Here is a 114,581-nt window from a genome sequence, read left to right on the forward strand (position 1 = left end):
GGACAAGCGCGCTTCCGCGAAGCGAGCCGCCTGAGGCATGAGGCCGAGCGGCTTGCGGCCGAAATGGAGGCCAATTCCAGGCAGGACCACCTGACGGCCCTTCTCAACAGGCGTGGCCTCGAACACGCTATCGGTCGGTTCGAGACTGCAGACGGCCCCTTCGTTGCAATGTTGATTGATCTAGACGGGTTCAAATCCGTCAACGATACGTACGGTCACAGGACCGGTGATGATCTGCTTGTCAGGATCGCCCGCCGGATAGAGCAGGAAGCGCCGGAAGGCTCAACGCTCGCCCGAATCGGCGGCGATGAATTCGTGCTGTTTTTCCCCTCACTGGGGGATTCGCTTTCTGCCAGTGATCTCGCCTCCAATATCATAGCCAAAATTGCCCGCCCCTATCCTGAGGTCGCCTCCGTCCGGGTCGGGGCATCGATAGGAATATACTTGGCGGAGAGCCCGGGACTGACAGAAATGTTGTTGCGGGCGGATATCGCCCTTTACACAGCCAAGCGTCGTGGCAGGAACGAGTTTTGCCTGTTCGATGCCGACCTCGACAGGGAACTGCAACGCCGCCAGTCCATCGAACGCGACCTTCATTCAGCGATAAAGACGAGAAGCTTGGCACCCTGGTTCCAGCCCATCGTGAAACTCGACACCGAGGCCGTGGTCGGTTTTGAAGCCTTGCTAAGGTGGTCCCATCCGATTCATGGTTCTATCTCTCCACCCGAAATCGTCACAGCCGCACGCCAAACCGGAATGCTTCAGCTGCTGACCCAAACGGTCTTCGCTGACTGTTGTGCACTTATCGACGGCATGGTGAAAGCTGACTGTCGTGATCTTCGTGTGGCGATGAATGTATCACCGCGCGAACTGGAAGCCGGCGATATCGACGACATGGTTCTGGATGGTCTGGCGGCAAATGATCTCCCTGCAACGATGTTCGAAATCGAGATTACTGAAGAATCCCCGGTGGACCCGGACAGAGTGGATGAAAAGCTCGGACGGCTTTCACATGCCGGCATTTCCATCGCGCTCGATGACTTCGGCACCGGCTTTTCCACCTTGGCATCGCTCAAGGACAGCCGGATACGCAAGGTGAAAATAGACCAAGGCTTCATTCGCGGCTTGGCCAAGTCCCGAGAGGACCGGCTGCTTGTCAAAACGGTCATCGATCTTGGCAGGACGCTCGGGATCGACGTCATGGCCGAGGGCGTCGAAACAGAGGCAGATCGGCAAACTCTGCTCAAGCTTGGCTGCAGAACTGCTCAGGGCTTCCTGTTCTCCAAGGCGGTGCCTCTGAACCAGGCGATCGATTTGGCAGTAAAAGAGCACGCAAAGGAGTTGTGACCGGCACGCGTCGCGCAATACCAGGATCTGCCGGGTGAGGCTTTGATCTCAGCAATGCTCATTCGCGAGAGCTCGATCAGCGTGTCGCCAAGCCGAGTTGCACTGGGCAAGCAGCGCCCGGCCGGCGACGGAAAGGTGAACTGCATCTGGCGTTCGTCGCGGAGCCGAGCTGGCGGATGACCAGGCCAGCGTGTTCCATCCGACCAGAGGTATCACCGCGCTCGATTCCAGCGCCAGCATGCACGCGATGGTGCCGACCGACTGCCGTCCGCCGCCCGCGCGCCGTCCACCGCTTGGGCAGGAAAGCCGCCTATGGCGAACAGAATGAATTCAGTCATTGGTGTCCGCCATGAAAGTGCCGCCGTATGATGCCCGTGATCGGGCCTGCCCCTCCGCATTCTAGAGGACGCCGGCCCCCTGTGGGCAAAAAGGTTCGCCGAAAGAAAAAGGGCGGCACTGCTGCCGCCCTTTCCGTGAATGCGAGGCAATGGCTGGATTAGAAATCCATACCGCCCATGCCGCCCATGCCACCGCCGGGCATACCACCCGGCATGCCGCCGCCAGCCGACTCCTTCTTGGGAGCCTCCGCAATCATGGCTTCGGTGGTGACGAGCAGGCCGGCGACCGAGGCCGCGTCCTGGAGAGCGGTGCGCACAACCTTCATTGGGTCGACGATGCCCATGGCGATCATGTCGCCATATTCGCCGGTCTGGGCGTTGTAGCCGAAGGTTGCATCCTTGTTGTCGAGGATCTTGCCGGCCACGATCGAAGCTTCGGCACCGGCGTTGGCAGCGATCTGGCGGGCCGGAGCCTGCAGGGCGCGACGGACGATGGCGATGCCGGCCGTCTGATCGGCATTGGCGCCGGTGACGGTGATGGCCAGCGAAGCGCGCAGCAGGGCGACGCCGCCGCCAGCAACGATGCCTTCTTCCACGGCCGCGCGGGTCGCGTTGAGGGCGTCATCGACGCGGTCCTTCTTTTCCTTGACTTCGACTTCCGTCGCACCGCCGACGCGGATCACGGCAACGCCGCCCGCGAGCTTCGCGAGACGTTCCTGCAGCTTCTCCTTGTCGTAGTCCGAGGTGGTCTCCTCGATCTGCTGCTTGATCTGGGCAACGCGGCCCTGGATCTCGGCCTTCTTGCCGGCGCCGTCGACGATGGTGGTGTTCTCCTTGGAGATCGACACCTTCTTGGCGCGGCCGAGCATGTTGAGGCCGACGTTCTCGAGCTTGATGCCGAGGTCTTCCGAGATGACCTGGCCACCGGTGAGGATGGCGATGTCTTCCAGCATGGCCTTGCGGCGATCACCGAAGCCCGGCGCCTTGACGGCGGCGATCTTCAGGCCGCCACGCAGCTTGTTGACGACCAGCGTGGCCAGGGCCTCGCCTTCGACGTCTTCCGAGATGATCAGCAGCGGCTTCGAGGTCTGCACGACGGCTTCGAGAACCGGCAGCATGGCCTGCAGGTTGGAGAGCTTCTTCTCGTGGAGAAGGATGTAGACGTCCTCGAGCTCGGCAACCATCTTGTCGGCGTTGGTGACGAAGTAGGGCGACTGGTAGCCGCGGTCGAACTGCATGCCTTCGACGACTTCGAGTTCGGTCTCGGCGGTCTTGGCTTCTTCAACCGTGATGACGCCTTCATTGCCGACCTTCTGCATCGCTTCGGCGATCATCTTGCCGACCGAAGCGTCGCCATTGCCGGCGATGGTGCCGACCTGGGCAACCTCTTCCGAGGTCTTGATCTTCTTGGCGTTCTTGACGAGGTGAGCGACGACTTCGGTCACGGCCAGATCGATGCCGCGCTTCAGGTCCATCGGGTTCATGCCGGCGGCAACCGCCTTGTGGCCTTCCTGGACGATCGACTGCGCCAGAACGGTCGCGGTCGTGGTGCCGTCGCCGGCGATGTCGTTGGTCTTGGACGCGACTTCGCGGATCATCTGCGCGCCCATGTTCTCGAACTTGTCGGAAAGTTCGATTTCCTTGGCGACGGTGACGCCGTCCTTGGTGATGCGCGGGGCGCCGAACGACTTGTCGATAACGACGTTACGGCCCTTGGGACCGAGCGTGACCTTCACCGCGTCGGCCAGGATGTTGATGCCGTGAAGCATGCGCTCGCGGGCATCACGGGAGAATTTTACGTCTTTGGCCATTTTTTACTCCTGGGCATTTCGCCCGAATTCAGATTGGATGGTGCGGATGAAAGGCGGCGGCGTGTCAGCTGATTATGCCCATGATGTCGGATTCCTTCATGATCAGAAGGTCTTCGCCATCGAGCTTGACTTCGGTGCCCGACCACTTGCCGAACAGGATGCGGTCGCCCGCCTTGACGTCCAGCGGGACGAGCTTGCCGGCTTCGTCGCGGGCGCCGGAGCCGACGGCGATGATCTCGCCTTCCTGCGGCTTTTCCTTAGCCGTATCCGGGATGATGATCCCGCCGGCGGTCTTCGCTTCGGACTCGACGCGACGAACGACCACGCGGTCATGAAGCGGCCGGAGATTCGACTTTGCCATTTTTGGATGTCCCTGGTTCGGATGTTGAACAGTGCTCCGTTGCCGGAGAGTTGTTAGCACTCACCAGAGGCGAGTGCTAACATGGCGGTGAGATAGGCCGTCGGCTGGCACTAGTCAAGACGAAGAGGGGACGGGCGAAGAGCAAAAGATTTTGGAACCGGCGCGGAAGCGCCGGCTCCCCTTTACGTGAGGAGAACGCTCATTCTGCATTGCCAATCGCTCGTCCCCACCGGCTCAAACAATCTCCGCCCGCGGCGCCTGCCTGGTGTGGCCGGCGGGGAAGGGCCAGAACGGCAGTTCGCCCAGTGTGCTTTTTCGGCGAAGAGCGCCGCGCGGATACGGCACCGGCAAGTTCCTCGGATGGCTCGTCGACCAGAACATCGCGCCGCAAATTCCGGTGTGGGACAAGAGCCAGCGTGATGACGTAACCTTCAGCCGCGCGGACTTCATCTTCGATGCGGTCCAGAACAAGTTCATCTTTCCCGCCGGCAAGGCAGTATCGTCGCAACTTCGCGGTCCCGCGCACAGGCAGTGTCAGCGGTGGAAACCGGAAATCCCGGGCCAGCAAACGAGACTGCCAGAGTTGTGAACTCAAGCGCCGCTGCTATCCAAAGACGCCAGTGCGCGATGTGCTGCGCTGCGTCCACGAGGAGGCACGCGAGACGGCCGTCAAAGCGGATACGCCCGAGTTCGGACGGTCGCGCAACGAACGCAAGAAGGTCGAGATGCTCTTCGCACGCCTGAAGACCGCGCTCCGCTTCGAACGCAGGAGATTACGCGGCCTGAGCGGAGCCTGTGACGAGTTCCTCATGGGCGCCATCACGCCTGCGACGACTGGTGCGGCTGACCACGCCAACGGTGCCGGCACAACATGATGGAGGCCAATCCGTAGAATTCTCGTCAATGAGCGAAGATATAAGCGCCATTCATCCGACCGCCGTTACGCCTCCAGACAGGCAGACAGGGATCGCAATCGAGTTTTTTCACGGCATCGTCAATTTTTCTCGATTCGGGAACGTGACGTTGCGAGCCCGTCCTCCCGCGGCTTCCTCCTTCCAGGGTTGTGTGCGTCAAGTTCTGCAAAAAGGGGCGGTCATGAAGTCATGCGGCTTGGCGCAGAGCGAGCTTCTTGTGCTCGCGCAGGTCGTCCATGTTGGTGCAGCTTTCGGCGTTGGGAAAGATGCATACGACATAAGTGCGCCGGCGGATTTCCTCGTTGAGCCGCTCGCGCAGCGTTCAACGCTCTGATCAAGGTCACGCGCGAACGGTTGAAGCGCCCGTGGACCTTAAGTGCACTCGATGCGGCCACCGTGGGAATCGCTCGCCAAAGGTGTGGGCGCGCAATCACGAGCTCACGTGTGACACCCGCTTCGTGCGCGCTGCACTCGGCCTACATCCGCTAGGCTCGACGTGCGGGGACGCTCGGCTGCTATTTGTCCGTCGCTGCTGAGATACCCCGCTTGGATCGGAGGGGGCGCCCTGGTCACCGAATTCGGCGCAGGGAGGATCTGACGATTGACGGCCATTGTTGTAAGCAATTTAACATAATGGATTCGGCACTGTTTTCTTAACATATTGATTTTAACAGACATTTTCCAGTTCCATAATATGCGTTATGCAACTTTCATCGGTAAAGATCAATATTTCTTAATAGTTCACAGTATTAATGGCTCTTGTTGCAGTCTTATCGACGATAACCGGAAGGAAACGGTCAGTGTTTCGACAGTAACGCTTACTCGACGTCTCGGTTCGACAGATAGATGCTACTTGAGACCCCTCATCGTCTGACAAAAATGGACGGGAGACTCTGAACTCTAAAGGTGGCGACCGAAATCGTGCGCCAGCAGGATGCCTTTCTGGAATATGGCGTCGCCCACCTACGGCCCCTCAATCTCAAGGCGGTCGCTAAAGCGATCAACATGCACGAGTCGACGGTGAGACGGGTGACGTCGAACAAGTACATGCTTACCCCACGCGGGGTGTTCGAACTGAAGTATTTTTTCACTTGTCGCGATCGCCTCCTCCGAAGGGGTGACGCGCACTCCGCCGAAGCTGTCCGCCATCGAATCAAGGCGATAATCGCCGAAGAATTGCTTGATGACGTGCTTTCCGACGATGACATTGCTGGCCGGCTCAAGGAAACCGGCATCGATGTCGCTCGCCGCACCGTCACAAAATATCGCGAGGCGATGAATATCCCCTCCTCCATACAGCGGCGCCGCGAAAAGCGCTTATGGCTCAACGGCGATCAAGGCCTGAAGGCCTCGTAACCCTGACGAAGCGGCCCTTAATCCAATGCGATCCCGTTCTTGACTCCATGAGGCGGCTTTCGCCTTCCTCCGGGGTGTTGCCTTCCGCCAGCGTCGGAAAGTGCGTGGCAAGCAGGCGGCTGAGCTCGGCCCGATTGAAGAGGCCAAGGTCCTGCCAGAGATGGTCGTTGCGCATGGCACGCCGGGCGATGATCTTGGCGAAGCGGGCGCTCTCCGGTCGCCCGGCCGGGCATGCGCCAGGCCGCGCACAAGTTCTTCCTCCATATCCGGCTCTGGATCGCGGGCGTCATCCAAGAGGCTTTCATAGCGGTAGCAGGAAAACTGCGGGTCAGGACATCGCTCAACTCGGCCCGGGAAAGGCCGGTTGACTGCGTCGCCGTCGCCTCGCCGGCCTCGACCTCCTTGAGCGCACACTGCGCATTTCGCTGATCGTGGGCAGTGATTTCACGCGATCGTGGGCAGCAGAAGCCTGGCCGACGGTTGCTACGAGTTCACTGGTTTTTAGTCGGCGTCAAGCGCTTGCTTGCCAGCTATTTTCCGCAAGCTTTCGCCGGTCATGTTGATGCGGTGAGCATTGTGAACGAGGCGGTCGAGGATGGCGTCGGCAAGGTGGGATCGTCGCCGATGACTTCGTGCACTGATCGACGGGCACTTGGCTTGTTACGATGGTGGAGGCTCGCCCGTTGCGGTCTTCAAGCATCTCCAGCAGATCGATCCGCTGGCTTTGAGTGAGCACCGAGATGCCCCAGTCGTCCAGTAATGTTGAGCACAGATTACTGGACTTGGACTAACCCGCTCCGCGACCGCGGAGCGGCAAGGGTGTGTGCCGACCGCGTGATCTGATCGCGTCGTCTGTCGCGCTGGTCATGTGTCCACAAGAAGCTCCGACTGCGTCAGCATGGGGGTGGCTGCTTGCAGCCCATTCCATCGGGACTGTCATTGTCGGAAGCGAAGACCCTTCTCGCCCCGTTGCAGCAGGCGATGGTGGAAACACATGTGGAGTTCTGGCTCAGAGAAAACCGCGGGCTGGATGGCCGCCGGCTGCGTAGCAAGGGAAGCTATCCCGTCACCTTCCATACCCTGTTCAGCGACGTGCAACTGAAGAGTCCGCGCTATTGTCTGCCACGGCCGGCTGGCGGAAACGGCCCCGCGACGATATAGCCACTCCGTAAACTGATCCCCGACCACATCGCGCCAGAACGCCTCTATCTGGAAACCCGGTGGGCCTCGCTCGTGCCTTATGCCGCCGCAGCCGCGCTGCTGGCCGACGTGTTGCCGATCGCAAGCGGCGCCAACGCCACGACGGTCGGGCAGCATGCCTTGCGCGCCGCCCACCGCATCGAGCGGGATCTCACGGAAGAGCGTGTATCCTTCATGCAGGATGCCTGCTCCCGCGACTGGATGAACCTGCCTGTTCCCGATGGCCGCATCGTCATCGGCCTGGACGGCGGCTACATACGGGACCGCGACGACCGGAAGAAGAATTTTGAGCTGATCGTCGGCCGCTCGCTCCCCGAAGACGGCGATCCCCGCTCTATCGGTTTTGTCCACGGCTACGATCGAAAGCCGCAGCTGCGCATCCTCGATCACCTCAAGAAGCAGGGCGTCCAGGCTAATCAGCATATCACCTTCATCACGGATGGCGGTGAAGAGGTCCGCTCGCTCGCCGAGATGATCGCGCCAGCCAGCGAGCATGTCCTGGATTGGTTCCACATCACCATGCGCATCACGGTCCTGCGCCAATTTGCCCAGGGCGTTGAAAATCACGACGAGCAGGCCGGACAGGACCTGCTTGAAACGCTTCGCAGGATCAAATGGCATCTCTGGCATGGCAATGCCTGGCGTGCCCGTGAGGAAATCGAAGACATGCAATTCCATGCGGAAGACCTCGAAACGGACTATCCGAACATGCGCAAGTTCCTCACGGCCATTGGCGAGTTCCAGAGTTACATCGCCTCCAATACTGCAAGCCTGATCAATTATGGCGAGCGCTACCGGTCCCGAGAGCGCATCTCCTCAGCCTTCGTTGAGGCCACCGTCAACGCCGTCATCTCCAAGCGGTTCGCCAAGAAACAGCAGATGCAGTGGAGCAGGACCGGCGCGCATCTTCTGCTGCAAACCGGCAGCAGACCCTCGACGGCTCCCTGCGCTCAACCTTCCGGCAATGGTATCCCGGCATGGCGAACGACAATCACGGGCACGACGAACTAGAGCACATCCGGGGATCGATGAATCGATTGTGATGTGACGAGGGCGTTGGCGGTGTGATTCAACATCCACTTTCATGAGGTGGATGATGGGAAGAGCATTGAGCGAAGATCTTCGGTCTCGGGTTCTGCAGGCCTCGGACGCCGGCATGTCGGCCCGGCGGGCTGCGGCGCGGTTCGGGGTTGGTATATCGAGTGCGATCCGTTGGATCGCTCGGCAAAGATCGGCGAACTGGGGCCGAGGCGACAAGGCCGCCGACGCGGGTCCAGCCTCGATACGCATGAAGCCTTCCTCGTCGGGCTGATCGATGAACGCAAGGACATCACGCTTAATGAGATGGTGGAACGGCTGGCGGTCGAACGATCGGCTCGGATCAGTCGCAGTGCCTTAAGCGCCTGGCTTGGCCAGCACGGCTGGACGTTCAAAAAAGTCCGCACATGCACTGGAGCAGGATCGTCCCGACATCCTGAAGCGTCGTCGCGCGTGGTTCGACGGCCAACTCGATCTCGATCCGGCAAAGCTGGTGTTCATCGATGAAACTGGATTATCGACCAAGATGGCCCGGCTGCGGGGCCGTGCGCCATGCGGTGAGCGCTGCCGGGCAGGCGTGCCGCACGGCCATTGGAAAACCACCACTTTCACCGGCGCACTGCGGCTGACGGGCATGACCGCCCCATTCGTCTACGACGGCGCCATGAACGGCAACGTGTTCCTGGCCTATGTCGAGCAGGTGCTGGTCCCGACCCTGTCGGAGGGCGACATCGTCGTGATGGACAACCTGCCCGCCCACAAGGCGGCCGGCGTTCGGGACGCGATCGAGACCGCCGGCGCAAGGCTCATGTTCCTGCCGCCCTATAGCCCCGACTTTAATCCCATCGAGAATGCCTTCTCAAAACTCAAGGCGCTCCTACGCGCCAAGGCCGAGAGAACCATCACCGCTCTGTGGGATGCGGTCGGCTCACTCCTTGATCAGTTCACGCCAGCCGAATGCGCCAACTACTTCCAGGCCGCCGGATATGACCCAAATTAAACAGGACGTGCTCTAGCACGCGCCGCCTAACCGCCCACAAATCCTTATGCTCCCTTGGGCGATTGCCATGTCCGCGCCCGACGGCTCAGGGTGGTATGAGCGGGGACAGCGAGCGCCCGCCCCATCAGTTGCAGCACCGATTCCAGCAAGCCTTCTGCCTGGCGCAGCCGCAGGCCAAACACAAGGCCCAGCGTCAAGGTGGTCTCGATCGCCAGACAGAATACCGGTGCTGGCCGCCACGTGTCTTGCGTCTTGGCGCTTGCCACCCGGACAGGGCTTCCGGCGTCACCCACAGGGTCAAACTGCCGCGATGACGAAGTCCTGCCTCATATTCTGGCCAGTTCGTCGACCTGAACTTCATCTTCCCAATATGATGGCGGCGGCTGGTATTGTGTTTGAAAGGCATGGCTACGCTACAAAGGCTATTGCGGTTACCGCTTGCCTAAACCCACTAAAAGATCCGTGCACCAACGCCCCCGGCGCGGCTACCGTCATCCGGCGGCGGGAAACGGTCAATCCATCGCGATGAATTTTTATCATCTATGATAGATTTTATCGCAGAGACGCCTAGATATTCTCCGGCAGGTAGATGTCGAAGGGCAGGAAGGTCTGTCCCGGCGCGTTGGCGGCGCCGTCCTTGATGGTATGCGCCATGAGATCGACGAGATCGCTGCCCAGCCGCGCCAGCGGCGTTGCGAGCACCATGGTGAGGATGTTGTTGGCGAGTGCAGCGCGCGACTCAGGCGTTATCTCGTTGCAGATCATGACCGGAGGCTGGGCAGGCATGGCCATTCTCACCGCCGTGATAGCTCCCTCCATGCCGCCCCCGGCTATGTAGCACCCGACGAGATCGGGATGCCTCTCGAGCAGGTCGAGCATTGCATCGTGGGTCAAATCGGCCGTCTCGAGATTGACCAGCGTCTCAAGTACTATGAAGTCCGGTGCGTGTTCCCGGAAGTAGGCGCGCACGCCGATCTCGCGCAACTCTTGGCCGTGAAAGCGGTGGCTGCCGACAAACACCGCGACCTTGCCGGGCCGCCTAGCGCACTTCGCGATCATCCACGCGGCGGTGCGTCCTACCTTGCGGTTGTCGAGGCCCACATAGCCCTCCCGTACGCCGGAGGCGCAATCGGACAGGAGCGAAAACACCGGAATACCGCGGGCCTTCAAGCTCTCCACGGCGACCGTGACCGTTGGATGATCGGGGCTGACCAACGCGACGGCGTTCGTTTTCGCTGCCAGTTTCTCCAGATGGACGACGATGTCCTCGGGAGCCTGGCTCGACCAGAAATCAATGACCGCAACGCCGCGGAACCGCGACGCATGGGTCGTCGCGGCCTCCAACTCGCGCGCGAACTCCTGATAGAAATGCTGCTCGGGCTTCTGCAGAAGAAAGCCCAGCCGGTATTCCGGGAGATCCTGGCGGATCCGCTGCTTGATCAGGGGCGCGGCATGGTAGCCGATGACGGTCGCCGCCTCGTAGACCCGCTGCGCCGTCTCCTCGCGCACCGGAAGGCGGCTGTTCAAAACCCTGTCGACCGTCGCCACGCTGACCCCGGATGCCCGAGCCAAATCCGAAACCGTTGGTCGCTTGGCCAAGGCTAGCCTCCTTTTGAGGGTTTCGAAGGAATGATAGTAGATGATAGAAAAATTGCAAGCGCTGTTGAGGTAAATGATTGAATATGGTAGTTCTGTTGCATGACAGTTTGTCAGCCTTGGTCCTAGCCTGAAAAAGGAAGATCGTGATGAGCGCAACTGCCGCAGCCGACGACTATAGGCAGACGAACCGCGACTACAGTCTGATAGGGCGCTACGCGCAGCGCGCCGTCGAGCATATCAAGCACCACAGGTTCCCGATGGTGCCGTACCACGCGCTGCTGAAGCTGAACGGTTTTGGTCAAGCACGACCAGCCGTCGCCGTCGATCACCGGCAACCGGCGAAATGATCCCGACCTTCCCGCGCCAGTTGCGCAACGAGGACTACTTCGTCAAGCGCGAGCTGCCGCCAACGGCGCGGCCGTATCGCGAAGAGTTCCACGCCGAAACCAAGGTTGCCGCGGAACAACAGCCTCCCAAGGCTACGGAGGCGGCGGCCCGCCGTGGCCCGCGACATTCGCCTGGCCGACATTGCTGATCGCGAGGCGGGCGCGGCCGGGCCCACGGAACTGATGTCGCCCGACGTGAAACTCAAGACGTTGCTGGCGTCATGATCGCGCAAAATGGGAGGTGCAGCCGATGAGCAGGAAGAGACCCACGGTAGCGGATATCCGCGCCTTGAAAGACAAGTATCAGTTCACGATGATCCGCGTGGAGACGCTGGACGAGTTGGAGGCTGCCGAGAAGGCCGGCGTCGACATGGTTTCGGTGCCGCCTGAGATCATGGTTCTTCCGCATTTCCGCGAGGTTGCGCCAAGCCTGTTTGCGGTGCCGGGCGTCAATTTCTTCGAGGTCGGCACGGCGGACGATTTTGTGCGCTGGGCTTTCGCGCTCTACAAGGCGAGCGCCGACGCCGTCTATTGCAGCGCCAGTCTGGCGACCGTGGAGCGGCTCTCCGACGAGGCCATTCCGGTGATCGGCCATGTCGGGTTGATCCCATCGCGGGCCACCTGGACGGATGGATAGCCGCAGACATGCGTTTCAAAGGGCTTGATCTGAACCTTCTCGTCGTGCTCGACGCCCTGCTGGCCGAGCGCAATCTCTCGGCGGCGGCACGCCGCATCAACCTCAGTCAGCCGGCCATGAGTGCGGCCGTCGCCCGGCTGCGCGATTTTTTCGGCGATGAACTGTTCAGCATGAGCGGCCGAGAACGTATTCTGACATCACGTGCGGCAGCACTTGGCCCCGCAGTCCGCGAGACTCTCCTAAACATCCAGTCCTCGATTATTTCGTCGGATCCGTTTGACCCTGCTCGATCCGATCGCCGCTTCAGGATCAGTATTTCCGATTTCGCCGCGCTCGTGTTTCTTGAAACGGTCGTGGAGCGTGTTGCCCGGGAAGCCCCCGCCGTCACATTCGAATTGATGCCTCTCGAGGGCAGCCCTGATGAGGTCCTCCGGCGTGGTGAGGTCGATTTTTTGATCACTCCGGATGTGTTCATGTCGAACGCGCATCCAAGGATGGCGCTTTTCCACGAGAGGCTCGTATGCGTAGGCTGTCCCACGAACAAGCAGTTGCCACGGCACCTTACATTCGAGAGATACATGTCGATGAGGCACGTCTGCGTCAGGTTCGGACGTTTGCTGAAGCCCTCCATCGAGGAAGGGTTCTTGCTTGAGCATGGTCTTAAAAGACGTGTCGAAGTCGTCGTGCAGAGCTTCAGCATGATCCCGCCCATGGTGTCCGGCACAGCTCGTATAGCGACCGTGCCCCTCCGGCTGGTCAGGCATTTCGAAAACACGTTTCCCCTTCAGGTTGTCGAACTTCCGCTGCCGCTTCCCGGTTTCACCGAAGCCGCCCAGTGGCCGGCTCTCCACAATAGCGATCCGGCAAGCATCTGGTTGCGAGAGATAATGATGCAGGAGGCATCTCGGCCAGAGCTATGACGGAATTTGGTGCTGTCACATTGATTGAGGGGTAAGGAAATTGAGGTATCAGCGCGCCCATGACCGTGAGTGCACCGACCTACAAGAACCACCGCTATCCGATCGAAATCGTGGCCCGTGCTGTCTGGCTCTACTTCCGCTTCAATCTGAGCCTGCGCGATGTCGAGGAAATGCTGCTCGATCGCGGGATCGTCGTTTCCTACGAGACCATCCGCCGATGGTGCCGAAAGCACGGCCCTGATTATGCGCGCCGCATACGCCGCAAGGCACCAACGGACGATGATGTCTGGCACCTGGATGAAGTCGCGGTGCGCATCAACGGTCAGAAATGCTGGTTGTGGAGAGCGGTTGATCAGGACGGATATGTGCTCGAGGAGATTGTCCAGACGCGTCGCAACACCAAAGCCGCCAGGCGCCTGCTGACGCGACTTCTGAAGAAGCAGGGTCTGCCGCCAAAGCGTATGATCACCGACAAATTGCGCTCCTACGGGGCGGCCAAACGCCAGCTCATGCCGAACTTGGAACACCGCTCGCATAAGGCTTGAACAACCGGGCGGAGAATTCTCACCTGCCGTTCCGAAAACGGGAACGAACGCGACAGGGTTTCCGGTCGGTCGGCTCATTGCAGCATTTCGTGTCGATCTTCTCCGCCGTCCGAAATCTCTTCGTCCCATCCCAGACCAACCGCTCCGCCGCACAAATTCGAATCCATCGACGCCAAGCCATGGCCGCGTGGGAAGCCGTGAGTGCACGGCCTGCCTGAAAAGCGCGGCCTCACGCGGCCACATTTCAAACAACGTGACAACGCCAGCGCATGTTCTGCAAGCTCGAGAATTGGCGTCGCATCGCAACACGATACGATCGCCATGCACAGAACTACCTCTCAGCCCTTGCCCTCGCTAACAAAAAGACCCGGCACAATCTGGAGGGATTGGGTGCCGGGTCTTTAAGGTCACAATCGATTGGGCAGTTGTAGTGACGCTTCTTGGCTACGCCCCGCATGATTAACGAGCGATTAACTGCGGGCATATTCCTCAGCTTCTATTGGGCGACAAGGCGTCCAGATGGTCGTCCTGGTGACCGGGAATAACCGGTACGTCCCCGACAGCGTGCCGGTGTCGATTCTCGGGTGCCTTTTTGCGTTCATGGATGATTTGCTTCGCCGTTTTCGGTGTCAGTCAAGAGGACGCGCGATGCTGGCCTCGACCTGTTCAATTCGCTGGTGACCTTGGTCACCTCTAGAAATCGAAAAGCTCTCCAAGCATCGACTTTTTCTTTCTGTGGTTGGAATAGGAGTGATCGCGATCACCGCGTGATCCATCACGCTGTGTCTCCTCCCGGAAGCGCGGTTCTTCGGCATATCGTGACGGGGCTTCAATTGCGGCGGAGCGTTCGATGATTTTGTCGAGTTCGCCTCGGTCAAGCCAGACACCCCGGCATTTTGGGCAGTAGTCCACCTCAATCCCCTGGCGTTCGGACATCACGAGCGCGACATCATCGATCGGACATTTCATGTTCTGCTCCTCGGTTACTAAATACCACGTCCTAGGGTCCGGACTCATAACCAGTAGCTGACGATTGCCGCGAGGCAGACGGCGGCGAGGAAGCTCGTCGCCGATCGATCGTATCGTGTGGCAATGCGGCGGAAATCCTTGAGCCGTCCAAACATCCGCTCGATGGCGTTGCGATCGCGGTATAGGAATGGCGAGAAGCAGTTCTTCCAGCGTCGGTTAGCTTTCGGCGGAATGTTCGGCATCGTCCCTTTGCCCTCGACCTTGTGCCGGATGGCATTGGTGTCATAGCCCTTGTCGGCGTGCAGGATCGGGCTCTTCGGCATCTGCTCCAGAAGCAAATCCGCGGCACTGCAATCGGCGACCTGGCCACCGGTCAAAAGGAAAGCGATTGGGCGGCACAGGCCGTCGGTCAGGGCGTGGATTTTCGTGGTTCGACCACCGCGCGATCGGCCGATCGCCTGATTTTGTTCCCCTCCTTTGCCGCCTGAGGCACATCGATGCGCCTTCACCGCCGAGGAGTCGATAAGCACCTCCGCGGGTGGTCCGCTAGCCGAGACCAAGGCATGGAAGATGTCGACCCAGACGCCCTTGGCCGCCCATCGGACGAAGCGATTGTAGAGCGTCTTGCGCGGGCCGTAGGCATCCGGTGCGTCGACCCAACGACCACCTGACCTCAGGACATGCACGATACCGCTGATCACCCGGCGATCATCAACCCGCGGTTTCCCGCGTGTGTCGGTTGGCAAGAGCGCCACGAGCCGCCCAAACTGCTCCTCGGTCAGCCAGAAATAATCGCGATTCATCCGTGTGTCTCCCTTTGGAGACCGTGAATCACGAAGCACATTCCGACGAAATCCCTGTTGATTCCATGCCCCCTTTGGACCACGATCCTTAGATCGGGCAAAGGCCGCGACCGGATGGTGGACTCAGGGGGATCGCAATGCCCAACGCTTTCACTACTCTCGTCGGCATAGAGATCCCGATTGTCCAGGCGCCAATGGGTGGAGCTACGTCTCCGCAATTCGCGGCCGCGGTTAGCAATGCAGGCGGTCTCGGGATGCTCGCCCTCGGCTGGAGTCCGCCCGAAGCGGTACGCGCAGAAATTCGGGCCACCAAGGCCCTGACCGAGCGACCATTCGGCGTCAATCTCGTGTTGACTTATCCGCAGGAGGAGCGCCTCGCGATCTGCTTAGAAGAAGGCGTGGCGGTAGTCTCATTTTTCTGGGGCCAGGCAGGCTCGCTGACGGTTGCGGCGCATCGTGGCGGGGCAACGGTGCTGCATACGGCAGGAAGCGCGGAACAGGCTCGGATATCAGCCGAGGATGGCGCGGACGCAATCGTCGCGCAAGGCTGGGAGGCCGGTGGCCACGTTTACGGTAGAGTTGCCACGATGGCGTTGGTTCCGGCAGTTGTTGACCAGGTCGCGCCGGTCCCCGTTCTTGCCGCCGGTGGCATTGCGGATGGACGCGGTCTAGCCGCGGCGATGGCACTTGGTGCCGCGGGCGCCTGGATCGGTACCCGCTTTCTCGCGAGCATCGAAGCTCCAATCCATCCGCGCTATCGCGACCGCATCCTCACAGCCAAGGAGACGGACACAGAATACGGGACTGTTTTCAGCGTCGGCTGGCCCGACGCTCCGCACCGTAGCCTCCGCAACAAAACGATTGAAGCTTGGGAGGCGGCCGGACGCCCGCCGGTGGGTGGGCGTCCCAACGAAGGCGCGGTCGTTGCAAAGTCGCCACATGGTGATGTGGTTTCATACCAATCTCACACGCCGGGATCGGGTGACGAGGGCGATATTGATGCCCTTGCCCTATGGTCGGGCCAAGGCGTCAGCCTCGTCCGCCACGCCCAGCCCGCCGCTGAGATTGTCCGCGAAATGAGCGACGAGGCGCGGGCAATACTCGCACGGCTTGGGAACGATCCATCTTTCTAACGTGGGAAGTACCGCCGATTTCAATCCCGGACTTATGGGTCCGGACCCTAGGATGAGTCTGACGCCATCATCGCTGGGGTCGGTCTCAAGGGCAGCGTCGGCGGCGACGAGATCGCCGTGGGCCAGGCGGGCAGAAATGGCTATATGAACAAAATCCATGGAGTGATCCGTCTGTGCGCTAGCGATCCGGAACCTGTCCGTTCCGAACAAAATGGTCGAAGACGTCACTCTCCTCTTCCTCCTCCTGAAAGCGTGGGCCTTCCGCTTCAAATTGCAGCACCGTGATTTCCTGATCGTAGCGGTCGGAGCGGAGGCACATCTCGTGCACCGGCTCGGGAAACCAGACGCCAGCTTGCTGCGTGACGCCGGCAAGCGCCGCATCGGAATAATCGCGTCGTGCCGCAAAGGCCTGCAGGGGGAGTTCGAATACGGTGTCTCTCGTGCGGATGTAGCGTCCCGATTTAAGCGCCGCCTTGCTGGGTTTCGCCCAATGGGCAAACCCCTCATTCGACACCACCATGATTGCCCGCGTCTCGGTGTATTCGAGCCAGCGCAAGATCGCCGCAGTCAGCGAAACGCCGTAGCGCTTTGCCACTCGACTGAGCGCGTCGAAATCGGCGCTAGCCTTGGCTGGCAGCTGGCGACGGAAGTCATGAAACGGCATGAGCAACGCGGCGGCAAACTCGTCGGCTTCCTGCTCAATACCGGACCCGTCGCGACGAACTACCGCGTTCTCGTCGCAATAGATCCCGCCGTCGAAACGCCCGTCCTCCTCGATTAACTCGCGGTGCAGGACGTAGTGGGCAAACTCGTGCCCCACGGTGAACGAGCGGCGCCCCGCAGACTGGCCGAGATGGTACATAATCGCCCATTGGCGCGGCCGCGCCTCGCCATAGACCAAGGCCCCAACGCAGCCTGGGATGTTGCGCTCGACGACTTCGTGGATGGGACTCTGGGGCGCGACCTTTCGGGAATACTCCAGCGCAAGACCGATCACGTCGACGGGCGCGCGATCAAACCGATCCGCTCCGAGGACCAAGTCGAGCATCTGGGTAATTCGCGCTGCCTCGTTCAGCGGCTGGGGACGGCTCGGATCGCTCATTTGCGGGTCTTTGTATCGAGGATGCGGGCCATTTCTCGAAGCTGCCGACGCGTCTCCTCTGGCAGACCGCTATATTGTCGAAAGAAGGCGGTGTCCTCAGCCTCGCTGAGCGTTTGCGTGTCGGCCCCGAATAGATAGTCGACGGTAACCCCCAGCGCGGCTGCGATCGCGGATAGCTTCTCGGCCGACGGCCGGGGCGGATTCTTGTTTTCGAGCTCCCAAATATAGCTCTTCGACGAGCCGGTCTCCTGCGCAAGCTGATCGAGCGTTAAGCCCTTCTGCGTTCGTAAGTCTTTGATCCGCTCACCAAATTTCATAGCTGGCCCTTCCACTCGATCCGCCCGACCCGCGTTCGGAGTAGCTATATTGTAGGTCCCTTGACAGACGCATTCAAGCTCCCCATCTTGTTCGGAGTAGACGCGCTTATATTTGCATCATCCCGAACACTGCGCGGGCGGTGGCGAGATGCACAGATACAGCCCAGCCCGCCGTGGAGATAGATGTGAATATCCAGCTTGCGCCGACCGGCCTCAATCCTTTCGACGACCCTCTCGACCGCATCCTCGCCGAGATTGCGCTCAGCGTTCAGCTGCCGCCCTCGCTCCATGACAAGGCGAAGTCGCGTTATGAGGCGGTGCGGCGCCATCTAGAGGCCACCACCGCCTTCTTCGACCAGATCGAGCACTTCTACCCGCAGGGCTCCATGGCGATTGATGCGACGATTTCGACGCGCGGCACCGACGACGAGTATGATCTCGACATCGTCTCGCAGCTCGGCGGCCGCTTTCGCGGCATGGCGCCTCTTGAAATCCTGACCGAGCTGGAATCCGCGCTCAGTGACTATCCCGTGCAGCGTGTGTTGCGGCAGACGCGCTGCGTCACTCTGTTCTACGCCGACAAGATGCATCTCGACGTCACGCCGTCGCTGCGCGTCTACAGCAGGCTCGATCGCGAAAGCCGGATCACCCATGCCAAGGGTCCGAGGCGTTCGGACGACGACCGCCTGGTCGACATGAATGCCTATGGGTTCGCGCAGTGGTATGCGAACAGGACGCCGCTCGAACTGCGCATGGCGAAGGAGTTCCACCGGCGGTGGCTTGACCATGCGGGCCTTGCGGCTCGCGCCGACGCCGATGTGGACGATGTTCCAGATCAGTGCGACTTCATCGTCAAGAACACGGCGACGCTCGCCCTCCAGCTCCTCAAGCGCGTCCGCAACATTCGCTACGCCAGCTCTGCCGGGCGTATTCCGCCGTCGGTGATGCTCTCCTACTACGCCGGGCTCGCCGCGCAGCCGAACATGTCGCTCAGCGCCATGCTCGTTCGCCTCGCGAGTTGGATCATCCGCGAAGTTGAGCAGGCCTCGCTCTACGGGCGGCTCCTACATGTCGCCAATCCGGTCTGCGCGACCGATGTCTTCACCGACCGCTGGCCGGAATCCATTGCTCAGCAGGATGAGTTCGCCGAACACCTGCACGAGCTCGTCCGTTCGCTCGAGGCGATGCGCAAGGGCGAAATGTTCCCCAACGCGATGATGGACACGTTGCGCGACGACTTTGGCGAACGGGTCGTGACCCGTGCCGCAGACCAGATCGCCATCGAGGTTGGTGGCGGGATCCAGCAGTCCCGTCAGCTCTACACGCGACGCGGCAGCGTGCTGTTTCCTACTGCCGCCGCGGTCGCGGCGTCGACCGTCAACCCGGCGGTCTCGGCGGCGCGGCCCCACACTTTCTTCGGGCGCAAGATCTGATGCGGGCGGCGCCCCTCTCCATCGACCAGCAGATCGCCGCGATGAAGGCGACCTGGCCACAGTTCGCTGCGCGCCGCATCGACCGCCGCACGCAGTCCGCTCGGTGGGTGGGAAGCGTGAGGCCGCAATATTCAAGCTACTCACTGGAAATCCGTTATGAGCTCGGGACGTTCCCCGGGGTGCGGGTGCTCTCACCCGAGCTGGTTCGGTTGCCCGGCAATTCCGAGGGGCAACTGCCCCATGTCTATCCGCCTGCCGAGGATCCGACTCTTTGCCTGTTCGATCCTCGCGAGAGGGAATGGTCATCGACGATGACTATCGCCAACACGACCATCCCTTGGGCGCTCGACTGGCTCGCCTGCTACGAACTTTGGTTGATGACCGGGCGCTGGACCGGCGGCGGGCGGCACGCCGGATCAGAATTCGCCGAGGTAACGGAGGCTAGCCAATGAACTATATTCCGCCGCGCCGGTCTGACGGCACGATCCAACATGCTCGACTAAAGCAGTCATGGCCGCAGGGCCGCCCGTTGCGCATCCTGTCGATCGACGGTGGCGGAATTCGCGGCGTGTTTCCTGCGGCGGTCCTGGCCGAACTCGAAAGCCGCTTCCTGGGCGGCGCTTCCATCGCCAATCACTTCGACATGATTGCCGGCACCTCAACGGGCGGCATCATCGCGCTCGCCCTTGCCCACGGGATGACGGCCGGACAGGCCTTGAACATCTATCTCGAGCGCGGCGAGCGCATCTTTCCGCCGGCGGCGGGGCTCCGCAAGATGTCGAGGGCGTTGCGCTGGCTGTTCAAGCCAAAGCACGACCAGGCAGCCCTCAAGGAGGAGCTGCTGCGGATTTTTGGCGACAAGGTGCTGGACGATGCCGTCACCCGGCTGGTCATCCCGAGCTTCGAAGGGCGCCACGGAGAGCCGTTCCTCTACAAGACGCCGCACCACCCGGACTACCAGAAGGACCGCCATAAGAAGTTTGCGCATGTGGCGCTCCACACGACGGCGGCCCCGTCCTATTACCCCGGTGTCGAGGACGACGGCTACGTCATGATCGATGGCGGCATTTGGGCCAACAATCCGGTCATGAACGCGCTGATCGACGCCCTCGCCTGCTTCGACATCGCGCGCGAGGACGTGCGTATCCTGAGCCTGGGAACGGGTGAGTCCACTTTCACTGTCGATGAGCGGGCGCGCACCGGCGGCATCAAGGATTGGGCGTTCATGCGCTCTTTCAATGCGGCCGCCCGCGCGCAATCCCGCAATGCCCTGGGACAAGCCTATCTGCTGGTCGGCAAGAACAACGTCACAAGGATCGATGTGCCGGAAAGCGACGCGCCGATCGCGATGGATGACGTTCAGCGCTCGATCCGGGAGCTGCCGATGGTGGCACGCAGTCTTGTCGAAGGCGCCGGGCATCACATCGAGCGAGTGTTTCTCGACGGCACAGTCGAGAAATTCATCCGGTGTCCGATGACGCGTAAGCGTCTGATCGGGCACTCGTCTCTATCGGGCCGTGAGTAGACGACACGCGAGCTCGCGCTCGCCCCAGCGGGTCGAGAAGGTGTCGGAAACCTCGAACCAGCTTCCGTCATTGCCGACGCCATGGTTGGCGCCCATGCAAGAACACTGGCATTCGTGACCCTGTGCTTCCTGGCACGCCCGCGCGCAGATCTCCTGCTCGCGGTAGGGCTGGATGATGTAGACCTTGCTGAAGCGCAGTAGCGCCCGATCAACGAAGTCGTTGAACCAGGACTTCGGCAATTCCCAATATTTCTTGCCCGCGATCCAAGCCGGCGACGTTCGCCTTCCATTTTGAAGCCACTGGCGGTTTGTCTCCACATACGGAAGACGAACACGTAAAAGCTGACCTTTACCCGTTCGCCGCAGCACGACCGGTATGACCTCCTGCCCCCAGACGTAGTTCAAACTCAGCCCGTTCATGTTCGTTCACAGCCCTCTCGTGTTGAACATAAACCAAATTCTCAGTCTTCATATCGCTCCTCAGTACTTCGAAGAAGCCCGTCAGCCTCTCGAAGCTCCAAGGAGAGGATATTCATGTCAGGTTGGATCGAGAAAGCCTTCGACTGGTCGTACCAACGCCACTGAAACCGCAGAGTGTTTCCTCCCTCACTCCTCTCCCAGACATGTAATTGGGAAGGCTTTCCATCTCCCTGCTCAAGCAACCCATGAGGCTCTGCTTCCGCAGAGGCGGTTGAAGCCGAACAGTCCCCAGCGGCATGTTTCATCGCCTCTGCGATCGCTTCAAATGCGTTCTCTAATTCCGTGAACATCGCTCCTCCTTCAAACCCCTGTGCAATGTGGGCACTCGGGATCTGCCTCTATCGAGAAATCCCTGCCGTTGCTCTATGCTTCCTGATTCTGCGAGGGGTTCAATGTATCTCAGGAATATAGAGCTCAACAGCTTTCGCTCTTTCGACGAAGGAGAGATCGAACTCCAAAAAGACTTGACGGTCTTCGTGGGTGAAAACAACGGCGGCAAAAGCAACGCGATCGACGCAGTTCGCCTGCTTACGAGCCCTCTCGGTGGACGACGGGAAATATATTGCGAGTCGACGGACGTTCGCTTTCAAAGCGCGACCAGCTACTTCGAGCTGGAGGGGTGCTTCGCAGAGCTTTCGACGGGGCAGCAAGCCCGCTTCATTTCGGCTGCGACGGATGCGTCGCTGACCCAAGCGCGCTTCGGCTTGCGTTTCGATGGCACGCGAGCCGGCGTCAAACCGGTGCTCTGGGCCGGCAAAGAAGGAAACTCTCCAGAACCAGGCTGCCACGACATGGTCCGGCACGTCTATCCGATTCTACGCTAAAGCTTTCAGGCCGCGACGGTTATGATCGCATTGACATCGAGGACAGTGTTCTAGTCACGAGTCGAAAGCGCATGTTTGGTCCGAAGTACGGCGATCGTCACCGAGGCCACAACCAGGGGGATTGAGATGAGCATCAGCAGCGGGCTGATGTTCCATCCGACATGTTGAGTTGCCTCCAATGCCGTCTTGATGAGGCCAATGAGGTAATAGCTGATCGCGATGATCGAGAATCCTTCGACCGCGCGTTGGATCTTCACTTGGGTCGCTGCCCGTTCCGCCATCGCCTGTATTTGCATCGCATTCTGGAACTCGATCTCGACCTGAATGCGGGTCTGGAGCAGGTTCAGGAGGTGCATGGTGGCGTGGGACAGTTGCTCCAGCCGAAGGGATGCCGCCTCGCAGGTGCGGACCGCCGGTTTGAAGCGCCTGGTGACAAATACGCCAAATCTCTGGAAGCCTGGCACATGCGCTTCGCGCAACTCGCCAATGCGCTCCTCGACAATCTTTGCGTAGGCCGCGGTCGCGCCAAAGCGACTGCGGGTTTGAGCAGAAAAAGAGATAATGGCGGCGGAGAGTTCCGAAATTTCTTTGAGAAGTCTCTTGTGCTGGTCTGCCGGTGTCGATTGGTTGCGAGCCGCCAATTCGCCAAGGCTCGTCTCGAATTCACCCAGCCGTGGCGCGAGATGCCGCGCGAGCGGCAAGCCGAGCAGCGCCATCGAACGATAGGTTTCGATCTCATAAATTCTGCGGACCATGCGGCCAAGTCGGTACGCGTTCAGATTCTTGTTGAACAGCAGAGTGTGGCCCCACCCGCTTGGACCAACCCTGAAGTCAGAACAAACCTGGCCAGCGGTCACTGGACGCTCCCCTTCTTGATGTCGGCCAACCACCAGAAAAGCAGGTTTCCAAACTTTGGGAATGGGGGCTAACCGGTCTGGTCATTATACTCACCAGTATCGGTTTCGCAGGGCGTCAATAAGTCGGCGGTGTAATCGCGCTCACAATCTCGCTTTGTCCGCCATAGACGTTCCGGAACCGATGTGGCAGACGGCTATCGAAATAGTAGCCATCACCAGGCTTTAGAACTTTCTTCTCAATTCCGACCGTGATCTCAACCATGCCGGAAAGCACCATACCGGCCTCCTGTGCGGCATGCGTAAACTCCTCGCCGGTGTCCGCGCCCGGCGCATATCGTTCATGCAACATCAGCAGCTGCCGATTGGGGTGATCGAGGCCTACGACACGATACGAGATTGTATCAACCTTTCCAATTTCGACGAGATTTGCGGCGGCGTAGAATGGCGAATATGGAAGACTTGATTGAAGGTCTGAGAAGAAGCCAGGAAGCGTGGTGCCCAAGGCGTCCAAGACCGCTCCGAGCGTGTCCACGGAAGGGCTCATTTTATCGCGCTCAATGAGCGAAATTGCGGAATGAGATATTCCCGAACGCGCGGCCAACTCCCGGACCCCCAGGTTTCTCCTGCGGCGCAATTCACGAAGTTTAGGTCCAATCTTTGGCATTCTACAGCCCCGGTGCGCTCTGATCCTTGAAGAATGACATCCTCGCAACGAACAGGATACCAAGGCCGACCAAACTGCTGCGCACCTGGTGATTATAATGAACAAGCGGTTTGGGGCAATTGCCGGACTGCTCACCTTGCATGATGCTGACGGCGATCATCCCACACAGGAGTTTTTGATGACGCCGCGTCTTGATGCGTTGAAAGGAAAATTTGTCCAGCTCAAGCAACCAATCAGAGACGCCGTCTCCGACACAGCTCAGGTCGAAACAACCGTAAAGGAGATCATCGCAAATGTCCGCGTGCGAGGTGACGCGGCGGTTCGCGAATATTCCCTCGCCTTCGACAAGGCTCATGTCGCAAACTTCGAGGTCACCGAGGAAGAGAAGCTGAAGGCTGTTGCCGATCTTGATCCGCAGACCCGCGAGGACACCGAGTTCGCTATTGCCAATGTCCGTCGCTTCGCCGAGGCACAACTTGGCACGATTCTGCCCCTCGAAATAGAGAGCCTTCCCGGTCTCCACCTCGGTCATCGTGTGATCCCGATTGAAACGATTGGCTGCTACGTACCGGGCGGTCGCTACCCGCTTCTCTCCGCTCCGGTGATGACCATCGTACCGGCAAGGGTCGCTGGCTGCGACCAGGTTATCGCCTGCCTTCCACCAAACGCTCACCCGGCAATGATCGCTGGCTGCCATCTCGCGGGCGCAGATCGCATCTTCCGCGTCGGCGGCGCGCAAGCAATCGCCGCCATGGCATATGGCACCGAGACGATCCCAGCTGTCGACAAGATCGTTGGGCCCGGCAATGCCTTCGTTAACGAAGCAAAGCGTCAGGTGTTCGGCCAGGTCGGCATCGACCAGCTTGCCGGCCCCAGCGAAATATTCGTCGTTGCTGACGAAACGGCCAATGCATCAATGATCGCGATGGACCTGCTCGCCCAGGCCGAACACGACGTTCGCACCCGTGTTGGTGTGGTCACCACCAACCGCAAACTCGCTGAAGACATTCTAAGCGAAGTCGAGAATCAGTTGGAAAACCTGCCGACGGCACCGGTGGCAGGGGTCGCGTGGAAGGACTACGGCGAGATCACCGTTGTCGAGGACGAAGAGGCGATGATTGCCTACTCCGATCACATCGCAACTGAGCACTTGCAGGTCCACACCCGTGATCCGCAGGCAACCGCGAAGAAGCTGCGCAACTACGGCTCGATTTTCATCGGGGAACTTGCCAGTGTCGTCTATTCCGACAAGTGCTGTGGCACGAACCATACCCTCCCGACGATGGGGGCAGGCCGCTACACAGGTGGCCTCTGGGTCGGTTCCTACGTGAAGATCGCTACCCACCAATGGCTGGACGAACGTGGCGTCGCCGCCGTTGCTCCGGCAGCGGTTCGCCAGAGCGCGACCGAAAAGCTCGAGGGCCATCGCCGCGCCGCCGCACTTCGTCTCAGCCCAAAGCAACTCGCCGCGGAGTGATCTGGTCCCGCCTGAAAGTTTCCATGGCCGATGCGGCCACAAGCGAGTTCAATTCAGCAAACGCCGTGGAACAGGCCGAGCAGTGCCTGAGGAACCTTGAGGCAATCGCCAAGGCCGCCGGCACTGAATTGTCGAAGACGGTCAAGACGACCGTATTGCTCTCCGACCTTGGTGACTTCGCCGAGGTCAATCGCGTTTACGCGAGCTTCTTCTCACCCCCTACCCCGCTCGCGCATGCTACGACGTAAAGGCCCTTCCGAAAGGCGCAAAGGTCGAGATCGAAGCCGTCATTTCCCTGATCTGATCGACCGCGACAGCCAGGCACTTGCAATGCTCGACAAGTCATTTAGCCAAGGCGGCGAGGCCACGGAAGGCGACATTGACGCAGCCTTGCAAGCCAAGGCCGCCGAACTCGCCAAGGGAGGCTTCTGAGCGCGCCACGGCTGCGCATGCTGCCGTCGGTGTCCCCGCCTATCGAAGCGCATCTAAGGTGTCCGCTTTTCTCCATCACGATTATCGCTGTGCCGGCTACGCCATATCCAATCGCAGCCATCCGCTGAACGCAGATATCGCCTTCGACACGAATATCGAACAGAACCGACCCTGCGGCTTTCTCCGCGGCGTCTGCCACACGATCCCCGAATGGTCGATTGAGGCCCTCGATGTTGCCGAGTGTCTGCTCAAACAAGGCCAATTCAACATGCTCCGCCACCATGGCTGTGAGAGTGCGCGCCGGCTGGAGCGATCGGTAAGACGCCAGCGCTGATTATCCACACACCAGTCCCTCCGGTCCTTTTTTCCGGTGGCATATAAAACCCTGTTATCGCTAGTACACCACCTCTTGGTCTAAAGGCCAGATAGGCCTTGCGACATGCTTGTAGGAATGATTGGCAAGATCTCTACTCATAATCCCAGGGCTGTCGGCGAGGTAGTCTCGCTTGACGACTTTCGCAAAACCCGCTCGCCAGTGGTTCGTGCATTTCAAGGCAATGATCCTGTAGCGCGTGACGTCGATACCATGAATCAGGAAGATTTCGGTGTCGATTGGTTGGTGCCGTTCGGAAACAACGACCACGTCAATGCCGCCGATGTGCAACCTGGCAGTTCGGCCGACCGACACTTGGCTTCCCTCGCCCATCGGCGACTGACACAAAAACCGGCCATCAGTCAGGGCCTTGATGTAGGCCGTCGCGGCGATAGGCTCGCCATGTCGTGGGTCGGTCTTGCCTCCCAGCGCAACCGCGATCGTTGCGCCAACACCGGCTGAATGAGCTTGTGCCACGATGGATGGGTCGAACATTGCCGCAAAGCAGGCGTCGCTCAGGTTCGCCTTGAGCATCGCGCGTAGCAGATATGTTCCGTCGCCAGGGCAGCCACCGCCCGGGTCGTCGCCTCCGTCAAGCACCGCGACCGGCCACTCTTCCGAACGGAGCGCAGACTCGATTGCCTTCTCCGGGGAGAGGGCGTTTGGTCGAAACTGGTCCCGGTTGTTCCAGACAAAGTGAGCGATGCGCCGCGCTGCATCTTTGGCCTTGCGAGCATCACCATTCGCGATCACCAGGACCGAGGGCCCGGTGTCAGGTGTATCTGTCCAAACAAAGCCGTGAAAGAAGGTGCAGGCAATGATATCCGGGTCTTCCTCAATTGATCGGCAAAGTTGGTTTACAGCCGCCATGGGTCCATACATGGTTGTCGCCGTGACCAACAGGAGCGGAATTTTTTCAATATAAATCACTGGACTAATACTACCCGACGAAATCTGAGGGAGTATGGTTATTGCGTCCTGGCCTCTCTCGAACATATCTGTATGGGGATGACAATTGGTGCCGAAAGCTGCATCAACAACATCAGAGAGCTTCGTATCAAGATTTCCATGAAGATCGAGGGTAATCACGATCTTGACGTCTGATCCGACGAGGTCCCGGACCCTTCGACAGATGTCGACTTCAATGTTACCAATGCCGTGTGCGATACCTGCGCCGTGAAGCGCCAGGCCAACCGCGTCAAGTGGCAGGACCTCTCTTATTTCGGCGAGCAGATCGTCAACCATGCTCGAGTACGCGCATTCCGATATGATGCCGCCAGCTTCGGCAGAAGCAAACATCGTTGGAAGTACGGTCGCCCCTACCGTCTTGGCTGCGTCCAGCATTCCTCCAATGTAGGAGCGCACGCCTTGATGCGTTGCAACAAGCGCCTGGCCGCGGACGATGTGAAAATCAGAAAGCTGTGCATCCTCATTTCGAAACGTGTTGGTCTCGTGCAGGATACCCCCGAGCGCAATTCTCATAGACCTCTCCATTGTCTCGGTTTGTCGTAATTCGCTTCACCTTGGGCCTATGGCTCCAAAAAGAGCGTGGGAGGTTCCACGCACGGACCAAGGCCACACGGATGTCGCCCTCATTCGGAGAACGGTCACCGATCGCGAGGGCAAAAAATATGGCCCCAAACGGACCACTTCTAATAGCCATCAAGCAGAATACCTCTTTCCTTGTGGCGCTGCTGCGGGCGCCCAGCGCCCGCAGCAGCGCACCGGTTATTGCGTCAGCAACGCAATGCAGCGTTCCATTGCCACGTCATAGTTGGTGCGACCATCCGATCCTCGCGCTACCCACCATTTGTAGTCCTGAACGATCTGCTTGGTGCCGTCGCAGGAGTGGTTGGAATTGTGAGTTGGCGTAGTCTCCGGGGTGTCAAACCTCGAATCATCCGGCGTTAGAGCGCCGGACAGGAGACTACGCCATGACAAGGACTACCATGAATGCGGAAGCCGTTCATCCTGGGGATGAGGCGACGAGCTATCTTTTCGACAACTGGTTTGATCCGATTGAAGCTGGCCTGCGCGAGCGGGTGCGCGGCTTCATCGAGACGATGCTCGAGACCGAGCTGGACGCGGTGCTTGCCCGTCCCCGTTATGGCCGGCAGCCGGCGGCGCGCAGTGATGAGACCACCGGTGTCGCCGGCCACCGCCACGGCAGCCGGACGCGCACGCTGACGGGGACCTTCGGCACCACCGAGCTCACGGTTCCGCGGGCGCGCCTCGATGCCGGCGAGGACAAGACGGTGGAATGGAAGAGCAAGGCCTTGCGCGCCTATCAGCGGCGCACGATGGCCGCCGACGCGCTGATCGCGTCGAGCTACCTGGCGGGCACGAACACCAGGCGCGTGCGGCGTGCGCTCGCCGCGCTGTTCGGCGGCGCGATCGGCAAGGACGTCGTCAGCCGCACCTGGCGCAAGGTGAAGACGGACTGGGACGCCTGGAATGCCCGCTCTCTGGCCGACGAGCCGATCGTGCGCCTGATCCTCGACGGGACGGTGGTTCGTGTCAGGCTCGACCGCAAAGCGACCTCGATCTCGCTGCTCGTGGTCATCGGTGTGCGCGCGGACGGCCAGAAGATCCTGCTCGCGGTCAAGAATATGGGTGGCGAGACGACGGAGGCCTGGCGGGCCATTCTCGACGATCTCGTCGGGCGCGGCCTGCGCCGACCTGAGTTTCTCATGGTCGATGGCGCACCTGGCTTGGACAGGGCGATCGCCGCGCTGTGGGACGGGGTGCCGGTGCAGAGATGCACGGTTCACAAGCACAGGAATCTGCTTGCCCATGCTCCCGAGCGGCTGCATGAGGAGATCAGCGCCGATTACACCGACATGATCTACGCGGCCACGCCGGAGGAGATCGAGAGCCGCCGCAAGGCGTTCCTGCGCAAATGGCGGCTCAAGTGCCGGGCGGTGGCCGATAGCCTGGAGGAGGCCGGCGAGCGTCTCTTCGCCTTCACCCGGCTGCCGCCGAGCCAATGGAAAAGCGCCAGAACAACAAACGCGATTGAGCGTCTGCATGAGGAGTTCAAGCGGCGCATCAAGACCCAGACCGTTCTGCCTTCGGCCGAAACCGCGGCAATGTTGTTCTGGGCGTTGATGGCGTCCGGTCAAATCTCGATGCGAAAGATCGACGGCTGGCAGACGCTTCCTACGAAGCCACGCGATCAGCAGATTGACCTCGCCGCATGAGCCGATAATCTTAACCTACCGGAGGCTGCTCCGCCGAATTCCAACACGACCCGCTACGGCACCATCTGCTTTTTCATGATGTCTGGTGCGCCAGGCAAGACTGCAACCAAATCCTTCGGAAGAAGCTTGAATGCATCCTTATTGACTGGACCATAGGGGATGGCTTCCGCGAATGCTGCCTGCGCTTCCGCCCGTGACATATATGCCAGCAGCTTAAACGCGTTGTCTTTGTTGGGCGCGTTTTTCAGGACGATCCAGTCATCGTACTGGAGCAATGACTGGTCCCAAGACAGTTCCAACGGTGCGCCTTGCTTCTTGGCGGTGATGATCCGGCCGTTCCACGCTGCCGCCATGTCGACTTCGCCGCCAATGAGACTCTGAGGGGCATCGGCACCTGACGCCCACCAGCGCCCCACGTTAGGCTTAATCGCTGTAAGCTTGGCGAATGCCCTGTCCAGATCGAGCGGATAGAGCTTATCGGGCGCGACACCATCACCAACGAGCGCGCCTTCAAGCAACCCGCCGTAAAGCATGAGGTCACAGTTTGGAAGGGAGCGTTTGCCGGGGAAAGACTTCACATCGTAGAAGTCGACCCAGTTCTTGGGATGCTGTCCTGCGCTTTTGGTACTGTATGCAACGACGACCGAGTAGAAGAAGGAACCGAGACCGTATTCTTCCTTCATGAAATCGGGCAAGCCGGCCAGAGTATCCTTTGAGAAATATTTGTAATCGATCTTCTCAAGAGCGTTGTTGTCGATCCAACTTGGAACTTCACCGCCGTTGATATTGCTGATGTCGGCTTCCGGCTGACCGAGCTTTGCCGAAGCAAGCAGTTTTGGGCTCGATGGTATGGTCACGACTTTAATGCCTGTGTCGCGGGTGAAGGGATCGAACCAAGCTTTCCTCTGGGCCTCCTCGAAAGCGCCGCCTGCGGTTGCGACGACAACTTCACCGGACCCCTTGAGATTTTCGGGAATCTCCTCCGCCTGGGTCGCAATCGGCAATCCCGATATAAGAATTGCAGTACAAGCTGCGAGAGCCTTGGCTGCTGTGGTGATCATTGGTTATTCCCCTTTTTGTGGAGCTCTGACTTCCTTTCTGGGGTCGCGAAGAATCGAGCTATTCTCCGGACATGCCTGCAACACCTCGACCGATGAATGCGGTATCGCATAACAATATGCCATATTGTCTATCTGGTACACGAAACGTCAAGCCGGAGTCGCATCGGGTGCCGCGTCTGGTGATGATCCTCACCAGTGCACTGATCATCAGTAGGTGGGAGGGGTTATCGCACTCAACATTTCGCTATTTCCTTCTTGGACGTTGCGAAAGTGATGCGGCGGGCGACTGTCCGAGATAGTACCCGTCGCCTTCTTTGAGCACCTTCTGCAGCCCTCCCACCGTGATTGCCACAGCGCCCTTGATGATCATGCCGGCTTCCTGCGCATCCTGTACATCCTGCGCTGCGTGCGCATCGATTGCCTACGTTTCATGTAGCATCAGCAACTGCCGATTGCGGTGATCCAACCAGATAACACGATAGGAAATTGATCCGACTTTGCCGATCTCAACCAGATCAAGGGCGGCGAGAGGTGTGTACGGGAGGCCGGATTGCAGGTCGAAGAGAAGCCGGGCAAGGTCGTGTCCGGGGCGTCAAGTATCGCACCGAGGGTGTCGATGAAGGGCTCATTTTGTCATTTCAATCAAAGAGATTGTCGAATGCGACATGCCAGAGCCAACTGCTACCCTCACTCCGAGATCGCGCCGTCGACGGAGCTCTCGCAATTTGGATCCGATTTTTGGTTGGGCGCGCGGCAAGATCGCACCGAAAAGACAGAGCGAACAACGGTGCGATACATTCCGACGGTGAGAATACTAGACAGTGGTGATTTCTGCATTTGTGATCAGCTTTCGGTTCCACGATGCTAGCGTCACGCCTTCGGAAGCGCGACTACGGTCTTGGCAGCGGGGTCGATGCCAAAAGCGCGGAACTGTTGCAAGTCCAGCATCTGCCAGCGTCGTCTAGTCCGACTGCTGTGGCAAGAACCATACCCTGCCGACGATGGGTGCCGGGCGCTACACGGGTGGCCTGTGGTCGGTTCCTATGTGAAGATCGCCACCCATCAATGGCTGGATGAACGCGGTGTCGCCGCTGTTGCTCCCGCAGCTGTTCGCCAGAGCGCGACCGAAAAGCTCGAGGGCCATCGCCGCGCCGCCGGACTTCGTCTTAGCCCGAAGCAATTGTCCTCCTCAGTGGGGTAATCCATAGCAGCGGCCGAGAGCGCACGCCGAAGCCGGCGCAGGCGCCACGAAAAACCTGGTTTGGCGTAGACGGAATCCAAAGCAGCTGTCGCTTTGCACTTAACCAGCGTCTTCCTTAATTTGCGTGGCGAGACTGGTTGAGTGGAGCGCCGTGGAGTAGGAGTTCAAGGCCTGCTATCCCGACAATAGCGCGCTTGATCGTCTTCAGACGGTTGATCTGCCCTTCTGCCTGGCCGTTACGCCACGGCGATCGTCGCTGCTCGGTGCACCGGCTGTTCTTCAGCGCATCATCTTAGTACCAATATTCATTTGGACGGCTCGGGCGTAAAGTTCACTTGCAACAGCGAGGTCGGCCAAGGCGAAACCGGGATAGATGAACAGAACACGGTCCGACGCGCCTTTGCGCCCATCTCCAACGCCGTTCGTCAGGCTGGCCAAATCCGCGTCGAACGGCCCCCCATATGCTAGCTTCGAGCGGTTGTCGGGATCTTCGGCTTGCTCCTTGTCATCGACAACGAAACAGTCGAACGCGCTCAGGCTTTCACGCAGCCAGGACCGGCCCATGTCGATGGCGATGGCTAAGCTGCCGGGTTTCAGCTTTCTCGCGTCCAAGAATGGCTGCATTCCTTCAACACTTGGCACTGTCGATACGATGATGTCGGCTCCCAGAACATCATCGACTTTATCGGTCGCTCGGCCCAACAAACCTTGGCTATTGGCATGCGAGGCAAATTTCTCCGCAGACTCATTGCTACGATCGAAGCATACAACGTTTGTAACGGAGGGGAGCACGTCTTTCAATGCGGCCAGATGCCCGTATGCCTGAGCTCCACATCCGACAAATCCAAGCGAATTACTCTTCGGCGTTGCGAGATACTCGGATGCAAGCGCTGACATGGCTGCGGTTCTTATCACTGTCAGGCGGTTGGCATCGATAACGGCCAAAGGAAGGCCGGTCTCGAAGTCGCCGAGGATGAGCAAACCGTTGACGCTAGGAAGCCCTCGCTGATTATTCTCACCTACTACACTGACCCATTTCACGGCGGCAAATGGCGGTTCAGCGCAAACAGCAGCCATAGTTTGAAAATAGCGGTCGGACGAAGCTCTGACGGTCTGCTTGGATGGTATACGCAGGCTGCTTCTCCCGTACGCCCTGAACGCGTCACCCAGCACCGTCCGCATATCGGACGGCGACATGTTCACTCGGTCAATGTCGGAAGCGTTCAGGTATAAGATTTCTTTGGTCATAGCGTCCGTTCCCCACAACTCCTTCAAGAAGCTAGCGTTGATGAAGCGAGTTCCAATGATCTCTCGAAAGCCGCTCTTGTCGTACGCGAAATCAGCAATGAGAGGCCATCATCGTCAGTAAGCACACGCAGGCCGGCTTCCGTTGTTCCGTTTGGGCTGGTAACCTGGCGCCGGAGCTCCGATGGCGCGTCGTTCGATGCCAAGGCGAGCGCCGCGCTCCCATGAACCGTCTCTCTTGCCAAGTCGCTCGCCATGGTGTCTGGGAGGCCGAGTTTGAGCGCTGCATCTGCAAGGCATTCGATCAGGTAGAAGACGTATGCCGGCCCTGATCCGCTTATCGCCGTCGCTGCATCAATGAGCTCTTCCTGTGCGACCTGGTGGACAGCGCCACCTGCCTTGAACAACGATACGACCCATTCCATGGGAAACATCCTCTCGGCACTGTCGCAGAAAATAATCGTTGAGCCCTTGCCAATCGCCGTTGGAGTGTTCGGCATGGCGCGCGCTACTCGTGTGGAATTGACCAGTCGCGTCAAGCGTTCACAGGTAACGCCTGCTGCAATGCTCACGAAGGCGGCACTTTGTGAAAAGCGTCTGTAAGTGGGCAGCTCTCGGTCCACGATCTGAGGCTTCAATGCGATCACTATCAGATCTGCATCCGCGGGGAGCGTGTCACACGTGTCGTGGGTGATCACACCGAGAGACGCTGCCCTCTCCCGCAAACTCGAGACCGGTTCGACAACATGGACCTGGCTCGGATCGATCGAAGACGATTCAACCCATCCTCGTAGTAACGCATAACCCATGTTGCCGCAGCCGACGAGAATTAGTGATCGATCCAATTGGTTCGATGACAGGTACCCATTCATCTTATCCTCCAAGGCTTCATCCCGAGCATCGACTTTATTGCTTGGTCGCCACTACGTCGGGTTGGCGTGGCTGTCCTACCGATTGCCCCGTTGCCAGACGATCCCAGCAGTCGTGCAAGTCCTTTGGAAGCAGATGCTTCATTATTCTCTGACTGGGCGTGCGCTCAAATTCGCCCACCACCTTGATGTAGCGAGGGTTCTGATAGGACGCGAGGCGTTCGGCGAGCCAACGAGACAAGTCCTCCGGCTCGATCGTTTTTCCGTTCTTCGCCTTCACGAACAGCTTGATGTCCTGCTCTCCCACATCGGCTTCGACGCCAATCATCGCACAATCCTCAACAGAAGGATGTGCGGCCGCCACATGTTCAACTTCCCAAGCAGAGACGTTTTCGCCTTTACATCGAACGCTGTCGGTCAGGCGTCCGTGGAACCAAAGGTTGCCTTTTGCGTCCAAGGTGCCAGCGTCACCGGTGCGGAGGGCACTGTCCACCAGCGCCTTGCTGGTCGCTTCGGGATTATCGAGATAGCCTTTGAAAAGCGCGCCATGCAGCAACGATCGAACGACGATTTCGCCCCTTTCACCTGGACCACATGGATGTCCATTTTCGTCGATAACCTTTACCGCATACCAAGGCATCGGCTTGCCGACCGAACCCACAACTCCGTCGGTGTTGCAGGTCGTAATGCTGGAGGCCTCGGTCATGCCGTAGCACTCGCGAATCTCAACGCCGAAGCGGTCGCTGAACTTGGTCCAAACATCTTTCGGACACCCGCCACCCCAAGCAATGCGAACAGCGTGCTGGCGATCGAGGGCATTCTCGGGCTGCTTTAGGAGTATCTGCAAGATGCCGCCGAGATAATGAATATGGGTCGCTGCAGAACTCCGTACCTGATCCCAGAAACGGCTCGCGCTGAAGCGATCGACCATGGCGAGTGTGATGTCTTCAATGATGGGCAAAACAATGAGTTGCGCGCCGCCGATATGGAAGAATGGCTCCCATACAAAGAAGACATCACCCGGCTGCATGGCAGTGAGTGTCCGCACGGCTTCCCCAGCAAGGCGCAACATTCCATGCGTGACCAGAACGCCCTTCGGCCGCCCCGTGGTTCCGGACGTGTACATAATCGCGAAAAGGTCATCGGTCTTGAGAGGCCTATCAACGAATGCCGCGTCCTTCTCGAGCACAGCCTCAAATGATCCCGGATCACGTGGTCCACCAATCGTGATCAAGGCGTCGGTAGGGGTCCCTGCCCCGCAATTCTCAATTGTCGCAAGATACTCGAAATCGCAAACGACGAATTTTGGCCTGCTGTGGTCGAGGATGTAACGTAGTCCCTCGCCCTTTTGTTGAGCGTTTATAGGCACCCAGACGGCACCCGCGCGTGCAATTCCGAAAAGCACGGGAAGCGAAAATCGCGAGTTGCGCATCATCACCGCGACGCGGTCGCCTGGCTTCAAGCCCCTAAGCTGCAGATTGGCCGCGAAGGTACCAGCCTGCGCCTTCAGCGTAGCAAACGTTATTTCTTCACTGTTGAAGTGGGCAAAGACTTTGTTCGGGTGTTGGTCGGCCTTTGCATTGAATTCTGCAACGAAGCCCTTGAGAATATCTATCATAACAAGATCACGCCTTCCGGGATGCACGCTCGGCCAGAAATTTTTCCATCATCTGTGCCGTCTCACCTGACGCGTAAGCTTCTCGATGGATCCGCACAGCGGCATGAAGACACTCTCGGAATCCGACTTCAGTCATCTCTCGTAGCCACTGCTTATCCAGCCGCATCGCTACGGGCGGCTTCGAACCCAGCTCACGCGCAAGCGACAGGGCGGCCTCAAGCACCGTTTCGGCTGGAACAATCTGGTTGATGATCCCGATGGCATGACATTCCTCTGCATTCATCAACCGGCCGCTAAGCGTCAGGTCTGTCGTGCGGGCAAGCCCGATGATTTCGCGCATGATCCATGGACCCGTCACACTCGCGATGCCTGAATTGATTTCGGGCTGGCCCATGCGCACGCCTGCGTGGCCGATCCGAAAGTCGCAAAGGAGTGCCACTTGAAACGCAGAGCCGGCGGCAACTCCGTTCAAGGCTGCAATGAGAGGTTTGGAGAGCGACCGGATGGCGTCGTACAAACGTTCCCACTCTGCGATCCACGCCGAGCCAGTGTCTCCGTCAAAAGTCTTAGCTTCATTCAGGTCTTGGCCAGCGCAAAATGCCCGGTCCCCTGCCCCCGTGAGAACAATCGCGCGAACGATCTTATCCGTCTCAAGTTCCAGGAAGGCATCAATCAGTTGGGCCCGCATCGGCGCGTGCCAAGCGTTCAGGATCTCTGGCCTGTTCAGGGTGACTACAGCGACGTTGTCGCGCTTTTCGACTAGAATGTAGCGATCCGCCATCGACCTCTCCTCGTATTGTATTGCAATATTACATATCGGATAATGCGCCTAAAAAGTCAGCGGCGTCAAGGCACTTTTCTCAAGTTCGCATGCAGCACGTCGAAGTCCAGCTGCCTGATGAGAGAGTTTGGAGCGCTCGTCGGCGCTAGCCGAGAGTGCCCCCCCAGCTGCGGGCGGTACGTTCGTTCTACCAGCGGTTATGTTTAGAGTATGCGTTGGACGCGGTAGGCTACGACCAGCGGTGCAGGCGCACGGCTCAAATTTTGGGCCGTCGGGTAGCAGCTGGCCACGATCACGAGGTCACCTACCGAGTGTGCGGACTTGGAGCCAAGCAGAAGGCGGCTGAACTTCTTTTAGGTGAATAATCATGGCTTGCCGCCTCGGCGACGAGAGCGGCATTTTCAATGCATGGTACATCGTTGAGGAGCCTCACGTTTTCGAGGGTCAGCGAGCCCCTGGCACAGGTGCATAGCTTACGACGGTGTTGAAACTCGGTCACGGATTCGCATGTTTCGGCGTCGATAACACTTGGTAAGCGAATGCAAATCGATGGTTTATTTTTGCACGCCAGGGTGCGCTTGTTGATATCCGAAACCTTTACCTTGACTTCAGTGCCGGTCGGCATCCTCAAGGTCGGATACTTAGCCAAACCTGGCCGAAGTAAAGCCGGTCGTTCGGAAATCTCTGCTTACGGGCATAGTCCAGCGCTATGAAGATGTGCCAGCCGTACCGGCGCCCGTTGGGAGCGCAGCTTCCCCGCAACCGCGAGTGTCTGGACCTCGAAGCCGATATTTTCAAGCATTCAATCGGTTTCGAGGTAGTTGGCGCCGCCAAGTCTTCGATCCATCGACCAGAAATAACCAAGGCTGTCGGGCGGTTTAGGCAGGACTGAGTGGCTCGACGACTCGCACTAAGATCGGCACCCTCTATTCACAGACACTGCAGACGATTGAAGAGGGTGGCTTACATTCGCCTATATTGAGAAACGACCTTTGACATTTGGCGTGCGATCTCAACCGTAATTGGGCTTAGTTCGGCTTCGACCCGCTCGATTGTCCAGTTGGCGGTCGAGGCGGCGATATTAACAGCAGCTACTACATGATTGTCGTAGCCAAACACCGGTGCAGCGGTGGAAATGTCGCCTAGCATTGCCTCCTCATTGGCAACAGCGTAGCCCTTTTGGCGAACTCTCTCCAACTCTTCCGCAATTTGTCGGCGATCGGTCACTGTATTAGGTGTGATCGCATGAAGCTTGGATGCACTCAGAATCTCATCCGCAGCCGCAGCGTCGAGGTGCGCCATGATCGCGCGCCCCGGAGCCGTTGCGAAAGCGGGCAGACGAGTTCCAATCGTTACGTAAGAGCTCATGACCTTCCGGCTAGGAACGCGTGAGATAAACATGATATCCGTACCGTCAAGTTCAGTTAGGTTGACCGTCTCCTGAGATCTTTTGTTCGCCTCTAGAAGATAGGGGAAGGTTGCTTCCACAATTGGATTGCTGCGGAGATACGCATTGCCGATATCCATAGAGCGTGCCGAAAGCGAATACTGGCGAGTAGTTTCACTGTGCGCGAGGTACTTGAGCGCGCGCAATGTATAGAGTACTCGCTGCGTTGCGCTTTTGTTTAAACCCGAGGCCTCCGCCACCTCCGCCAGCGTCATGGGACGAGGATTAGCACAGAACGTGTCGAGGACCAGCAGTCCCTTCTCGATCGTACCGAGATAAAGACGTTCATCGATGTTCCCTTTGGCGACAGAAACTGGAGAGTTCACTCCATTCCTGCGGTTGCCTTTGCTGACGAGCATAATTCCTCACAATTTTCAAGAATGCGCTACTAGATATTGCTATTCAATGCGGCTGTAAAGCCGTGGAAACGCCCGCGGTAGAAACCAAACCGCGCCTCGACACCGATTTTCATGTGGACCGTCCTAAAATCCGGGCTTGACGAACTGGCAGAAAGCAATATAGGATATTGGATAACAATACAATGACGCGGTGCTGAGGAGGTGGAGGACGCCCGGGAGGCGCCCTGGGGAAATCTAATGATGGCCCACACACGAATTAGCCTGACCAGTGGCAGATGAGCTCGCGAACATCGAACGGCGCCCTGTCTGGCTGGAACCGAGAAGGGCGCGCCCATATCCCCACGCGAGGCGTAGGGCCCTCTGCCGCAATCAAAGATACGGAAGGCGAAAATGAATATCACGGTCGATCCAATAACTCGTTCTGTAGTGCAGCATCGCCTCACTGCAATTGTGAATGAAATGGGCGAAGCCATGCTTCGAACCACCTATTCCCAGATTTTGAATTCTGGTCGCGATTTTTCGCTAGCCATCTGCGACACAAACAACCGACTGATCGCTCAGGCCGATCACATACCGGTGCACGTTGGCGCACTTCCATGGGCTACCCTGGCGGTGCAGCAGGCGTTCGCCGAAGTGAAACCGGGTGATGTCTTCCTGCTGAACGATCCCTACCACGGCGGCAGCCACCTACCTGACCTCACGGCTTTTGTGCCCGTTTTCGATGGCGAACAACAACTGTTTTGGACGGTTGTTCGAGCGCATCAATCAGATATCGGGGGCGCTACCTACGGGGGTTATAATCCGCGCGCGCGCGAGATTTACGAGGAAGGTCTGCGCATTCCGCCTATCAAGCTCTACGATCAAGGCGTTCTTCGTGACGACCTGCTTAACATGATTGCGTTGAACGTCAGGAATTCACGCGACTTTCGCGGTGATCTTTCCGCAATGCTTGGAGCTGTCAGGCTCGGTGAAATCCGCTTGCGAAAGCTTTTCTCAGAGCTTGGTTGCACCACTGTAATTGAGGCGATCGCTCAGATCCTCGACGCGTCCGAAGACCAAGCTCGGAAAACCGTATCCACATGGCAGGATGGGATCTACTTTGGAGAAGCCTTCATTGACGATGATGGCTATGGGCGAACTGACATAAGGATTTCCGCTAAGGTTACCAAATCAGGCGACAGCATCGAAATCGACCTGTCTGATTCAGACGAGCAGGTGGTCAGTTTTGTCAATTCGCCATTCGCAAACATGCAGGCAGCGGCCGCTGTCGCTTTCTTTTTTCTGCTCGACCCGGAAACACCAAAAAACTCTGGAGCGCTGAGAGCGTTATCGGTCAAGGCGCGCCAGGGGACGGTTGTGTGGGCCGACGAAGGTCGCGCCGTCTCAATGTGTACCAGCCATCCTGCGACAGAGATCATGCAGGCTGTGATGATGGCAATGGCTCACGCCTGCCCGGATCGTGTCGTCGCTGGCTGGGGCAAACGCTTCCGGATTGCAATTCAGGGGCACAACCCAAGATCGGGTCGAAGCTTCATTTGGCATCTTTTTCATGCTCGCCCTGGAGGCGGGGCTTCGAGCGCAGGCGATGGATGGCATTCCGGCGGCGAATGGACGACCGTTGGCGGCCTCAAATTTGGCAGCATCGAGTTGACCGAAGCCAGGTATCCCCTTCATTTCCGTTCTCATGAGCTAGAGCCCGGGACCGGTGGAGCGGGAAAGCATCGAGGCGGGCTTGGCACACGGCTTGATCTAGAGCTCTTGATCGACCGCCCTGCGACTGCAAACACAGCTGGTGACGGGACGGTCCACGCACCACCCGGAATCGTCGGGGGCAGCCCTGGCGCTCCGCATCGGTACCTACTGCGGAAGGCCGACGGCGGTGAAACCTTACTGAAGACGAAAGATGTCGGAATCGGGCTGAGTCCTGGAGACGTACTAGAGATCCACTCATCTGGCGGTGGAGGTTGGGGCCACGCTTCTGATCGTTCTGCCGAGCTGATAGCCCGCGATCGTCAACTAGGTTGGGAATGAGGGATATTTTGAAATGAGAAAGTTCAAGCTTGGCGTGGATGTCGGCGGCACTTTTACAGACCTGGTCGCGATCGATGACGCGGGCAATACAGTCATCGCGAAATCTCCTTCAACGCCGGAAGATCAATCTTTAGGTGTCATCCAAGGCCTCAATATTCTCGCGGAGCGCCTCGGCACGGATCTGGCGGGACTCCTTTCTAACACAGAACGCTTTGTCCATGGCACCACAGTGGCCACCAATGCGCTTCTGGAAAAGAAGGGCGCCAAGGTCGCATTGATCACCACGCAAGGGCATCGCGATGTCTTGGAAATGCGCGAAGGCTTCAAAGAAGATCGTTATAATCTCCGACTTGCGCCATTTGAACCTCTGGTCCCTCGCGATCTCCGCTACGGTCTGGCTGAGCGGACTGATTTCGAAGGGAGGGTTATTCAGCCGGTAGATCTGAACGGATTGGCTGAGATCGTTTCAGACCTCAAGCGGCGGGACATCGGTTCGGTGGCGATCTGCCTCCTGCATTCTTATCGGAATGCAAAGCATGAGGAAGAAGTCGAATCCTACCTTCGTTCCGAGCTTCCAGATGTCTTCGTTTCCCGATCCAGTGACGTTCTGCCACAAATCAAGGAATATGAACGCACATCGACAACGGTGGTGAACGCTTATGTTGGGCCTGCGGTAAAACGCTATCTCACCAATCTGGAGTGCCGGCTCCAAGAGGCCGGGTTCCTCGGCCGCCTGTTCATCATCCTCTCGCATGGAGGCATGGCTCCCGTAGAGGAAGCATGGCGCCTCGCCTCTGCAACCGTTCTTTCCGGGCCTGCAGGCGGCATTGCGGGTTCCAGAATGTGCGCGCAGCTCCTGTCTATGCCCGATCTTATTCCCTTCGACATGGGAGGAACGTCGACGGATATATCGCTGATTCTTGGGGGCCACGCGATCCTGTCCGCAGACGGCGATCTGGCCGGACAGCGTATCGCGCTGAAGAGCCTCGACATAGCGTCGATTGCATCGGGGGGTGGGTCGATTGCTAAGATCACGCCGTCCGGCCAGTTTGATGTCGGCCCTGCAAGTGCCGGCTCTGTGCCTGGTCCCGTATGCTACGACAATGGCGGCCGCGAAATTACAGTCACAGACGCGAACCTGATTCTAGGATATCTCGATCCAGACAATTTTCTGGGTGGTAAGAAGAAGCTGAACTATCCTGAAGCACTAAAGCGCATGCAGGCTCTAGCTGAAACTCTAGGGGTTGGCGTGCATGATGCGGCGGCTGGGATCTATCGTCTGGTCAACATGAAAATGGCAGACGGGATCCGGATTATGACGCTGCGGCGCGGTGTTGACCCCCGGAGATTCGCCCTTCTTAGCTTTGGCGGTGCTGCTGGATTGCACGCTGTTGCTGTCGCGCGGGAACTCGAGATTCCGAAGGTTGTGATACCGACCATGGCCTCCGTTCTATCGGCATGGGGGATGCTGAATTCCGACCTCCGCTATGAAGTGAGCCGGACCTTGGTTGGTGAGGTTCGCGCGCATGCGGCCGAGATAGCAACGCTTTTCGCTGACTTGGATCGTGAGGCTCGAGCAAAGCTGTCGCAGTGGTACACGAGCGAAATCAGAACCGTTTACAGCGCTGAAATGCGCTATGGTGAGCAAATCTTCGAAATTGATGTTTCTCTCGATGGAGCAGACATCAGCTCTCCGGAATTTGCTGACGACGTCATTGAGCGATTTCATCGTCAACATGAGCAACTATACACCTACGCCCTTCGGGACCAGGAGGTGACGTTCGTTAATGCTCGCGTCGCTGCAGTTGGTCCCGTAGATTCCGGCGCTCGGCAGGACGCGGTGTCAGTACCCCAACGTGAGGCACCGCCACCGAACTGTAGCCGTCCGGCCTATTTTGGTGTTTGGACCGACACACCCGTGTATGAAATGGCCGACCTGCCCGTGGGGGCCACATTAGCCGGGCCTGCGATTCTAGTGGCGGAGACGACTAGCGTCATCGTCCAAAAGGACGATATCGCCACGGTGAATTCATTGGGCTGGGTCGAGATTAGTCTTGCGGATCTCAGACAATATTGATGGCCACTTCCCGAGTAGCTTCGGGGTACAGAGCGGCCCGTTAACTTCTGTCTCGGTGGACAAACATCCCATCAAGGCGCGCAGGAATGCGCTAACTGGCGAGAATGCGACTGTTTTGGAGCAGGACAGCCATTTTCCCTGCCCGATTGTGGAGACCGTGCTCTCGCATTTTTGAACAGCGATCGTGGGCAATAGCATCAGTTTTTTACCGGGATCTCGGAACCCACCCCAAATGAAGCCTTTCTACGCTCCCCAGCCGCCTCTCAGGGGAAACGGCGATAAGAATCAGCTTGCCATTTCACATTTCCCAATATACGATATTGGATAATAATAGCTATCTAGCGGCAATCGTCCGGATCGCGGATGAGATGTGAACTAGGGAGCAGCATCTGTGTAAGCGCCGGGATCGGGGCTCAGGTCCTTCGGCGCTCCGAGCAAGAGCCAAACAAAACAAAAGGGGAATGAACCATGCAGACCACAGTCAAGCATCTCGCATTTGGAGCCGCGCTGCTGCTCTCAGCGCTGCCGTTCGCCGCTCGGTCACAGGACGTGGCCGCGAACCTCAAGGGAACGGGTGAAGTCGTCATCACATCGGGTGGCGGGACCTGGGAGGAAGCGCAGAAGAAGGCCTTTTTCGATCCGTTTACGCGCGACACTGGCATCAAGGTCGTGCTCGTCCCGGAAGATCATGCGAAGCTTCTGGCATCGATAAAGCTCGGCCAACCGGAAGCCGACATCACAGGGATTTCCGGCGGTGCACTTACGGGTTGGGTGGACAAGGGCGCGGTCGAGGAGATCGACTACAGCTTTTTTGCCAAGGACACCCTGACCGGCATGCCGGAGCAGATGAAGAACAAATACGGGGTCGGCGCCCTGCTCTCTTCCACGGTCGTCGCTTTCAACACCAACAAGTATCCGGCCAGCGGCAAGCAGCCGAAGAACTGGGTTGATTTTTACAATGTGAACGATTTCCCCGGAAAGCGCACCTTGCCCAAATGCGAGAAGATCCTCGACGGCGGCCTGATTGAGGGAGCGCTCATGGGGGACGGTGTTTCTCCAGACAAGCTCTATCCTCTCGACCTGGACCGCGCCTTCAAAAAGATCGAGGACATGAAGCCGAATGTCGGCCGCTGGTGGGTAGCAGGAGCAGATGCTCCCCAGAGCCTGATCAGCGGTGAAGTTGATATTGCTGCTGCCTATAACGGGCGCATCTTCAAGGCAAAGCAGGAGGGTGCGCCCCTGGAGCTCTCCTGGGACCAATCGCTCCTTCAGCTGGACTACTGGCTGGTCATGAAGGGATCGCCCAACAAGGAGAATGCCGCCAAGTTCCTGGCCTATATCTCGCAAGCCAAGCCGCAGGCTGATTTCGCAGAGGCGATCTCCTACGGCCCCATCAACAACGACGCCTACAAGCTGCTGCCCAAAGAGATGGTCGGTATTCTGCCGGGATCACCCGAGCTCGTGAAAAAGCAGGTTTTCCAGAACTACAGCTGGTGGGGTGAAAAGGCTGCCGACGGCCGCACAAACTGGGATGTCGCGCTCGAACGCTGCGTCGCAATGCTCTCACAGTGATTTCACGTGCCTGCGGGCCGGCGAACCGGCCCGCAACTCGTTTAATGACAAGAAGAGCCTGGCCAGCACGAGGAAGCCATGGAAATCATCGCGACTGATAATAGCTGCGCTTATGGGGAACCTGGTATTTTCCGAGGGCGGCTGCGCTTCGAAAACCCGACGCTTGCGGGATACCAATGGCCGCTTTGTGAAATAAGGGGCTTCAACCCTGGCCCAAAATTGTGCATTTCCGCCGGCGTTCATGTCAACGAGGTTTCTGCGATTGAAGCTGCGGTTCGGCTTCAGCATCTGTTTGATCCGCAAAGCATCCGTGGCGTTGTCACAATCATTCCGCTGATCAACCAGCCGGCGCTGTACCGATATTCCGAGTATGTCTGTCCGGTCGACGGAAAGAATATCAACCACACCTTCCCTGGTCGGCCGGACGGAACATTCTCAGAGGCGTTGTGTGACGCCATCGTCAACGAATGGACACCTGGCTCGGACTGCTATGTTGACATGCACGGCGGAGACCTTCGCGAGCAGGTTTCAAAATTCGTGCTCTATCAGAGAACGAATGACAGAAAATTCGACGAGCGGGCCCGGCAGCTGGCGATGTGCTTTGATTCCGAGATCGTTCTTGGGCTGCCGCAATCCTACCTGGATAGACCAGGCAGGCCTCCTACCGCGTTTGCGCGCGGCAATCGAGTTGCTCTGATGTCAGAAGCAGGCTCGAATGGCCTGGCGGACGAGGAGACAATTTCATTCCATGTGGACGGTGTACTCAATATCGCCCGCACCATGGGGATCCTGGATATTCCCGCGCCCCTCTACCGAAATGGACGATTGATCTGCGACGAATATCTATGGGTCCATAGTCCGGTGGACGGTGAATTCCATGCTGAGATCGAGGCTGGCTGCCGGGTAGAAGAGGGTCAGCGTCTTGGATCCTTTCGCAATCTGTTCGGTGAAACGCTAGCGCAAATCAATGCGCCTTCGAGCGGTCTGGTGCTTTGGCGCATTACGCATCCTTCGATCCCGCGTGGGGAGCCGGTGCTTGCTATCGCCGTCGAAGAGCCGAGCTCAAACCCTTTGACCGATCCAGATGTGAACTAGGGAGCAGCATCTGTGTAAGCGCCGGGATCGGGGCTCAGGTCCTTCGGCGCTCCGAGCAAGAGCCAAACAAAACAAAAGGGGAATGAACCATGCAGACCACAGTCAAGCATCTCGCATTTGGAGCCGCGCTGCTGCTCTCAGCGCTGCCGTTCGCCGCTCGGTCACAGGACGTGGCCGCGAACCTCAAGGGAACGGGTGAAGTCGTCATCACATCGGGTGGCGGGACCTGGGAGGAAGCGCAGAAGAAGGCCTTTTTCGATCCGTTTACGCGCGACACTGGCATCAAGGTCGTGCTCGTCCCGGAAGATCATGCGAAGCTTCTGGCATCGATAAAGCTCGGCCAACCGGAAGCCGACATCACAGGGATTTCCGGCGGTGCACTTACGGGTTGGGTGGACAAGGGCGCGGTCGAGGAGATCGACTACAGCTTTTTTGCCAAGGACACCCTGACCGGTATGCCGGAGCAGATGAAGAACAAATACGGGGTCGGCGCCCTGCTCTCTTCCACGGTCGTCGCTTTCAACACCAACAAGTATCCGGCCAGCGGCAAGCAGCCGAAGAACTGGGTTGATTTTTACAATGTGAACGATTTCCCGGAAAGCGCACCTTGCCCAAATGCGAGAAGATCCTCGACGGCGGCCTGATTGAGGGAGCGCTCATGGGGGACGGTGTTTCTCCAGACAAGCTCTATCCTCTCGACCTGGACCGCGCCTTCAAAAAGATCGAGGACATGAAGCCGAATGTCGGCCGCTGGTGGGTAGCAGGAGCAGATGCTCCCCAGAGCCTGATCAGCGGTGAAGTTGATATTGCTGCTGCCTATAACGGGCGCATCTTCAAGGCAAAGCAGGAGGGTGCGCCCCTGGAGCTCTCCTGGGACCAATCGCTCCTTCAGCTGGACTACTGGCTGGTCATGAAGGGATCGCCCAACAAGGAGAATGCCGCCAAGTTCCTGGCCTATATCTCGCAAGCCAAGCCGCAGGCTGATTTCGCAGAGGCGATCTCCTACGGCCCCATCAACAACGACGCCTACAAGCTGCTGCCCAAAGAGATGGTCGGTATTCTGCCGGGATCACCCGAGCTCGTGAAAAAGCAGGTTTTCCAGAACTACAGCTGGTGGGGTGAAAAGGCTGCCGACGGCCGCACAAACTGGGATGTCGCGCTCGAACGCTGCGTCGCAATGCTCTCACAGTGATTTCACGTGCCTGCGGGCCGGCGAACCGGCCCGCAACTCGTGACAATGCTGGTGCTAATCGGCGACTGGCAACGGAGTAACCGTTATGAATATCCTAAAGGCAAAGACCGCCGGTTCCATTGGGAGCCAGCCGGCGCAGCGGCCAGATTTTCTGAGTTCGCTGTTGTTGAACCGGTGGATAAAGGGGGGCATTGTCGCGGGGCCCTTGATCATCCTGATGGTTGGCTTTCTCTTCATTCCCCTGTCCTACATCGTATGGGGCAGTTTCGAAGGCTCGAAATTCAACTTCAGCCACTACGCGCGTGTGTTTTCCAGCGAGATCAACTTCAACATCTTGCTACGCACGCTCCAAATCGGTCTAATCGTGACAATCCTATCGGTGACGGCTGGGTACCCTGTAGCTTACCTCCTTACCAAGCTGAAAGCCGGGGCGTTATCGACGGTTAGTATTTTCATCCTTATTCCGCTGTTCACGGCGTTCCTAATTCGAACTTACGCCTGGATGATAATCCTCGGCCGCGAGGGCATTATAAATAACGCGCTGATGTGGCTTGGTTTCACCAGCGCTCCTCTCCCTTTGCTGAACACCACCTTTGCGGTGGTCGTTGGCATGGCGCACGTCTTCATCCCCACGGCCATTTTTACGATGTACTCGTCGATGGTGCGGATCGATCATGAATTTGCGCGCGCCGCACAGATCCTTGGCGCCAAACCCGTTCAGGCATTTCTGCGAGTGTACCTGCCGCTAACGCTCCCGGCCGTCTTCTCTGCCAGCATATTAATATTTATCACCGCAATCGGTTTTTACATCACGCCGGCACTCCTCGGTGGGCCCAGCGACACGATGATTTCACAACTGATCGTCGCGCAAATGACGACCCTCCTCAATTTTGAGTTGGGCTACGCTTCCTCGATCGTCCTCCTCCTTGTAACGATCGGCATTTTGTTCGTCGCCAGTTTTTTCGTTCCACTCGAAATGATCTGGTCATCTTCGACCGCAGCCTCTTCTGATGAAGAACCCCGTGCTGCCGCTCGCCTCTTGAAGCATTTGAAGCACGCGATTGCTCCTGCACTCCTGGTCACGGAGACCGTCCTCCATGGCGCAACGCGGCCCCTGCTGACCCATAATGCGCGCTGGCTTTGGGCATACACGATCGTTGTCTTGGTGTTTCTAACCGCACCTCTGGTCGTCGTTATCATTCTTTCCTTCAGCTCGTCACCATTCGTGGTTTTCCCACCTCCCGGGTTCTCTCTGCAATGGTGGCAAAAGCTCGCGAACGCGACGGAATGGCACCAGAGTTTCTTTTTCTCCGTGCAGTTGGGGATAGCCTCGGCGTTTGTTGCGACAATTATCGGGACAATGGGTGCGTTCTGGCTGGTGCGGACGAAGTTTCTATTCAAGAAGATGTTGTTTCTGTTCTCGCTGTCACCATTGATGGTTCCAGTCGTGATCATCGCGACATCCCTCTATGTGTTTGAGGCGCGGTTGCGGATCCTTGGAACTTTCGGCGGACTTGTCATGGGGCATGTGCTTCTGTCTGTACCGTATGTAATCGTAGTGATGGCGGCAGCCCTGCGGAACTTCGATGAGTCGCTCGAACCGGCAGCCGCAGTACATGGCGCGCGTCCCTTGCAGGTGCTCCGCTTCATCACGCTGCCCATCCTGAAGCCTGCACTCCTCACTGCCGGGCTGCTTGCGTTCCTGACGTCGTTCGATGAGCTACTTGTCGGAATATTCTTGTTGGGGCGCCAGACCCCGACGCTGCCGATTAAATTTTGGGGCGACATCAAATATCAAATCGATCCGCTTCTCAGCGCTGCCTCGACGCTGATCGTCATCCTCGTCGCAGCATCGATCATCACCGTGCAGTTAGTTCGTGCCCGTTACAACGCGCGCACTGCCGCCAGCACAGCCGAATGACGGAGAGACACCATGTCCACAAGCCTTGAGATGCAGAACATCCAAAAGTTCTATGGCCAGCTTCACGTGGTAAAGGACCTCAACCTTCATATTAAGCCAGGCGAATTCGTGACTTTCCTCGGGCCGTCTGGGTCGGGAAAGACGACCGCGTTGAAGATGATCGCGGGCTTTGAAGCCCCTACATCTGGAGACATCTTCCTTGGGGGTCGATCAATTGTCGATCTGCCCGCCTATGAGCGCGGCATCGGCATGGTTTTCCAGAACTATGCACTGTTCCCGCACATGACAGTTGCTGAGAATGTTGCCTTTCCTTTGACCGTGCGAAAAGTCTCGCGGCAGGAAACTGAGGAGAAGGTTACGCGTGCACTCCATCTCGTCAAAATGGATCAGTACAAAGGGCGCTATCCCAACCAGCTCTCTGGAGGTCAACAGCAGCGCATCGCGCTTGCGCGGGCAATCGTGTTCAACCCTAGCATCCTGCTCATGGACGAACCGCTTGGTGCGCTTGATAGGAACCTTCGTGAACACATGAAGATTGAAATCATGCGCATACAGAAGGAACTGAACATGACGGTCGTCTTCGTGACGCATGACCAGGATGAAGCTTTGACCATGTCTGACCGGATAGCTGTTATGAATGATGGGCAGCTTGCCCAGGTAGACGACAGCCGGACCCTCTACGGCAAGCCGAAAACTCGCTTCGTCGCCTCTTTCGTTGGCGAATCGAACATGATCCCATGTCGTGTCGACTCCGTAGAAAACGCGGCAGGGAAAGTGACTGTGGCCGGCGTGGCGCCGGGCCTGGCTCAGTTATCCGGACAATCCAAAGGGGATGAGGGCTGGATCTTTGTCCGACCGGAAAACGTCGAGATTGGCGCTCGTTCGACCTCTTCAAATCTTCCGAATACGCTTGATGGCATAGTGGAGAACGCACTTTTCCTGGGAGAGATGACGCGATACTTGGTTCGCTGTGGGGATGAAACCATCACCGTGAAGCGACAAAATCGCGGCCAACCCCATTTTGCCGGGGGTACTCCGGTCACGGTGTTCTGGAAAGTCGAGGACTGCACCGTTCTCAACTGATTATTGAATGTCTTGCTCACATCAGCTGGCGGCCCCGGCAGTGCCGTTCAGTTTGTCATGACGAACGATGACGTTGGACAATCTGATTGATGATCGTTACTAGAAGCCAGTTTCTTGCGAAGTGCTCGCGGACCCTGAGGAGATCCCCTTCCCCGGATCGTCACGTTTGTCGCGCATGCCTTCGGCATCACAATATGCATCTTCAAGCGACGAGTGCGGCAAAAGCCGCTCTCGCCGATCCAAGTTCATATTACCGGCAGGCGATACATGACCACAAAGACACCTGGCTGGATTTCAGCGGGATACTTCAGGCCGACTGTTACAACGGCTTCAACTCGCTGTTCGACCGGACAAAGAAACAGATGCCGGTGACACCAGCCCTCTGCTTCGCCCCATGCACGCTGAAAGTACTTCGAACTCGCGGACGTCTCTCGTCGTGCACCCGCCAGGGAGCCAGGCCAATCTCTAGCCCGGCTTCTCTAGAGGCAGCCTGAAGGAGAAAGGGACCAACGAATCGAATATATAGAAACTCGATGCTGTACTACACGCTGAAATTCGTAGCCGACATACTCGGTTAAGACGAGGATTTCCTGCGCGAGTGCTCCATCGAACTGTTCTCCGAAGACGGCTGCCTCAGTGCCTAGGACAACTTTCCAGCGTCGGAATTGAGCGAACACATTGTCCTCTTTTCAGACGATGGCATCGAGAACCTCAAACCTCAAACATATCGTCGAGGCCCGCAGGGACGTCGACGGCGCTTAAAAACCGTCGCTAAGGCCCAACCAGAATGCGCGACACACTATCCTGGGGCCCCTCCTCGGATGCTTGCGATAATGTCGATGCCGGTTTGGTCTTGCGATAAGCACGCTCGCATTTTGAGTCTCCAAGGCGCAGCCGAGACAATTGCGCAGTGCAGATTCCTGTTTGGCAAAGTCGCTATGGTGCGAGTGAGGGTGAGGAATGTCTCACTCAACTTGAAGACCGGGACTATATTGTGTAATCTTTGGGGTTCACACTGTTGCTCACCACGCGTCCATGGGTGATCCATTCCGAGGTCAATACGGCCGAGCCGCAGGACATTGTCCAACCAAGCGCGCCATGCCCAGTATTGAGGAAGAGATTGCTATATGCCGTCGGACCTACCATGGGTGGCCCGCCGGGCGTCATCGGACGCAACCCCGACCAATTTAGGGCGGCGTTGATATCGACGTGTGAGGCCATTGCCGGCAAGATCTTGAGAATGTCGGCAAGGACGCGGCGGCCCTCCTGTGGATCGACTTTCGTGTTATAACGAGCAAATTCGGCCTTGCCACCCATCCGCAGCCGGTCACCCATCGGCACCATCATGGCATGGTAGCCGTCATCCATGACAGGACGGGTGGGACCACCTTTCCAGCCATTCAGGGGCAAAGTCACGGAGTATCCCTTGACCGGAACAATAGGGACATTGATGCCTAAGGGGCGAGCAAGGATTGGGCTATAGCTACCAAGCGAAAGCACGTAAGCATCAGCTAGGACATCGCCGGCTGATGTTCGAATATGCGAAACCTGGGTGGATGACGCCTTTACGATCTCGTGCACTGTCGTATTGAGCATAAAGTGAGCGCCCAGATCCTGAGCGAGCCGCGCCATCTCGTTTGTAAATTTGTGGGCATCGCCGCTCTCATCATCCGGGAAGAAGACGGCGCCCACATACCGGTCGATCACATCCCGAAGACAAGGTTCTTTCTCAAGAATTTGGTCCGGGTTCAACACCTCGAATTTCACACCCCACTCCTGCATCTCTCGACACATCTTGACGAATTCCGACATATGCCCGTCTCGCGGAAATACCCGCATCGTTCCGCGGGTGGTCTGGTCGTAGTTAAGAGTGTTGCTCAGGCGGATGTTCCGCAACGTGTTCAAGCTCAGGGTGGCGATCCTGATGTTTGCGATCATATTTTCCTTATGGCGACCAGCCGTAGAGTTGGCCAGAAATTTCAGGCCCCAACCGACGATCGAAGGAACCGCACTGGGATTGATCTTGAGCGTTGAGTGGCTGTCGAAAAGCATCTTCCCCAGCCGCTTGACAGTACCTGGTGAATTCCAGGGGCTTGAGTCACTCGGCGTCATGAGCCCGCCATTGGCGAAGCTCGTTTCCATGCCCGGTCGATTGCAACGATCGACGACGACAACGTCATGCCCATCTTTTGCCAGCATATATGCTGTCGCGCTACCGACGACGCCAGCACCAAGCACCGCTACTCTCATTCTCGCAACCTTCTTAACACTGTCCCCGACGCCGTTCCCTTGCAGGAATAATAAGCATGCGGCGGTAGCGCGCTATGACATCCTATCGTCATCAGGACGATAGATTTCACGCCTCAATTGAACCTATAGATCCTGATTGAGTCCTACCTAGTCCGCACTGGTACTGCTCAAAGGCTTCACTTTGCAAAGTCTCGCCAAATCCTGCGGGAGACGGTCATTTGCACCCACCGTATGCAAAAGTTGCCAGAGAGTAGCCAGATTGCTGGTCACGACTGGAAGCCCCAAGCGTTCCTCCAACGGAGCGATCCCGCGTAGCCACGTGAAATTGGTACAAGAGATGAACACACCATCGATGTCCGGCGGCACTTGAGTGGCAACCCAGTCATTGATCGGCTCATAGCAATCTTCCACGTCGGTCGAGTACATGTCGTAACCCCAACTCAAGTGGGCTACAAAAAAGTCATGCCCCTCTAGAAATGTAACCAGTCGCCTTGAGACCCATTCTTCATAGGGGGTGAAAACCGCAAGTCGCTTCACCCCCAATGCACGAAGAGCAGCCACTACACTCCCGGCCGTCGTAACAGCGGGGAGACCAGACGCGGCTTCTATGGTTTTTGCGACACTTTCGTCGTATCCGACCCCCTCGAGAAAGCTTCCGGCTGTACAAGCCAGCGCAATGGCCTTCGTACGGCGCGCATGGCTCAACAACTTTGCTGCCTCGCCGGACTTCACCTTCATCTGGGCAAACTGCTCGTAGTCGTCTCCTTCGTTCTCAACGCGATGGAAATGAAAACGAACTCCGTCAAGACCCAGCCGAGGGAAGTCGCCCTCTAAGACGTTGTTTTCGGACGGCGTGATTAAGCCAAGCGCGATCGGTTCCCTCATTATTAGACTCCGTAGTAGTAAATTGATATGCAATATCTCATATTGGATTTGGCTGAGCATGTCAACGTGATCGTGATTGGGGACGACCGCGAGAGGCGCTGTCCTCGGTTGGTCATCCTGCGGCATGCAATTGCCGCAGTCTGAGTTCGCAAAGAGCGGCCCTCTACTCAAGCGGATTAGCCGCCGGCGTGTGCCCTACCGCCGCTATGGGTCGTGGGCTTAACGGAGGGAGCATGAGGATTTGTGGGGCGGTCGAGCGGCGCGGACCATTTCGCCGTTCTCGTGATTTGATTGCCGGAAGGTCGAGCGCAGGGAGCCGTCGAGGGTCTGCGTCCGAATTTGCAGTAGAAGATGCGCGTTGGCTCCCCCAACGAGGTCTCGGGTCGCTATCGACGCGTGACTCGTGATGTCCCCGCCGGGACGGTGGTTGCGGCGACCTCGGTCAAATGGCTGACAGCAGGTTACCTACATCTCGTTGGAAACTTTACCGGCCGCTAACTAGCTACCGAGACAATCCAGTGGATCGGCACCATGGGATCGAACGTTGTCACCGGGCCGTCGGCCGTTCTAATCTTTTTAGGGAAGATTACCGGCTCGATCAAGCGCTCGAGCGTGATGTGCTCCTCGTTAGGCGGCAGCCCGTAGAAGGCCGGGCCGTTGAGCGAGGCGAAGGCCTCTAGCCGGTCGAGCGCTCTTTCCTGCTCAAAGACATGCGCCAAGCAAGAAAGAGTATTGAATGCTGTGAAGATGCCGGCGCAGCCACAGTCGCTTTCTTTGAGTTGATCGACATGGGGCGCGGAGTCCGTGCCGAGGAAGAATCGTCTGTCGCCAGACGTCGCGGCCTCACGCAACGCAAGCCGGTGCTCCTCGCGCTTCGCTACGGGCAGGCAGTAGTAATGCGGGCGTATGCCGCCGACGAGGATGGCATTGCGGTTGATCATGAGATGGTGAGTGGTGATCGTCGCACCCATGTTTCTTTCCTGCGAGCGGACGTAAGCCACGCCCTCGCGCGTCGTCACGTGTTCCATGACCACGCGCAGCTCCGGGATCCTGCGACGAAGCGGCTCGAGCACGGTTTCTATGAACACCGCCTCACGGTCGAAGATGTCAATTGCCGGGTCCGTCACCTCGCCATGGACGCAGAGCGGCAGGCCGATCGCGGCCATACGCTCCAGCACAGGATAGACCTTGGCGATATCGTGTACGCCGCTTTGCGAGTTGGTGGTGGCGCCCGCCGGATAGAGCTTCACGGCCGTCACTAGGCGATCGCGGAAGCCGGCCTCCACATCGTCAGGGTCGGTCTCCTCGGTAAGGTAAAGCGTCATCAGCGGCACGAAGTTGTGGCCTTCGGGAAGGGCTGCCATGATGCGCCCGCGATAGGCCTCGGCCTGCGCGGCCGCGACAATCGGCGGCACCAGATTGGGCATGACGATGGCGCGCGCAAAATGAGTCGATGTGTGCGGCAACACGCCTTTCAGCATTGCACCGTCGCGCAGGTGTAGGTGCCAATCATCTGGCTTCCTGATCGTAAGTTGGGTCATAGCGTTTCCATGAGAAATTGAAGATATCGGGTGCGGCGAGAGGGTCAAGGAATGATCACCTGATCACCCTCCCGTAAACGGCATGTTGGGAAAACGCCGCGATTATCGCCTCGAGCGATACATGTGCGACGTGACGGGCTCCGGAGAACGACTCGCGTGGGCACGTGTGCCGCCGTTCCGGGTCCACATGGGTGCGAACCGCATTGCTCGCGGATAGCATAATGGCCGGCGGTCCCGCCACGTTGGTATCTGAGTTCGAACCTCATTCCCGCGTAGGTTGGTCTACCCTCCGTAATATGTGCCGCGATGTGTCAGTCAAGCGTGCTGGCCCGTTCAGCATATGCTCGCGCATGCGACGTGCAGCCTCCTCGCCATCACCACGCGATATGGCCTCCATTATGCGCCATGATCGTGGCGGGAACGGACGATACGATCGGCCCGCCGAACTGCATCCTACGGAAAGCGGTGAACCTGGTTCGGACAGCGATCGCTTGTTCGACCAGGAAGCCGTTGTGTGTGGTACAGCAATTTCTGCACAAATCGCTCGACGCTGTTGATGCTACTGTCTTTATTGCGAAATTTGTGCACCCACAGACGCTGCCCCAAGGCAGGCGAACTTGAAGCGGCTCGGACCGGCCAAGGTTAGCCCACTCTTACGCGCAACAGGCCTCGTGAGTGGATCAACGAGCGTTGTATTGCCTTGCGATGATCTGCCCAACCCCTGTTCGATCAATGCAGGCCGAATTCCCGCAGCAGTTCTTCGCGATACCGGACGAACCGGCTTTCGCTACGGTCGCGCGGGCGGGGCAGGTCGACGGTGATCAGCCGCGCGGCCCCGCCGTTTTCTCTGGGCAGGATCAGCCCCCGGTCGGCGAGATAAATCGCCTCTTCCAGATCATGGGTCACCATGACCATGGTGACGTTCTCCTCGCTCCAGATGCGGGCCAGCTCCTTTTGCATGCCGATCTTGGTCATCGCGTCGAGCGCTCCGAGCGGCTCGTCGAGCAGCAGGATTTCGGGCTGCACCGTCAGCGCCCGGGCGATGCCGACGCGCTGCGCCATCCCACCCGAAAGCTGCGTGGGGAAGGCATCGGCGAATTCGGCGAGGCCGACAAGCGCGATGTAGAAACAGGCCCGTTCCTCGGCTTCTTGCTTTGGAACCCCGCGCACTTCGAGGCCGAAGGCGACATTGCCGAGCACGGTCAGCCAGGGCAGCAGACGCGGTTCCTGGAAGATCACCGCGCGCTCGACGCCGACGCCATGCACCGGCTGACCGTCGATCACGACAGGGCCGCTGTCGGCGGCCTCCAGCCCGGCGAGGATACGCATCAGCGTGGTCTTGCCCGAACCACTGGCGCCGACAATGACCAGGCATTCCCCCGAACGAACGTCGAGGTTGAGCGTCCTCAGCACGGCAAGCTGACGCCCGCCGAGCGTGAAGGATTTCGAGAGGTCGCGGATCGAGACCTCTCCGCCGCGATTGGTGCCAGTCATCTCAGCCTCCAGTCCATCTCAGCTCTCAGTTCGTCTTGGTTTCGCCGGGCCGATACAGAATGTCGGCAGCTTTCAGCTTGCCCTTGGCCAGGCGGCCGTCGCGCTCCAGCACGGCGACCCAGAAATCGATGTCGCGGTCGGTTGCCTGGGCCTTTTCGCGCAGGCCAAAGCCGGTCCAGTAACGGGCCAGGTCACCGTTCTCGCCGCGCTTGTCGAGGATGTCGGCCAGCACCTGCGCGCCTCGTCGGGGTTCTGCCGCGACCAGTCCGAATCACGCGCCGACTGTTCGACAAAATTGCGCGCCGGAGGCAATGAAGTCGCGCCGCAGCACGACGAAGCCGCCGGCCAGTTCACCGAGCACCTGGGTATCGTCAAATATGCCGCGCACACCGCCATTGGCGACCAGCGCGCCGGCGAAGGTCGCCTGCCCGTAGCCCAGCCCTGCGATATCGACCTGGCGCGAGCGCAAGGTCTGTTCGAGCTGCGGCCCGGGCACGACAACGAGGTTGGCGGCATCCGGCGGCAGGCCGACGCTGTGCAGCGCTTCGCGCACCGTATAGTCGAGATGGGCGCCGAGCGTGTTGACCGAGATGGTCTTGCCGGCAATGTCGGCGATCGATTTGATCGAACTGTCCTCCAGCACGTAGAAGACGCTTTTGACTTGCTTGTTGATGCCGTTGCTCGGATAGGCGGCGACGAAGTCGTTACCACCGGAGATCGAATTGATCACCGCAGCGGCGGCGACCGAACCGAGGTCGACGCTGCCGGAGGCAAGCGCAAACAGCGATTCCGGGCCGCCGGCGGCATAGCCGACATTCTCCAGCTCGATGCCGAGGTCCTTGTAGTAGCCGAGTTCCTAGGCCAACTCATGCGGGGAGATGCCGCCTCGGCTGGGCCGCGCTCCGCTAAGGCAGGGGGCGCCGACAGCCCCGCCTATATGGCACCCATGGTATCCGTTTCTCCGACGCCTGCGTTCAACGTGTTTCGCGGTCGCGAATATCACAGCATGTATGTCTATGCGGAAGCGTTAGGTACTGGGCTCGGGCGATTGAACCAGTGATCCAAAACCAACTACTCAAAACGTTGAAAAGGCTGCCGCGATAAGCAACGTAAAGCACGGCGGCACGGCCTCAATCGTACTGCCGAAGGAGGCAGTAATGGCAGATAGCAAATTCCTTACGCCGGAAGAGGTGGCTGAGCGCTATCGTGGCGGCGTTTCAGTCGGGACCCTGCGAAATTGGCGCGCGATGCGTCTGGGCCCTTCTTTCGTCAAGGTTGGCAAGGCCGTCCTTTATCCCGTCGATGATCTTGATGCGTGGGACGAAAGGAACAGAGTGCAATGCCATGCATCCAAACGACTCATTGAGCGGCTGGGTGATCAGGCGTGATGATCACGAACGGGCACGGTCAACAGATCCCAATTACCGGCACCATTCGCAGTCGCATTTGGATTTATCCGTTCAAAATCAATACATTGCGCGTTTTGTCGGCGTGGTGCACAACCAGGCAACCAGGATGCCGACGATGTAGCCGACACCGTACCAGTGCACCGCCAGCGGTCCGATCTGGATGAGGATCGGGTTGATGTTGGGAAAGGGCAAGGAGGCCAGCGCTCGGTTGCGATCGTGTCTGCGCGCGGACCATGCGGCCGGGTTTTGGCGGGGTCAACGCAAGCGTGCGTCGCTTCTCTGATGATTGTCGATTACGCAGATGCGTCATGATTGCGGCTGGGTTTTATTCTAAACGCATGTCATAGGCGTCCGCTTATAACCTGAGAGCAGAAAGTTTGAGAAAAGAAAGCAAGCGAGATGCCGCGGGGCGGTTCCATCCAGCCGCGACTGCGGCGGCAATCGTCTCCGTCGCAGCGTTGATGCTCGACTTGGGGACAAAGATGTGGGTACGCGCGTCACTTCCATCTCCCGACGGGCTCGACCCATTACCGTTTTTGGCGCTGCGCCCGCGGTACAGCGAGGGCACGACGTTCGGCCTGCTGTCAGGTGGCACCACATTAGGTCTGACGGTTTTGGTGACGGTAACCGTGCTGGCTATCCTTGGTCTTTGGTGGTGGGTCGCGCGTGCCCAAGGGCCACAGGTCATTGTTGGCGCTGGTCTCATGGCAGCCGGTGCGCTCGGTAATCTCGTCGATCAGCTGACCATAGGGATGGTGACGGATTTTATAGGTCTGCACGTAGGCGGCTGGTATTCCGTCATCTTCAATCTGGCCGACATTTGGCTGGTTCTTGGTTCGATTCTGGTGTTCTTTGGCTCACGGGAGAGACGCAACGAGGGTCCCGGGGAAGCATAGAATTTCGGTTCGATTTGCACTTGAAGTACCTTCAAGTTTTGATCGCTTCCCGAGTTGGACTATAGAGCGCCTGTTGCGGTCGTCGAGCGCGACGGTTACCCATCGCTGACGCCGCCTGGTGGTCTCTGTGCTTGCCGAATTGGGGAACGAATCTGCAATCAGACCGCGTGACAGGCGTGTGAAAGAATTGCGTCGAACTGCGGAAAATTACTCGGCTGCCTCGTTCTCACCTGCAACATTCGCCGAATCTTAAGCGTCGTCTGCGAGCACCTCTGGACCAAAAAATGCTCGACCAGTCCAACGAACTCGCCGCCTGGGATCGCGACCACTTCTTCCATCCCTCGACGCATATGGGCACGCACGCGCGCGGCGAGAGCCCGACACGCATCATGGCCGGCGGTGAAGGCGTCACCGTCTGGGACGACAATGGCAGGAAGAGCATCGATGCCTTCGCCGGCCTCTATTGCGTCAATGTCGGCTATGGCCGCCAGAAGATCGCCGACGCCATCGCCACCCAGGCGAAAAACCTCGCCTACTACCACGCCTATGTCGGCCACGGCACCGAGGCCTCAATCACGCTTGCCAAGATGATCATCGACCGCGCGCCGCAAGGCATGTCGAGGGTCTATTTCGGCCTCTCCGGCTCGGATGCCAACGAGACCAACATCAAGCTGATCTGGTACTACAACAATGTGCTGGGACGGCCGGAAAAGAAGAAGATCATCTCGCGCTGGCGCGGCTATCATGGCTCGGGCGTGATGACCGGTTCGCTGACCGGGCTCGACCTGTTCCACAACGCCTTCGATCTGCCGCGCACACCAATCCTGCACACCGAGGCGCCCTATTATTTCCGCCGCGCCGACCGCACGATGAGCGAGGAGCAGTTTTCGCAGCATTGCGCCGACAAGCTAGAAGAGATGATCCTGGCCGAGGGTCCTGAAACCGTCGCCGCCTTCATCGGCGAGCCGATCCTCGGCACTGGCGGCATCGTGCCGCCGCCGGCCGGCTATTGGGAAAAGATGCAAGGTGTGCTGAAGAGATATGACGTGCTGCTGGTTGCCGACGAGGTGGTGACGGGCTTCGGCCGTCTCGGCACCATGTTCGGCTCCGACCATTATGGCATAAAGCCGGACCTGATCACCATCGCCAAGGGCCTGACCTCGGCCTATGCGCCGCTGTCGGGCGTCATCGTCGCCGACAAGATGTGGCAGGTGCTGGTACAGGGTTCCGACAAGCTCGGCTCGCTCGGCCATGGCTGGACCTATTCGGCGCATCCGATCTGCGTTGCCGCAGGCGTTGCCAATCTCGAACTGATCGACGAGATGGACCTGGTGACGAATGCTCGCGAAACCGTCGCCTATTTCCGCGCCGAACTAGCCAAGGCGGTCGGTGGCCACAAGAATGTCGGCGACGTGCGCGGCGACGGCATGCTGGCGGCGGTCGAGTTCGTCGCCGACAGGGACGACCGGGTGTTCTTCGACGCTTCGCAGAAGATCGGTCCGCAAGTGGTGACAGCGCTTGCGGCAAGCGGCGTCATCGGCCGCGCTATGCCACAGGGCGACATCCTTGGCTTTGCGCCGCCGCTTTGCTTGACGCGTGAAGAAGCCGACATCGTCGTATCGAAGACGGCCAATGCTGTGAAGAGCGTGTTTGCTACCCACTAAAGAGACGACAACCCCAGACATCACTGGTTTGGGTTCGATTGCAGCTCGATGTCTGACAAACTGGGCCCGTTTTCCGGATAGTACTCAGGGGACGCAAGTCTTCTCCAGCTAGTGAGAGAGGCTTATGATAGGAAATCGTGCCGGGCGGCGCAGTCACTTGTGGGGCATGCAATAGACGCCCTCTGATTCCATCAGTACCGCGCCACCCTTCAACTCGCTCAGTGCGCCGACCCACGCTTGCGAATAAGTGCGGCTGGCATCCACCGCCGTCAGCCAGAGTACGCGATTGTCGGCCAGTTCAACTTTAACTTCCTGCTGCAAAGGGCTCCCCTGCACGGTCTGTTGATAGTGGCGTTTGATCCTGACATTGCTTGCCGGGAACTCAGCTTCGTTGCTGCCGTAGTTCAGCACAAATCCGGTGTGGTCCTCAGCCACCGAGCAACTGCCATCACGCTCACACACGATTTTGGCAGCGGTCTTGCAGTCCCATTTCAGTGAAGCGGGCCACATAGGATTGTCCACGCTTGAGCGCGGCCTGTCGCTCTGACCTGCCGCCGTCAACACTGCGCCTGTGTTCATAATCACAGTTGACAGAAGAAGCGCCTTGAACACTACTACCCTCCAGAATTGTCACCCTCATAGTACCTCGTCCTGCGTAATCGCCTGGCTCATGGCATGTTGAGATTGAACCAGCTTTTCTGACGCACGCCGTTCGCGTCATCATACTCGATGAACCAGGGCTTTCCGCGCATCGGTCGAGGGATGGTGTAGTAGGCGGGGCCATTACCAAGGGAATGCCCTCGATCGTTTTCCGCGGTCTGGATTGTTGCCGCAACAACCTTACCGTCGATTTCGATTAGGACCGAACGTGATCCGTCTCCATGATGCCCGCCGAGGGCGTTGTTTTTGACAACAACGGGCAAGGAGAGCCTATCTGCCGCGATGCGGCAGATGTTCCGTTCTTGACCTAAGCCCGGCCGATCGGATTCGGAGCTGCCAACTGCTTGCCAGCCAGACGGACAATCCTCATACTTCTCAAATCTCGCCGCGCTGGAGTTGGCTTGCGGACAGGTCGGCCAATTAAAACCCGGGGCTTCCATCGCCGCAATCAACTTGTAAATTGGCGGGTGGCACGAGGGGGTACCCTGCCAGTCGCCGGACAGACATAGGAGGACCTGACAGCCCCATTCCGACGCTTTTGATTGAGATGGAAGAGCCGCGGCGCCCGCGAGGGCGCCGGCACCCACCAAAAGGAATTTGAGCATGGTCATAGCCTTTTCCTCGCTGCGGATTTTGATAGTTTACTATGGATGATCCGCGCAAAAAAGGACAGATCGAAAAGGCAGGTTTGTGCGACTACACCGATTTATGAACCGAGACGACGCGGGCCTGGTCAACAACCCGTTGCGCGCCAACATTGCTCTGACGCTTGAGCGGGAGAGAGCCAAACGCGGCCTATCCCATATGCACATGGCCGAACTGTTTCGGACCGCCGAGGGCGAAAAACTGGCCTATCGAACCTACATTCAGACTGTGCGTCAGAAAAATAATGTCACATTGGCGACGCTGCAGATCATGGCAAACGGCTTGCAATTGTCTTTTGCAGGACTGCTCGCTGGCGGTAAGAAAGTTCCGGAATGGGCGCATCGGTTGGACGACAATGCGATCCGCAAGCGGCTGGCGCACATCATCGATTTTGAGCGGCAAAGGCGTAATTTGCACCGCTATGAGATGGCCGAACTCATCGGCGTGGCGGAGGCGACCTTCACGAAACTGGAACGGGCGAGCGGCAACGTCAGCGTGGACACGATTGCCGCGATCGCCAAGGCGTTGAAACTTGATCCAGCGACCTTCCTCTTTTCCGAAAAGATCCCGCCTGGCAGAGCCGACACCTAGAGCACGTCCTGTTTAATTTGGGTCATATCCGGCGGCCTGGAAGTAGTTGGCGCATTCGGCTGGCGTGAACTGATCAAGGAGTGAGCCGACCGCATCCCACAGAGCGGTGATGGTTCTCTCGGCCTTGGCGCGTAGGAGCGCCTTGAGTTTTGAGAAGGCATTCTCGATTGATGGTGTGGATGGCTCCTGCTCCCGGCGTCGCATTGCGCCATAGTTGGGATGTTGTCGTCCCGAGCAAAGGAGCCATCCATGTCAGAACTTGCCACAGTTGGTATCGACCTCGCAAAGAGTGTCTTCCAGATCCATGGTGTCGACGGGACCGGTCGGGTTCTCGTACGCCGTCAGCTTCGCCGCAGCCAGTTGCTGGCGTTTTTCCAGAAGCGTCCACGATGCCTGATCGGCATGGAGGCTTGCGCAGGTTCTCACGACTGGGGGCGCAGGCTTCAGGAGATGGGGCACGACGTCCGGCTGATGCCGCCCTCCTATGTGAAGCCTTACGTGAAGCGTGGGAAGACGGATGCGGCCGATGCGGCCGCCATCTGCGAGGCTGTGACGCGGCCCTCCATGCGGTTTGTCGCCATCAAGAGCGAAGCCTGCTCGTCGGTTCTGGTTCTTCACCGCACGCGAGACTTTCTGGTTCGCCAGCGCACGCAGATCGGCAACGCGATCCGAGCCCACATGACGGAGTTCGGCGTCATCACGGCGAAGGGCGCGCAGAACGTCAATCGACTGAAGGAGCAACTGGATCAACTGCCGGAAGTAGCTCGGATGCCTGTGAGTTTGCTCTTCGATCAGTTGGCCGAGACGGACAAGCGGATCGAGCGGCTGACCGACGAGATCGAAGAGACCTACGCGCAAAGCGAGACAAGCCAGCGTCTGGCCACAACTCCCAGGTGTCGGGATGCTGTCGGCGACGATCATCGCGGCGACGACGCCGGATGTCGACAATTTCGGCAGCGCGAGGGACTATGCCGCCTGGCTCGGCCTCACTCCCAAGCCGCACTCCACCGGCGGCAAGCAAAGGGTGGGCCGGATCTCGAAGATGGGCAATCGTTATATCCGACGCTTGCTGTATCTGGGCGCCATGGCGCAGATCATGCTCAGATGCAGACTCAAGCGCGAACCGGGCTCGGACTGGCTATCGAGCATGCTGATGCGAAAGAAGACGAAGGTCGTCGCCATCGCTTTGGCACATCGCATGGCACGAACAATCTTTGCCGTCCTCAGGGACGGATCGCGTTACGAGCCGCAGGCAGCCTGACAGGCTCTCGGAATGGTCAGGGCAAAGTGAGGTGATGGCGAACAAACGGAGACGAAGAATCAGGACACCCCGATCAATCCGAAGCGCCTCGAGCGCGCTCGATTGAGTGGGACCTGTTCTCCAAGCGGATATTCATCAGGGCGCGCAGCGATCCCGTTGCACATTCAGACGCCGTATACATGGCCGCAACCGACCTGTTCACCAAACCCGACCCGATACCCTTGACCCGCAGGAGCCATCCATACAGGGATTAAAGTCGGGGCTATAGGGCGGCAGGAACATGAGCCTTGCGCCGGCGGTCTCGATCGCGTCCCGAACGCCGGCCGCCTTGTGGGCGGGCAGGTTGTCCATCACGACGATGTCGCCCTCCGACAGGGTCGGGACCAGCACCTGCTCGACATAGGCCAGGAACACGTTGCCGTTCATGGCGCCGTCGTAGACGAATGGGGCGGTCATGCCCGTCAGCCGCAGTGCGCCGGTGAAAGTGGTGGTTTTCCAATGGCCGTGCGGCACGCCTGCCCGGCAGCGCTCACCGCATGGCGCACGGCCCCGCAGCCGGGCCATCTTGGTCGATAATCCAGTTTCATCGATGAACACCAGCTTTGCCGGATCGAGATCGAGTTGGCCGTCGAACCACGCGCGACGACGCTTCAGGATGTCGGGACGATCCTGCTCCAGTGCATGTGCGGACTTTTTGAACGTCCAGCCGTGCTGGCCAAGCCAGGCGCTTAAGGCACTGCGACTGATCCGAGCCGATCGTTCGACCGCCAGCCGTTCCACCATCTCATTAAGCGTGATGTCCTTGCGTTCATCGATCAGCCCGACGAGGAAGGCTTCATGCGTATCGAGGCTGGACCCGCGTCGGCGGCCTTGTCGCCTCGGCCCCAGTTCGCCGATCTTTGCCCGAGCGATCCAACGGATCGCACTCGATATACCAACCCCGAACCGCGCCGCAGCCCGCCGGGCCGACATGCCGGCGTCCGAGGCCTGCAGAACCCGAGACCGAAGATCTTCGCTCAATGCTCTTCCCATCATCCACCTCATGAAAGTGGATGTTGAATCACACCGCCAACGCCCTCGTCACATCACAATCGATTCATCGATCCCCGGATGTGCTCTAGCCGCCCCACGAGTGTTCCTAAAGGGCCTATAATTCGGCCCAGCCGGCGTCGCTCCTATGCCGCTGCCGGTCAGGCCCGGCGGCCGACTAGCGCCCCCCGCCGCGGCTGTGGGGCCGCTGGCGTCATCGTCGGCTGTTAGCTTGTTGCAGTGGCGGGGATGTGATGACGGGACCTTGACATGGACGACTGTGCCGGCGCCGGGAATGCTTGCTGATGAAGAGCTTTCCCTTGAGGGTCGAAACCATATGAGAACAGCCCGTCAAACCTGCCGGCGCGTGTAGAGAAGAAGGGTGTCGCGCCTTTTCGACAAATGCCGGTGTCATGCCTGCGCCTTTGTCGGCCACTTCCAGAGGTCGGTTCCGGTAGGTGGCGACCCCACATTCATCACTTTTGTGTCGTGATGCCTGCCAGAGAATTTGCTGATGAACCGACCGGCCAAAGCCAAACTCATGCTGGCCGGGCCGACTTGTCAGCACGCGACAGAAACCGCTTCAAGCTCAAACCGGCCAACAAAATGTAAGGCGGCACGGCCAGCGAATAGTGACCACAGTTTAATTCCAAAATATTTGGCCTAGCCCCGGCGTCCTTCAGCCTCTGCATGAACCTCTCCGATAGCTCTGGCAACACCACTTTGTCTCTCTTAGCCAACACAACCTGAAGATCGAGATCAGGCCGTGCCAAACTATGCGCGTAATTCTCCAAGTTAAGTGGACCCCAGGCCCTTCTGAGGTCGGTCAGCTCAATCTCAGGCTCAAGGCTATCGCGTATCGATCGTGTCGCGCGGCCCGTCCACACCATATCCGCTAGACTCCCCGCCGTCAGAAACAACGAGGCTTTTGACACAGCCAAGTCGTGTGCCGCGACTATGGCCGCAACCCAGGAACCTAAGCTCATTCCGAGAACCGAAATCTCTCGATAGCCTTCCCTTTTCAACCAACGTATGAGTTTTCGCCCATCCAACACTGCCTGCCGTACAGATTGGATCGTTCGACCGAGATTAGGGCTAAGCATATAGTCGGCGTGCACGGAGCCTGGACGGCTGCGTTCGAAGTGATAAGGCATAGCAATCTCGACAACCGTGGTGCCACGCTGCGAGAAAAAGTTTGCAATCTGTCGATTCCGGGAGCTTGCATTCCAATGGTGAAAAATCACCATCGCCTGATCGAACGCCCCGCTTTCCGTGATTTTCGCCGAGACGACATTGTTCTGTTCGATATCAGTAGAAATGTCCGATGGAAATTTGAGCCACCCATCTAGCCTTTCAAACCCCTGATCACTCACATTCGGGTCATCGAAAAAGGCTGGATCAGCCACGGCCTGGTCCGCAAGGGCACAGAACTCCTCGATACTTGTTATCTTCTTCGCACCTGGAAAGGCGAGTTCCGCGTCAAGGGCGAAATCCGATGGCTTCTTCCCTTCCTCACCGCGCCGCGCCCGCCGCTCATCCCAACGATCAAGCCAACTATGATACACTCTGATTGTTTCCTAACTTACTCGCTTGCCCTCGCCCCAACCCTGGATCAAACAGGCCGTACATTGCGAACAGCAGTCCAACGCCCAGAAGGATCGAAAAGCCAGCAAATGCATCGATCAGCAAGTAGCTAGCCACGAGTAACGCTACGATCGCTGACATCCTCCACAAAGACATATAAAACCGACGTTCGACACCTAAACGGATGGAGCCGTACACAAATACCACACAGGTCGAAATAGCGATAAGTAGGGTACTGTAATGGGTCGGCCTACGGTAGATGATCCCGGCGCTCACATCGCTGCGTCCATCAAAGGCGGAAGACATATCGCCGACCAGCCAAGACACAATATTCTCTCCACGCGATGTCAGGTAAGCACTCTGGAGCTTCATGACTATGGCGATCAGAAGTCCCAAAACAGTACACCGAAAAATCGCACGCATAACCCTGAGGCTGGCTTCATGGAGCTCGTGTTGATAGTCCACCTCCGGCCGATTACTCGCTGCTTCTCCAATAATCCAAAGATCATGGATCACCGTATAAAGCAAAATCAGGCCTACGAAGAACAGATAAAAACAGAGGCACATATACAGGTAAGCGAGCCCCGTGAACACGACCGCTTCCGGCACCGATATAACCTCAGGGCGCACAATCGCTAACGAGCCCCAATCCGTCGCATAGTTGCCACCCCCTTTGAGCAACGGGATTAAAGACACGCCGATCCACTGAAGAAGACCGGCGAACACCACACAAATCAAAAAAACCGCCCAATATGAATACGAAGAAGCTTGTACGGTGCGCGCCCAGGCATCGTCGCTTTCCATCTTGTCGCCCTGCGCCACAAGCTTTGGGCGGCCTTCATCTTTCCAAAAGGTCACCAGCTCGGTCACGAAGGCAAAAAACAGTGGCAAAAATACCATGAAGACGAATGTCCAATTCGCTGTCCAAAGAAACCCAACCTGCTTGACGACGCCATCCGCCCGGCCATACGTCACGCTGTGAATCCCCGTAAGATACGACAAAAACCCAAGAGCGGTGACACCCGCAAACACCGACGCCGGTAAATTCAGGGGAGATCCGCGACTAAAAAACGCCTCCGATTTCCTCGCCAAACTAAAGCGCCGGCTCGGCCCCTTGGGGTCAGTATCCAGTATCAGCTCTACCGGGGAGTCTGCCTCGTCATCGATGGTCGCAGTCACTGCCGTATCTGGAATCTCCTGCGCAACGCTGCTTCCGGCTCTCTTCCATTCTCGTCTCTTGGCCGATAGCCGCGATTGCGCCTGACTAAGCTCCATCTGCCATTCGCTAGTTGCGACCGGATCATCGCATCCAAAAATCCTCGCCAGCCAACGAATGTTGGCAGTGCTAATTCCCTTCTCGTTCTCTTGAAACCAAAGCTGCACCGTTCGCAGATCGACTCCAACCCGGTTGGAATCAATCAGTGAAATCGCCTCTGCAAGGAGTTCGGGCGTCCATGGGCCAGCAGGAAACCCGTCTTTGTCCAACAGTCGACCCGCACCCGCCGCCGCCAGTCGTTTGAATAATTCTTTGAAATCACTCCCGTCTCTCGGCGGAGGGAGAAATAACTTTCCGTTCTTAAACAACAACTTATAGGCTCTTTTTTCGTTCCGTTTCGCTAGGCTTCGTATCCTATCGTGCCTTCGTCCTCAATCAACGTTTTTATCAACTCGATTTTGGCCGGCAAGGGAGATCGAATGACGGATGACCCGCTGGAGAGGCTGAACACGTTTGTTGCGTGGGAGATGCTTCGCAAACCGCCGGCCAACTGAAACGTTTGTCTGGTGGCAGGGTAGTGTGACCTCATGAGCGAACAGTGGGGGAAGCCAGGGCTTCGGGAGCCTGAGAAGCGGAGGGATGAACCCATTCCTATTTTTTTCGCCTCCCCCAGGTATCATTTACGAATTGTCATGCATGGAGCCGGTCGATGCCCATTCAAGTGGTCTGTAATAACGGAGTGATGGAAGAGGCCGATGGGGTCGCGAATCTGCTCGCGGCGCATCGTCATGCAGTCGCCATGGTTGAACGTCTCGGCAGGCGATGGATGAGGGCCGAAGGGCCGGACGCGACCCTGATCGGCCGGCGATTGGATTCGGTGATGGCGGAAGAGGCTATCGCGCGTCGGCGCGCGGCCGCTGCGCAGGTGGCCGATGTCGTTGAGATGAAAATGAAGGCAGCTTATTTCCGGCGGTTGTTGGGGAACGACTGGTGCGAGCTTGATGTCGACGATTTTCGCGCGTTGCTCGGTTCTTTCGCGAAACTGCAGTCCTAGGAGAAGAGCGCTGAAATCCATGAGACCACGGTATTCCAGGCCGCATAGAGTCCCGCCGGCACCAAGATGATCGCGATGATTGCGACAGCATCGGCGATGGCGCCGTCAGTGCGTCCTTCCACGGGATAGTAATATTTGTGCGCATCATCGTCGTGCTTCATTGTTGTCTCTCCGACCGCTTGTCTAGCAGCAGCTGCATAGGATGCTGAAACGTCGTGCCCCACAAACCTGCACGTTTCATCTTAGCGTTGATTTCGGCGACGAGGTAGTTCTCATTGACGGCTTTGCCCTTTGCTGTCGTTGCGGCAAACGCGTATCCGGTCGCTATGAGCGCTGTGCCGACGTCGATTGTTTCGCCATTCAGCTGCGCACCGCACACGACAAAAACCGCCTTGTCGAGAGCGTAGCCGATCGGCTGGCATGTAACCGCCGCGCTATCGAACAGCGCAGCAAGGTGCGCCAGCGAGGTGTTCCCGCAATCGATTTTGTTCCCATTTGGCTCTTCAGCTGATGTGCCTCGAAGACATGACTGGACGCCATAGAGGCGGAAAAGGTGATCTCCGTCACGCCAAGTATCTCCGGTCAGCAGTTGAGCCGATTTCGATACCGCCAAGGGCGTTGGCACGGCAGACTCGGATGCTTCCTGGGCCTGTGCCGATGCGCACAAACCAAATGCGGCCAGCATTGCGAAGCTCGCCCGCTTCATTCCTGGAACTGTCCACCGAGGTCGGCGGAATGCTCAAGATCGGGGCGCAGCGACTTGCCGTCCTTGTTGCGTCCGATCGCCGCCATGTCGAAAAAAACCATTTCGTCATCGTCGTAGGCAACGTTGTACGGGTCGTTTGCATTGCCCGCACCCACGAGAGAGAAACACGACACAGCGTCGGGTTCACCCTTCCTGCTTTGCAGCACGAGTGTTTTGCAAAGCACGACGGATGCACGATGGTTGTAGATTGCCTCTTCATAGTCCTGCGCGGCTTTCGTGCAGTCCCATTGCTGCGCCTTGTAGGTAATCTTCGGTTTTGGACAGGCTGCAAGGCCGCGCAGTCGATACCCTCTGCCGTTGATGACGCGCTCGGTCGCCGACGGCACTTTGACTGGCGAGATGAGGGTCGCCGCATCGCGCTGAAAGAGCGCACCTTTCGCATCGTAGCGCTCATAGACGAACACCTTTTCGCCCGGCTTGGCAAACTGGAGCAGGTAATGCTCCGAGGGTTGCGCGAAGGCGCTCGGGGCGTCGGCGCCGGCAGCATAAGCCACGGTGCCCTGGAGCAACAACACCGTGCAAAGGGCCGTCTGTTTCATCGAAATCCGTCCTTGTGATCGATATCGTGTTGACACTTTACTAGGGCTGCGTGTAGCCATAGTAAAGTGTTAAATTTTGGCGACAGTATGAACACTCGATTCGCTCTTCTGCTCACCCTGTGCGGCGCTACAATGCCCTTCGTAGCGCACGGTCGGGACCTGGCATCAGACCGCGTAGCAGTCGCCTTTGCAACTACGCCGGCGCAAGCCCTTGCTGCGGCCGGGGCGCAAAGGTCAGGGGCGTGTAAAACCGGAAATCGTGCAGAGGTCTCCCAACTTGTGCGTTCTATCGCGCAAGAAGAAGGGTTCGACGCCGATCTGGCCGAGGCGATTGCATGGGCCGAAAGCGATCTCGGCGCCAGTCAGGGTCCCTCGAAGGCCGGAGCCCTGGGAATCATGCAGTTGATGCCGGGCACGGCGGCCGATCTCGGCGTGAGCGACCGTTGCGATACACAGGCAAATGTCCGGGCTGGCTTGCGCTATCTGAAGTCACTCTATGGGGAGTTCGGGGATCCGCTCCTGATGCTGGCGGCTTATAACGCCGGGCCAAACAGCGTCTACAAGGCGCAGGGCATTCCGGTGAATTCGGAGACGGCCGAATACATCGTGAAAATACTCAATCGCTGGAAGTTCGGCGGTGTCGTGAAGAACCCCGCCCTGACCAAATCCGAAACGCTCGCCGCACCGGCAGCAAGCGAGGACGCTTGGCAGGATGGTCATGTCATGGATCTCGGCAACTGAAAGGAGCCAAGGGTGGAATATAAGAAAGCAGGCAAATTTGCCCTGAAACTGGCCTTGGCCTCGGCGGTCGGAATAGCGCTCGCGCCAGCCACTGCGTATGCCCAGTCGGCCGCGCCAGTCGAAAATGTGCTGCAGTGGTTCGTCGGAGTTCTGCAGGGCAACATAGCGCGTTCGTTCGCCATCATCGCGGTCTGTTTTCTCGGCTTTCTCGCCATGACGGGCCGGCTGGCGTGGATGATGGCTTTCTCCATCATCATCGGCATCGCTCTGATTTTCGGCGCCGCCCAGCTTGTGGATGCGGTCCGCGCGACCGCCGGAGGCAGCTGAGACATGGACGACGAGGAGGTCTATGTCGAGCCTGTCAGCCTGCCACTGACGCGCCCCCCAATGAAATGGGGGGTACGCTATGAGGTTTTTGCCCTGAATGGCATTCTTGCGGTGATCGGCTTCATCGCCACGAGCAGCTTCATGCTCGGCCTTGGCGTGTTCGGCGTGGTGCATCTGGTCAGCGCATATCTGTGCCAGCGCGACCCCTACATGTTCCATATTTTCGAGCGGCGCATCTCCAAACGCGGAGCGGTGGCGAACCTTACTTTTTGGGGCGCGAGGAGCTATTCGCCGTGAGCCTCGATGCCGACCTGAAATTTGGCCGTGAGCGCCGCCGCGAAAAACCCGCGGCGATGCATATCCCCTACCTTCGCCATGTTGATGACAATCTGATCGTGACGAAGAGTGGCTTTCTGGTCGGAGCCATCCACCTCAGCGGCCTGCCGTTCCAGACGATGGACCAGGCCGAGCTGAACAGCCGAATGTTCAACCGCAACACGACGTTCCGCAATCTCTCGACGTCTCGCTTTGCGGTCTACACGACGATCATCCGCCGCCACGTGACGCCTGAGATCGAAGGCGACTTTGACAATCCTTTCGTGGCCGAGCTCGACGCCCGCTACATGGATGAGCTTGGGGCGAAAAACCTTTTCGTCAACGAGGCGTATCTGACTGTCATACGCCGACCGATGGTCGGCCGCGTCGGCTGGGTGGACAAGGCGCTCAATGCGTTTCGCATAAGTACCGCGGGCGAGGAAACCCGCGAAGAGGCGATGGCCGAATTGCGTGACGTTCTCGACGGCGTCGTCAAGGATTTCACGGCTTATGGTGCGCGTCTTCTCGGCGTCGTAAAACGCCGCGAAAGCTTCTTTTCCGAGCCGGCGGAATTTCTGGCGAAGATCCTCGCCGGCGGCGTCGACGTGGAAATGCCTTTGCCGCGCATGAGCCTTGGTGATGTGCTGACGACACGACAGCTGTTTTTCGGCAAATCCGCGCTGGAACTCCGCGGACCGGACGCTGGCAAGCTCGGCGCCATGGTGTCGATCAAGGAATACCCGCCGTTCACCGCTCCGGGCTCATTGGATGGTCTCTTGCGCCTGCCCCATGAGTTTGTCCTGACGCAGAGTTTTGCGATCGAAGATCGTGTAACGGCGATGCGCAGGATCAACACGATCGCGAACCAGGTTGAGGGCTCAGACGAGGCGGGCACGACGGTCGAGGAGTCCGTCCACGACGGCGCCGACAAGCTGGCCGGCGGCGAAGTCGTCTTCGGACAACATCACATGAGCGTCATGGCCTTGGCATCGGACATGAATGGTCTCAACCGTGCGCTATCCGACATTACGGCCGAGCTTTCGCGCATGTCGATCGTGCCGGTACGCGAGACACTGAACACGGAACTGGCCTTCTGGGCGCAATTGCCGGGAAATTTCAGCTACATCGCGCGACGTGCTTTGATCTCGTCGCTAAATTTCGCCGGCCTTTTCTCAGGACACAATTTCCCGTCCGGCCAATGTGAGCGGCTGCATTGGAAACGGCCCATCGCTTTGCTCGAAACGACCAGCCAGACGGCCTACTATTTCAATTTCCACGTTCACGATGTCGGGCACTTCACGGTGTTCGGCCCGACCGGCTCGGGCAAGACTGTGGTGCTGTCGTTCCTGATGGCACAGGCCATGCGCATCATGCCGCGGCCGCGATGTGTTTATTTCGACTACATGCGCGGCGCTGAAATTTTCGTTCGGGCGCTCGGCGGTCGCTACGAGGTGATGGAACCCTCCCGGCCGACTGGGTTCGCCCCATTGCAGCTTGAGGATACGGCAGAAAACCGTTCTTTCCTGGAAGATTTGCTCCTCTACATTCTGACGCCGGAAGGCGGCGCGCTGGACGTGGCGGAGATGCGTGTCATCAACGCCGCCGTCGACATGATCTACAAGATCCCGCGCGAACAGCGGACCTTCGACCTGCTGCCGGAAGTGCTGCGGGGCTCGCTCATGCCTGGCATGAATGATCTGGCCGCGCGGATACAGCCCTGGCTCGACCCGAAGGACAAGGGCTGGCTTTTCAACAATCCCGTCGATCTCATCGATTTCTCGAAGCCGGTTGTCGGCTTCGACATGACCAGAATCCTGGGCGACCGAAAGCTGCGCTCAGCAGCGTTGCTCTACATCTTCCATCGTCTTGAGGAGGTCATCGACGGCTCGCCGATCATGCTCTTCCTCGATGAAGGTTGGAAGCTGCTGGACGACGCGGTTTTCGCTGCTTTCATCAATGAAACACTGAAGACCATTCGTCGCCGCAACGGCGTGGTCGGCTTCGGCACCCAGACAGCGGAAGACGTCGTCAGTTCCTCCATCTCATCGTCGCTGATCGAGCAAACGAAGACCAACATTTTCTTCCCCAACCCGAAGGCGAGCAAGGAGTCCTACATGGAACGCTTCTCGCTGACAGCGAAAGAATTCGAGTTCGTGCGCCGCACCGCGAAGGAAACTCGCACCTTCCTCGTCAAGCACGACAGCGACTCGATCGTAGCCAAGCTCGATTTGTCGGCGATGCCCGATCTCATCAAGGTCTTGTCCTCGAACGAAGCCAACAGCAAGGAATGCGCACGGCTCCGGGAGACCTTCGGCGACGAGCCGGAAATGTGGCTGCCATACTTCTGCGGATGGGAGAACGAGCATGACGAAGCGGCTTAGCAGCGCTTGTCTGGCCGTGGCTCTCGCGACGGCGGAAAGCATGAGCATGGCTGCCGCTCAGATCGCGGTCATCGACGGGCCGAACCTCGACAAGCGGCAAGAGGACGAGCAGCACAGCACGAAGTCGGATGAGGCCAAGAAGGACGAAACCGACAGGAAGAAAAGCGTCGTCTGCACCTATTCGAACAAATACCGCTCACAGATGTTTCGCCGGTCGCCAGCAGAAGCGTTGCAGCGCGACGCGGGCAACGTGAAGATGATCCGCTATTATGCGCAAAAGTACGGCGTGCCCGAAGGCCTGGCGCTTTCGGTTGCCTATCAGGAATCGCGCTTCGACACATGCGCCGGGAGCCACACAGGCGTCAAAGGCGTCATGCAGCTCACCAAAGGCACCGGCAAGTCCATGGGACTGGACCGCGACGTGAACGAGCAGAATGTCGAAGGCGGCGTCAAATATCTCGGAATGGGCGTGAAGCAATGCGGGGCGACGAATTACAGCTGTCTCGCCTCCTTCTACAACGGATCGAACGCAGGCGAGCAAAACCAATGGGCCGGCGGCGTCGGCCGCTGGAACAGCTACTTCAACGAATATGTATCGAGCGGCAAGGCTCCCGCCGCCGCGCCGCCACCATTCTCGATCGTAACGGCCGACGGCGCAGGCGGCTCGGCCCAGGGCGCGGCCATGGGCACGGTGAGGAAGGCGGCTGGCGGCCTTGATGCAAGCTCATCGCGGATGGGCGCCAACGGCGCGGCAATCGACGCGCTAGCGGGCAACGTTGGCCAGGTGACCGAATACAAGGACGCCTGGGAGCTGAACTCGTCGGCTCGTGGGATCAACGCCGATGTCACCAACCAGTACCTCGCCCAGGCGGGGGATTTTACGACGTTGCTGGCCCAACTTCTAGCGTTGCAGAATGTTCAGGCATCGCAGTCGTCCAAGCTGGTGCAACAGCCGAAGAGCGGCTCTCCAAACCCGTTCTCTTGTGATCCCGCGGAACTGGAGCGGTTGAGGATCGATCGCGGCCGGTGGCTACCATGCGCACTTGAGAACGCGGGGGCGAGCTCGGCCGACAGCCGCTCGATGATCATCACCAGTGATCCTGCCGGCGCCGCCAGCGTGATCAATGCTCTACAGCAATAGGAGGCTGACATGAAGAAATTCGCGATTGCTGCCGGCATGGCGCTTTGGACGAGCGCGGGCTTTGCACAGATTGCGGTCATCGATGGCGCCAATCTCGATGTCGCCCGCAAGAATGCGGAGAACACCAACTCCATCATGGATTCGAACAAGGATATTCTGAAAAAGAGCGAGGAGATCCTGCAGGCTCTCAGTGGCAGCCGTGACGGTTCGCTCGGGATCGGACAAATGGGCCTCGGCGGCAACATGTCGATCGCCCAGGCTCCGTCATTCGGATCGATCCTGAACGGCGGCGCGCTTTCTTTTGGTGGCCTGTCACCCGAAATCCAGAAAATCGCCGGTGCCGTCATCAACGGCCTCCAGCTGGTGAAGCAGCTCCAGCAGATTGCCGGCAAGGAGACCAGCGCCGTCAACACGGCCTATGGCGGCAGCGTCAACGTGGCCTCGCTGCTAAGCGCATTGACCTCGCAGGCTTCGCAGGGCGTTACCCAGCGCCAACAGTCTCTGCAGTCAGCGAGCGGGCAGATCGGGCAGTCGCAGGACGTCAAGGGATCGGTGGACCAGAACACACGAATGCAGCTGGAAAACGCGCGCGCGGTCAACGAATTGATCGGCGTCCAGAATGGTGCGGTCGCGGCCCTGAATGAGAAGCTGAAGGGAGATCTTCTTCGCCAGAGCCAGGTGCAGAAGATGATGACGCCGCGCAACGTCAATCCGTTCGCTGAATTCGGCAAGAGCGGAGGCTAAGCGCTTGTCGAGGCGAGTCCTGCGCATATGCGTTGTGATTGGGCTCGGCGCAGTGCTTTTCGGATGCGCAAATCGCGAACTGAAAGCGCCGTGCGGGCCTTTGGCGTATGCCCACGCCGACGAATGCGGCGCGCTGAAGCCGGTCAATTCAACGCCGTTCGCCAGCATCGTTGACGAGGGTCCATGAACGGTCTTGCCGAAAGCATTCTCGGTGGCATTGACAACATCGGTGAGGACTTCGTCCGCACCGTCTATATGCAGTTGGGCAATGCGATGGGCAACGTCTTCACCCTCATGCTGACCCTCTATATCGTGTGGTGGGGCTATTCGATTTTGAGCGGGCGAGAGTCGATTTCGCCAATCGAAGCGGCTTATCGCCTGGGCCGCGCCGTCATCATCTATCTGCTGCTGACCGGATGGGGGACATTTTCGGCGACGATTTACCAGCTCGTGCAAAGCATTCCAGACGAGGTCGGTAAGGTGATCGTCGGCGCCGTGTCGCGGGCCACCGGCAATCAGCTCAGCGATCAGGCGGCAATTCCAGCGCTAATCGACAACCTCTACCAAGGGGCGCAGGACGTCGCCAATCAGGTCTATAGCGGATCCTTCTATGACATTTTTGGCGCGCTGCTGTCGCTGCTCGTCCTGCTGTCTGCCATCATCTTCGCAGCGCTTGCCATTGCCGCGATCATCGCCGCCAAAGTGATGTTGTTCATCACGCTGGCCTTGGCGCCGATATGGATCATCCTTTGGCTTTACCGATGGTCCTCGCGCATGAGCGAAGGCTTTCTTTCGCTGACCACCTTCCTGATGATCCAGCAAATCCTGATCTACGGCTTTCTCGGTTTCTACTTCTCGCTCGTCAATGCGGCGCTGAACACCGCCACGTCCGGCGGAGCGACCATGGACAGCAAAATGTCGCTGGTGTTGCCCTTGGTGCTGGTGACGATCATCGGCATCTACGTTCTCATGCAGATACCATCGATTGCTTCGATCCTGAATGGCGGCGGGTATCTCAGCACCGTGGGAGCTCGCTACTCCTATGGGACCTTCGGCAGGAATGCCGTGCGCTACTCCGGTGCACGATGGGCCGCGGGCCGCGCCGCTCGGGGCGCGCGGCAACTCGCGGCAACCAGTTTTCGATCTGCGCGAGCAGCGAGGGCGGATGCCGCAACCCGGTCCGCCATCCAGCAAGGTGCGCGCGATAACTCCAGGCCTCTGGCCTAAACGAGAATACAACGATCACCGATCGCGGCTCTGGATCAGGATGTGTCGCGCAAACGAGGCAATAGTAAAGTGTCAATCTAATGGAAACAGCTGCTAACAGCGGCGGCGAGCTCGTCGACAAGCGCTATTACGGGGCGGGCGCGACCTGGGAAGACGACACGCACCGGTCAATGCGTCGATCGCGTACATTGGCATGGATCGTCAGTGGCGTTTCCGGACTGGTGGCGGTGCTGTCGCTGCTGGCGCTCGTGCTGATCCTGCCGCTCCGGCAGTTCGAACCGTATGTTGTCGAGGTCGACAAATCGACGGGCTACCTCGAGATCATGCGCGCGCTCAAGCCTGGAGATTTGTCCCAGAACGAGGCCGTCACGGCGGCCAATCTGGTGCGCTACATCAGGGCCCGCGAAACCTACGATTCCCGTGAACTGAAAGAGAATTACGACTTGGCGCAGCTCTACTCGACCGACGTCGCGTCCAAGGATTTGACATGGCTTTATTCGCCAGCAAACCCACAATCGCTGGACAAGATTTTTGGCCGCAATGTCACTGTCGCGGTGGAGATCAAGTCGGTTTCCCTGCTCAATCGCAACACAGCCTCGGTGCGCTTTGCCACGACGACGCGGCGGGACAATTCGTCCACGGCCGACAATTGGGTGGCGGTGATAAAATTCCGCTACACCTCAACACCGCTCAAGAACGAATGGCGTTTCGACAACCCGCTGGGATTTCAGGTAACGGATTACCGCCGCGACCAGGAATCGGCGCCGGCCGCGGGGAGCCTGCAATGAGATGGCGCGTGGGCCTCGCTCTAACAGCCGCCCTTCTGCTCGGCACGATGCACGGCGCGGCCGCGCGCGACGGCCGCATCCGGTATGTCACTTTCAACAACGACGACGTCACATCGGTGCGCGCAGCTCTCGGTATTTCGACGATGGTCGAGCTCAGCCCGACCGAAGTCATCGAAACCGTCTCCGCTGGCGACACGAAAGGCTGGTCGATCATCCCCAAACGCGGATCGCGATTTCTGTTCGTCAAGCCGCTGGAGCGCGATGCGTGGACCAACGTCAACGTGGTCACCAACCGGCGCGTCTATTCCCTGCTGCTGCAGGCGACTGACGATAGCCGTGACCGGGCATCCTTCCAGGTCCGGTTCAAATACCCGGACGAGGATGTCAACGCGCGCCTGCTCTCACAGGCCAAGGAGAGCGCCGCCGATCCGAACTTGAAGGATCTGAACTATGCCGATCTCAACTACGACTATGCCTACAAGGGCGACGACAGCTTGAAGCCGCGCACCGTATTCGACGACGGCACGAGGGTGTTTCTGGAGTTCAAGGGTGACATTCCGGCGATTTTCGTTGTCGACGATAAGCGCCAGGAGTCGCTGGTCAACGTTCGCACGCAGGGCAAATACACCGTCATCGACAAGGTCGCACGGCAATTCACCTTGCGGGCCGATGGCAAGACGCTCTGCCTCTACAACCGGGCTCGACCCAACGCTATCGATCCAGTCGAGCAGGTCTACGGTCCAACGAAACTGACAGGTGGTTCCACCCTGTTCGGATCCAGCGGAGGGCGGTGATGACCCAGATCGACTATAACCAACTGGACAGCAGCCCGACGGTCGCGCGCCGTGGTGCGGGCGTGGGTACCAGGATCGCCCTGGTCGGCCTCGGCGTGGTGCTGATAGGCGCGCTGATATGGCTCAACTGGCCCCAGGAGCCGGTATCGCGCGATATTCGCAGCGATGGCGAGGAAAACTTCAATCCGCCGGAGTTCCGCCCGCCGGCATTGAACGACCCGCCGCAACCTGCCGACGGCACGATCGACCAGATCGTGGTGCCGCCACCGGCTGACGACCAAAAAGGCACGCAACAAGCCGATAATGTCGATCAAACCGTGCAGGAGGGCGCGGACCTTGACGCGCAGCGACGCGCGCTGGAGGCGCAAATGGCGGCCGAGGAGGCTCGCCGAAAGGCCGAAGAGGAAGAAGCCCGCCGCAAGGCCGGGGCTGAGGACGAGGCTCGCCGTAAGGCTGAGGCCGCCGAGCACGAAAAGGCAGTGTGGGAACGCCTGCGGTCGAACCAGATGGTGACGAATGATCAAACCGGCTCGACGGATGCCGGCGCCCAGGCGGCACAGGTCGAAATCGCGCCCGACGGTCAGATCGTCCCGGTCCCCGGCGCCGACAGTGACCCCAACAAGGCATTCCTGGCGCAGTCTGAGGCAAGTTCCTCCGGCATCGTCAAAGCCAGGGTTTTTCGACGCACCGATGCGTTGATCCCAGAGGGAACGATCATTCGCGGCTATTTGGAAACCGCTGTTAACACCGACCTTCCCGGCGCCGTGCGCGCTGTCGTGCGTGAAGATGTCTTCTCGCTCGACGGCAGGCGGATCCTCATTCCGAAGGGCTCGCGCCTGACCGGAGAATACCGCTCGGGGCTCGCGCGCGGTCAGAAGCGTGTTTTCATCGTCTGGAACAGGGTCATTCGCTCGGACGGCATTTCCGTTGATATCAAGTCGCCAGGGGCAGACGCGCTCGGTCGCGGCGGCATGGGCGGCCGTGTGGATACACACTGGGTTGAACGGTACGGCAACGCTATCATGCTTTCCGTCGTTGGCGGCGTCTCTGAATATCTGTCCTCGCTTGGAGATAGCGGCCAGAATGGACAACAGCGCCAGGTATCGACGGTCGATCCCGTGACCGGTGAGACTACAACCGTAACTTATGGTGGCAATGGCTCGCAGCGGGACGCCCGCGGCATCGCGTTTGACAAGTCCTCGAACGCCTTGCAGCAACTCGCGCAGGAGGCGTTTCGCGACACGCAAAACATAGGCCCGACAGTCTACGTCGACCAGGGCACATCGATTGTCGTTCTGGTGCGGCGGGATCTCGATTTCTCGGATTTGTATGCTGATCCCATTCAGGAAGAAGTTGCACGGCTGAAGGCGGGTGGGCGGCCGAAGACGGCGATCGATCCGACGCCTCTTTACGCGACGCCAAAGGACCATTTTTATCCCGGCTATGGGAGCCCGGTGAAATGAATGCCGTGCATCCCCTCCCCGACCCTTGGGCGAGAGCCCCGGTCCTGCGCGCTCATCTGGAGCCGATATGGTCCTATTTGAACGAAGATGCGGTGTCCGAGATTGCAATCAACAGGCCGGGTGCATTGTTCATCGAACGCCTCGGCGCGAAGGAAATGGAGCACGTCGTCAAGCGCGAGGTCACGCCCGGCTGGATTCGCAATATTTCGACTGGCGTCGCCTCGGCGACAAATCAGGTCATCAACGAAGAAAAGCCGGTCCTGTCGGCCGCGCTACCGTCGGGTGAACGCATCCAATGCATCTTGCCGCCCGCGGCTCCCGAAGGCGGGGCGATTTCGATCCGCAAGCAGGTCATCATGGATATGAGCCTTGATGCCTACAAGAATCTCGGTGCATTCGAGAACACGGCGATGGGCAGCGGACTGGCGCTGTCAACTGAAGAAAAGCGACTTGTCGAGATGTTGCACGACACCTCGCCAATGGACTTCCTGCAATACGCGGTGCGCAACCGCGTCTCGATTGTCGTTTCAGGCGGCACGTCCACCGGCAAGACGACGTTCTTGAATGCACTCCTGAAGGAGATTCCGGCTCATGAACGCATCATCACGATCGAAGACACCCGCGAACTGAGGCTGCCGGCTCCCAACAACGTCACCCTGATAGCCTCGAAGGGCGACCAGGGCCTTGCCAAAGTCTCAGCGCAGCAACTGCTCGAGGCCTCGCTTCGCATGCGACCCGACCGTCTGCTACTGGGCGAGTTGCGCGGCGCTGAAACCTTCGCGTTCCTCCAGGCGATCAACACCGGCCACCCGGGTTCGCTCACCACCGTTCATGCCAATTCCGCCCGGTCCGCCTACGAGCGCCTGGCGCTCATGGTCATGCAGGGCAGCTCGGGCCTCGCACGAAGCGAAATCCTCGACTATCTGCGCGAGGTCATTCCGGTGGTCGTCCAGATGGTCCGCACCGAAGGCGGCCGGCGCGGCATCAGCGAGATCAAGTTCACCAAGGCGGAGACGATCTAGCGAGGCCCCATCCATGCAGAAAATCGCAACAGCAATTTTCATGATGCTCATGGCGATGGCCCTGGGCGCCCTACTCTTCACGGTCGCCTATGCGGCGACCGATTGGTATCGGACTGGCTCCCATGTCCTGTTCGACCAGCTGAACGCCAATCCCTTGCCGGTTGTTCGTCAGGCCTGGGCGGACACGATGGCGAGGAATTTTGACCGGGTACAATACGCTGTTGCAGCAGGAGCATTAGGGTTTCTCTTGCCACTGGTCAGCTTGTTTCTCATGCGTCCGAGAAAGCGCAATGACTCTCGCTTCATGACCATGAGCGACGTATCAAAAACCGGCCTGACGAAAGTGGGCGGCGTCTTCGTCGGTCGAGCCGGCGGCAGGCTTGCCGAAATTTTGTCGCCCAGCCGCGATCAGCGCTCAGGCAAGATCCGCTTGACGCAGCGCAAGCTGATCGGTGGCAAGAAATTGTGGATTGATGGCGATGATGTCGGCGGCTTCGTCATAGGGCCACCGCGCTCCGGTAAAGGCACGTCTCTCATCATCCCGAACGCCTTGACCTGGGCGCATTCGCTCGTGGTTCTCGACCTGCGGGGCGAGACCTATGCGACGACTGCTGGTTACCGTTCGACCATGAGCCGCGTGGTGCGCTTCGCGCCGGCTGATCCGGACGGCAATACCGCATGCTACAATCCGATGGACTTCATCTCGCTGGACTCAGCACAGCGCGACATCGACCTTCGCAACATCGCTGCGGCATTGTTTCCCCGCCCCCCTTCGAACGCGGATCCCTATTGGGTCAACGATGCCCGCCTCCTCTTTACCGGCATCGCATCCTTCGTCATGGAATCGCCTGCGATCCCGAACGAGAAGAAGACCTTTGCCACAATCCTCGAGATTATGAACGGTGCCGAGCAGCCGCTCCTGGAGTTCATCGGCTCGTTACGCGAGGAACGCCGCCGCGAATGCTCGCATTTCACGCTGCAAACCCTGTTGCCATATTTTGAGATGTCTGAGCGGCAGTTTTCCGGAATCTACGCCGGCGTACGCACCGGCATGGCCCCCTTTCTCAACGAGCGCCTGATGCGAGCTACCTCGCGCAGCACGTTCGACATTCGCGAACTCAAGCGCGACCGGATCTCTCTTTATCTCGACGTAAGGCGCGAGCAGATCACCTCGCTTGGACCGTTGTTCAATGTCCTGATTACGCAGATGATGAACTTCATGTCGGAAACCATGCCGCAGCCGGGCGAGCATCCGGTGCTTGTCCTGCTCGACGAGTTCCAGAACCTCGGCAAGCTCGAGAACGTGACCGAGATGGCGAGCGTGCTCGGCGGCAACGGCGTTTCCATGTGGTTTTTCGTGCAGTCGTTGAAGGCTGTAGACGAAATCTATCGCCAGGAAGGACGCAAGACGCTCATCAACGCCGCTCGCGTGCAGATCTTTTTCGGTGCGCAGGACGCGGACGATCTGCGCTACGTTTCCGAGCAGCTCGGCGAAACGTCGGACGTGCAAAAGGACGTGACGCGCACCAAGGCAACGTTGTTCGACACTTATTACACGCGCTCTGAGCATCGCAAGGAAGTGCGGCGGCCCCTGATGCGGCCGGACGAAATCCGTACGCTCGACAAGAACAAGGTCATCATATTGCCGCGGGGGGAACTGCCGATCCTCGGCACCCGCAATTTCTATTTCGCCGACGGCCAGCTCGCCAAACGCGCGTTCATGCCCCTGCCCGCCTCTACGGACGCTTCGCGCACGAAAAGCCCTACATTGGACGCTTCCGCGGCGGTTCCATCTCCTGCGCTCCCGACGATTGCGCCGAAAGCACCCACGTACCGCTCAGGCCTTGTGCAGACCCGGCTGCGGCGCGGCGCGACATTTGCCGCAAAAGCAGGCCGTATAGCTTCGCCTCCGGGGCGGCGCGCAATCGTGAAAGACCGGCTGAAAGCAACAGACGCTACAGCCGTACCAGTCTATGCCGCCATAGATTTTACCGCTTTGGCGGCCAAAGCGGTGACAACACGCATAGCGCCCGACAAAGAAGCGGCGGTTGCGGCCATCCTGAACAAGGTGCGTTCCCTGCGCGCCAACGTATCCGACACCGAGACTTTCGATCGAAATCTCAGCATCGTCGAAGATGCTTTGCCTGATCTAGTCGATTAGCCGAGAATCTACGGCGATCGCCGACAACGAGCCAACCGCACAGGCCGCATTCTTGATGCGCCAGCCGCCACGTAAAGCGGTGCCAGAGATACCCTCCGGCACGGGACTTGACCAACTCGCTCCCGCTACTCGTCGCGAGGCAGCTGTTCTGGAGATCCTTTCAGGTTCGCCAAAGCAGGAGCCGCAGCCCCGCACAACCAAAGGCGACGGCTAAAACAACTTCAATGCCTCGCCGCGCACGCCGGTACATCCTGACCATGGGCTGCGTGGAAAACACGACGGCATACCCGCAGAATATTGTAACGCTCAGCACTGCACATCCTGCAAGGATGACGATGACGTCCGTAGGCGAGGCGTCCGGTCCAAGCCCTAGCGTCACCAGTGCAATCCAAGCGAGAATCGATTTCGGATTGCTGAGGTGCATCAGCAAACCGCGCCTGTAGAGACCGAGCCCTGAGATCGGCCGGCGTGCTGTACCAGGCGTGGCATCATGCTGGTCCGGTGTCAGGGCACCCCTTCCTGCCTTGAAAGCTAAATAGAGCAGATAACAGCCTCCGAGAACCTTTAGAATCACGAGCGCCTGGGCGTAGCTTGCCAAAAGCGCGGAGATGCCTGTCGCCGCCATGATGCCCCAAAAAATCGATCCGGTGACGACGCCGGCTGACAAAGCAAGGGCTGCTTGGCGCCCTTGCTGCATTGCCGTTCCCATGATCCGCATTGTGCTGGGACCCGGGCTCCCCGCTGCAACGACGTAGGCCATATAGACAATTAGCAGGTGGTTCAGATGGTTGAGCATCTTGGATCTTTCGCCGGTCTCTCACGCCTGATTCATTTCGGGGACTACGCCCCAGACGTCGCACTGAGAGCCTGCATCAGGTCGTCAATAATGTCCTGAGGATGCTCCAGTCCCACGGACATTCGCAGCAATCCGCCTGGCGCTTTGGTCTTCGCACCCTCCACGGATGCGCGATGTTCGATCAGAGAGTGCGTCCCGCCAAGGCTTGTCGCCCGGACGACAAGCTTGAGGCGGGCGGCCACCGCCATGGCGGCATCAACTCCGCCTTCGACGATAAAGGAAAGCATCGCTCCATAACCGCTCATTTGCCGCGTAGCCAGATCGTGTCCCGGATCATCTTGCAGGCCTGGAAAGAGCACTTTCTCGACGCGTGGATGAGACGCCAGGGCCTCCGCAACCTTCTGCGCGCCTTCACAATGAGCACGCATGCGGATCGGCAAGGTCTGCAACCCTCGCAGTGCCAACCAACAGTCGAAGGGTGCCGCGACGCTGCCCTTGTGTTTCTGGACCATCCGTAGCGGCCGTCCGAGTGGCGACGATTGCGGGACAACAAGGACGCCCGCCATCAAATCCGAGTGGCCACCAATGTACTTTGTTGCCGAGTGCATGACCGCATCGCCCCCAAGCTCAAGCGGCCGCTGAAGCACGGGCGTGGCCCAGGTATTGTCCACCACCGCCAAGGCACCCGCGTCATGCGCGATTTTGCAGATCGCCGAAATGTCGACAACACGGATCATCGGGTTCGACGGCGTCTCGACCCACACGAGGCCAGTCCGCTTTGAGGTGACCGCGGCGCGCACCGCATCCAGATCGCGCATATCGACCGCGGCGAAGTCGAAGCGAAACCCTATATCGGTTTCGTCAATCAGCGAGCGGATGCCAAAATACATATCGTCAGGAAGGACGATCCGTCCTGTCGCGGGATGGCTCTCAAAGACTGCAGCGATTGCAGCCATGCCCGACGCAAAGGCTATCCCTTCGTGACCTCCCTCGAGCGCGGCCATCGCAGACTCGAATGCATTACGGGTCGGATTTGCATCGCGAGTGTACTCGAACCCAAACGGAAACGAGCCGTCGGCACCGCGCTCGAACGTCGTGCTGGTATGAAGTGGTAATGAAACCGCGCCGGTCGATGGATCGACAGCTCGACCGCTATGGATTGCCTTCGTTTCAAACGCACTGGCCAATTCCTCGGTTCAGGGCGCGGTTGCAATTTTGCGCCGGTCATTATATTGACCGTAGGCGATGCAAGAGCCCAAGTCAATATAATGACCGACACCCCGACACCTTTAGAGACCGAGCAGGAGCTGGGCCAGGCGATCGCGATCCGGATCCAGGATCTGAGACGCGACCAAAAACTGACACTGGATCGATTGGCCAAACTGACTGGCCTGTCCAAAGGGACGGTTGTCGCGCTCGAGCAGGGTAGGGCAAACCCGAGTATCGCCATCCTCTGCCGTCTGGCGGCGGCGTTTTCGCTATCGGTTGCCGATCTGCTGAACGACGAACCTTCCACAGTTCCCGACCGTCCGATCGAACGGAGTATCTCCAGGACGCTTTGGACGAGCGCCAAAGGCAGCAAGGCACAGCTTCACACATCGACCTCGGGGCGCACGATGTTCGAACTTTGGAGCTGGGTCCTCATGCCGGGCGATGTGTTTGCCGCCGATGCGCACAGTCCCGATACGCGAGAACTGCTCTCGGTTACCCAGGGCTCGCTTAAGGTCACGGTGGGCAGCCACGAGATCATTCTAAATGCAGGCGAGAGTGCGCGCCTCGTTACAGATCAACCCCACTCGTATGCCGCAACATCTGATATGCCCGCCCACTTCTCGATGGCGGTGCTTGAGCGCGGCGGACAGCGGGTTCCGGCACCTTCTTCACAGGCAGCCACGTCGCCCCCGGCTGTTTCGCAAGACCTCGCAGACCACTGACAACCGCCCCTTCACGACAGGAGATCCACCTTTGTACGTTCCTCCGCATTTCGCCGTGCCCGATCAGAACGCCCTCTTTGATCTTATCGAAAAGCACCCGTTTGGTATCCTGATCACCCACAGCAATGGCTCACTCGACGCGAACCATATCCCCTTCGAGCTCGACCGCTCAAAGGGCGATAAGGGCGTCCTCAATTGCCATGTCGCCCGCAAAAACCCTGTCTGGCAGGAAGTCGCCAATGGCGATGAAGTCCTCGTCGTCTTCCGAGCGGCCGGCGCTTATATCTCGCCGAACTGGTATCCAAGCAAACACGAATTCCACAAGCAGGTGCCGACCTGGAACTATCTCGTTGCCCACGCCCATGGTCGCATCACCGTCCGGGACGATGAGCGCTATGTGCGCCGCAACGTCGCGAAGCTCACTCACATGCACGAGGCCAACCAGCCGGCCCCGTGGAGCGACGCGCCGAAGGATTTCATTGACACAATGGCCAAAGCGATCGTGGCCTTGGAGATCGATATCACCAGCCTGGTTGGAAAATTCAAACTCAGTCAGAACAAAGAACTGCGCGACATCCAGAACGCCGGGGAGACGCTGACTGCTCAAGGCGCTGTTGAGGTGGGAGAAGCGATGCTCGCGGCGGCGGCGGCCAAACCCCAATAGCAGCTATCTTGTCCCGACAAAGCACAGGTGCTGGATTTCCCAACGGTGACCTTGAGAGACAAATGGAGAGACAAATGTTTCGGCTCGCCGGAAACGGGACCAGCATCTGACCACCCGCGATGTGGCAGGTAGCAGATTTCAATATCATGCCCCGCAATGAGATGCGTGGATCCTGAACCTCCGAGGCACGAACAAGCCTCGGCGACATTGTGGTTCCCTGCACTCTCCCACGCTTCAGAGGGCCGGCAAGCAATCTTTGCTCAGCGCTCGTAATCGTTATCATTCGAGCGCTGGGTCTTGCGGTCCTGCTCTTCAGCCTGCTGTGCCTTCTGTTTGTTGGCGTCCTTCTGTTTGGCTCTCACCTTCTCCTGCTCGGCGCCTGTGCGCGGCTCCTCCGGCTGGCGGGGATCGTCCCGAGTTGGCAGGTCTCGCCCTCGCGCCTCGCGCTCGGGGGTCGGTTCCTCACCGCCACCACCACGACGCTGCTGCTGCCGCTCGAATTGCAGCCGCGCGAGACGATCGTGCATCTTGTCGTTGACCTCTTCACGATACTGTTCGAATTGTCCTTGATGCGCCGGCGGCAGCGTCTCGCGCATGTTGTCCAGAGCCTGATTGACGCGGGCCATCTGACGCCGCATTTCCAAGGGGGTTTGCGCCATGTTCAAATCTCCTATCAGTGCATTCAATTCTCTCATACCGGGATGGGACAGGAAAGACTTCTGCCCCGATTCAGCTCCGCGACCCGCGGCAGGACCTGGCTGCCCCTCCCCTGTCCGATCGCGACGGAACCGCAGAAAATTGTTGCCGATCGACTCCGCTGCCGCGAGAGCCTGACCGACTACGCCCGCGGTCCGCATCGTCGTCACAGTCTTTTGCCATGCGGCAGCGATTGCATCGCCGTTCACGACAAGGGATTGCCCATCCAAACGACGTTGCCGCTTGGCCTCGACCCGCTCGATCGTCCTGGCGCTTACCTGGTAGCGCGGATCGCTCTGGGCGCGGCTGTAGGCTCCGGCATGCTCCTTCGTGAATGGCCGCGTCATCGCATGATCCATCCGCCGCGTCGCCACCATCGCAATGCCGTTCTCGCGTGCTTTTTCCGCAAAGGTCTCGCGCCAGGCTGCGAGATCCGGCTTGTAGAATTTCAGGCGTTCGCCGTCGGCTGACCGTGCCTGCACCATCGCATGGATATGGACGTGCTTGGTGTCCTTGTGATGCGCCAGGACGAACTTGTATCCTGGCGCGCGCTCCTCAAGCACGGCGCGCGCCGCAGCCATGACGGCGTTGGCATCGGTGCCGGCCCTTGCCGAGAAAAGCAGGTGATAGGCATTGCGGCGCTCACGCCCCGAAAACTGCGGGCGCCATTGTTCATAGACCGAAGCCGCCGCCTTCGTGGAATTCTTCACCCCAGGCACGGGCTCGCCATTTGCGTGGCGGACCTGGCTGTGGGTGCGGATGAACTTCTGCAGGAAATATTTCGCCTTGGGTTCACGGCTGACGGCCGCCGTTATCTCTGCCTGGGCTACCACCCCCGCCGCGCCCATGGCTTCAGACAACCGCGCCTCGATCTTGTCGAGCGCCTTGCTGCGCGAATTCTCTCGACCAGCGGCCAGGACTCTCGCAAGCGGCCCTGCCCGCTCATCGGTGTGCGCGTATACCTGCACCGTCTGTCCATCCTGTGCATAGATGAACGGTTTTGCACCGAAGGCCTTCTTCAGCGCCTCGCTCAAGGCGGCATCGGTGACCTCGCCGGCGAGCTCGAAACGAACCTCAATAAAATTGGTATTTTCCAAGGGTGGTTCGAACGTCTCGCAAAACGTTTCCAGGAACGCCTTTCGTGCGCCGCCTGTCGCAAGGACCTGTCCATCCTCGTCAAAAATCTCGATGTCGTGCTTCTCGCCTTTTTCGTCCTCGCGCTTCCCTATGTAATTGAGAAGCCGAGCGGCGGCTTCCTTGGTCGATGGCGGATTGGGCATGACCTTGAACACAGCAGGCTGCGCGCCCGCCGCATAGCCTGCCCGTGCCGCCACGGCACGCGCCTGATAGCCCGCCCGCGCCGCTCGTCCTGTACCGCTTGGGCGACCAGCACCACGGCCGCCGCCGCCGCGCCGCTTCCAGTCTTCCTCCTCCTCTTCCGGCCGGAAACCCGCGAGCGTGGCGCCATAGACCATGATCGGCGCGCTAGGGGCCCTGGGCGAGCTCGCAGCAGCAGTGGACTTCGGTGCCCTGCTGGACATGGAGCTCCCCGCCGCCCCCAATCCTCCCGGCGACGAACGAGGGGCGTTGCTGCCGCCACCTGCCGTCGAGCCGGCTTGTCCTTGCCCGAGGCGTCCGCCGCCACCGGTCCGCTCATAACTCTTCATCGCCTGGAATTCGCTGGCCTCGCCTCGGGCGCCCGTCAGAGAATTGTCATCGTCCAGCTCCTCACGCTTCACACCAGACTCGCCCCGCAGATAGCGTTCTATTTCGACCGCATAGCCAGCAAGACGACCGCTCATGGCCTGGCCTCCCTCGCCTTGCGGAACCCGCCAGTCATCGCCTTCAGTTCCTCGCGGAACTGCCGCACAAGGTCGCCCACGGCGATCAACGCCTCCTCAAGATCCTCATCATGGGCAACACGGCGGTCGTTCATGGCGCGCACGGCCTGATTGAAATTGACGCTGACGCGCCGCAGCTGATCGGTCATGTCCACGATCGCCGGCCGCAACGCCTCTGACGCGACAGGCAGATGCCCGGCCTCTGCCCGCACCAGACGCCGGACGACCTCGCTGACGGTCACGCCGTCCCGCTCCGCAATGGCTTTGAGGCTGGCCAGCTCGTCAGCCGAAAACCGGATGTGCGTCACCTCGCCATAGCGTCGTGACGCGCTCTTGACCGCTGCTTTCTGGGCGTCTGCATCCATCTCTCAAGCCCGCTTGCGGGCGCTAAGGCCCACCAGGGCCGCGCCGCCTATTTTGTGTGTATCACAAAATAGGCTTTCCTGCCAACAAGGAAGAGTGAAAATTACGGGCGCACGTTTTCTCACCGGCCAACATGGACCGTGATTTTGTTTCATGTGTCCATGATGACTTGTTTCCATGTTAACATGGAAACAAGGAGACAACGCGGGAAGGAGGCCCCATGATCATCTCCGCTGCGATCCCAAAGGGTGGCACTGGCAAATCGACGATGCTGCGCACCCTCGCATCCGTCGCGCTGCATCGGGGTTATTCGGTCACTCTTATCGATGGCGACCGGCGGCAGAACATGAACCGCTGGTTCCAGATGCTGGGCGACGCTGGCAATCGTCCTGACAGGCTCCAGACGGTGAGCGCGATGACCCCGCAGGAAATCCTCGACGCGGCAGCCACTCACAACGGTGAGCGCTCCGTCGTCTTGATCGATACGGAAGGCACCACAAATGACAACCTCATGGCCGGGCTCTTCGCGGCCGATATTGTCGTCGTGCCGGTCTATTTTGCCCTCGACGACGTGACCGCCGCCATCCAGATCACGGACCACTATATTCCGCTTGCGGTCGAAAGCCGTGGTAGACCGCTGCCTGCCATATTCGTGCTGACCAAGCAGACCATCATCGATGGCAGGGCGCGAGCCCTGACCGAACTGCGCGCCATCATCCAGGCCAACGGCACTCCGATTGCAGAACACGTCCTGCACAATCGTGTTGCCTACCGCGACCTTCAGACCGGGCAGACCCTTTACAGCCCCGCGGTGCCTGACGCGAAGGCGATTGCCGAGAGCGAAGGGGTCTTTGACGACCTTCTGCAAACCTTCATCGAAGCCACAAGGAACGCGGCATGAGTGAAGAAACCGCACCTAAACCCGGTGACGACAAGAAAGCCCGCATGATGAAGGCGATCTCCACGCAGCCGCCGGCGCTGCCGAGCATGTTCATCCCACCGAAGGCCGAGACGTCAGGGGCCAAGGAGCAAGCTACGCCACAGATGCAGGAACCGACAAAGCCGTCCCCGGCAGTTGGGCCCGATTTCCGCAAGCTGCTGCGGCAGGGTCAGAAAAAGGACCCCATCGCCGGAAAGAAGATTCGCGAGGAGGAGATGATCCGCTGCGGTTACTACCTGACCGCTGCGGAGCAGCGCCAGTTCAAGTTGCTGGCGATCAGCAACGGGCACAGCATGACTGAACTGCTGCGAAAGGCTGTGCAGGATTATATCCGCGTTCATAAGCACAAACTGCCGAAGGAATAATCGGCGGTATGGAGTCGCTGTCGCATGCTGTGACGGGTGACGTTCGTGGCTCTTTGCGACGCGCAAAAAAAAGGGCCCGCGACGGAGTGTTCCGTCGCGGGCCCTTTTTTTTGTGTTTGCCTACTCGGGTTGGTTGAGGTGTTTCAGCAGTTCACCGAGGATTCCGTCCCGTTCCGAACGATCGCCGGCTGCCGCTTTGTCCTCGACCAGCTTTGCAGCCATTTCGGGCGGCAGCGGCATGAAGTTGTAGCCCTGCGCAGTTGCGGCGTGGCGAAGATATCCAAGCGTTTCGAACGCGCGATCGGCGGTGCCAAGCCAGAGCGCGGGCTCGTCGGTTTCTTCGTGCGGGAACGCTTGCAGGAAGTAGGTCCGAAGCGGTGGATCGTACCCGATGACAGCGTCTGGATCCGAGCGGACCTGTCCGGTGACGGTGCCAGTGACAGTGATGGTGTAGCGGCTCATTGCAACCTCCTTTTGCCGGTGGGGAAGCCGGCCCCTCGAGGGGCCGGCCACCGATGCCTCACTGGGGGTTGTTCCAGAGGATGACCTTCTTGTTTTCCTCGCCACCCGGGGCGGGAGCGAGGTTGCCGAAGATCACGCCGATCTCGGGGGCTTCCAGCTTGACCGAGAGGTATTCCTCGCCCGAACGCTGGGAGATGCGGTGCCAGCCGGCTCCGATCTCGAAGCCCGTGCGCTTGTTGACGATCCGGTAGTCGGGCGCGTCCTCGCGCGACTTGTTGGTGTTCGGGATCAGGGTGATCGGGGCGTTGACCCGGAGCGTGGCAAAGACGCCTTCCATCGAGCCGTCGGCCTTGGTGGTGAGGTTTGCGATCGTGGTGGCCATGGTAGTTCTCCTTCGGTTGCATCGGGACCATTCCCGATGGCGCCAAAGGAGAGGGCCGTCCTGCTGCGGTCATCTCGGCGAAAATTCTGGAAAATTCTATTTGCCGAAAAATAGCGGGCAGGCCCTTCGCCTGTCCGCAGGCAAAAAACAGAAATCGAATTTTCCTGAATATTCGCCGAGTGTACCCCCAACGGGGGTTGACCGCACAAAGCAGGCGGTCGTCTACAAAGGCGACATGAAACGGGAATGGCCCCGGATGCGACCGAAGGAAAAGAACTCAGGCCGCCATCGCTAGACCGCCGACGCAACGGTGCCGGATCGCAGGAACATGCTGCAGCCTCTCGGGTCATGTCGTCGGCATTGCCAACACATCGAAAAGCAGCCTGGCGCGTGACCGCCTTGCCTGTTCGGTATGGCGGCATAGCGGTTTCGAGATCGGGGCCGGCTGGCAGCGGCCTTCACGCCCCCTCGGGGATGATACCGCGCAGTCAGGTTGGATGACCCGGCAAGCCAGCATGTTGTTCGGCACGCTTGCACCCGCTTCAGAGGCGAGACGGGTCAAGATGATCATCCGCACAACGCCCCGCAGCTCTGCGCGTGGACCGGTTTCGAAAGGGGGCCAGCTCCGTCCGCCCATACAAGTGGATTAGGCGACGAGAAGCCGGATCAACATATCGGATTGAACCCGCCGGGCTGTCGGCAGGACCGCATCCATCATTCTGGCAACGCCAGACGCTCCTCCGGCGTCATGCGGGCTTCGGCTTGGCGGCGAATGTCCGGACCGGCATGGCGGAGCATGGCGCACCAGTCCTCCACATTGTACGTCGTCGCCATCCGGCCCCTGGCCAGATCGTAAATGACGCACGGCTTGTTCGCGATTGCGAGCCGAAGCACGTCGACGGCCGTGCCGGGTGATGCGCCGTCCCAGACCATCATGCCAAAAGTCGGCGCGCCGCGGCATCTCCCCGGTCCTTGGCGGCGTCGTACCAAGATCCATGAGTGCCTCCAGGTGACGGGACATGGTAGGCGGCCCAGTCGCCCAGATTGTTGTGGGGTTCCTTGCCGGCATGGAAGACCCCGACATGCTCGTACTTGTAGCCCGCGAGCAGGCCCTGCGCCTCTGCATCGGCTCCCGACGCGTCGCCAACCAGCACGCCGTGCTCGGCAGCAACGATTGCGCCGATGCGAGCGATCGAGGTTCCGGCAGCTCGAATATCTCGCGCGATCCACCTATGAATATCATCGACATGGTGACTTTCCCTTCCTCTCCAGCGCCCCCCGCCCCGCTCCGGCCGCCCTCTCCCCCTGACCCTGCGCGAGGGATCGTCACCCGAAGGCCGAGACGGCGAAGCCGGCTCGGGAAGCGGCGGGACGCCGCGACGAGAGCCCGGCCGGCCGCAGGCCGGCGCGCCCGAACCCTGCCGCTGCCGGAGGCGCTACGCGCATCTGGCTAGTGGCGCTTCGCGCTTGGAGCTAGTGGTCTTTGTCGGCCAGCCAGAGGCTCACGTCCTGGATCGAGCGCATGGCCGCGAAAAGAGAACGTCAATCCAGACGGCTGACGCGGCGGCCCTCGCTGCGCGCTTCGATAAAGGCGCCTGCGATCTTCATCATGAATGCCTTGCTGAAACGACCGAGGGGCTTACCGTCGGATTCGATGTACCAGGAGCGTTCGGCAATATCGTAGTTGTATTCGTCAACCACAATCCAGCAGCGTTTGAGATCGGTCAGACCGGCGCGGCGGCACTCGATAGCGGAGACCTCCAAACCGACCCGATCGCTGGTCGGTGGCTGGGTGGTTATCGCCAGGAGCGCAAGATGGGTCAGGCCATCTCTTGCGCCGCGGACAGCGATGACCACGCAGGTCGGCCGGCTCTTGCGGCCTTCCGTTTCGCCGCGCTCGTGCTGCCATGCCCAAAGATACGGGTAGGAGATCACCTGACCAGGCAGAAATCTACCGCTCATCATCGTATCCTTCCCCGCGCGCCAATCGGTCGATCTCGGCGGCGAAGAGTTCCGTGTGTTCCTCCGGCATCTCGGAGACATGGTATGCGCGGCGGGGATCGCCGCCGATGCGCATCCGTTCGTAGTGCTCGTAACTCATCAGCACGAACCGGGGTTTCCGGTGCTTGGTAAGAATAACGGGTTCGCGGCTGGCAACGTCGGTGACGTCGCCAACCTGCTTGTTGAGATCCCCCGTCGTGAACTGGCGCATGGCTGGACTCCTTATCGATCTCCATATTATCTGGATTTTCTTGATTTGCAAGAAAACGGCGCTCACGCGCCGCCCTCCGCGAACCGCCAGACGGGGATGCCCAGCCGACGCGCCTTGTCGGCAAGGTTGTCGGTGATCCCGGAGCCGGGGAAGACGATCAGACCGTAGGGCACCACCGAGAGAAGCTGGTCATTGCGGCGGAACGGAGCCGCCTTGGCGTGTCGGGTCCAGTCCGGCTTGAAGGCGATTTGAGTGACCTTGCGGTTCTCGGCCCAGCAAGCGGCGATGCGCTCGGCGCCGCGCGGGCTGCCGCCGTGGAGCAGAACCATGTCGGGATGCTTCTCGCGAGCCTTGTCGAGCGCGTCCCAGATCCGGTCGTGATCGTTGCAGTCGAGACCGCCGGCGAAGGCGATCTTGGTCCCGGCTGGAACGAGCACCTCGGTTTCGGCGTGGCGACGGGCGGCGAGGAAGTCGCGGGAGTCGATCACCGCAGCGGTCATCGCCTGGTGGGAGACCTTGGAGCCGGTGCGCGGCCGCCATGCCGATCCGGTTTGTGCCTCGTAGAGGTCGGCGGCCTCATCGCGCATGATTTCGAGCACGTTGCGGCGCTCGATATAGCTGATGCCTTCCGCGGTCAGCCGCTCCAGCTCGACCGACTTCACCTCCGAGCCGTCCTGCTCCTGCTGGCTCGAGCGCTGCGCCTCCCCGTTGCGGTCGAGGCTGCGGGCGACGCGCTCGGCGGCACGGTGGAAGACGTTTGCGAAGGACCAGAGCAGGTCGTCAAGATCGGGTTCGAGCCTCGTGTCGCCAAGCATGCCGGCGAAGGTCTCGACGATCCCGGCGAGGCCGGCCCGGATCACTTCGTCGTCGGGAAGTGGCCGAGGATCAGGTTCGTCCTGATGCGGGCGATGGCCGTACATCTGCAGTTCGAGGATGACGCGGTCGGTCGGCGAGGAGGCGTGGTAGGGCTCATAGGCCTCGTCGAAAGGAAGCTCGTAGGTCATGGCGTGTCTCCGTCGGTTGAGGCCGCGCCTATCGCGGCCTGACAGCGCTCCCCGGCCGCGCCGCGGGCGCGGCCGCACCGAAGGCCGAAGCGCGAGCGCAGGACGGCGCAGCCGTTGCGGCCGTGACCGGGGGGTGGCAGGGGTCGCCTCTCGGGCAGGCCGCGGGCGTGGCTCTCCGGCGGACCGCCGCAATGCCTGCAAGGCTTCCGGTGACGCCGCCCCTGCCCGCCTGCCGGCCCCGCCCGTTCATCCGGGCGGCAGGAAGAGACGGGCATCCTCCGGGACGAGCTGATCGCTGAGCCATGCCGCGAGATGGGCGGGGCCGAGATGGCGCAGATCGTCGTTGAAGTCGCCGAGCTGCGGCCTTAACACCAGGGCGAGAACCCCCGACTCGCCTGCGCGCTGGCTGAGACGCTCGATGCCGTGCCGGCCGGCGGCGTCGGCATCGGCCGCGATGTAGAGGCGACAGCAGCCGGGCGGCAAGATCAGGCCGGCGAGGTGATTGGCCGAGGTGGCGGCTGCCACCGGCAGCGCCGGCATCACTACCTTAAGCGAAGCCATCGTCTCGAAGCCCTCGCCGGCGGCCATGACCGGGACTGGCGCACCGTGTTCAAGGCCGAGCCAGACGCCGTTGCCCAGCAGATGACCAAGCGAGCGGCGTGGATCGGCGAGCTGCGCCTTGCCGATCTTGCCACTCGGGTCGAGCCCAGGGGAGAGGTAAGTGCGCTGCAGGCCGGTGATCTGCCCGTTGAGGTTGGTGACAGCGGCAATCAGCGCAGGATGAGTCTGCGTTTCGCCCGTCACGAGATCCCGGTAGTAGCAGCCGGGATGAAAGCGCAGGGCTCGCTCATGCGCGGAGAGCAGAATGCCGCGACCGGCAAGGTATCGTTCGGCCAGCGTGCCGGCGATCGGCTGCGTCATGGCGAACAGGCGACGCGCCGCCTCAGGCGAGCCGCGTGCCGCGGCAGGTTGGCGCTGCGTGCCAAAGGGCTGGGGCGGGGGCGGTGGCGGCGGCATGGAGAGGAAGCGACGTGCTTCATCCGCGACCTCGCGGAAGTCGACCAGACCACAGCTCTGCTCGATGACGTCAAGCAGGTCGCCATATTCCCCCGACGACTCGTCGACCCACTTTCCGGCTGCCTTGTCGCCGACCGCCTTGAGCCGCACATGCATGGAACGGCCGCGCGTGTTGCGGACATCGCCGACCATCCAGTAATTGCCCGAGCGATGGCCGTTGGAGAGATATTCGCGGCACACCGCTTCGGCATGATCGCCAAGGCGGCGTGCCAGCTTGGAGGCCGAGCCGGACATGATCGCCTCCCCCTCAAGCCACCGAGGCACGGTCGGTGACGCCGACCAGCGTATGGCGGTCGAGGAGCGCGGCGAGGATTGCGGACCCGCGCGCGGACGTGGGGATGAACAGCCGCAACTTCCAGGAGATGATCTCGGAGATCAGCCCCAGCGCCTTCAGCCGGGGGACCATCGCGTCGGTAAAGCCGATCAGCTCGACACGGTAGTCGTTCATGACCCGACTGCGGCGCAGGATCAGGCCATCGGCGAGTTGCAGTCCGATCCTGCCTTCCACGAGCCCAGTCCAGGCATCTTCCGGCGCGAGCGTGGGCACATCGTCGAGCCCTAGATTGCGGAACATGGTCGTGACAAGGGTAGGCGCAATGTGACGCCCGATGATGCGTTCGCCGGCATCGGTCTGGATCCGGTAGACCTGACAATCATGGTCCGGCAAGCGCCGCCAGATCGGCAGCAGCAGACCCGTCACGATGTGAAAGGTGCTGGTGGTGAACTCCGGGATGGCGGCGACTTCTGCAAGCCACAGGTCGCAGAACAGTTTTCGGTCGGCCGGCTGCCAGTGGGTCTCGGCAAGGGCATCGAGACCGAAGCGCAGCTCGTCCGTCGGCCGCAGCAGGCGTACGCGGTGCTCTATCGTGCCGTCGTCGAGCATCAGGCTCGCCGTCGGCAGCCGGATTGCCGCACGGCTGGAACGCGTGTTCACCAACAGGACCGATTTCGGCTCCGCCCGGGCGATCGCCAACGCATCGACCAGGCCGAGCGGCCGAATACGGTCCTTGCGCGCGACGGTCAGCACATGCGACTGCGCGCCGGAGACCGGGTGCGAGTAGACGGTGCGACGATCGGTGACGACAATGCTCTCCGCCACAATCGTCTCCAGACCTTTGTCATAGGAGCCGGCAGCGATCGCGCCCTCGACCTTCGCCGCCATCAGTTGCTCGAACACTTCGAACAGCAGGTTCTGGGTCTCGATGCGCAGCGCCAGCAGGCGATTGAGCCAGGTCGTGATCGGCGGCAGTTCGTCGGCGCAGCCCACCCTCGTCGGTCGTCAGCGACAGCCCGGTCACGGTTTCGAAGGTCGTGAGCGAACAACCTTCGATCCTGCCCTGATGCAGCAGCATGTAGAATTGGCGAAGTGCGGCCCGCGCGTAGGGGCTTTCGAGATTGTCCTCGGCACGGAAGAGCCCTGCCCCGCCGGTCTGGCGCTGGCCGCGCGTGATCGCACCCAGTGTGTCGAGCCGCCTGGCGATCGTCGACAGGAAGCGTTTGCCGGCCTTCACATTGGCGGCCATGGGCCGGAACAGCGGCGGTTGCTTCTGATTTGTGCGGTGGGTCCGTCCGAGACCCTGGATGGCGTTGTCGGCGCGCCAGCCGGCTTCCAACAGGTAGTGCTTGCGTAGGCGCTGGTTCTTCACCCCCAGATCGGCGTGATAGGAGCGACCGGTGCCGCCGGCGTCCGAAAAGATCAGCACGCCCTTGTCGTCGTCCATGAAGCTCTGTGTCTCGGCGAGATTGGCCGAGCCAGCGCGGTTCTCGACGGCCAGCCGGTCGATACCATCGCGGCCGGTCTTCTTCACGATACGCCGCGCTCGGCCAGTGACCTCGGCGACGGTGTCGGTGCCGAAGTGATGGATGATCTGGTCGAGCGCGCTGCCGACCGGCGGCAGCGATGCGAGTTTTTCGATCATCTCGTCGCGCCGGCGCACCGCCTCCCGGCACTGGACGGGATTGCCATCTTCGTCATGGACAGGCCGAGAATAGAGGTTGCCTTCGGCGTCCGAATATTCCTCGAACAACTGCGTGGGGAAGGAGTGCATCAAATACCCGCCGACGTATTCGCGCGGTGTGACGTCGACATGCAGATCCGACCATTCCTCGGTCGGGATTTCGGCAAGGCGTCGTTCCATCAGCGCTTCGCCGGTCGAGACGATCTGCACGACCGCCGAATGACCGTCGGCCCGGTCCTGTTCGATCGCGCCAGTCAGCGTGGGCGTCATCATCGAGGTGATGAGATGGCTGAAGAAGCGTTGCTTGGTGCTCTCGAAGGCCGAGCGAGCCGCTGCCTTGGCGCTGCGGTTCAGCGTGCCGGACTCACTGATGATGTTGGTTGCCTCGAGTGCGGCGGTCAGGTTGTTGTGAACGACCTGGAACGCGTCGGCATAGGCGTTGTAGATGCGGATCTGTTCGTCGCTCAGCTCATGCTCGAGCAGGTCGTATTCGACCCCGTCATAAGAGAGCGAACGCGCCGCATAGAGGCCGAGCGATTTGAGATCGCGGGCGAGCACTTCCATCGCCGCGACACCGCCATCCTCGATCGCGGCGACGAATTCGGCGCGGTTGGCGAATGGAAAATCCTCGCTGCCCCAGATGCCGAGACGCTGCGCATAGGCCAGGTTCTCGACCGCGGTCGCACCGGTCGCGGAGACGTAGACGACGCGCGCGTCGGGAAGGGCGTGCTGCAGCCGCAGGCCTGCCTTGCCCTGCTGCGACGGGGCGACGTCGCCACGCTCGCTTTTGCCGCCAGCGGCATTGGCCATGGCGTGGGCCTCGTCGAAGACGATAACACCATCGAAAGACCTATTGGTCCCTGAAGGGCCTTCGGCCCTTCCCGCGAGGTTCTCTCCAGTCGGGCCTTCGGACCTTCCCGCCGACTTTTCTCTGTTCCCCGTCGGGCCTTCGTCCCTCCTCGCCTCTTGTCCCACCCAGTCGAGGATCTGGGCGATCCGGGATTTCTTGCCTTCCCGTTCCTGCGAGCGCAGCGTCGCGTAGGTTGTGAACAGGATGCCCTCGGCAAGGCGGATCGGCGTGCCCTGCCGATAGCGCGACAGCGGCTGGACGAGAAGTTTTTCCTGGCCAAGTGCTGCCCAATCGCGCTGGGCATCTTCCAGAAGCTTGTCCGACTTGGAAATCCAGATCGCACGGCGGCGGCCCTGCAGCCAGTTGTCGAGGATGATGCCGGCGACCTGTCGTCCCTTGCCGCAGCCGGTCCCGTCACCCAAAAACCAGCCACGGCGGAAGCGGACAGCGTTCGCAGCGCCTTCTGGCGCGGCCGAGACGACATCGCAGGTCTCGTCAACCGTCCACGCGCCGGTGAGATGGCCGCAATGAGCCTCCCCGGCATAGATGACGCATTCGAGCTGGGCGTCCGACAACAGGCCTTCGTCGATGATCGCATCAGGAAGAAGCGGCCGATAGGAAGGCTTCGGCGGCGCGACGGCGGCCATTGCCGCCGATTGTACCAGCGGCGTCGGATGCGGTTTTGCGCGGGGAATGTCGATCGACTGGAGCGCGTAGGGCTCGTAGATCGTGTCGGTGAGCCGGCCGCCCTCTTCCGGCATCCAGTCGCGCAGCTCATAGGCAAGGGGGACCGGCGGCGTGTTGTTTGCCTTGACCTGGCGGGCGGGTTTCGCCTGCGCAATCGGGCGGACCGATTGGATGGGCTTTGCAGCAGCCCTTGAGACAGCGAGGGGTGCGGTTCTTGCTCCTGATCGGCCACCCATGCGCATGGCGGCACTGCGCAGGATGCCGCTGGACAATGCACCGATCGAGTCCGGCAAGCCGCCCGGTGTCCGGGGCGGCAGCGCGGAGATCCAGGAGAGCAGCGTCTCGACATCCATGGCCTTGCCCGGCGAGCCGGAGAAGCTGGTTGGGTCGGTAGCAGGAACTTTGTCGATGCTGGTCAAGCGGGTCTCGGCCATCGTCCCATGGCGGGCGTAGACACGGCCGTCGATCGCTGCGGTGAAGATGACGGTGCCCTGCTGCTGCAGCCGTTCGAAGGCGGGCCGCCATTTGAGGTTTTCGGGAAACAGCCCGGTGCCGGTGATGGCGACCAGGCGCCCGCCGGCGCGCATGCGTGCGAATGCGGAAGAGAGGTGCCGCCATGCCGCATCGGCGACATGGCCGTCGACATAAGCGCCGACGCTGAAGGGTGGATTCATCAGCACGACGGACGGCTCCATGGCCGCGTCGAGATGATCGTCGATATGGGCGGCGTCGTGCCGCGAGACGGGGAACCGTGGAAACAGCAGGCCGAGGAGATCGGCCCGCGTCGCGGCAAGCTCGTTGAGGGCGATCGAGGCGCGCGTCATCTCGGCATGGACAGCGAGCAGACCGGGTCCGGCGGAGGGTTCGAGAACGAGGTCGCAAGATGCGATCGCCGCGGCGTGCGCCGTGACGAAAGCCAGCGGCAAGGGCGTGGAGAGCTGTTGCATGGCCTGGCTCTCGTCGGAGCGCCGCGTGTGGGTGGGAAGAAGTTCCGCGATGCGCGTCATCATCGCCAGCATTGCCTGGGGCGTGCTCGACCGGGACAGGATCGCCGGACCGAACCGGCGCAGAAACAGCACCTGGGCGACTTCGAGCGCCTCATAGGCGTCCTTCCAGACCCAGAACCCTTGCGCATCGCTGCCGCGAAAACTTGTCGTCATGGCGGTGCGCAGTGCGGCGGTGGTGACAGGCGCGCCCTGCTCGAGAAAAGGCAGAAGCCGCATTGCCGCCTGATAAATCGCCTGGGCGTTGTTCACGGCGTCTTGTGCCGGCGCGGCGAGGGAAGCGGCCGTCCGGGCGACGATCGATGTGGTCGAAACGATGTTCATGGAGATGTCCTTCGCGAGAGGGAGAGTGGCCCTCACGCCGGCACTCTCTCCGCGCCAGCCGGGCCGCACTTCTCCCGGCTCCCCTCTGCCTCTGGCGCTGATGCAACAAACGGGTTGCGCTCAGCGAAAACCCATGACTCAATGCGCGGACAGGGATGCGGCGGCGACCTGGAGCTGTGGAGGTGATGCGACGGTTTAGAATTGGCAGTGCGGTCTACGAGGAAGGAGCGCCTGACCTGCAGGCGGCGCTGGCGAACGCCTATGCCCGCACCGAGCGTCCGCTATGCCTCTGCCGCGAGCCGGGCTGTCCGATGTACATCGCCCGCATCGGTGACCTTCATCTGATCAAGCGCATGCCGCTGAGCGGCGGCGGGCATGATCCATCCTGTGATTCATATGAATCGCCTTACGAACTGTCCGGCCTGGGCGCCTTGATGGGCAGCGCGATACAGCTCGATCCGCAAAGCGGCATGGCGGCCCTCAAATTGGACTTCAGCCTGTCGAAGACAGGGAGCCGCGCGCCATCCGTCCCTGCGGGGCAAAGTTCCGCCAGCGTAACCGCCGATCCCAGGAGGATGTCGCTGCGTGGCCTTCTTCATTATCTCTGGCACGAGGCCGAATTGACGGTCTGGACATCCCGATGGGCCGGCAAGCGACATTGGTGGAATGTCCGCTGGCATCTGCTCGAGGCTGCCGGGCAAATGACGGTGAGGGGCGGTCCGCTCGCGGATATCCTGTTCGTGCCCGAGCCGTTTCGCGCCGAGAACAGGCAAGCGATCGAAAATCGTCGCAACGCCGTCCTTGCAACTGTGCTTCCGCCGAAATCCGGCCCCCGAAAGTTGCTCGTCCTGATCGGCGAGGTGAAGGAGATCGTGCCCGCCCGATCCGGTCAGAAACTTGTCATCAGACATTTGCCCGGCTTTCCCTTCATCATCGACGATGCATTGCATCGGCGTTTGCAGGTACGTTTCGAAAATGAACTGTCGCTGTGGGGAGCGGATTCCAGCTCACATCTCATGACGATCGCGACGTTCGGACTGAACCCGGCCGGCCTCGCCATTGTCGAGGAGATCGCGTTGATGGTGGTGTCCGAGAACTGGATCCCTTATGAGACGGTCCCGGAGAAAAGGCTCGTCGATGGGCTGGCTCGTCTTCACGAGAAGAGCGTGAAGGGATTGCGCTTTGACCTGCAACCCGACCAGCCGATCGCCAATGCGTTGCTTCAGAACAGGGACGATCCGACAGCGCTCTTTGTCGTTCCAGCCGGAGCGGACGAGACCTTTGAAGCGTCGCTCGACGAAATGATCGCCGCGCGTCCGGAGATCGGCTCCTGGGTGTGGCGGGTCGGCGAGGGCGATATACCGCCGCTACCGCTCTGAGCGTTGCGGAATTTCCAACGAGGCTCAGTATGGCTTACACAAGGCCCAGCTTCTTCTTGAGCTCGGCATTTTCCTTGCGCAGACGGTCGGCAAGCAGGTTCTTGAGGCGCTTGTTTTCTTCTTCGAGCGCGACAAGATCGCGGAGATCGCCGCTGTCTGAAGAAGGTGCGGCAGCCCTCTTCCAATAATAGTAGGTCTGCTCCGATATGCCGGCCTGGCCGACCGCAATCTTGCTGGTCGCGCCGCCAGCGATCGATTTCTCGATCTGGGCAAGCTTCTGCGAGCGTTCCTTCTCAGAATATGTCTTGCGGGCGGTCTTCGCTGCCACGAGAGCTTCTGCAGCCTGGGACGCAGGTTTCACTCCGTTCTTGCGGGCCGGTTTGGCGAGCTCTGCCTTCGCTTTCTTTGCTCGCGGAACTTTCTTCTTCGATTCAGGCACTTCCACTTTGGCTGGCGCTACTGTCGTCTGAACAGTCTGAGCGTCCTGAAAATCGGCCATGATATACTCCGCTTGTGGTGTTTCCCCTTCTTCAGCATCAAGGGGTCTTATACTGAAGTCAATGAGCTGGGAATTTGGGAGCTGAGCAGCATAGCCCGGCTGCGTCATCTCCGTGGCAATCTTGGACAGGTCGAGATCGCCCCAGATCGAATGGCTTGGCTTTTGCAGGCCGCGCTTCTGTTTCACTTCCACGATGAATGGCCGGATCTGGCGCTTCATAGTCTGTTCCTTGATGTGAGCATGACTTGCAAGCCAAGTCGCAGTTCGTGTTAGCGAGTACCCGACGTATCTTATCGCTCTCGCCGTGCTTTATCGGATAAGCCCCGCAACGAGCAAGCGGTGTGTCATGGGCGTTGGGCAGCCGGCTCAATCAACGGGGGCAAACATGCCTACCGAGAGAGAGCTGCCTCATACACGCGATGCTCAGGCGTCTAGCCCGGAGTGCGATGACTGTGCACAATCCGGCTGGAGCGATTGCAATCCTCATTTTCTTGGGAACTAATCTTCTCATGGCGGCGGATGAGCTGGACGCGCTTGTTTTCGGGATGGCGGTCGACAGCGTTCGTGCGCTTTCTGTTCCTTTCACGGAAAAAGTCGCAGAAGTCGCCCACAGAAGCCACGGCGTCCTGCTTTTCAATTTGCGCATCGATGGCGACATGGAACTTCAGCGCGTCGCCGCCATCCGGTATCCAAGTAATCAGACAGGGGTTCTGGTGCTGGATAAGCAGGGCTTGTTGACCAGCCATTGCATGGTCAATGGCACTTTCTCCAGCTTTATCGCTCCGTTGGAGGACTGGAACACGCTGCCGCTCGCAACGCAGGCCAGGACGAGTATCGCCGGCCCGGCCAGGCTGTTCATCGGCGCTTTACGCAATGCCGGATACCTCCCGCGTGGCAGGCACTGACCCCAAGTTTTGCTGAGGGCCCGGATGCTTGTATCCTCGGGGCAGTTGGCCATACCGTCTCGCATGTCTCAACAGCTTGAGGTGGGCCGTACGCGGGTGCATCCATTGAGCGAAAGTCGGTCAGCGTGATGGAGACGCTTCGCCGCCGAAGCGCGGTTCTTATAGATGCCCATCGTCGTCTTCCTTGGTCAGCTCCGACGCAATCGGACTTTGGACAGGAACTCGTCGATCTCGAGATCCGACAGATCATCGAGCAGCTTGAAGGCAGCATCATGCCTTCCGGCGTTAACTAGAATCGTGCGTTTGCCTTGATGTTCGGCCCACCCGGTCTCGGGGTCTGCGTTGCGGGCGGTCCCCCTGAGCTCGACAGGGATTATGTTCCAGATCGCCTCGAGCTTTTCCGCGCGGGTCATGCTGTCGCTCGCGCCGGTCTCGTGGGCGATGATGGCGGCGCGCATCTTGTCTGGCGACTGCCGATCCGTGAGATCGCAGAAGCCATGAAACCAGCGCTCGCGGCCCCAGATCCGGATCGCGAAGAATACGCTGGTGACGTTGCCGGCCTTATACTCAGACATGCCGAACATGCCGGTGCGCATGAAGAGCGGCGGCAGCAAATCGAGCATGAAGTGATATTCTGACGCGGTGATCTCGAACCACTCGCCTGAATAGGGGTGCCGGAAAGCGGATCGATGCAGGGCGTGTCTTTGTGTCGGCTGAACAGTTGGAACATCTGCTCGCGGGTGGCGACGCCGTCGAGCACCTTCCTGAACGGTGGATACGCGGTCATGGGGTTCTCCTGAACGCAGGTCGGCCAAGCGCGACATGAACCGCGTCGTCGCAACTGCATGGTGGTGTTGTGGCTGTCGACGGGCCGAGCCTGCGGCCGGCGCGTGCACCGGCGATGATGGGGTTTGCAGGGTTCAGGCGGCGCGGCGTTCGGAGGAACGCGAAGCGTCTCGACCAACCCCGGTGATGGCACGGACGGCGGCGGCGAGCGCTGGGATGTCGTCGAGCATGCCGAGCGCAACGAAGTGGTTGGCCCCGCCAGTATAGTCCTTGCGGCCCTTGCAGGTGCGGATCAGGATGCCGTGACCTGAGGACAAACCGAACTGGCCGACCTGGATGTAGGCGCGGTCATGGTGCAGGGTAATTTCACCGCAAACGGCGATGCCGGCCTTGTTTGAGCGCAGGTCAAAGCTGCCCGATGGCAAGTTTAATTCAGCGGCAAGTTTCTTCAGGCGTGAACGGGCTGTGGTGTGGAAACGTCTCTTCTGCTGCTCGTCGTAGGAGCAGCTTCTGTACCAGTCGAACATGTCGATCTCCATGAAACGCAAGCGCCCGGGGTCGCGATGGCGATCCCGGGCTCGAGAGTGAGTTGGAACTGAAATGGGTCCGGCGGGAGTGCCGGGCCCGGTGCGAGCGTGATGCCGGTTATTCGGCGGCCTGGAGGTGGTCCGTTTCGTCGCCGTCGATGGTCACCGGCTCATCGGAGGACGGATCCGCATCGTCGGCGAGGAAGGCCGGAAGCTCGGCGGCATCGCCGTCGAGAGCCGCCTCGTCCGACATGTCGCCGGCGACCGCGTCGCCAGCATCGGCAGACACTTCATCGACCTCAACGCGCAGCGGCTCTGGCAGCCAGTTCGAGCCTTCGAGAAGACGGGCAGCTTCACGGGCCATGATGTCCTTCTTCATGTGGTCGATCAGCTGCGCGGAGTCTGCGCCACGCGCTTCACGGACAGCCTGTAAAATCCGCGCCTTGGTGAGCCTCCCGAGGAACTCGACCGTGGGCGCCCAGCCGGCGTCGACCATGTCGAACTGGAGCGAGCGGCCAAGCACGTCTGCATGCTCGAGCGCCTTCGCTCGCCTGTTCCAGGGTTCGACCACCGCATTAAGGGTCAGCGAGACGCAGTGCGCGAACAGCGCCTTGCGACTTGCTTCATCGAGGCCGAGAAGGAAGTCCCACAGGCCTTCCGCCTCATCGGGCAAATCGCGGTCCCAGGCTTCGTGCCGCTCGGCGATCTCCTTGGCCCAGGATGTCTCGGCAAGACCGTCGACCTGGCTGAAGCTGCCGCTCTTCATGCTGATCTCCAGGCACGTGTTCGGCGCGAAGCGATAGAAGACCTGCAGGACGAAGGCATGGAGTGCGGCGATGATGGCGATATCGACGTCGCCGGCGAGCGCGTTGCGTAGCGCCAGCGTGCGCTGCGCGGTCAGGTCGAAGACGAGCCGATCAGGCAGTGGCTTGATGCCATCGTCCTCGCCGTCGTCGCCAGAGGCGTCGTTCACCGGGCGGCCGTTGACGACAACACGATCGCCGTCGTCGTCGCCATTGGATTGGGTTCCGCCGTCGGCGCTCCCTTCCTCGCCCTCATCGACGTCGCCGGTTTCGGTCCGCGGCTCGTCCTCGGACCGCACGAAACCGGCGTCGACCTGGAGCTTGCCGTTCGCGGCAAGCGTAACGAACACACCGGCAATGGCCTTCTGGGCGGGATCGTAGCTTTGAGGACGATCATCGATCGCATCGAGCTCGGCACCCAGCTGGTCGAGCTTCGCCTCGATTGCTTCGTCGGCATCCTCGGCCTGGGCATAGTCCACATCCAGCTTGTCGTATTCGGCCTTCAGCGCGTCGTAGCGTTCGATCTCCTCGGCGCTGAGCTCCTGCGCCTCGGCGTAGATGCGCCGCATCCCGGAGGTGTGGCCATAGGGAAAGCTGATCGCCGCATCCACCCATTTCCAGCCTTCGGCGCGGATCGCCTCGGCATCCACCTTCAGCCTGTAGAAGACAAGCTGCTCGAGAAGTGCGGCATCCTGGAACCAGCCGCCGGAATCCTGCTCGAAGAGATCGCGAAGGATGACCCCGCCGGCAGCCTCATAAGCTTCGGCGCCGACATAGACGGCACGGCGATCATCGGCGCGAACGGTGGTCTCCGTCAGCAGACGCCTGATGTAATACGGTTCCTGCGTGTGCGAGCTGGAGATCCGCTCCCAGACCTGCTCCTGGCGCGCATGATCGTCGGAGATCGAAAACGCCATGATCTGTTCGAGCCGGATTTCGTCCTTCTCGTAGAGCTCGAGAAGCGTTGACGATACCGATGCCAGCCGCAGACGCTGTCTTACGGTCGCCGGGGATACGAAGAAGCGGGCGCCAATCTCGTCGGGATCGAGGCCCTGATCGCTGAGCGTCTTGAAGGCCCGAAACTGGTCGAGCGGGTGCAGGTCGGCGCGCCGCAGGTTTTCGGCAAGCGAATCCTCTTCGGCCGAGGTCTCCTGCCCGCGGTTGACGATGCAGGGGATCGGCTCGTTCTTGGCTAGTCGCTTTTGCTTGATGAGGATGCCGAGCGCGAGATAACGCCGGCCGCCGGCGGGCACCTCGAACGTGCTGGTCTCCTCGCCCTCGCCGTCGAGCACGGGACGGATGTTCAGGCTCTGGATCAGCTTTCGCCGTCCGATGTCTTCGGCCAGCTGCTCGATCGACACGCCGTCCTTGATGCGTCGGACATTCTTTTGCGACAGCATTAGCTTGTCATAGGGAATATTCTCCGCGGCGTTCATCGCGATCTTCTGAATGGCGTTCTTTGCCATGGTCAGGTTCTCCATGACGGGCGGCCCGGGGCCTCTCCCCGAACCTCCAAGCCCGTCAGAACCCTCCCCTCCCCCCTCTGCCTCCAGGCCTCACGCCGACCCGGCTCCGGGTCGCGGATCTCGACGCGACCAAGCCGCCGGAGGGGCCTCCAGCATGTTGGAGTCGCCGGGTTCTCCCACGAAAAAGCGCCGTCCACTTGCTTCGGAGGACGGCGCTGGGATTGATCGAGGCGGCGAACCCGACGTGAGGCCGGCAACCAGGGTTTTCGCTACCGGCCTCGCAGGATCAGGCGGCGAAATCGAGAAGCTTCTTGGCTTTGCCCTCCATGTCCAGGCGGACATCCTGATGCGGCTTGTCCCGCGCGACCCGCGTGATGCCCTGCACGAAATCAAAGATCGATTCCGGTGGTCGGCCTTCCTCCATGAGAACAGTATCGATGATCTTCGTGGTCTCGGACTTGGAGAAGCCGCGCTTGCGCAGGAAGTTAGAGGTGGCTCGGCAAAATTGGACAGGGTGATAAGTGGAATTTCTGCCTGAGATCGGCATGAGTGCCGGAACAGGAGAATCACGAATGAGCAGACGACCACGCCGGAACCACAGCCCGGCTTTCAAGGCGAAAGTTGCGCTTGCGGCGATCAAGGGAGAAAAGACGCTGGCCGAGCTGGCGCAGCAATATGATGTGCATGCGAACCAGATCACGGATTGGAGAAAGCAGCTTCTGGACGGGGCCTCGAACGTGTTTGGCGCGGCGGAGAAATCGGAGCCGACGGTGGACATAAAGGCCCTCCATGCCAAGATCGGAGAGCTGACGCTGGCCAATGATTTTTTAGGCTCGGCGCTCGGCAAGGCCGGCTGGTCGGGGAGCGCAAGACGATGATCGACCGGGAACATGAACTGCCGATTGCCAAGCAGGCGGCCGAACTGGGGATCAGCCGCGGCAGCGTCTACTCCCTACCCAAGCCGACATCGGCGGCAGACCTGAAGCTGATGCGGCGCATCGACGAATTGCACCTGGATTACCCGTTCGCGGGCAGCCGCATGTTGCAGAAGCTTTTGAAGCGCGAAGGCTATGAGACGGGTCGCCTGCATGTGCGCACCTTGATGAAGCGCATGGGTATCGAGGCGCTCTACCGCAAGCCGCGCACTTCGAAGCCGGGCGACGGGCACAAGATCTATCCGTATTTGCTGGGCAAGCTGGCGGTGACGCGGCCCAACCAGGTCTGGGCGACGGACCTGACCTATATCCCGATGGCCCGCGGCTTCTGCTACCTGGTTGCTGTCGTCGACTGGTTCACGCGCAAGGTACTGAGCTGGCGGCTGTCGATCACCATGGATGCGGCGTTTTGCATTGAAGCCCTCGAGGAGGCGCTGGCGACATACGGCAAGCCCGAGATCTTCAACTCCGATCAGGGCAGCCAGTTCACCAGCCATGACTTCACCAAGGTCCTGCTCGACCGGGAGATCAGGATCAGCATGGATGGCAAGGGCGCCTGGCGCGACAACGTCTTCGTCGAGCGTCTCTGGCGGTCGGTGAAATATGAGGAGGTCTATCTCAAGGCCTATAACAGCGTTCGCGAAGGGCGGGCGTCGATCGGAAAATATCTCGATTTCTACAATCGGCGACGTCCGCATTCCAGCCTTGACGGCAGAGCGCCAGATGAGGCCTACTTCACCCCGCTACCGCTTCCCGAGGCGGCCTAACCAGAGGCAGTGTTCCACTTATAAATCGGGAATTCCTGTCCAAACAAACCGAGCCACCTCTCTGCCCGATGCGCCTGCCCCAGTTGCCCCCACGCACTGGAGTTTTGGCCAACTCGCCAGCCTGGTGGGCGCGCCGGCCACCTATCTGCGCCAGCTTCCAGCCCCGCTCGCCGCGATCAACCTTCAGCACGGTCTCCTCAGCCACCGCGCCGAGCAGGTAAAGACGCTGGAAATCGAGAATGGACGCCTCGAGCTGCGAGCCGTAACAGGCCCAGATTACGGCAGAATATTTGACTCAGAACTGGTCGACGCCGTGCAGAAGATCGCCGGCAACGGTACCGGCGACACCCGTTGGAAGGTGCCAGGAGTGCTCGACTGGTCGACGGGAATTTACAATCCGCACGTCGACATCTCCCGCGACACCACGACGCTCTACGCGTCAGATCGCGATGTCTTTGTGTTCCTCGTCGACGATCTGAACCCGATCGAGGCCGGGCGGCTGCCGAATGGGGAACCGGATCTGTATTTCCGCGGCTTTTATTGCTGGAATTCCGAAGTCGGAGCCCGCACCCTCGGCATCGCCAGCTTCTATCTACGCGCAGTGTGCCAGAATCGTAATTTATGGGTGCGCCGTGTCGGCGCGATCAATTGAGTGAAGGAGACTTCTCAGGAAACCAAGAACTGCCTGATGCCCACCCGACTTACCTTGGCCAGAAACGGCTGCGACCGGGAAACCGGCAGGGGACAATAGCATGCCGGGAAAAGGCGTCATCCGGGCCGAAACCATTGTAGGCCATCGGGACGTCAGGGCAAGACGTGTATGGTGAATGCTGGATTGCGTGAAGCCCAGATCAGGGACTTTATGCCGGGTCGTGACGCAGCAATGGTTGACGCGTCATGCCGTGCGAAGGGCGGGTACCCCATAAGACCTACCTAAACTTGGTCGCACGGCCCACCCCTCGTCGAGGGGCTAATGATCGAACGGGCCACCTAACCACGTCGTCTCTCACTGATCGCGTAAACACGGGATCGCCTAAGCGGGCATCTCTCCGATGTCCCGTAGGGCGACGGAGCCGCCATATTAGCCGAACGCCCGGGGTAATGCCCGGGACAGCCATCCAAGGATGGACGAGCAAGGGTGAAACCGACCGGGTAACCGGACGGAGAATCCTCACTGCACGGGTGAAGGGCGGCGCGTTTGCTGGGTCTTTCAACTTCATGACGGAGGTTTGCTGATGCAACCACACACCGTAGAGAAGAGATTGGACTCAATCATCGACCTGTCTCGTCAGGTAAAACGTATCAACGGGCTGTTCAGGCTGCTTTCGGCTCCAACCATATGGGAAAGAGCTTATGAGCAGATTGCTCCCAACAAAGGAGCGCTGACACCGGGCGTCGACGCCCAAAACACCCTCGATGGCTTCTCGCTTGAAAGGATGCAGGAGGTAATGGCGTCCGTTCTGGATGGATCGTATCGTTTCTCTCCGGCGCGCAGGCAATACATCCCCAAAGCCAACGGGAAGAAACGCCCGTTGGGTATTCCCACTGCCGACGACAAGCTGGTGCAGGCGGCCGTGAAGGTTCTGCTCGAACATGTCTACGAGCCGATCTTCTCGGAACAATCGCACGGCTTCCGCCGGGGACGGTCATGCCACACAGCCCTGACCGAAATCAGGCGCACATGGCATGGCATGAAATGGTTGGTCGAGGTCGATATTGTCGGATACTACGACAACATCGATCACGACATACTGCTTGGTTTGCTGCGCAAACGTATCGATGATGATCGATTGTTGCAGTTGATCGGGCGGATGCTCAAGGCCGGCTATCTCGAAGACTGGAAGTTCCACAGGACTTTCAGCGGAGCCCCGCAAGGTGGCGTGATCTCGCCGATCCTCGCCAACGTCTACCTCCATGAACTCGATCTGTTCGTGGCAGAGATGAAAGCAAGGTTCGACAAAGGACAGGGAAGGCGGCGCAGTGCCACCTACCTTGAAACCTCAAAACAGATCCAGATCCGACGCAGAATGATCAATCGACGGCGCGCCAACGGCAACGAGGAAGAAATTCCCCGGCTGATCGAGGAAATCAGGGAATGGGAGCGGCGACGGCTCGAAAAGCCGTCCGTCGATCAGCTCGACCCAAACTACCGTCGACTTCGCTACTGTCGCTACGCCGATGACTTCGTGATTGGTGTTATCGGCAGCAAAGAGGATGCTCGCCGTGTCATGGCCGAGGTCAGAACGTATCTGGCCGAAACCCTGAAACTGGAAGTGTCCGCAGAGAAAAGCGGTATCAGGAAGGCTGACGAGGGAGCAATATTCCTCGGTTACGAACTGAAGACCTACGGCGATGGCCGGACAAAGCGGATGGTGAAAGGCGGACGTGCCGTCACCATGCGAGTGCCGGATGATCGCATGCAGCTTCATGTGCCGATGGAAAAGCTCGCCCGCTTCGCAGAGAGAAATCGCCTTGGGAATCTCTATACCAACCAGGGCGAGGCTCGATGTGAAGTGATCAACAACTCTGACGTCGCAATTCTGACCGGTTACAATGCGATGATGCGGGGGCTGGCTGAGTACTACAAGCTCGGCACGCTCTGGAAACAGCAGGTCGGACGGCTTCACCATCTCTGGTGGTGGAGTTTTATGAAGACACTGTCCCGCAAGCATAAGTGCTCGGTCAAAGTGACGGCAGAGAGGCTCCGAAACGGGGATTGCCTCGGCCTGTGGTATGAGGGCCGCCAAAAGCGGTGCTTCATGCCGATGTTCCGGCTCAAGGATGTTGAACCTCTATCGACATCCCGGCACGTCGATCGCCAAACGCAGATGCATATCCACTTTGCCGGCCGAACCGACTTTGTCGATAGGCTCAGGGCAAGGGTATGCCAAGCGTGCGGCACGAAGGACGTACCCGTAGAGGTGCATCACGCCCGCAAGATGAGTGACATGCAGGGGACCACCCTGTGGACCCGGGTCAAGGCGGCACGTACGCGCAAGCGTGTCGTGTTGTGCCGCGACTGCCATGTCGCCCACCATGCCGGACGGCTTCAGGCACGACTGGATCGTATGACTGCAAACGTAGGAGCCGGATGATGGGAAACTATCACGTCCGGTTCCGTGGGAGGGGTAGAGGTCAATCCCATCGGGAACCCTCGCCCCTACCCGACGGCGTCGAAGATTTCGAGGAAATCACCATCCGCCATTCGAAATACGCGGCCTCCCGTTTCGCCCTGGAAGCCGAGCCGGCCTTGATCCAGTTTGCCGATTCGTCACCCCTGCCGTTCGTCAACGGCATCAAGACGGCGCGGCAACGGATCGTTGCCCGAGATGACGAAGACCGCCAAAACAGAGGTGGCTCGGTTTGTTTGGACAGGAATTCCCGATTTATAAGTGGAACACTGCCTCTGGTTAGGCCGCCTCGGGAAGCGGTAGCGGGGTGAAGTAGGCCTCATCTGGCGCTCTGCCGTCAAGGCTGGAATGCGGACGTCGCCGATTGTAGAAATCGAGATATTTTCCGATCGACGCCCGCCCTTCGCGAACGCTGTTATAGGCCTTGAGATAGACCTCCTCATATTTCACCGACCGCCAGAGACGCTCGACGAAGACGTTGTCGCGCCAGGCGCCCTTGCCATCCATGCTGATCCTGATCTCCCGGTCGAGCAGGACCTTGGTGAAGTCATGGCTGGTGAACTGGCTGCCCTGATCGGAGTTGAAGATCTCGGGCTTGCCGTATGTCGCCAGCGCCTCCTCGAGGGCTTCAATGCAAAACGCCGCATCCATGGTGATCGACAGCCGCCAGCTCAGTACCTTGCGCGTGAACCAGTCGACGACAGCAACCAGGTAGCAGAAGCCGCGGGCCATCGGGATATAGGTCAGGTCCGTCGCCCAGACCTGGTTGGGCCGCGTCACCGCCAGCTTGCCCAGCAAATACGGATAGATCTTGTGCCCGTCGCCCGGCTTCGAAGTGCGCGGCTTGCGGTAGAGCGCCTCGATACCCATGCGCTTCATCAAGGTGCGCACATGCAGGCGACCCGTCTCATAGCCTTCGCGCTTCAAAAGCTTCTGCAACATGCGGCTGCCCGCGAACGGGTAATCCAGGTGCAATTCGTCGATGCGCCGCATCAGCTTCAGGTCTGCCGCCGATGTCGGCTTGGGTAGGGAGTAGACGCTGCCGCGGCTGATCCCCAGTTCGGCCGCCTGCTTGGCAATCGGCAGTTCATGTTCCCGGTCGATCATCGTCTTGCGCTCCCCGACCAGCCGGCCTTGCCGAGCGCCGAGCCTAAAAAATCATTGGCCAGCGTCAGCTCTCCGATCTTGGCATGGAGGGCCTTTATGTCCACCGTCGGCTCCGATTTCTCCGCCGCGCCAAACACGTTCGAGGCCCCGTCCAGAAGCTGCTTTCTCCAATCCGTGATCTGGTTCGCATGCACATCATATTGCTGCGCCAGCTCGGCCAGCGTCTTTTCTCCCTTGATCGCCGCAAGCGCAACTTTCGCCTTGAAAGCCGGGCTGTGGTTCCGGCGTGGTCGTCTGCTCATTCGTGATTCTCCTGTTCCGGCACTCATGCCGATCTCAGGCAGAAATTCCACTTATCACCCTGTCCAATTTTGCCGAGCCACCTCTCAGCATTAGCCTCAGGCGCTCCGGATCGTCGCGGCTGGCTTCGACGCGGATCAGCTCACTTTCGACGATGCGGGTCTTGCTGCGCTCCGACCGGCTCTTCACCGAATTCCGAAGGTCGGTGAGCGACAGGTATCGCTCGTCCGCCGGCCGGTTGAACCATTCTGACGACACGCGGCCGATGCGCTGGCCGCGGCTGACGTCGACCTTGTAGCCGGTACGCTCGTTGCGCGTGGGCGTGTGAATTTCCATCTGGGTCATGGGTGTTGCTCCTTGGCGGGCGCCGGGAGACTCTCTCCCGGACCTTCACCCGCCACCGCAACCCGCCCGCCTCTTCCTCTCCCGGCATCCGCGCGCCACTGGAGGAGTCGGCCTAGCGGCAGCGGCCGCGTCAAGGCTGGCACCCAGGAAGGAAGGCCGGGCTTCAGGAAAGCCCGCGCCTGGGACTAAGCGCCGCTTCACCTTCCGGACGCGATAGAAATCAGCTGTGCTTTCTTGCGCACCAAGACCGGGACCCATCCGGATTTCAGGTAGCGGCCTGCTGAAATTGGGCAGGCAACTTGTCTTGAGATTGGGCAACTGCCAGTTCTGTTCTGGCCCTAGCCAGAAATGTATAAATTGACCCTACGTCATGATACGCGAAGACCGTGTCATGGTCGGAATTGAGAGTGTGATTGCATGTCGAGCAGGTTCGTCCGGCCCGTGGTGGTGCAAGTTGGCCGGCATGACCGTGAGCGCATCATATTCGATGTGAACGACGCAGCCACGATCCTGCTGCGGAGTTTCCCTCATCAGACGGAGAAGCGAAAACTGGCGATGGATGCATGTCTTCAGGTTCTGCGTGGTGAAGCTCAGCCGCCGGTAGCGAGACGGGCCTTCGTTGTAGCGGCGTTAGAAGCGAAAATCCTACGCAGCGACTGAGATCCAAATTGATAGTATCCTCGACGGCTTCCAAAGTGACTGGGGGAAGCTGGCCCGTCGCAGCGATGACCGTGATTTGTTCAACCGAAGCAGAACATCGAGTCCAGCCGTCGTGGGAAACAACCCGACGTTCATTTGCCTGACTCGACAACGGTCTGGAAGACGGCAATATTTACGTCGATCGGGGATGGCATATGCGAGATTTGCCGAGCGACATCAATGCTGACGTTGTGATCGAAGTCAGTCGGCTTCTTGATGATGCCGAGGATCTCTTGCCTTTGCCGGTGCACGAACTGGTCCAACGGATTCGTACAGTACTGCAGACCCGCCTTTCCGATCAAGCAATCGAGGAACTGGTCGTCGAGATGGCGTCGAACCGTGGGTTGCCCATGGTCTTCGACAAGCCGGCAGCATAGTCAATTCTTCCACATCTCTTGCGAAAATATCGGCAAAAGCAGGCCGCGAATTGCCATTGCCCTTCGAATGGACCGACAAGAATGGCAGGCCGAGAAAACCGCCATGGATCAATCTTCCGCCTGCCGGGCTGGCGAAGATAAGCCATCGACTTGACAGCTCTCATCATGGTTCTCATTCACCCGGTGAAGTGGCAACGCGATATTGGACGATTCTGGGCATCAAGATCGCGCAACAAGCGCCCGGACGTCGTGGCTCAGCATTTCTCGCGCGCAAGAAAAAGGCCGGACCAAAGGTCCGGCCAGGTATGAAGGTTAAAACCTCCAGAGGGGAACGCGCCGGACGAATGGGAGGAAACATCCGACGCACCGCGCATATAGGTTAGCAAGGTGACACTTCAACGACATGCCGGTAGGCCACCAGGCTTGATCATCTTGGTGCACTGAAGTTTGCGTGCTTGATGCGCTTGCCGAAATCACATGGCTGGTTCAGCTAGCCTTGCTCAGGTTGCCGGCCGACGATTTGCCGGTCCGCCGATCCTGTTCTATCTCGTAGCTGACCTTCTGGCCGTCAACGAGCGTCGACAGGCCAGCGCGCTCCACAGCAGAAATATGGACAAAAACGTCCTGTCCACCACCGTCAGGCTGAATGAAGCCAAAGCCCTTGGTCGCGTTGAACCACTTTACCGTTCCGGTCGCCATATAGGTGTTTCCTTGTCGCAGGTGTCTACATGTCCGTTTGGCTGGCCGAACCGGCCGCTGCCGTGAGATAGGATGCAGCAAATGGCGGTAATGGCAAGCCTTTGGCCTTCTTAGGCGCCGTGGCCACGCGATACTCCGCTGACCACCGATGCCACCTCGATAATTGAACGTCGGGAGCATCCAAGCCACTGATTAATGACGCCAAAGGGCACACTCACGCCATGACATCATTTACTTCCCCAAGATGCGATGCCGACGCTGAATGCGGTGCCCCTCCTCCCGGGCCGCATCTCTATTCGAGCCCGATGCCACCTTGGGACTTATCGAGGGAACGGTGATGCCGGAGACGCCTACAGGAAGGCTGACGCTCGACCCAAATATGTCTTCGCAAGTGCAATATGCAAATTGTGCATTGCAATATATGAGGCTATCGATATGATCGTGTTGTCGGCCATCTACTCCTCCCAGATGCGATGCCGACGCTGGATGCGGTGCACCTCCTCCCGCGCTGCATTCGAAATCGAGCCCGCTGCCACCTCCTCCCGGCGGCGGGCTTTTTCTTTGTGTGAAGGGCAATGCGGCCCATGGCGAATGCATCGGCCTTTAGGCGAGGCGAATGCTCCGCACTTCCAGGCCTTTCTTGCCCTGCCCGCATTCGACAAACACCTTCTGTCCCTCCACCAGCACACTGAGCCCTGAGCGAGTCAGCGCGGTGGCATGAACGAAGACGTCCTTCTCACCGTTATCGGGTGCAATGAAGCCGAAGCCCTTGTCGGGATTGTACCACTTGACCGTGCCCTCGCTCTTCAATTGCGCATCCGTCCCGGCGATGGCCCCTCCAGCGAGGCGTGCATGTGCGGGAGTTTTCGTGATCTGATCGACGATCTCCAGCACTTGCGTGACTTGATGGCCTCTTGGGCCTTCTTCGACCTTGACCTTGAGGCGCGTCCCTTCGGAAACATCACGGCTCCCGATTGCCTCCAACACTCGAATGTGCAGATAGGCCTCCGCACCATCCGACAGTTTGACGAAGCCAAAACCCTTGCTGGCGTTGAACCACATAACCTCGGCATCGACGGGGTCCGCGGTCACGGTTGCTGAGCGCTGAAAGTAGCT

91 protein-coding genes and 25 pseudogenes (2 of these 116 only partly in view) are annotated in these 114,581 nt (G+C 59.5%); 56 read left to right on the plus strand and 60 right to left on the minus strand.

All coding sequences use genetic code 11. The annotated features are described in order from the left end of the window. Positions 1–1,347, plus strand: partial view of a putative bifunctional diguanylate cyclase/phosphodiesterase gene (locus tag LHFGNBLO_RS01100; protein WP_258600353.1) — the 3' portion only. 561 nt of this gene lie to the left of the window's left edge; only the last 1,347 of its 1,908 coding nucleotides appear in the window; the start codon falls outside the window, past its left edge; the stop codon is at positions 1,345–1,347. 496 nt (positions 1,348–1,843) lie between these two features. On the opposite strand, the gene groL is transcribed toward LHFGNBLO_RS01100, so the two are convergent. The 3 genes from groL to LHFGNBLO_RS01115 form a co-directional block, all read right to left on the minus strand. After that, complete coding sequence (gene groL / locus LHFGNBLO_RS01105; protein ID WP_258600354.1) at positions 1,844–3,496, minus strand: chaperonin GroEL; 1,653 nt, start codon at positions 3,494–3,496, stop codon at positions 1,844–1,846. Between the two features lie 64 nt (positions 3,497–3,560). Continuing rightward, positions 3,561–3,857, minus strand: coding sequence for a co-chaperone GroES (groES, locus tag LHFGNBLO_RS01110; RefSeq protein ID WP_258600357.1), 297 nt, complete (start codon positions 3,855–3,857; stop codon positions 3,561–3,563). Positions 3,858–4,091: 234 nt separating this feature from the next. Then, on the minus strand, positions 4,092–4,334 hold the full coding sequence (locus tag LHFGNBLO_RS01115; RefSeq protein WP_258600551.1) for a hypothetical protein: 243 nt from the start codon (positions 4,332–4,334) through the stop codon (positions 4,092–4,094). Here LHFGNBLO_RS01115 and LHFGNBLO_RS01120 point away from each other — a divergent pair. Beyond that, positions 4,313–4,732, plus strand: coding sequence for a transposase (locus LHFGNBLO_RS01120; RefSeq protein ID WP_258600359.1), 420 nt, complete (start codon positions 4,313–4,315; stop codon positions 4,730–4,732). The genes LHFGNBLO_RS01115 and LHFGNBLO_RS01120 overlap by 22 nt on opposite strands. A gap of 226 nt (positions 4,733–4,958) precedes the next feature. Here the strand turns inward: LHFGNBLO_RS01120 and LHFGNBLO_RS33560 are convergent. Next, a pseudogene (locus LHFGNBLO_RS33560) lies at positions 4,959–5,084 on the minus strand (transposase); the annotation flags it as partial. Positions 5,085–5,671: 587 nt separating this feature from the next. Here LHFGNBLO_RS33560 and LHFGNBLO_RS01130 point away from each other — a divergent pair. Beyond that, positions 5,672–6,127, plus strand: a pseudogene (locus LHFGNBLO_RS01130) (RNA polymerase sigma-54 factor); the annotation flags it as partial. 73 nt (positions 6,128–6,200) lie between these two features. On the opposite strand, the pseudogene LHFGNBLO_RS01135 reads toward LHFGNBLO_RS01130, so the two are convergent. Further along, a pseudogene (locus LHFGNBLO_RS01135) lies at positions 6,201–6,570 on the minus strand (nitrogen fixation protein NifQ); the annotation flags it as partial. A 58-nt stretch (positions 6,571–6,628) separates the two neighbouring features. Continuing rightward, positions 6,629–6,887: pseudogene (locus LHFGNBLO_RS01140) on the minus strand (ATP-binding protein); the annotation flags it as partial. Between the two features lie 170 nt (positions 6,888–7,057). On the opposite strand from LHFGNBLO_RS01140, the pseudogene LHFGNBLO_RS01145 reads away from it, so the two are divergent. After that, a pseudogene (locus LHFGNBLO_RS01145) lies at positions 7,058–8,370 on the plus strand (ISKra4 family transposase); the annotation flags it as partial. A 53-nt stretch (positions 8,371–8,423) separates the two neighbouring features. Next, positions 8,424–9,365, plus strand: a pseudogene (locus tag LHFGNBLO_RS01150) (IS630 family transposase). A 50-nt stretch (positions 9,366–9,415) separates the two neighbouring features. Here the strand turns inward: LHFGNBLO_RS01150 and LHFGNBLO_RS01155 are convergent. Next, positions 9,416–9,771 (minus strand): annotated as a pseudogene (locus LHFGNBLO_RS01155) (transposase); the annotation flags it as partial. Between the two features lie 161 nt (positions 9,772–9,932). After that, entirely contained in the window at positions 9,933–10,964 is a 1,032-nt protein-coding gene (locus tag LHFGNBLO_RS01160) for a LacI family DNA-binding transcriptional regulator (RefSeq protein WP_258580834.1), read from the minus strand. A 233-nt stretch (positions 10,965–11,197) separates the two neighbouring features. Here LHFGNBLO_RS01160 and LHFGNBLO_RS01165 point away from each other — a divergent pair. From LHFGNBLO_RS01165 to LHFGNBLO_RS01180, 4 genes and pseudogenes are all read left to right on the plus strand, one after another. Then, positions 11,198–11,427, plus strand: a pseudogene (locus LHFGNBLO_RS01165) (fatty acid desaturase); the annotation flags it as partial. Positions 11,428–11,600: 173 nt separating this feature from the next. Next, positions 11,601–11,984: pseudogene (locus LHFGNBLO_RS01170) on the plus strand (3-methyl-2-oxobutanoate hydroxymethyltransferase); the annotation flags it as partial. An 11-nt stretch (positions 11,985–11,995) separates the two neighbouring features. Beyond that, the gene (locus LHFGNBLO_RS01175; RefSeq protein ID WP_258600360.1) at positions 11,996–12,907 is read left to right on the plus strand and encodes a LysR family transcriptional regulator; all 912 of its coding nucleotides are present in this window, start codon (positions 11,996–11,998) and stop codon (positions 12,905–12,907) included. 59 nt (positions 12,908–12,966) lie between these two features. Further along, positions 12,967–13,670: pseudogene (locus LHFGNBLO_RS01180) on the plus strand (IS6 family transposase). 475 nt (positions 13,671–14,145) lie between these two features. On the opposite strand, the gene LHFGNBLO_RS01185 reads toward LHFGNBLO_RS01180, so the two are convergent. Together LHFGNBLO_RS01185 and LHFGNBLO_RS01190 are read right to left on the minus strand one after the other, a co-directional pair. Further along, a complete protein-coding gene (locus LHFGNBLO_RS01185) occupies positions 14,146–14,421 on the minus strand; it encodes a zf-TFIIB domain-containing protein (RefSeq protein ID WP_183465467.1) in 276 nt (91 codons plus the stop codon). Positions 14,422–14,465: 44 nt separating this feature from the next. Next, entirely contained in the window at positions 14,466–15,224 is a 759-nt protein-coding gene (locus LHFGNBLO_RS01190; protein WP_258600033.1) for an IS5 family transposase, read from the minus strand. 137 nt (positions 15,225–15,361) lie between these two features. Here LHFGNBLO_RS01190 and LHFGNBLO_RS01195 point away from each other — a divergent pair, with 137 nt between their 5' ends. Further along, a complete protein-coding gene (locus LHFGNBLO_RS01195) occupies positions 15,362–16,357 on the plus strand; it encodes an NAD(P)H-dependent flavin oxidoreductase (RefSeq protein ID WP_258600361.1) in 996 nt (331 codons plus the stop codon). A 178-nt stretch (positions 16,358–16,535) separates the two neighbouring features. Here LHFGNBLO_RS01195 and LHFGNBLO_RS01200 read toward each other — a convergent pair whose 3' ends face one another. Together LHFGNBLO_RS01200 and LHFGNBLO_RS01205 are read right to left on the minus strand one after the other, a co-directional pair. Next, on the minus strand, positions 16,536–17,459 hold the full coding sequence (locus tag LHFGNBLO_RS01200; protein ID WP_258600362.1) for an ImmA/IrrE family metallo-endopeptidase: 924 nt from the start codon (positions 17,457–17,459) through the stop codon (positions 16,536–16,538). Further along, positions 17,456–17,776 (minus strand): helix-turn-helix domain-containing protein, encoded by a 321-nt coding sequence (locus tag LHFGNBLO_RS01205; protein WP_128222382.1) that lies wholly within the window; start codon positions 17,774–17,776, stop codon positions 17,456–17,458. Before LHFGNBLO_RS01205 ends, LHFGNBLO_RS01200 begins: the two co-directional genes overlap by 4 nt. Positions 17,777–17,961: 185 nt before the next feature. On the opposite strand from LHFGNBLO_RS01205, the gene LHFGNBLO_RS01210 reads away from it, so the two are divergent. Genes LHFGNBLO_RS01210 through LHFGNBLO_RS01220 form a run of 3 tightly spaced genes read left to right on the plus strand, consistent with a single transcriptional unit; the run spans position 17,962 to position 20,734 of the window. Beyond that, a complete protein-coding gene (locus LHFGNBLO_RS01210) occupies positions 17,962–19,209 on the plus strand; it encodes a nucleotidyltransferase (protein ID WP_258600365.1) in 1,248 nt (415 codons plus the stop codon). Next, complete coding sequence (locus LHFGNBLO_RS01215) at positions 19,209–19,661, plus strand: hypothetical protein (protein WP_258600366.1); 453 nt, start codon at positions 19,209–19,211, stop codon at positions 19,659–19,661. Before LHFGNBLO_RS01210 ends, LHFGNBLO_RS01215 begins: the two co-directional genes overlap by 1 nt. Continuing rightward, the gene (locus tag LHFGNBLO_RS01220; protein ID WP_258600370.1) at positions 19,658–20,734 is read left to right on the plus strand and encodes a CBASS cGAMP-activated phospholipase; all 1,077 of its coding nucleotides are present in this window, start codon (positions 19,658–19,660) and stop codon (positions 20,732–20,734) included. The genes LHFGNBLO_RS01215 and LHFGNBLO_RS01220 overlap by 4 nt, the downstream gene beginning before the upstream one ends. On the opposite strand, the gene LHFGNBLO_RS01225 is transcribed toward LHFGNBLO_RS01220, so the two are convergent. Together LHFGNBLO_RS01225 and LHFGNBLO_RS01230 are read right to left on the minus strand one after the other, a co-directional pair. Further along, positions 20,717–21,154, minus strand: a complete 438-nt coding sequence (locus LHFGNBLO_RS01225; RefSeq protein ID WP_135928545.1) for a hypothetical protein — start codon at positions 21,152–21,154, stop codon at positions 20,717–20,719. The two genes, LHFGNBLO_RS01220 and LHFGNBLO_RS01225, sit on opposite strands and share 18 nt — an antisense overlap. A 41-nt stretch (positions 21,155–21,195) precedes the next feature. Further along, positions 21,196–21,504 (minus strand): hypothetical protein, encoded by a 309-nt coding sequence (locus tag LHFGNBLO_RS01230; RefSeq protein ID WP_258600373.1) that lies wholly within the window; start codon positions 21,502–21,504, stop codon positions 21,196–21,198. A 102-nt stretch (positions 21,505–21,606) separates the two neighbouring features. Here LHFGNBLO_RS01230 and LHFGNBLO_RS01235 point away from each other — a divergent pair, with 102 nt between their 5' ends. After that, complete coding sequence (locus tag LHFGNBLO_RS01235; protein WP_258600375.1) at positions 21,607–22,038, plus strand: AAA family ATPase; 432 nt, start codon at positions 21,607–21,609, stop codon at positions 22,036–22,038. 50 nt (positions 22,039–22,088) lie between these two features. Here LHFGNBLO_RS01235 and LHFGNBLO_RS01240 read toward each other — a convergent pair. Beyond that, positions 22,089–22,889, minus strand: a pseudogene (locus LHFGNBLO_RS01240) (DUF3422 domain-containing protein); the annotation flags it as partial. A 121-nt stretch (positions 22,890–23,010) separates the two neighbouring features. Beyond that, a complete protein-coding gene (locus LHFGNBLO_RS01245; protein ID WP_258600378.1) occupies positions 23,011–23,559 on the minus strand; it encodes a cupin domain-containing protein in 549 nt (182 codons plus the stop codon). Positions 23,560–23,737: 178 nt separating this feature from the next. Here LHFGNBLO_RS01245 and hisD point away from each other — a divergent pair, with 178 nt between their 5' ends. From hisD to LHFGNBLO_RS01260, 3 genes and pseudogenes are all read left to right on the plus strand, one after another. After that, entirely contained in the window at positions 23,738–25,036 is a 1,299-nt protein-coding gene (gene hisD, locus LHFGNBLO_RS01250) for a histidinol dehydrogenase (RefSeq protein ID WP_258600517.1), read from the plus strand. Between the two features lie 29 nt (positions 25,037–25,065). Further along, positions 25,066–25,340, plus strand: a pseudogene (locus LHFGNBLO_RS01255) (Rid family detoxifying hydrolase); the annotation flags it as partial. A 186-nt stretch (positions 25,341–25,526) separates the two neighbouring features. Then, positions 25,527–25,802, plus strand: a complete 276-nt coding sequence (locus LHFGNBLO_RS01260) for a hypothetical protein (protein WP_258600379.1) — start codon at positions 25,527–25,529, stop codon at positions 25,800–25,802. Positions 25,803–25,862: 60 nt separating this feature from the next. Here LHFGNBLO_RS01260 and LHFGNBLO_RS01265 read toward each other — a convergent pair whose 3' ends face one another. Further along, positions 25,863–27,323 (minus strand): M81 family metallopeptidase, encoded by a 1,461-nt coding sequence (locus LHFGNBLO_RS01265; protein WP_258600380.1) that lies wholly within the window; start codon positions 27,321–27,323, stop codon positions 25,863–25,865. Positions 27,324–27,790: 467 nt separating this feature from the next. On the opposite strand from LHFGNBLO_RS01265, the gene LHFGNBLO_RS01270 reads away from it, so the two are divergent. Further along, positions 27,791–29,041: an IS256 family transposase gene (locus tag LHFGNBLO_RS01270; protein WP_258600489.1), complete on the plus strand. Its 1,251-nt coding sequence runs from the start codon at positions 27,791–27,793 to the stop codon at positions 29,039–29,041. Between the two features lie 53 nt (positions 29,042–29,094). Here LHFGNBLO_RS01270 and LHFGNBLO_RS01275 read toward each other — a convergent pair whose 3' ends face one another. Then, positions 29,095–30,102 (minus strand): ABC transporter substrate-binding protein, encoded by a 1,008-nt coding sequence (locus LHFGNBLO_RS01275; RefSeq protein WP_258600381.1) that lies wholly within the window; start codon positions 30,100–30,102, stop codon positions 29,095–29,097. Positions 30,103–30,346: 244 nt separating this feature from the next. Further along, positions 30,347–30,472, minus strand: coding sequence for a hypothetical protein (locus LHFGNBLO_RS33565; protein WP_258600382.1), 126 nt, complete (start codon positions 30,470–30,472; stop codon positions 30,347–30,349). A gap of 601 nt (positions 30,473–31,073) precedes the next feature. On the opposite strand from LHFGNBLO_RS33565, the pseudogene LHFGNBLO_RS01285 reads away from it, so the two are divergent. After that, positions 31,074–31,303 (plus strand): annotated as a pseudogene (locus LHFGNBLO_RS01285) (histidinol dehydrogenase); the annotation flags it as partial. Positions 31,304–31,582: 279 nt separating this feature from the next. On the opposite strand, the gene LHFGNBLO_RS01290 reads toward LHFGNBLO_RS01285, so the two are convergent. From LHFGNBLO_RS01290 to LHFGNBLO_RS01310, 5 genes are all read right to left on the minus strand, one after another. Further along, positions 31,583–32,551, minus strand: coding sequence for an ornithine cyclodeaminase family protein (locus tag LHFGNBLO_RS01290; RefSeq protein WP_258600383.1), 969 nt, complete (start codon positions 32,549–32,551; stop codon positions 31,583–31,585). Positions 32,552–32,574: 23 nt separating this feature from the next. After that, positions 32,575–33,432: a pyrroline-5-carboxylate reductase gene (proC, locus tag LHFGNBLO_RS01295; RefSeq protein ID WP_258600385.1), complete on the minus strand. Its 858-nt coding sequence runs from the start codon at positions 33,430–33,432 to the stop codon at positions 32,575–32,577. Positions 33,433–33,454: 22 nt separating this feature from the next. Further along, positions 33,455–35,035: a class I adenylate-forming enzyme family protein gene (locus tag LHFGNBLO_RS01300; RefSeq protein WP_258600387.1), complete on the minus strand. Its 1,581-nt coding sequence runs from the start codon at positions 35,033–35,035 to the stop codon at positions 33,455–33,457. A 7-nt stretch (positions 35,036–35,042) separates the two neighbouring features. Next, a complete protein-coding gene (locus LHFGNBLO_RS01305) occupies positions 35,043–35,816 on the minus strand; it encodes an enoyl-CoA hydratase/isomerase family protein (RefSeq protein WP_258600388.1) in 774 nt (257 codons plus the stop codon). A gap of 963 nt (positions 35,817–36,779) precedes the next feature. After that, complete coding sequence (locus tag LHFGNBLO_RS01310) at positions 36,780–37,622, minus strand: IclR family transcriptional regulator (RefSeq protein ID WP_258600389.1); 843 nt, start codon at positions 37,620–37,622, stop codon at positions 36,780–36,782. A gap of 390 nt (positions 37,623–38,012) precedes the next feature. On the opposite strand from LHFGNBLO_RS01310, the gene LHFGNBLO_RS01315 reads away from it, so the two are divergent. From LHFGNBLO_RS01315 to LHFGNBLO_RS01355, 8 genes and pseudogenes are all read left to right on the plus strand, one after another. Continuing rightward, a complete protein-coding gene (locus tag LHFGNBLO_RS01315; RefSeq protein WP_258600390.1) occupies positions 38,013–39,653 on the plus strand; it encodes a hydantoinase B/oxoprolinase family protein in 1,641 nt (546 codons plus the stop codon). Positions 39,654–39,666: 13 nt separating this feature from the next. Next, the gene (locus LHFGNBLO_RS01320) at positions 39,667–41,730 is read left to right on the plus strand and encodes a hydantoinase/oxoprolinase family protein (protein ID WP_258600392.1); all 2,064 of its coding nucleotides are present in this window, start codon (positions 39,667–39,669) and stop codon (positions 41,728–41,730) included. 468 nt (positions 41,731–42,198) lie between these two features. Then, positions 42,199–43,302, plus strand: coding sequence for an ABC transporter substrate-binding protein (locus LHFGNBLO_RS01325; RefSeq protein ID WP_258600393.1), 1,104 nt, complete (start codon positions 42,199–42,201; stop codon positions 43,300–43,302). A gap of 78 nt (positions 43,303–43,380) precedes the next feature. Then, positions 43,381–44,397, plus strand: coding sequence for a succinylglutamate desuccinylase/aspartoacylase family protein (locus tag LHFGNBLO_RS01330; protein ID WP_258600394.1), 1,017 nt, complete (start codon positions 43,381–43,383; stop codon positions 44,395–44,397). A gap of 89 nt (positions 44,398–44,486) precedes the next feature. Then, a pseudogene (locus LHFGNBLO_RS33415) lies at positions 44,487–45,589 on the plus strand (ABC transporter substrate-binding protein). Positions 45,590–45,674: 85 nt separating this feature from the next. After that, positions 45,675–47,510 carry an ABC transporter permease subunit gene (locus LHFGNBLO_RS01345; RefSeq protein WP_258600397.1) on the plus strand — a complete coding sequence of 612 codons (1,836 nt, stop codon included), beginning with the start codon at positions 45,675–45,677 and terminating at the stop codon, positions 47,508–47,510. A gap of 12 nt (positions 47,511–47,522) precedes the next feature. After that, complete coding sequence (locus LHFGNBLO_RS01350; protein ID WP_258600398.1) at positions 47,523–48,593, plus strand: ABC transporter ATP-binding protein; 1,071 nt, start codon at positions 47,523–47,525, stop codon at positions 48,591–48,593. Positions 48,594–48,864: 271 nt separating this feature from the next. Further along, positions 48,865–49,081 (plus strand): annotated as a pseudogene (locus LHFGNBLO_RS01355) (IS66 family transposase); the annotation flags it as partial. Between the two features lie 499 nt (positions 49,082–49,580). Here the strand turns inward: LHFGNBLO_RS01355 and LHFGNBLO_RS01360 are convergent. From LHFGNBLO_RS01360 to LHFGNBLO_RS01385, 5 genes and pseudogenes are all read right to left on the minus strand, one after another. Beyond that, on the minus strand, positions 49,581–50,843 hold the full coding sequence (locus LHFGNBLO_RS01360) for a D-amino acid dehydrogenase (protein WP_258600399.1): 1,263 nt from the start codon (positions 50,841–50,843) through the stop codon (positions 49,581–49,583). A gap of 147 nt (positions 50,844–50,990) precedes the next feature. Continuing rightward, on the minus strand, positions 50,991–51,728 hold the full coding sequence (locus LHFGNBLO_RS01365; protein ID WP_258600400.1) for a hypothetical protein: 738 nt from the start codon (positions 51,726–51,728) through the stop codon (positions 50,991–50,993). Positions 51,729–52,222: 494 nt separating this feature from the next. Next, positions 52,223–53,269 carry a dihydroorotase gene (pyrC, locus tag LHFGNBLO_RS01370; protein WP_258600401.1) on the minus strand — a complete coding sequence of 349 codons (1,047 nt, stop codon included), beginning with the start codon at positions 53,267–53,269 and terminating at the stop codon, positions 52,223–52,225. A gap of 729 nt (positions 53,270–53,998) precedes the next feature. Further along, on the minus strand, positions 53,999–54,763 hold the full coding sequence (locus LHFGNBLO_RS01380) for an ABC transporter ATP-binding protein (protein ID WP_258600402.1): 765 nt from the start codon (positions 54,761–54,763) through the stop codon (positions 53,999–54,001). Between the two features lie 25 nt (positions 54,764–54,788). Next, positions 54,789–55,700 (minus strand): annotated as a pseudogene (locus LHFGNBLO_RS01385) (ABC transporter substrate-binding protein). A 220-nt stretch (positions 55,701–55,920) separates the two neighbouring features. On the opposite strand from LHFGNBLO_RS01385, the gene LHFGNBLO_RS01390 reads away from it, so the two are divergent. After that, complete coding sequence (locus LHFGNBLO_RS01390) at positions 55,921–56,151, plus strand: helix-turn-helix transcriptional regulator (protein WP_258600403.1); 231 nt, start codon at positions 55,921–55,923, stop codon at positions 56,149–56,151. Positions 56,152–56,265: 114 nt separating this feature from the next. Here the strand turns inward: LHFGNBLO_RS01390 and LHFGNBLO_RS01395 are convergent. Next, a pseudogene (locus tag LHFGNBLO_RS01395) lies at positions 56,266–56,373 on the minus strand (prolipoprotein diacylglyceryl transferase); the annotation flags it as partial. A gap of 176 nt (positions 56,374–56,549) precedes the next feature. Here LHFGNBLO_RS01395 and LHFGNBLO_RS01400 point away from each other — a divergent pair. Further along, positions 56,550–57,068: a signal peptidase II gene (locus tag LHFGNBLO_RS01400; protein ID WP_258600404.1), complete on the plus strand. Its 519-nt coding sequence runs from the start codon at positions 56,550–56,552 to the stop codon at positions 57,066–57,068. A 284-nt stretch (positions 57,069–57,352) separates the two neighbouring features. Then, a complete protein-coding gene (locus LHFGNBLO_RS01405) occupies positions 57,353–58,732 on the plus strand; it encodes an aspartate aminotransferase family protein (protein ID WP_258600405.1) in 1,380 nt (459 codons plus the stop codon). A 153-nt stretch (positions 58,733–58,885) separates the two neighbouring features. Here the strand turns inward: LHFGNBLO_RS01405 and LHFGNBLO_RS01410 are convergent, their stop codons facing one another. Together LHFGNBLO_RS01410 and LHFGNBLO_RS01415 are read right to left on the minus strand one after the other, a co-directional pair. Beyond that, the gene (locus LHFGNBLO_RS01410) at positions 58,886–59,344 is read right to left on the minus strand and encodes a hypothetical protein (RefSeq protein ID WP_111542650.1); all 459 of its coding nucleotides are present in this window, start codon (positions 59,342–59,344) and stop codon (positions 58,886–58,888) included. A gap of 56 nt (positions 59,345–59,400) precedes the next feature. Beyond that, positions 59,401–60,003 (minus strand): hypothetical protein, encoded by a 603-nt coding sequence (locus tag LHFGNBLO_RS01415; protein WP_258600406.1) that lies wholly within the window; start codon positions 60,001–60,003, stop codon positions 59,401–59,403. 97 nt (positions 60,004–60,100) lie between these two features. On the opposite strand from LHFGNBLO_RS01415, the gene LHFGNBLO_RS01420 reads away from it, so the two are divergent. After that, a complete protein-coding gene (locus LHFGNBLO_RS01420) occupies positions 60,101–60,628 on the plus strand; it encodes a helix-turn-helix domain-containing protein (protein ID WP_258600407.1) in 528 nt (175 codons plus the stop codon). 12 nt (positions 60,629–60,640) lie between these two features. Here the strand turns inward: LHFGNBLO_RS01420 and LHFGNBLO_RS01425 are convergent. Beyond that, positions 60,641–60,811, minus strand: a pseudogene (locus LHFGNBLO_RS01425) (IS630 family transposase); the annotation flags it as partial. 66 nt (positions 60,812–60,877) lie between these two features. On the opposite strand from LHFGNBLO_RS01425, the pseudogene LHFGNBLO_RS01430 reads away from it, so the two are divergent. Then, positions 60,878–61,889, plus strand: a pseudogene (locus LHFGNBLO_RS01430) (IS110 family transposase). Between the two features lie 246 nt (positions 61,890–62,135). Here LHFGNBLO_RS01430 and LHFGNBLO_RS01435 read toward each other — a convergent pair. The 3 genes and pseudogenes from LHFGNBLO_RS01435 to LHFGNBLO_RS01445 all read right to left on the minus strand — a co-directional run. Further along, a pseudogene (locus LHFGNBLO_RS01435) lies at positions 62,136–62,921 on the minus strand (IS630 family transposase); the annotation flags it as partial. 536 nt (positions 62,922–63,457) lie between these two features. Then, a complete protein-coding gene (locus tag LHFGNBLO_RS01440; RefSeq protein WP_258600408.1) occupies positions 63,458–64,483 on the minus strand; it encodes an alpha/beta fold hydrolase in 1,026 nt (341 codons plus the stop codon). Then, the gene (locus LHFGNBLO_RS01445) at positions 64,473–66,086 is read right to left on the minus strand and encodes an RcgA family putative transporter (protein WP_258600519.1); all 1,614 of its coding nucleotides are present in this window, start codon (positions 66,084–66,086) and stop codon (positions 64,473–64,475) included. The genes LHFGNBLO_RS01440 and LHFGNBLO_RS01445 overlap by 11 nt, the downstream gene beginning before the upstream one ends. Positions 66,087–66,427: 341 nt before the next feature. On the opposite strand from LHFGNBLO_RS01445, the gene LHFGNBLO_RS01450 reads away from it, so the two are divergent. After that, the gene (locus LHFGNBLO_RS01450) at positions 66,428–66,772 is read left to right on the plus strand and encodes a hypothetical protein (RefSeq protein WP_258600410.1); all 345 of its coding nucleotides are present in this window, start codon (positions 66,428–66,430) and stop codon (positions 66,770–66,772) included. Here LHFGNBLO_RS01450 and LHFGNBLO_RS01455 read toward each other — a convergent pair. The 3 genes from LHFGNBLO_RS01455 to LHFGNBLO_RS01465 are packed head-to-tail and all read right to left on the minus strand — an operon-like array spanning position 66,769 to position 68,077. Beyond that, positions 66,769–66,933, minus strand: a complete 165-nt coding sequence (locus tag LHFGNBLO_RS01455; RefSeq protein ID WP_258600411.1) for a hypothetical protein — start codon at positions 66,931–66,933, stop codon at positions 66,769–66,771. The two genes, LHFGNBLO_RS01450 and LHFGNBLO_RS01455, sit on opposite strands and share 4 nt — an antisense overlap. Next, a complete protein-coding gene (locus LHFGNBLO_RS01460) occupies positions 66,930–67,478 on the minus strand; it encodes a thermonuclease family protein (RefSeq protein WP_258600413.1) in 549 nt (182 codons plus the stop codon). The genes LHFGNBLO_RS01455 and LHFGNBLO_RS01460 overlap by 4 nt, the downstream gene beginning before the upstream one ends. Continuing rightward, entirely contained in the window at positions 67,475–68,077 is a 603-nt protein-coding gene (locus tag LHFGNBLO_RS01465; RefSeq protein WP_258600415.1) for a hypothetical protein, read from the minus strand. Before LHFGNBLO_RS01465 ends, LHFGNBLO_RS01460 begins: the two co-directional genes overlap by 4 nt. Positions 68,078–68,356: 279 nt before the next feature. Between LHFGNBLO_RS01465 and LHFGNBLO_RS01470 the strand changes: the two genes are divergently transcribed. From LHFGNBLO_RS01470 to LHFGNBLO_RS01525, 12 genes are all read left to right on the plus strand, one after another. Continuing rightward, a complete protein-coding gene (locus LHFGNBLO_RS01470; protein ID WP_258600417.1) occupies positions 68,357–68,818 on the plus strand; it encodes a lytic transglycosylase domain-containing protein in 462 nt (153 codons plus the stop codon). A gap of 12 nt (positions 68,819–68,830) precedes the next feature. Continuing rightward, the gene (locus LHFGNBLO_RS01475; protein ID WP_258600419.1) at positions 68,831–69,145 is read left to right on the plus strand and encodes a TrbC/VirB2 family protein; all 315 of its coding nucleotides are present in this window, start codon (positions 68,831–68,833) and stop codon (positions 69,143–69,145) included. A 3-nt stretch (positions 69,146–69,148) separates the two neighbouring features. After that, a complete protein-coding gene (locus tag LHFGNBLO_RS01480; protein WP_137935424.1) occupies positions 69,149–69,442 on the plus strand; it encodes a type IV secretion system protein VirB3 in 294 nt (97 codons plus the stop codon). Beyond that, positions 69,439–71,841, plus strand: a complete 2,403-nt coding sequence (locus tag LHFGNBLO_RS01485) for a VirB4 family type IV secretion system protein (protein ID WP_258600421.1) — start codon at positions 69,439–69,441, stop codon at positions 71,839–71,841. The genes LHFGNBLO_RS01480 and LHFGNBLO_RS01485 overlap by 4 nt, the downstream gene beginning before the upstream one ends. After that, positions 71,825–72,982, plus strand: a complete 1,158-nt coding sequence (locus LHFGNBLO_RS01490) for a lytic transglycosylase domain-containing protein (protein WP_258600422.1) — start codon at positions 71,825–71,827, stop codon at positions 72,980–72,982. The genes LHFGNBLO_RS01485 and LHFGNBLO_RS01490 overlap by 17 nt, the downstream gene beginning before the upstream one ends. Positions 72,983–72,991: 9 nt before the next feature. Next, on the plus strand, positions 72,992–73,726 hold the full coding sequence (locus LHFGNBLO_RS01495; protein ID WP_127222009.1) for a type IV secretion system protein: 735 nt from the start codon (positions 72,992–72,994) through the stop codon (positions 73,724–73,726). A gap of 183 nt (positions 73,727–73,909) precedes the next feature. After that, positions 73,910–74,953, plus strand: a complete 1,044-nt coding sequence (locus LHFGNBLO_RS01500; protein WP_258600424.1) for a type IV secretion system protein — start codon at positions 73,910–73,912, stop codon at positions 74,951–74,953. Positions 74,954–75,033: 80 nt separating this feature from the next. Next, a complete protein-coding gene (locus LHFGNBLO_RS01505) occupies positions 75,034–75,741 on the plus strand; it encodes a virB8 family protein (RefSeq protein ID WP_258600426.1) in 708 nt (235 codons plus the stop codon). Next, positions 75,738–76,535, plus strand: coding sequence for a TrbG/VirB9 family P-type conjugative transfer protein (locus tag LHFGNBLO_RS01510; RefSeq protein ID WP_258600427.1), 798 nt, complete (start codon positions 75,738–75,740; stop codon positions 76,533–76,535). The genes LHFGNBLO_RS01505 and LHFGNBLO_RS01510 overlap by 4 nt, the downstream gene beginning before the upstream one ends. After that, positions 76,535–77,998, plus strand: a complete 1,464-nt coding sequence (virB10, locus tag LHFGNBLO_RS01515) for a type IV secretion system protein VirB10 (RefSeq protein WP_258600430.1) — start codon at positions 76,535–76,537, stop codon at positions 77,996–77,998. Before LHFGNBLO_RS01510 ends, virB10 begins: the two co-directional genes overlap by 1 nt. Further along, a complete protein-coding gene (gene virB11, locus LHFGNBLO_RS01520) occupies positions 77,995–79,020 on the plus strand; it encodes a P-type DNA transfer ATPase VirB11 (protein ID WP_258600433.1) in 1,026 nt (341 codons plus the stop codon). Before virB10 ends, virB11 begins: the two co-directional genes overlap by 4 nt. Positions 79,021–79,033: 13 nt before the next feature. Beyond that, positions 79,034–81,181, plus strand: a complete 2,148-nt coding sequence (locus tag LHFGNBLO_RS01525; protein WP_258600434.1) for a type IV secretory system conjugative DNA transfer family protein — start codon at positions 79,034–79,036, stop codon at positions 81,179–81,181. Between the two features lie 160 nt (positions 81,182–81,341). Here LHFGNBLO_RS01525 and LHFGNBLO_RS01530 read toward each other — a convergent pair whose 3' ends face one another. After that, positions 81,342–81,977 carry a LysE family translocator gene (locus LHFGNBLO_RS01530; protein ID WP_258600435.1) on the minus strand — a complete coding sequence of 212 codons (636 nt, stop codon included), beginning with the start codon at positions 81,975–81,977 and terminating at the stop codon, positions 81,342–81,344. 44 nt (positions 81,978–82,021) lie between these two features. Continuing rightward, on the minus strand, positions 82,022–83,164 hold the full coding sequence (locus LHFGNBLO_RS01535) for a trans-sulfuration enzyme family protein (RefSeq protein WP_258600437.1): 1,143 nt from the start codon (positions 83,162–83,164) through the stop codon (positions 82,022–82,024). 81 nt (positions 83,165–83,245) lie between these two features. Between LHFGNBLO_RS01535 and LHFGNBLO_RS01540 the strand changes: the two genes are divergently transcribed. Both LHFGNBLO_RS01540 and LHFGNBLO_RS01545 read left to right on the plus strand, forming a co-directional pair. Further along, on the plus strand, positions 83,246–83,911 hold the full coding sequence (locus LHFGNBLO_RS01540; protein WP_258600439.1) for a helix-turn-helix domain-containing protein: 666 nt from the start codon (positions 83,246–83,248) through the stop codon (positions 83,909–83,911). A gap of 31 nt (positions 83,912–83,942) precedes the next feature. After that, the gene (locus tag LHFGNBLO_RS01545) at positions 83,943–84,575 is read left to right on the plus strand and encodes an FMN-binding negative transcriptional regulator (protein ID WP_258600440.1); all 633 of its coding nucleotides are present in this window, start codon (positions 83,943–83,945) and stop codon (positions 84,573–84,575) included. 260 nt (positions 84,576–84,835) lie between these two features. On the opposite strand, the gene LHFGNBLO_RS01550 is transcribed toward LHFGNBLO_RS01545, so the two are convergent. Further along, positions 84,836–87,073, minus strand: a complete 2,238-nt coding sequence (locus tag LHFGNBLO_RS01550; RefSeq protein WP_258600441.1) for a relaxase/mobilization nuclease domain-containing protein — start codon at positions 87,071–87,073, stop codon at positions 84,836–84,838. Continuing rightward, positions 87,070–87,477 (minus strand): hypothetical protein, encoded by a 408-nt coding sequence (locus LHFGNBLO_RS01555; protein ID WP_258600443.1) that lies wholly within the window; start codon positions 87,475–87,477, stop codon positions 87,070–87,072. Before LHFGNBLO_RS01555 ends, LHFGNBLO_RS01550 begins: the two co-directional genes overlap by 4 nt. A gap of 218 nt (positions 87,478–87,695) precedes the next feature. On the opposite strand from LHFGNBLO_RS01555, the gene LHFGNBLO_RS01560 reads away from it, so the two are divergent. Both LHFGNBLO_RS01560 and LHFGNBLO_RS01565 read left to right on the plus strand, forming a co-directional pair. Then, entirely contained in the window at positions 87,696–88,376 is a 681-nt protein-coding gene (locus LHFGNBLO_RS01560) for a ParA family protein (protein ID WP_258600445.1), read from the plus strand. Then, positions 88,373–88,780: a hypothetical protein gene (locus LHFGNBLO_RS01565; RefSeq protein WP_258600446.1), complete on the plus strand. Its 408-nt coding sequence runs from the start codon at positions 88,373–88,375 to the stop codon at positions 88,778–88,780. Before LHFGNBLO_RS01560 ends, LHFGNBLO_RS01565 begins: the two co-directional genes overlap by 4 nt. A gap of 120 nt (positions 88,781–88,900) precedes the next feature. On the opposite strand, the gene LHFGNBLO_RS01570 is transcribed toward LHFGNBLO_RS01565, so the two are convergent. The 8 genes and pseudogenes from LHFGNBLO_RS01570 to LHFGNBLO_RS01605 all read right to left on the minus strand — a co-directional run bounded on the left by LHFGNBLO_RS01570 (position 88,901) and on the right by LHFGNBLO_RS01605 (position 98,740). Beyond that, complete coding sequence (locus LHFGNBLO_RS01570) at positions 88,901–89,242, minus strand: hypothetical protein (RefSeq protein WP_258600447.1); 342 nt, start codon at positions 89,240–89,242, stop codon at positions 88,901–88,903. 58 nt (positions 89,243–89,300) lie between these two features. Continuing rightward, a complete protein-coding gene (locus LHFGNBLO_RS01575) occupies positions 89,301–89,624 on the minus strand; it encodes a DUF736 domain-containing protein (RefSeq protein WP_006205585.1) in 324 nt (107 codons plus the stop codon). Between the two features lie 714 nt (positions 89,625–90,338). After that, on the minus strand, positions 90,339–90,560 hold the full coding sequence (locus tag LHFGNBLO_RS01580; RefSeq protein ID WP_258600448.1) for a hypothetical protein: 222 nt from the start codon (positions 90,558–90,560) through the stop codon (positions 90,339–90,341). Between the two features lie 606 nt (positions 90,561–91,166). Beyond that, positions 91,167–91,586 (minus strand): hypothetical protein, encoded by a 420-nt coding sequence (locus tag LHFGNBLO_RS01585; protein ID WP_128305978.1) that lies wholly within the window; start codon positions 91,584–91,586, stop codon positions 91,167–91,169. Then, positions 91,576–91,836 carry a type II toxin-antitoxin system prevent-host-death family antitoxin gene (locus tag LHFGNBLO_RS01590; protein ID WP_057143280.1) on the minus strand — a complete coding sequence of 87 codons (261 nt, stop codon included), beginning with the start codon at positions 91,834–91,836 and terminating at the stop codon, positions 91,576–91,578. Before LHFGNBLO_RS01590 ends, LHFGNBLO_RS01585 begins: the two co-directional genes overlap by 11 nt. 62 nt (positions 91,837–91,898) lie before the next feature. Then, positions 91,899–92,840, minus strand: a complete 942-nt coding sequence (locus LHFGNBLO_RS01595; RefSeq protein WP_258600449.1) for a DUF2493 domain-containing protein — start codon at positions 92,838–92,840, stop codon at positions 91,899–91,901. A 246-nt stretch (positions 92,841–93,086) separates the two neighbouring features. After that, positions 93,087–94,151 (minus strand): toprim domain-containing protein, encoded by a 1,065-nt coding sequence (locus LHFGNBLO_RS01600; protein ID WP_258597495.1) that lies wholly within the window; start codon positions 94,149–94,151, stop codon positions 93,087–93,089. A gap of 13 nt (positions 94,152–94,164) precedes the next feature. Next, positions 94,165–98,740 (minus strand): annotated as a pseudogene (locus LHFGNBLO_RS01605) (strawberry notch-like NTP hydrolase domain-containing protein). A gap of 185 nt (positions 98,741–98,925) precedes the next feature. Here LHFGNBLO_RS01605 and LHFGNBLO_RS01610 point away from each other — a divergent pair. After that, complete coding sequence (locus tag LHFGNBLO_RS01610; protein WP_258600450.1) at positions 98,926–100,119, plus strand: DUF1173 domain-containing protein; 1,194 nt, start codon at positions 98,926–98,928, stop codon at positions 100,117–100,119. A 34-nt stretch (positions 100,120–100,153) separates the two neighbouring features. Here LHFGNBLO_RS01610 and LHFGNBLO_RS01615 read toward each other — a convergent pair whose 3' ends face one another. Next, a complete protein-coding gene (locus tag LHFGNBLO_RS01615; protein WP_258600451.1) occupies positions 100,154–100,837 on the minus strand; it encodes a transposase in 684 nt (227 codons plus the stop codon). A 227-nt stretch (positions 100,838–101,064) separates the two neighbouring features. Between LHFGNBLO_RS01615 and LHFGNBLO_RS01620 the strand changes: the two genes are divergently transcribed. Next, a complete protein-coding gene (locus tag LHFGNBLO_RS01620) occupies positions 101,065–101,523 on the plus strand; it encodes a hypothetical protein (protein WP_258600453.1) in 459 nt (152 codons plus the stop codon). Positions 101,524–101,711: 188 nt separating this feature from the next. Here the strand turns inward: LHFGNBLO_RS01620 and LHFGNBLO_RS01625 are convergent. The 4 genes and pseudogenes from LHFGNBLO_RS01625 to LHFGNBLO_RS01640 form a co-directional block, all read right to left on the minus strand. After that, a pseudogene (locus LHFGNBLO_RS01625) lies at positions 101,712–102,370 on the minus strand (DUF1419 domain-containing protein). A 73-nt stretch (positions 102,371–102,443) separates the two neighbouring features. Next, on the minus strand, positions 102,444–102,848 hold the full coding sequence (locus LHFGNBLO_RS01630) for a hypothetical protein (RefSeq protein WP_258600454.1): 405 nt from the start codon (positions 102,846–102,848) through the stop codon (positions 102,444–102,446). Between the two features lie 106 nt (positions 102,849–102,954). Next, a complete protein-coding gene (locus LHFGNBLO_RS01635) occupies positions 102,955–105,105 on the minus strand; it encodes a ParB/RepB/Spo0J family partition protein (RefSeq protein WP_258600456.1) in 2,151 nt (716 codons plus the stop codon). Positions 105,106–105,391: 286 nt separating this feature from the next. Then, positions 105,392–105,595 (minus strand): annotated as a pseudogene (locus LHFGNBLO_RS01640) (hypothetical protein); the annotation flags it as partial. Positions 105,596–105,677: 82 nt separating this feature from the next. Here LHFGNBLO_RS01640 and LHFGNBLO_RS01645 point away from each other — a divergent pair. The 3 genes and pseudogenes from LHFGNBLO_RS01645 to LHFGNBLO_RS01655 all read left to right on the plus strand — a co-directional run bounded on the left by LHFGNBLO_RS01645 (position 105,678) and on the right by LHFGNBLO_RS01655 (position 109,902). Then, positions 105,678–106,807 (plus strand): IS3 family transposase gene (locus LHFGNBLO_RS01645; RefSeq protein WP_258599977.1). Its coding sequence is split into 2 segments (ribosomal slippage): positions 105,678–105,936 and positions 105,936–106,807, totalling 1,131 coding nucleotides; the frame shifts between segments, so codons are not numbered across the junction. Next, positions 106,764–107,432, plus strand: a pseudogene (locus tag LHFGNBLO_RS01650) (DUF932 domain-containing protein); the annotation flags it as partial. The gene LHFGNBLO_RS01645 and the pseudogene LHFGNBLO_RS01650, both read left to right, overlap by 44 nt. Before the next feature lie 637 nt (positions 107,433–108,069). After that, a complete protein-coding gene (locus tag LHFGNBLO_RS01655) occupies positions 108,070–109,902 on the plus strand; it encodes a reverse transcriptase domain-containing protein (protein WP_258600457.1) in 1,833 nt (610 codons plus the stop codon). A gap of 315 nt (positions 109,903–110,217) precedes the next feature. Here LHFGNBLO_RS01655 and LHFGNBLO_RS01660 read toward each other — a convergent pair. Together LHFGNBLO_RS01660 and LHFGNBLO_RS01665 are read right to left on the minus strand one after the other, a co-directional pair. Next, a protein-coding gene (locus LHFGNBLO_RS01660) for an IS3 family transposase (protein WP_258599977.1) occupies positions 110,218–111,347 on the minus strand; the annotation gives its coding sequence in 2 pieces (ribosomal slippage) (positions 110,218–111,089 and positions 111,089–111,347; 1,131 coding nt in all). Between the two features lie 70 nt (positions 111,348–111,417). Then, a pseudogene (locus LHFGNBLO_RS01665) lies at positions 111,418–111,690 on the minus strand (hypothetical protein); the annotation flags it as partial. A 417-nt stretch (positions 111,691–112,107) separates the two neighbouring features. Between LHFGNBLO_RS01665 and LHFGNBLO_RS01670 the strand changes: the two are divergent. Continuing rightward, the gene (locus LHFGNBLO_RS01670) at positions 112,108–112,350 is read left to right on the plus strand and encodes a DUF982 domain-containing protein (protein ID WP_258600458.1); all 243 of its coding nucleotides are present in this window, start codon (positions 112,108–112,110) and stop codon (positions 112,348–112,350) included. Positions 112,351–112,544: 194 nt separating this feature from the next. Further along, positions 112,545–112,766 (plus strand): hypothetical protein, encoded by a 222-nt coding sequence (locus tag LHFGNBLO_RS01675; protein ID WP_258600460.1) that lies wholly within the window; start codon positions 112,545–112,547, stop codon positions 112,764–112,766. Between the two features lie 486 nt (positions 112,767–113,252). Here the strand turns inward: LHFGNBLO_RS01675 and LHFGNBLO_RS01680 are convergent, their stop codons facing one another. Both LHFGNBLO_RS01680 and LHFGNBLO_RS33420 read right to left on the minus strand, forming a co-directional pair. Continuing rightward, a complete protein-coding gene (locus LHFGNBLO_RS01680) occupies positions 113,253–113,465 on the minus strand; it encodes a cold-shock protein (RefSeq protein ID WP_258600462.1) in 213 nt (70 codons plus the stop codon). A gap of 603 nt (positions 113,466–114,068) precedes the next feature. After that, on the minus strand, positions 114,069–114,581 hold the 3' portion of the coding sequence (locus LHFGNBLO_RS33420) for a cold-shock protein (protein WP_319944164.1). The gene runs 141 nt beyond the window's last position; the window shows 513 of its 654 coding nt (coding positions 142–654); the start codon falls outside the window, past its right edge — the gene reads right to left on this strand; its stop codon occupies positions 114,069–114,071.

It is taken from the genome of Mesorhizobium sp. AR10 (assembly GCF_024746795.1).
Lineage (GTDB): Bacteria > Pseudomonadota > Alphaproteobacteria > Rhizobiales > Rhizobiaceae > Mesorhizobium.

Excerpts from the sequence above, each read along its gene's own strand:
- groL (WP_258600354.1), bottom strand. The coding sequence starts at position 3,496 with ATGGCCAAAGACGTAAAATTCTCCCGTGATGCCCGCGAGCGCATGCTT.
- groES (WP_258600357.1), bottom strand. The coding sequence starts at position 3,857 with ATGGCAAAGTCGAATCTCCGGCCGCTTCATGACCGCGTGGTCGTTCGT.
- LHFGNBLO_RS01120 (WP_258600359.1), top strand. The coding sequence starts at position 4,313 with ATGCGGTCCAGAACAAGTTCATCTTTCCCGCCGGCAAGGCAGTATCGT.
- LHFGNBLO_RS01115 (WP_258600551.1), bottom strand. The coding sequence starts at position 4,334 with ATGAACTTGTTCTGGACCGCATCGAAGATGAAGTCCGCGCGGCTGAAG.
- LHFGNBLO_RS01175 (WP_258600360.1), top strand. The coding sequence starts at position 11,996 with ATGCGTTTCAAAGGGCTTGATCTGAACCTTCTCGTCGTGCTCGACGCC.
- LHFGNBLO_RS01185 (WP_183465467.1), bottom strand. The coding sequence starts at position 14,421 with ATGAAATGTCCGATCGATGATGTCGCGCTCGTGATGTCCGAACGCCAG.
- LHFGNBLO_RS01190 (WP_258600033.1), bottom strand. The coding sequence starts at position 15,224 with ATGAATCGCGATTATTTCTGGCTGACCGAGGAGCAGTTTGGGCGGCTC.
- LHFGNBLO_RS01195 (WP_258600361.1), top strand. The coding sequence starts at position 15,362 with ATGCCCAACGCTTTCACTACTCTCGTCGGCATAGAGATCCCGATTGTC.
- LHFGNBLO_RS01200 (WP_258600362.1), bottom strand. The coding sequence starts at position 17,459 with ATGAGCGATCCGAGCCGTCCCCAGCCGCTGAACGAGGCAGCGCGAATT.
- LHFGNBLO_RS01205 (WP_128222382.1), bottom strand. The coding sequence starts at position 17,776 with ATGAAATTTGGTGAGCGGATCAAAGACTTACGAACGCAGAAGGGCTTA.
- LHFGNBLO_RS01215 (WP_258600366.1), top strand. The coding sequence starts at position 19,209 with ATGCGGGCGGCGCCCCTCTCCATCGACCAGCAGATCGCCGCGATGAAG.
- LHFGNBLO_RS01220 (WP_258600370.1), top strand. The coding sequence starts at position 19,658 with ATGAACTATATTCCGCCGCGCCGGTCTGACGGCACGATCCAACATGCT.
- LHFGNBLO_RS01225 (WP_135928545.1), bottom strand. The coding sequence starts at position 21,154 with ATGAACGGGCTGAGTTTGAACTACGTCTGGGGGCAGGAGGTCATACCG.
- LHFGNBLO_RS01230 (WP_258600373.1), bottom strand. The coding sequence starts at position 21,504 with ATGTTCACGGAATTAGAGAACGCATTTGAAGCGATCGCAGAGGCGATG.
- LHFGNBLO_RS01235 (WP_258600375.1), top strand. The coding sequence starts at position 21,607 with ATGTATCTCAGGAATATAGAGCTCAACAGCTTTCGCTCTTTCGACGAA.
- LHFGNBLO_RS01245 (WP_258600378.1), bottom strand. The coding sequence starts at position 23,559 with ATGCCAAAGATTGGACCTAAACTTCGTGAATTGCGCCGCAGGAGAAAC.
- hisD (WP_258600517.1), top strand. The coding sequence starts at position 23,738 with ATGACGCCGCGTCTTGATGCGTTGAAAGGAAAATTTGTCCAGCTCAAG.
- LHFGNBLO_RS01265 (WP_258600380.1), bottom strand. The coding sequence starts at position 27,323 with ATGAGAATTGCGCTCGGGGGTATCCTGCACGAGACCAACACGTTTCGA.
- LHFGNBLO_RS01270 (WP_258600489.1), top strand. The coding sequence starts at position 27,791 with ATGAATGCGGAAGCCGTTCATCCTGGGGATGAGGCGACGAGCTATCTT.
- LHFGNBLO_RS01275 (WP_258600381.1), bottom strand. The coding sequence starts at position 30,102 with ATGATCACCACAGCAGCCAAGGCTCTCGCAGCTTGTACTGCAATTCTT.
- LHFGNBLO_RS33565 (WP_258600382.1), bottom strand. The coding sequence starts at position 30,472 with ATGATCATCAAGGGCGCTGTGGCAATCACGGTGGGAGGGCTGCAGAAG.
- LHFGNBLO_RS01290 (WP_258600383.1), bottom strand. The coding sequence starts at position 32,551 with ATGACCAAAGAAATCTTATACCTGAACGCTTCCGACATTGACCGAGTG.
- LHFGNBLO_RS01300 (WP_258600387.1), bottom strand. The coding sequence starts at position 35,035 with ATGATAGATATTCTCAAGGGCTTCGTTGCAGAATTCAATGCAAAGGCC.
- LHFGNBLO_RS01305 (WP_258600388.1), bottom strand. The coding sequence starts at position 35,816 with ATGGCGGATCGCTACATTCTAGTCGAAAAGCGCGACAACGTCGCTGTA.
- LHFGNBLO_RS01310 (WP_258600389.1), bottom strand. The coding sequence starts at position 37,622 with ATGCTCGTCAGCAAAGGCAACCGCAGGAATGGAGTGAACTCTCCAGTT.
- LHFGNBLO_RS01315 (WP_258600390.1), top strand. The coding sequence starts at position 38,013 with ATGAATATCACGGTCGATCCAATAACTCGTTCTGTAGTGCAGCATCGC.
- LHFGNBLO_RS01320 (WP_258600392.1), top strand. The coding sequence starts at position 39,667 with ATGAGAAAGTTCAAGCTTGGCGTGGATGTCGGCGGCACTTTTACAGAC.
- LHFGNBLO_RS01325 (WP_258600393.1), top strand. The coding sequence starts at position 42,199 with ATGCAGACCACAGTCAAGCATCTCGCATTTGGAGCCGCGCTGCTGCTC.
- LHFGNBLO_RS01330 (WP_258600394.1), top strand. The coding sequence starts at position 43,381 with ATGGAAATCATCGCGACTGATAATAGCTGCGCTTATGGGGAACCTGGT.
- LHFGNBLO_RS01345 (WP_258600397.1), top strand. The coding sequence starts at position 45,675 with ATGAATATCCTAAAGGCAAAGACCGCCGGTTCCATTGGGAGCCAGCCG.
- LHFGNBLO_RS01350 (WP_258600398.1), top strand. The coding sequence starts at position 47,523 with ATGTCCACAAGCCTTGAGATGCAGAACATCCAAAAGTTCTATGGCCAG.
- LHFGNBLO_RS01360 (WP_258600399.1), bottom strand. The coding sequence starts at position 50,843 with ATGAGAGTAGCGGTGCTTGGTGCTGGCGTCGTCGGTAGCGCGACAGCA.
- LHFGNBLO_RS01365 (WP_258600400.1), bottom strand. The coding sequence starts at position 51,728 with ATGAGGGAACCGATCGCGCTTGGCTTAATCACGCCGTCCGAAAACAAC.
- pyrC (WP_258600401.1), bottom strand. The coding sequence starts at position 53,269 with ATGACCCAACTTACGATCAGGAAGCCAGATGATTGGCACCTACACCTG.
- LHFGNBLO_RS01380 (WP_258600402.1), bottom strand. The coding sequence starts at position 54,763 with ATGACTGGCACCAATCGCGGCGGAGAGGTCTCGATCCGCGACCTCTCG.
- LHFGNBLO_RS01390 (WP_258600403.1), top strand. The coding sequence starts at position 55,921 with ATGGCAGATAGCAAATTCCTTACGCCGGAAGAGGTGGCTGAGCGCTAT.
- LHFGNBLO_RS01405 (WP_258600405.1), top strand. The coding sequence starts at position 57,353 with ATGCTCGACCAGTCCAACGAACTCGCCGCCTGGGATCGCGACCACTTC.
- LHFGNBLO_RS01415 (WP_258600406.1), bottom strand. The coding sequence starts at position 60,003 with ATGACCATGCTCAAATTCCTTTTGGTGGGTGCCGGCGCCCTCGCGGGC.
- LHFGNBLO_RS01420 (WP_258600407.1), top strand. The coding sequence starts at position 60,101 with ATGAACCGAGACGACGCGGGCCTGGTCAACAACCCGTTGCGCGCCAAC.
- LHFGNBLO_RS01450 (WP_258600410.1), top strand. The coding sequence starts at position 66,428 with ATGCCCATTCAAGTGGTCTGTAATAACGGAGTGATGGAAGAGGCCGAT.
- LHFGNBLO_RS01455 (WP_258600411.1), bottom strand. The coding sequence starts at position 66,933 with ATGAAGCACGACGATGATGCGCACAAATATTACTATCCCGTGGAAGGA.
- LHFGNBLO_RS01460 (WP_258600413.1), bottom strand. The coding sequence starts at position 67,478 with ATGAAGCGGGCGAGCTTCGCAATGCTGGCCGCATTTGGTTTGTGCGCA.
- LHFGNBLO_RS01465 (WP_258600415.1), bottom strand. The coding sequence starts at position 68,077 with ATGAAACAGACGGCCCTTTGCACGGTGTTGTTGCTCCAGGGCACCGTG.
- LHFGNBLO_RS01480 (WP_137935424.1), top strand. The coding sequence starts at position 69,149 with ATGGACGACGAGGAGGTCTATGTCGAGCCTGTCAGCCTGCCACTGACG.
- LHFGNBLO_RS01490 (WP_258600422.1), top strand. The coding sequence starts at position 71,825 with ATGACGAAGCGGCTTAGCAGCGCTTGTCTGGCCGTGGCTCTCGCGACG.
- LHFGNBLO_RS01495 (WP_127222009.1), top strand. The coding sequence starts at position 72,992 with ATGAAGAAATTCGCGATTGCTGCCGGCATGGCGCTTTGGACGAGCGCG.
- LHFGNBLO_RS01500 (WP_258600424.1), top strand. The coding sequence starts at position 73,910 with ATGAACGGTCTTGCCGAAAGCATTCTCGGTGGCATTGACAACATCGGT.
- LHFGNBLO_RS01505 (WP_258600426.1), top strand. The coding sequence starts at position 75,034 with ATGGAAACAGCTGCTAACAGCGGCGGCGAGCTCGTCGACAAGCGCTAT.
- LHFGNBLO_RS01510 (WP_258600427.1), top strand. The coding sequence starts at position 75,738 with ATGAGATGGCGCGTGGGCCTCGCTCTAACAGCCGCCCTTCTGCTCGGC.
- virB10 (WP_258600430.1), top strand. The coding sequence starts at position 76,535 with ATGACCCAGATCGACTATAACCAACTGGACAGCAGCCCGACGGTCGCG.
- virB11 (WP_258600433.1), top strand. The coding sequence starts at position 77,995 with ATGAATGCCGTGCATCCCCTCCCCGACCCTTGGGCGAGAGCCCCGGTC.
- LHFGNBLO_RS01525 (WP_258600434.1), top strand. The coding sequence starts at position 79,034 with ATGCAGAAAATCGCAACAGCAATTTTCATGATGCTCATGGCGATGGCC.
- LHFGNBLO_RS01530 (WP_258600435.1), bottom strand. The coding sequence starts at position 81,977 with ATGCTCAACCATCTGAACCACCTGCTAATTGTCTATATGGCCTACGTC.
- LHFGNBLO_RS01540 (WP_258600439.1), top strand. The coding sequence starts at position 83,246 with ATGACCGACACCCCGACACCTTTAGAGACCGAGCAGGAGCTGGGCCAG.
- LHFGNBLO_RS01550 (WP_258600441.1), bottom strand. The coding sequence starts at position 87,073 with ATGAGCGGTCGTCTTGCTGGCTATGCGGTCGAAATAGAACGCTATCTG.
- LHFGNBLO_RS01555 (WP_258600443.1), bottom strand. The coding sequence starts at position 87,477 with ATGGATGCAGACGCCCAGAAAGCAGCGGTCAAGAGCGCGTCACGACGC.
- LHFGNBLO_RS01560 (WP_258600445.1), top strand. The coding sequence starts at position 87,696 with ATGATCATCTCCGCTGCGATCCCAAAGGGTGGCACTGGCAAATCGACG.
- LHFGNBLO_RS01565 (WP_258600446.1), top strand. The coding sequence starts at position 88,373 with ATGAGTGAAGAAACCGCACCTAAACCCGGTGACGACAAGAAAGCCCGC.
- LHFGNBLO_RS01570 (WP_258600447.1), bottom strand. The coding sequence starts at position 89,242 with ATGAGCCGCTACACCATCACTGTCACTGGCACCGTCACCGGACAGGTC.
- LHFGNBLO_RS01575 (WP_006205585.1), bottom strand. The coding sequence starts at position 89,624 with ATGGCCACCACGATCGCAAACCTCACCACCAAGGCCGACGGCTCGATG.
- LHFGNBLO_RS01580 (WP_258600448.1), bottom strand. The coding sequence starts at position 90,560 with ATGATGGTCTGGGACGGCGCATCACCCGGCACGGCCGTCGACGTGCTT.
- LHFGNBLO_RS01585 (WP_128305978.1), bottom strand. The coding sequence starts at position 91,586 with ATGAGCGGTAGATTTCTGCCTGGTCAGGTGATCTCCTACCCGTATCTT.
- LHFGNBLO_RS01590 (WP_057143280.1), bottom strand. The coding sequence starts at position 91,836 with ATGCGCCAGTTCACGACGGGGGATCTCAACAAGCAGGTTGGCGACGTC.
- LHFGNBLO_RS01595 (WP_258600449.1), bottom strand. The coding sequence starts at position 92,840 with ATGACCTACGAGCTTCCTTTCGACGAGGCCTATGAGCCCTACCACGCC.
- LHFGNBLO_RS01600 (WP_258597495.1), bottom strand. The coding sequence starts at position 94,151 with ATGTCCGGCTCGGCCTCCAAGCTGGCACGCCGCCTTGGCGATCATGCC.
- LHFGNBLO_RS01610 (WP_258600450.1), top strand. The coding sequence starts at position 98,926 with ATGCGACGGTTTAGAATTGGCAGTGCGGTCTACGAGGAAGGAGCGCCT.
- LHFGNBLO_RS01615 (WP_258600451.1), bottom strand. The coding sequence starts at position 100,837 with ATGAAGCGCCAGATCCGGCCATTCATCGTGGAAGTGAAACAGAAGCGC.
- LHFGNBLO_RS01620 (WP_258600453.1), top strand. The coding sequence starts at position 101,065 with ATGACTGTGCACAATCCGGCTGGAGCGATTGCAATCCTCATTTTCTTG.
- LHFGNBLO_RS01630 (WP_258600454.1), bottom strand. The coding sequence starts at position 102,848 with ATGGAGATCGACATGTTCGACTGGTACAGAAGCTGCTCCTACGACGAG.
- LHFGNBLO_RS01635 (WP_258600456.1), bottom strand. The coding sequence starts at position 105,105 with ATGGCAAAGAACGCCATTCAGAAGATCGCGATGAACGCCGCGGAGAAT.
- LHFGNBLO_RS01670 (WP_258600458.1), top strand. The coding sequence starts at position 112,108 with ATGTCGAGCAGGTTCGTCCGGCCCGTGGTGGTGCAAGTTGGCCGGCAT.
- LHFGNBLO_RS01675 (WP_258600460.1), top strand. The coding sequence starts at position 112,545 with ATGCGAGATTTGCCGAGCGACATCAATGCTGACGTTGTGATCGAAGTC.
- LHFGNBLO_RS01680 (WP_258600462.1), bottom strand. The coding sequence starts at position 113,465 with ATGGCGACCGGAACGGTAAAGTGGTTCAACGCGACCAAGGGCTTTGGC.